Below are 115,343 nucleotides of genomic sequence, written 5' to 3' on the forward strand. Positions count from 1 at the left end.
TTGGCTCGAACGTCTTGTTAGAAACATTGGATGTTTGCCATTCAATATTCGTAACCAACAGAAGCATGTTCCACCTAATATAAGAGTAAGTTACTTTATTAAATAAGTGGCTTGGTCGAACTATAAGTAAATCAACAAGGACAAATAACAGTTGGAATTTGCTCCTTCGTCACTTATTTTAATCAACAATTTTTAGCCTCTTAACGAGGCGTTATGAGTAAATAAAATGAATAGAGTCATCCTTTTATTGTTAGTTACCTGCTTATTTGGCTGTAGTAAGCCACTAGATATTCAGTTAGAACCTGAAGTGCACATTTTCCTTAGTAAGGATACCAAACAGGGAATACCTATTACTCTGAATGACAAGGCGTATTTAGTTCTCAACGAATGGTTACATGAGAACAAAACTGGTTGGTATGCCACATCTGGTCGTTATCCTGGTGGTGTTTACATTAAGTCTGGTAAATTTGGTATTCAAGTTATTGAATCAAAAGTTGTTATTTACTCAACAGTAGGTAATGAACCCAAAGCCATATATATCCAAGAAATTGAAAAAGGTGAGTTAAGCGCAATATTGGCTTTTGGTAAATAAACTCATAACAAACTACTCAAACGGACACAAACAGTGGCTTTTTTTTGTGCCTTAAACATTTTAGCCAACAATAAATATCCCCTTATGTAAGCATTATAAGTCTGGTTCAAAACTGTGGTGTAATTATCACAAAGGGAGACATTAAATGGATAAATATCAAGAAATTGCAGAAATCAATAAGCTAGGAAGTTTGTCATACGCTTTGATTTCAACAGCTATGGTAATGCTCTTACTTCAGGTTGGTTTAGTTAATGTAAACTACAATATTAGTGGGGACTCAATAATGAGGTTGTATTTACCAGTGATGGTTCTTCTTGCTGGAATTTGGGTGCCAACATTGAAAGTTAGGCGTTTTATAAAACGGCACAAGGATTATCATGAGTAACTCTGAAATTACTAGTTCACAAGAAATACTTCTTCAAATTACAAAGATTGTTGAAACTGAATGTGCACAAGATGCAACCGCACTGTTAGCCGATGGTTTTGTTTTGCTTGGCGTAGGAAATAGTGTTTTTGTAGATGCAGAAAGTCGCTTTGTTTATACCCTTGGTTTTCCTAAACCAATTGAAGAGTTAAGTCACTGGGTTCGTTCTAATTTTTAGCAATGTGCATATAACAAGCAGTTAAATAAAGGACAAAATACTGTTGACTGTATTTCCTTCCCCTACATTTAACAAACAACTTTTTGCCACTTAACAAAACGTTATCCCGAAGAGAACCTAGTTTTATGCCTGAACCCAATCCAGCGAGAATCATGACCTTTGCATCGCCGACAGATCTAGGCAGGTGGCTCAAAGTAAATCACGCCATCGAAAGCGAACTGTGGGTGAAAATATTCAAGAAAAAGACTGAAATTCCGAGCGTGACTTGGGACGATGTCGTGGTTGAGATGCTGTGCTGGGGCTGGATCGATGGTATTAAGAAGTCAATCGATGACCAAGCCTATCTCCAGCGAGTGACTCCAAGAAAAGCGCGAAGTAACTGGTCGAAAAGAAACAGAGAACATGTGGAGCGTTTGATAAACGAGGGCCGGATGACAGAATCAGGACTCGTGCACGTTCGTGCTGCCAAAGCAGACGGACGGTGGGAGAATGCCTATGTGGCCAGTGAGATGAAAGTGCCAGCGGATTTCCTATTAGCATTAGAGAGCAAGCCGAAGGCCAAACAATTTTTTGCAACGCTCACTAAATCGAGTCATTATGTCATCGCATACGGATTGACAAGTGCGAAGAAAATCGAAACCAGACAGAGGCGATTTGCAAAATTCATAGACATGCTTGTCCAAAATGAAAAGCCAACTTAAGTTTCAAAAAGATAGATGTATTATCCATACAAGGCTTTAAAACGGAACAAATACTGTTGGCTACGTTTAGCTTCGCTACACAATTTTAGCCAACCATTACTTAGCCTGCTATTTAGGCATTATATTACATGGAGAGTTTATGCGTAAATTAAGCGTTTTGTTCAGCCTACTTTTAATAGGGAGTTGTGAAGCTGGAAATGACAGTGCTACAACTCAAGAATTTGACTATTCAAAAACAGATAGTGAACTAATTTCAACTATGGTAAAAATGGGTTCTGATGTTAGTAAAGAACATCAAATAACCTATCTCATTTATTGTTCAACAGAGCAACAAGTAAAGAAGATCCTTGCTGGTGCCATTCAACAAGGTTTTGAAGATGATTACGTTTCGTATTCTGATAAAGATAAAATGTGGTCTACTAGCTTAATCAAAAATTTAAAATTAAATCTTAATGAAATATCTTCCAATCGCGCTATGTTAGCTCCATTAATACCACCAAATGGTTGTAAACCTATACGTTGGGGATCAATCGTAGAAATGTAACACAACAAGCTGTTTAATCAGGACAGAATATTGTGGCTGTACTTCGTTCCTCTACATTTAGCACAATAATGAGGTCTTTCTATGTCACCACTTACTCAAGTTAATATTTTATGAATTAGGTATTTAATCTGTAGTTTTGTACTTGTTTCTACTCGTTTTTGTGGTAACTTTAGCTGCATAAAATATTTTGTATTTTTGGTTACACAGTTTTCGCCTAAAAGGATTTAGTGCGCATCGCTCAACTCCCCCTAGGTTTTATAAATTCTGTTTATGTTCTGATCATTTCAGTATTTGCCATCTACACAAAATATAACAAGTAAATCAACGGACGTTAGCTGTTTAAATAGCTTCAAGGATCTCAGATGAAATTTTTAGCATTAATGGCTCAGTCATTACTTTGGTTAACTGTTGCAGCTTCACCAACTTTAGCAGGGCTTATACTTGGTTTTATTCTTAGTATGCAAGCGGGTGATTTATATAGCCTAACAGTACCTTTATGTGGGTTTGTTGGGTTCATGATTGGCGGTCTTTGGGCTGAAAGAATTCGAAAAACAATAGGTCTATCTTCATTCTTAGGCCGGTTGATGGGGATGCGTGAATTAAGAGATAGTGATAAAAACAGATAACAAACAATTCAATGTGACACGCAACCGTTGGTTTGTTCACTCCACTCAACATTTAAGCCACTTATGTGGTGTTAGCTTTAAGAGTTCATATGAAAAGTTATCTTCTACATCAATATAGGAAATTGTTAGAGCAGGGTCTACTCTACCCAATAAGGTTGTATTTAACCTTATTGGGGGGCTACTCTTTAGCCTTTGGATGTCTAGTGCTTTAGAGTCTTTAATTGACTTAGGTGAGCTTAAAGTCCAATGGAATGCTAACTGGCTATATGAAACAGCTTTAATTCTTTGGGTCTTATATATGATATTAATTACTGTAGTAGGTAAATTCAGTACCAAGGATTAATACAGCTAACAAGGCACACAATACAGGCTATCGAAAACAGAAGAAATAGGTAAGTTGCACCAAAGTAAGTAAAACAAATATAAAAACGAGGACACGCAACCGTTGGCAGCGTTCCATTTCGCTTTAACTTTTAGCCAACGATTACTTAGTCTGCTATTTGGAGCTCATATGTACAAGGAAAGTTTAGGTTTGTTGAATTGTCTGAGTTACTTAAAACGAGATGTTAAATTTAGAGCTTTCTTAATTGCTCTAGGTTTATTGATTGGTACTCACCTTTTGATAAGTGATAACCTCAATCAATTTAGTTCTTCTAGATTCAAAGAAACGGCGATATTTATAATGATTATTCTCTGTATTTTTATTCCTTGGCATTTATTTGATAAAGAAGATTAATGGCATGCATAATATTTATTAGCCAACGACTATCAGTCACTTAAGGTGGCATTATATTTTACAAGGAAGTTATATGAAAAATTTAGTAATAGCGTTATTTTTTAGTACTATATTAATCGGTTGTCAATCCATACCAGAGCAATACCTTACACAACCAGCCATTAAAATTGAGGAACCTGAGCTATCTAAGTATTGGGTAGCTAAAGATGGTGGAATTTCCTTTAAATCACCTTCCGGTAAACTACCCAGTGAAAATGGTACAGTATTTATAAACTATCTTATTGATTCAAACGGTGAGATTTTTAATCTAAAAGTTGTCAAATCTACTCCTAGTGACGCATGGAATAAAATTGCACTTAAGGTGTTAAAACAAACAGTATATATAAATGCTGAAACCAATCTAATTAAGGCCCCAGTAATTGTTACAACGAAAGTCGTATTCGATATATATTAAAACATAATAAGGAAATTAACGTGATGCGCAGCAGTAAGCTGCGTATCATGTTTTGGAATGTAATCATGGATAGATTAATAATTTTAGCTATAGGTGCGTTGCTTGCTTCTTGCAGTGCAGGAAATTTAAATTGCTCTAACTCAGGTTGTGCCGCAATAAATGGTGCGCTAATGGTCAAGGATATTTATTCCCAAGATCCACCTAAAAAATGCAAAGACATGTCTGGCGAACAACGAAAAGAATGTGAGCAACAAGTTGAAGCAGTTAAAAATTCTATAGCTAAAGAGAATAAAGTATGACTAATGTATACATGGAGATTGTGTGATAAACGTATATCTTTTTGATTGGGGCGACACTTTAATGGTCGATTTCCCTGGTGTTACCGGCAAAATGTGCGATTGGGACATAGTTGAGGCTGTATCTGAGGCTAAAGAAACCTTAGAGGTGTTATCTGAACACTCACAAATATATATCGCTACTGGCGCTGCCGACTCAACTGAGTTAGAGATTAAAAAAGCCTTTGAGCGCGTGGGGTTAAATGAATTTATATCAGGTTATTTTTGTAAAGCTAATTTAGGCTTGTCTAAAGGAACACCTGAGTTTCTCAACTCTATCCTAGAAAAATTGAAAGTCCCTTCAGTTAATGTCGCTATGGTTGGAGATAATTTTGATAAAGATATCAAACCTGCAATCGCTGCAGGTATTCAACCTTTCTGGTTTACAGATAATGATATAGAAACTGTGCCAAATAATGTTAAAGTAATTAATCAGTTAAGTGCATTGTACTTAAACAAGTAACCTAAACAGAACTGCTAGCCGTTGGCGCTGTTCGCTTCGTTACACATTATGGCTAACAAATATCAGTCCCTTATTTGGGGATTATGGCGAGTGAATAGATTAGTGTTAAATTTTAAGCTTTCCTCAATATGGGGATTTGTCGGAATCGCGATTGGGTTATGTGCTTTTTTGTTTAATTACTACATGGTCCCAATATCATTGCCCGGATATAAAATATTAGTTTCTCCCGCTATATTCACTTTACGTTTTTTTAGTGAAGAAACTTATTTTGCTCCAAAAATGATACTTTTTCTTTCTGGTCAATTTGTAGGGTATTTTTTAATGGGTTCTATTGTTCAAATTATTAAAAAAATAGTTCTGCGTAAAAACAAGTCATAATATTTAGCCTATTAACAGAGCATTTTCTTTACCCTACCCAATCAACTATAGGAACTTTAATGCGAAAAATATTTCTTACTATTATTTCATTCACCCTTTTTATTTCTTCAGCGAGTGCCAGTTATATTGATGGTAATTTATTGAAGTCAATGTCTGTTGCTCCCGTTACTGAAAACTCCCATCTGCAATTTGTAGGCTATGTCGTCGGAGTTATTGATTCAAATGAACAAGATAACTTATGTGTAGATGTCCCACCAAATGCTTTAACTCCCGTGTTAGATACCGTTATAAATTACCTAGCTAACAACCCTGAAAAGCTAAATGCTTCTGGTAGTGATTTAGTTGTTGAGGCACTTATTAAACAGTACTCTTGCCCATTTACACCAAAAAGCTAAAAAAATAAAATGGAAATTAGTGCTATTTCTTGGGAACAAACCATCCCTCTTCGTCAGAGCGTCTTGTGGCCAAATAAACCGCCTGAATATTGCCACGTAGATGGAGATATAAAAGCATCACATTTTGGTATTTTTGTTGACGGATTACTTGTGTGTGTCGCTTCTGTTTATTTAACTTCAAACAGAGCTCGTTTACGTAAATTTGCTACAGATCCCAGATATCAAAACCAAGGAATTGGCTCCAAAATGTTGGAACATATTATTCAAACGTTAAGAAGTAGCCAAGTAGAAGTTTTCTGGTGTGATGCGAGAGAATCAGCTATACAGTTTTATGACCGCTTTGGTATGCAAGCATGTAGTGAGCGTTTCTATAAAGCAGACGTAGCATATTACAAAATGGAAGTTGCGTTATAACAAAGAAATTCAACGTGACTCGACATAGTGTTCATCCCCTTGTTAGGAGATTTTTTCCATATTAATGTATCAAGGTAAGCACTTATATTTAATAGTTTTTCTATGTAAAAAATGACGAGGTTGTAATGAAACGACATATAATATTATTTGACATAAATGAGACGGTACTTAATCTCAGTGCATTGAAACCCAAGTTCAAAGTAACTTTTGGTGACGAAAGCGTGATGGCAACCTGGTTTTCTATGCTTTTGCACTCATCTACGGTTTGTATCATGACAAATGTAAAGACTGACTTTGCTACCTTAGCGGGTACTATGCTTGAATCGATTGCTGCTCGCTTGGGTGTAGAACTGTCTCAGACAGCGCGTGATGATATTCTTAGTGGTTTTGCTAACCTTCCCCCCCACAATGATATTAAACCAGCGTTAGCTCAGTTAAAATCTGCCGGTTTTCGCACAGTAGCTTTTTCAAATTCATCGCTCAATCTGATATCAACTCAAATTACCAATGCAGGCTTAATGGAATACTTTGACGATATAATTTCAGTTGAAGAAACGGGAAGCTTTAAGCCTGATGCTACTGTCTATAAATTCGCAGCTAAAAAATTGAAGCAACCACTGGAGTCTTTGAGGCTGGTAGCTACTCACGATTGGGACACCCATGGTGCTTTATCCGTAGGAATGAGAGCAGCTTACATTAATCGTTCAGGAGCTATTTATCATCCGCTGTACCGCCGACCTGATATTTGTGCAACAACAATGGAAGATATCGTGAAACTAATTATCGAAAAAGATGATTAAAATAAAATATCAAAAGCACTTAACACGAAACCAACCCCTTGGTTATTTATAAGACGTTAAATGCTAAAACATAAATATGAATTAATAGGTAGATTTTGGAGCAAATCTAGCAAATAACTCAAATAGGACTAGATAACGCGTGTTGTGCACTCAGCTCAAATTTAGCCCTCAATATTTAGCCTCTTGAGGAGGCCTTGGGATACAAATGTCAGAGTTTTCATCTCTACTCAACGAAGTAAGACGCTGCACCATTTGTGCATCTCAATTATCACACGGGGTACGACCTGTTCTACAGGTGCATCCGAAGGCAAAGATTTTGATTGCTGGTCAAGCTCCAGGTCTGAAGGTTCATACTTCAGGCGTGCCTTTTGATGATGCAAGCGGTAAACGTTTACGTGAGTGGTTGGGAGTAACGCGAGAAGAGTTTTATGATCCAGAAAAGGTGGCAATTTTACCTATGGGTTTTTGCTTTCCTGGATCAGGGAAAACAGGAGATCTTGCGCCACGAAAAGAGTGCGCGCCAGCTTGGAGAGAGAAAATTCTTGCTCACCTTACGCAAATAGAGGTCACTATTGTGCTTGGCAGTTATGCGCAAAAATACCACATGGGCGTAAAGAACGCTTCAGTCACTGATTTGGTTAAATCGTGGGAAACATATTGGCCAAATATTATTCCTCTTCCTCACCCTAGTCCTAGGAATAATATTTGGCTTAAGAAGAATCCATGGTTTGAGATAGAATTACTGCCATTGCTTAGAGGACGTGTTCGAAAATCACTAAAATAGCTTCTAATAACAGCTACTTTAAACGAGACAAAACAGTGATTTTGTTCCGTATCATAGCGTTTTAACTACCAATTATTAGCCTCTTAATGAGGTGTGTTCAACTTAAAATAGACTTACCTTTACATGAAAAATAAATTATTAAATGGCCAACACTTGTCCCTCAATGAACAAGTGACTTTATTGTCTGAATTCGTCATGACAATTGATGGAATGCCCCAAATATTAGAGAAAATAAGTCACCTTCCCAACGCATGGGTTGGTGCAGGCATTATATTTCAAAATGTATGGAACGTAATTCATGGATATGATTTTAATACGTTTATAAAGGATATTGATGTTCTATATTGGGACGAGGATGATTTAAGTTGGCAGTCAGAAAACAGTTATATTCAGGCGTTAACTGAATCTCTCTCTGATATGGAAATCCCATTCGATGTCAAAAATATTGCGAGGGTACATTTATGGTATGAAGAACGCTTTGGTATACCGAAAGCTCAATATAATAGCGTTCAAGAATCAATATCTACCTGGCCTGTTATTGGTGCGTGTATGGCAATGCGGATGAACAAAGGCCGATTAGAGTTTATAGCTCCTTTTGGATTCCAAGATATGTTTTCCCTTAGGGTGAGACCAAATAAAGTTTTGGTAAACCAAACCATTTATGAGGGCAAAGCGATAAAATGGAAAGAACAGTGGCCTAAACTATTAGTAGAAAACTGGTAATATTTCATAACAAGTTGTTAAATAAGGATAAAATATATTTGGCTTTTGCTTCTGTGTCGCTTATTCTAGTTACCTGAATTTTGCCCAATATTTGGGTGTTATTTTTTAAACAAATAAACGTAGTAGTTAAGGATTGTATATATGTCAGCATTGATTCTAGATGGGAAAAGCGTTACTAAAAAGTCTGAAGAAGATTTGCGCTCAAGAGTTGCACGCCTTAAGAAACTGAGTAATGGTGCCGTTCCTATATTAGCCACAATTCTAGTGGGAAATGACCCTTCATCGGCAACCTATGTAAAAATGAAGTCGAATGCTTGTACCCGAGTTGGTATGGACTCATTGAAAATTGAAATGTCTGAAGAGACAACCACAGAAGAGTTACTGGCTGAAATTGCAAAACTTAATGCCAATCCAAATATTCATGGCATTCTTTTACAGCACCCTGTACCACCACAAATTAATGAAAGACAGTGCTTTGATTCCATAGATTTATCTAAAGATGTTGACGGGGTAACTTGTTGGGGTTTCGGTCGAATGGCAATGAATGAAACCTCTTATGGCAGCGCTACGCCAAAAGGAATAATTCGAATTTTAGAGGCATATGATATCCCGCTAGAAGGGAAACATGCTGTTGTGGTTGGTAGAAGTCCTATTCTTGGTAAACCAATGGCAATGATGCTGCTTAATAAAAACTGCACGGTTACTATTTGTCATTCAAAAACAGTTGGTCTTGATAAAATCATCAAGAATGCAGATATCATTGTAGGCGCGGTAGGTAAGCCAGAATTCATAAAAGCGGCTTGGATCAAAGATGATGCCGTAGTGATAGATGCTGGCTATCACGAAGGTGGTGTCGGAGATATTGAGTTAGAACCTCTTATGAATCGAGTTAAAGCATATACGCCTGTACCTGGAGGCGTAGGGCCAATGACCATAAACACCTTGATCTATCAGACTGTTGAAGCATGTGAATTAAAATTAGAAAAATAGCGTATCCCCATCGATGACTAATAATTCATTGAAAGGACAAAAATAGTTAGTTTTTGTCCTTAGTCATCGATGCTTAACTAGCTATTCTGTCCGCTTAGATGAGCGTTAGGTAACACGGAGGTTTTATCAAAATATGAATGTCTTTTTAATTATTGCTGGTACCTTAAATGCAATAATCGCCATTATTCATATTGGTTGTATTTACTTTGGTGCTCCTTGGTACCGATTCTTCGGCGCTGGAGAGAAAATGGCCGTGCTTGCTGAGCGAGGTAGTATTCAACCCACCTTAATCACCAGTGGTATTGTGCTTGTTCTCTCCCTTTGGTCTCTTTATGCCTTTTCTGCGGCAGGTGTTACTTTTCGCTTACCTTTAATCCGTTTAGCCCTTATTCTGATTACACTAATTTATTTCGTTCGCGGTATTGCTGGTTTCTTTTTTGTTAGTGCTCCAATGGGACGTTCTCCTGAGTTTTGGGTGTGGAGTTCATTGATTTGTTTATGTTTTGGTATTATTCACCTCATCGGCTTAAAACAGCAGTGGGCAAGTCTATAAACAAAGTGAAATCAAGCAATCAAAAAAATAAAAAAATACAAAAATACAGTTATTTGTATTCGTTCCTCAAATTTTGGTCAACAATATTTAAGCCTTTATTAGGGCTTTAACAACAAAGGATAATTAAATGGTTGGGGAAACTAATTTAAATAAGCTGCTAGCATCTATGTCACCTAGTTTGATACCTGGTGAGTACGTATTTTGTTCAGTTGAAGGTGATTACCTTGATTTTAATGCGTTATCGCCATTAGCTTCTTTTCGAGAATCAGAAGGGTTAACTTTAGTAATATCTAAAGAAATGGCTATGGCTAATCAACTTCCATTTGAATCTGTATTTAGAGGGATAACCTTAACCGTACATTCGAGTCTTGATGCGGTAGGTCTAACGGCTGCAGTTTCGGGTAAGTTGGCAGCAAATAATATTAGCGCTAATGTAATAGCCGCTTATTATCACGACCATATATTTGTTCAAACGGATAAGGCTGAGTTAGCAATGAAAGTCTTAAATGAATTTTGTAGCTAACAGGTAAACCAAATAGACAGTGACAGTTGGCTTCGTTCTTTCTTCACTCTTTTAGTCAATTATTATCAGTTGCTTAATAAAGCTAAGTTTATCCGAGGTTTTGTGAATAATTTTACTATCAGTCGTATCAATACAAGCTTAGGTATTTTCCGCATTGCCGGTTTTTGGTGTAATGAAAATGAGAACGCTTGTAAAATAGATATAACCTCAATTGAGATTATGGGCACAGATGGCTGGGTTTTACTAAATCACGCTAGTGATGATGTTATTAGTTTAATTGCAGAGTTGACCCCTACCCTTTCCGCTCACTTACTCGTTAAGAGTACGTAAAAAAAGATGTAATTCATTATGATACTCGACAACTGCAGTGTTCATGCTTCGTTATTTTAAAGGAAAAATATGACTATTAATGTTACTTGGCAAGGAGATTGCCGCTTCAATATTGTTACAGAAGATGGGTTTGAGGTTTTCATTGATGCTGATAGTAAATCAGCACCTTGCCCGACGGAAATATTATTATCTGCATTAGGCTCGTGTAGTGCGACCGATGTGGCGCTTTACTTCAAAGATAATGCTATTGAACTTAAAGCGCTTAATAACCGTTTAACGTATCAACTGACAGAGAGTGAACCTAGATTATATAAATCGGTCAATTTACATTTTTCGATTGAAGCTAAGGTTACTGAATCTCAAGTTAACATAGCAATAGAAGAAGCCATCAATAAATATTGTCATGTTTGTTTAATGTTACAACCAACAATTGATATTACTTATTCGATTGAAATCATTAATTAATAAATTTACATTTAACAAAGTCATCAACACGATTATCACATTAGGCATTTATTGTAATAATTGCGTATATACCCATGATACTTCAAGATGCGAGTTTCAAGATGACTGTGCGATTTATGATCGAGGCGCCTCTTTTTATTAAGGGTTGTTCCCTTAAAAAGAGAGGCAACGAAGAGCATTATTCGCTCAGACATCCCCGTAGGGCTGGTTTAGAAGCGCTTTATGCTACGTTATTAATTTCGATAAAGGAACAACCATTACCTTCAATCAATACCTTGCCTAAATACGCTTCTAATTCCAGCTGAATCCTGTATCTTGAGGTAACATGGGTATAAGAGAATAAAAAGGACATATATTCTTCTATGGTCAACTTTACTTTCAGAATAAGGATACTCTTGTGGTTAAATTAATATCTAGCTTTATGATATTTATGTCATTATCTATTCATGCGCAACAACTCGGTGATAGCAATTTTAAAGCTAAAAACACCATTAAGACATTTTCACCCGCAGAATCCCCTGTAGTACTCTTAGATGAAGCCCATCATAACTTTCATACGATGGATGGCAGGTATCGACCATTTGTTGATATATTGCAAAGTGATGGTTATTTAGTTAAAAAACACAAAGAGATCTTCACCAAAAAATCATTAGCCCATGCTGACATCTTAATAATATCTAATGCATTGAGCGTAAAAAACGTAGAAAAATGGAGTTTACCTAATTACTCTGCATTTTCAAGAAACGAAATTGAGGCTGTTTATCAATGGGTAAAAAACGGCGGCTCACTCTTTCTAATTGCTGACCATATGCCATTCCCTAAAGCTGCAGAGGATATGGCTGCTATCTTTGGCTTTCAATTTAATAATGGCTATGTCGAAGACTTAACTAACAAAGCACAGCTATTTGAAAAAGATAAAGGTACTTTACTTGCCCATCCTATTTTGAAAGGTACTGGTCTAAAAGAAGAGATTAAATCGGTAAAAGCATTTACTGGGCAAGCTTTTCTGTCTCCGCCAAACGCTAAACCTTTACTTGTTTTTGGTGATTCTGCAATTTCATATATGCCGACAAAGTCATGGGAGTTTCCTGACGATACACCTGAAATATCAGTTAAGGGTTGGAATCAAGGTGCTACATTGGAGTTTGATAAAGGCAGAATTGTAGTGTTCGGTGAAGCTGCAATGTTTACTGCGCAAGTCAGTGGGAAAGCAAAAAGAAAGATGGGCGTTATTGCTAAAGGTGCTGAACAAAATGAACAGTTTTTATTAAATATTATGCTTTGGTTATCAAGAGAAATTTAGCTGATAATATTTATCCCAACAATAACAATAACGGCGTTATTATTTATTCAACATTAGCGCTCATTTCTACGATTAATAAAGGTATTTTATATGGATATAAGTTTATTTGGTATTTTCGTAACGGTTGCCATAGCGCATTTTCTTGCCTTATTAAGCCCTGGACCAGATTTCGTGCTTGTTGTAAAAAGCGCAATCAGAAACGAAGGTAAAAACGCCATTGGTGTTGCGCTGGGTATAGCATCTGCCAACGCATTATATATTGGCTTGTGTTTAATTGGTGTCGGTTCTATTTTAGCAGCTTCAGTAACGATAATGGTTGTACTAAAAATTATTGGAGGACTGTTTCTAATTTATCTTGCGGTGCAAGCTTTACGTGCTAGTAAAAGTTCATACAACAATTTTGAGTTGGCTGAGTCGACTAACGATACTTCCAATAAATCAACTTTTTTAAAGGAATTCATTACTGGATTTATGTCTGGAATATTAAATCCAAAGAATTTATTATTTTACCTGAGTCTATTTACAGTCGTTCTCACACCTGACGTAGGTTTTGCTTTTAAGTTGGGATTAGGTATCTGGATGACCGTGGTTGTCTTTTTATGGGACTTAGCCATTATTTATCTTCTTTCAACTAGTACAATACGACGTAAGTTTACCAAAGCCGCCTATTACATTGATAAGGTTACCGGTGCATTATTAGGACTTATTGGTTTGGCTATTGTAAAGTCAGCATTAGTGAAACAGTAAAAAATGCAGATAATCAAGAAAGATTCAAAACAGTGTTATCAAAAATTATCCATTGGAGTTTCATGAAAATAAAAATATATCAAGTTGATGCCTTTGCATCACACGTGTTTGAAGGGAACCCTGCCGCAGTATGTCCATTAGATGAATGGTTAAATGATGACATTCTTCAAAAAATAGCAGAAGAAAACAATCTATCTGAAACCGCTTTTTTTGTGTCATCTGCACAAGCAATTGAACTTCGTTGGTTTACACCAAGAGGTGAAGTAGATCTGTGCGGCCATGCCACTTTAGCCACTGCTCACGTACTATATGAGCACTTAGGTTTTAAGTCACCAAGAGTAAAATTTCAAACGAAGAGCGGTGAATTAGTTGTCACAAAAAATGATTCAGGTTTTAGTATGGACTTTCCTGCTTCTCATCCAACAATTATTGACGCCCCCATTAACTTATTGGAAGGTTTAGGTAATGTTTCACCTAAACAAGTTTTGGCCTCTTTCGACTATATAATTGTTTTAAATAGTGAGGAGGAAGTTAAAAACCTTAATCCTGATTTGTCTAAATGGTTAGCACTTGATCTTCGAGGTGTAGTTGTTACCGCTGTTGGAACCGATGTTGATTTTGTTAGTCGGTGCTTTTTTCCTAAACTAGGTGTAGATGAAGATCCTATCACCGGCTCTGCTCATTGTGAGTTAGCACCTTATTGGAGTTCCAACTTGAAACTATCGTTGTTAACAGGTCGCCAAATTTCAAATCGAAGTGGAATAGTTCATTGTGAATACAAAGGTGAACGCGTTATTTTGACAGGAAATGCGGTAGATTATATGTCTGGTGAAATAAATATTTAAACTTACTACGGGCATTAGGCAAACCATACAACTTATAAAGAAGGACAGATAACAGTTGGAGTTTGTTCCTTTATTACTTGTTATTAAGGCGTTAACAGTGAGGTGAACTATGGAAGATAAAATTGATAACAGAATTAATTTATACCAGAGAACAGTAATATTCAGCCTATTGTTTACGCTAATGGGTTTTTCATACAATGTCTGGCGTATGGAAGTTTCTGAAAATAATAATAATATTCGAACAGCTAGTTTTGAGATGTTGATAAATCTATCGTCATTAGAACAGTTAGTTTATTCGGCTTATTATGATGATGACTTAAAGGAAGGTAATCCTAGAAAAGGATGGGTTATTGTCGGGCTAATAGATGATTTGAGCGTCCTTACCGATGACGAAGTTAAAGCAAAAACCACTGCGCTAAAGGATGTTTGGTCCGTTAATTGGGAAACAATTTCTACTAGCCAGCAAACAGTAGATAAAGTTGTAGGGTCTCTTGATTCAGTCAGAGAAGAGATAAAGATCCTATTAAACTCGCTTGATTAATGATTACCAAGTTATCAGTAACAAGGCAATTAACTCAGATAAATCAGCTTGGCTAATCGTGTGCACCTAAAATAATAGTCAACGATATTGAGCCTGTTAACAGGCCTTTAATTGGCGATACTTCTTCGGCTATTCCCCTATAAATTTACTTCGGGTAACTTTTTAATGACATATCTTATTTTTTGTCTTAACCTTTTTGTAGGGTTATTGACTTGATTGTTTAGTCGCTTATTAACTTGTTACCCTACTCAACTCTATTATAAATATGGGAATATCATGGAAGTTAAAATATTCACTAAAATTTTACGACCAAAAATAGGCTTTCTACCAAAATCAGATACTGCAACAGATCACGGTTTAGAGGGTGAAATTAATCTTTGGTTAGCAACACAACCTAATATTAAAATCGAAAATATCACCCAATCTCAAAGTGGTGGTTCCTTTCAACCATCAACAATTGTGGTAAGTATTTGGTTTAGGTAAGATAATACTTATAAAAACAATCGTTAGTTGAAACTAGATACTAATTTTCTGCGGATAATACAAGCCTAGTGCGATTGAAGAAAACTCATCAGCGGGTGCTTGAGAAACTAGCCTTACTCATGACAAATGACTGATAAATATTTTCGAGATGATATTTTTTAATAAGTGTTTAGTTTACTGTCAAAGAGCAGCCCTTCAATAAGTTAATTACTGCTTTTATTTTTATAATTTAGGACGTTTTTCACATGATAGAAGTCATTATTCTTGCTATTGCGTTAAGCATGGATGCCTTTGCCGTTTCTATTGGTTTAGGGGCAACCAAGCAACACAGTAAAATTGCGCCACTAGGCATAATTGTTGCGCTATATTTTGGGTTCTTTCAAGGAGTAATGCCAATCATTGGTTACCTTGGTGGCAAAGGAGTTTTAAGTTGGGCTGAATCTTATACGCCGTGGATTGCTTTTTTGTTGCTCTTCCTCATTGGCGTCAAAATGATTTTTGATTCATTTTCTGAAGGAATAGAAGAGGATATCAGTAAGATTACCCATCGTGTGTTATTAATCTTAGCCATTGCCACCAGTATTGATGCTATGGCAGCAGGGTTCAGCCTAATGCTTTTACCAGTAAACCCGTTCATCGCTTGTTTTATTATTGCTATCATTACGTTTATTTTTAGTTGGCTAGGCGTTTTAGTGGGTACTAAAGGTGGGACGTGGTTAGAAAGTAAGGCTGAATTTGTGGGCGGTATCACTTTGATAGCAATGGCAATAAAAATTATCATTACGTCATAACAATTAAAAATGTATAGTTTACCCTCTCCTCATACCTACCAGAAACAGAAAATAAAACAGTTACCAAAATGACAAGGAGGTTTTATGTCAATACTTATACTTCGTTCGATTATTATCTATTTGCTACTAATTACTTATGTAAACGCAAATGATCATTGTGGCAATAATGAGCAGGCGAGATTACTAGCACAATTAATCATCAAAGATGGGAAGCAAAACAGGTCTACAATTCGATGCAACAAATTGCTCACTGAAGTAGCCTTGAGCAAAGCAAAAAAGATGTTAGAGTTTGGTTTAATTGCACATACCCTTGATGGTAGTCCAAATGACCGATTACGTGCAGCAAATTATCAATTACCTAAATATTACGGTAATGACTTTAATAGTAATCAAGTTGAAGCTATCGCTGGGGGTTACAAGGATGCAGAAGAGGTGTGGAGCGCTTTTAAACGTTCAGAAGCCCATAGGACTCATTTACTAGCTGAACATGAGTTTTACCTTGAACAAGATGAAATAGGTGTAGCGCTAATTAAAGAGTGGAATTCGCCTCACGTAGAATATTGGGTGATTTATCTCGCTAAGGGATTGCAACAAGACCAATCAAAAACTAAACACCTTGATGATATACCAAATAAAAGTCTGTTTATTATGCAAGCCCCTAAAGAATAAACATTGAGCTATAGTATGTACAAATAGGAGGGTTTATTTATGACACCCAGTGAAGTGATTAATTATGTAGAGTTGCCCGCAAAAAATATTCCTGCAACCAAAGCTTTTTTTGAACGTGCCTTCGCTTGGTCATTTATTGATTATGGCGAAGAATATACAGCCTTTAGCAATTCAGGCATCGAAGGCGGTTTCTTTTTATCTGAACTGGTTTCAAGTACCATTAATGGCGCTTGTTTATTGGTTTTACTCAGTGACGATTTAGAGGCTACCGAACGGCGCGTTAAAAGCGCAGGTGGTATTATTAGCCAAGCTATTTTTTCTTTCCCAGGCGGAAGACGTTTTCATTTTACTGAGCCTAGTGGCAACGAATTAGCTGTTTGGTCACCGGTGAAAGCTTATATTGCATAACATTAGCAGATAAGTTTAGTCTTTAATTAAAACAAAAAACCACTTTTTTTATTAAAAATAGTTAATAAAGAAAGTGGTTTTTTATTTGTTTCAACGATGAATAGTTCAGTGTTTATTTACCTGTTTTAGTCGGTAAATTGTTACTGCTCCATTCATTAAAGTCACCTGATAAATGGTCTAATTCATTGAAACCATTTTTTACCAATACTTCTCTAGCAACTTCTGCTCTTCTACCTGAACGACAATAGATAACGACTTGTGTGTTCTTAGCGCCAGTCAATTCAGCTAATCGAGCCTCGAGTTCTTTATGCGGAATATTCACTGCATTAGGGATGTGACCTTCTTCGAATTCTTCCACTGTTCTGACATCGAGCACGACAACCTGTTTGTCATTTTTCATAATCTGTTGCAATTGGGTCTGACTAATATCTTTAGCAGAAACTTGCCATGTAGTGGCTAACGTTAGCGCAAGAACGATTGTAGAGGCCATTTTTTTAGCGAATGTATATTTCATGGGTAGTATTCCTTATTTTAAATTTATCAATGTTAAATACTATACCCATGTTACCTCAAGATACAGGATTCAGCTGGAATTAGAAGCGTATTTAGGCAAGGTATTGATTTAAGGTAATGGTTGTTCCCTTATCTAAATTAATAACGTAGCATAAAACGCTTCTAAACCAGCCCTACGGGGATGTCTGAGCGAATAAGCTCTTCGTTTCCTCTCTTTTTAAGGGAACAACCCTTAATAAAAAGATGCGCCTCGATCATAAATCGCACAGTCATCCTGAAACTCGCATCTTGAAGTATCATGGGTATATACATTAAAATTGCTTAGCTAAACGAATGACTCGATTGCTTTTTAATAAAAGCCATAATTATGGTGCCAAGCAAAGCACTAGCGCCAGCCATAATGAAGGTATTACTCGCGCCCTGCCCGTTTAGCCATAGCACCCCGGTAATATAAGCACCAACGGCGCCACCGACACCATACACGCCACCTAAATAAATGCCTTGCCCTCTACCTTGTTGGGTCTTAGTGAAATGCGAAGAAATAAATTTCATGCTGGCACTATGATAAATGGCAAAACTGGCCGCGTGGCCTAATTGAATTATAGCAAGCCATATTCCAGAGTCGGCAACTAAAGGCATCAAAAACCAACGTAAGGCAGTAATTCCTAAACTAAAGACTAATAGCGTGTTTAAAGAGAAATGTTTAAATAATGCGCCCATATAGATAAATGCAATAACCTCAGCAACTACTCCCAATGAAATAAATAAACCAACGGCTAAACCCGAGTAGTGAAGATCACGTAAAAACAACGCAAAAAATCCATAATAGGGAGCGAAGCTAATTTGTAATAATAAACCTGCAACAAAGAAACAAATGAAACGACCTTCAATAAGTTTATTGAATATAGGCGTCGGCTCACTGGCATTTTTTCTAGATGATTTCGCCGATTCTCTTGAGGTTAACAATAAGGTACTGAAGAATAAACAAAGTAGAGTAATAACACCTAAACTGGTAAAAACTTGATAACCCAGCGCACTCATAGCCTCACCCGCGACTACCGCTAAAACGATAAAACCTAAGCTTCCCCATAATCGAACACGGGCGTAGATTTTACTGCTTTGCTTAATCGAGTTTAAGGTGTGCACTTCCAGTTGCGGCAGAATTGCAGTCCAAAATAAAGTAAAGAGTGCCAAAGAAAAGGTAATGGGCCAATAGAGGGTAAACCAATAAAGTAAGCTAAAGCTAACCAGTGCTAATAAAGCACCTAGTCGAATAATAAATAATGGTTTTGCTGTTTTATCTGCAAGCGTCGCCCATAAGCTTGGCGCAACAATTTTTGTCGCGGTCATAATGGCAAGAATTTCACCCACTTGACGAGAAGTAAAACCCTGTTCATCTAGGAAAATAGACAAATAGGGTGAGATTAATCCCAGTAGTGCAAAATAAAAGAAGTAACTCGAAGATAATCGAACAAACATCATGTTGACAGGAATCAAGCTAACAAGCATTATGATGAGGAGGTAATAAGTAAATGAGTAAGCTAATGTGCTTACTCATTAAGATAAACTAAAGACTGTTATTGTTTATGCTTCAATGTCAGGTGTATTACATTGAACATCAGCATTTTGTCCACGATGACGTAGGAAGTGATCCATTAAGGTCAACGCTAACATTGCTTCAGCAATAGGTACTGCACGAATACCAACACAAGGATCATGACGACCTTTAGTGATAATATCAGTCGCTTCACCGGTTAAATTTACAGTTTTACCACTTACGCCAATACTTGAAGTAGGTTTAAGGGCTAAATGCGCAATAATTTGCTGACCTGATGAAATACCACCTAAAACACCACCTGAATGGTTTGTTGAAAATCCTTCAGGGGTAAGCTCATCTCTGTGCTCTGAGCCTTTTTGATTTACCACAGCAAAACCATCACCTACTTCAACACCTTTTACTGCATTGATACTCATCAAACCATGAGCAATATCAGCATCTAAACGGTCAAAGATAGGCTCGCCTAAGCCAACAGGAACATTAGTGGCTACAACTGTCACTTTCGCGCCAATAGAGTCTTTTTCTTTAATGATCCCACGAAGGTACTCACCAAGTTGTTCAATTTTAGTCTCATCAGGGAAGAAGAATGGATTGTCTTCTACGCTCGACCAATCAACGGTATTAACATCAAACGGTGCACCCTTTGGGCCACTGGCAACAATATCACCAATTTGTGTTACACAAGCTTGAATCGTCATGCCAAACTTTTCAGCGAGATATTTTTTAGCTACAGCGCCTGCAGCAACACGCATCGCTGTTTCACGAGCAGAAGAACGTCCACCGCCTCGGTAATCACGTAATCCGTATTTTTGCCAATAAGTATAATCTGCATGGCCCGGACGGAAGCTTTGTGCAATATCGCCATAGTCTTTAGAACGTTGGTCGGTATTTTCAATCATTAAACCAATAGGCGTGCCAGTTGTTTTACCTTCGAATACGCCAGAAAGAATTTTTACTTCATCTGCTTCTCTGCGAGCCGTAGTATATCGAGAGGTGCCTGGACGACGTCTGTCTAAATCAATTTGCAAGTCAGCTTCAGTTAACTCAAGCCCTGGTGGACAACCATCGATAATGGCGCCTAATCCTAATCCATGACTTTCACCAAATGAGGTGACTGTGAATAATTTTCCGAAGGTATTTCCTGACATTGAACATTACCGCCTATTAATTTAATTTTTAAAGCTATGAGTACACTCTGTTATTTGTACTAACTAATTTTGTACTATCTACTTAGATAGATTTTAATTGTTACGTTTATGCTGTTTTAAGTGCAGCTAAGAACGTTTCTGCATGTTGCTCTAACTGCGCTTTATTTAGCATAAAGACACCATGACCACCGCGCTCAAAGGTTAACCAAGTAAAATCAACCTCTGGGTAGAGAGCTTCAACATGATATTGTGAGTTACCCACTTCACAAATGAGTACGCCATCATCATTGAGGTGCAGTGCACTCTCTGCCAAGATAACTCTAACAATATCTAAACCGTCTTCACCACAGCCTAAGCCCATTTCGGGTTCATGAGTAAATTCTGCCGGTAAGCTATCCATGTCTTCTTGATCGACATAAGGCGGATTAGTGACAATTAAATCATATTTTTGTGCTATAACCCCAGAAAAAACATCAGATTGAATTGGAATAACTTGTTCACTTAAACCATGGTTTTCAATATTCATTTCCGCAACATTTAACGCATCGAGAGATAAATCGACTGCATCAACTTCAGCACTTGGAAAATAACTCGCACAGGCAATGGCAATACAACCGCTGCCAGTACACAAATCTAAAATTCTTTGCGGTGGGTTTTGCTCACTAAAATAAGGGGCAAAATGTTTTTCAATCAATTCACCAATAGGTGAGCGAGGTACTAGAACACGCTCATCTACATAAAAAGGTAATTGCGCAAAATAAGCAAGGTTGGTGATATAAGCTACAGGTTGCTGTGTTTCAATGCGTTGCTCAAAAAGTGCTAGAATGTTTTGCTTCTCGTATTCAACTAAGCGACAAGTCATTACGTCTTCACTCATTTCATCGGGCAAGGATAAAGCAAACATCACCAAGGTAAGTGCCTCATTTAACGCATTGTCATTTCCATGACCATAAAAAAGTTCTGCTTGATTAAATATACTGGCCCCATAACGACAAAAATCAGCAATAGTGTGTAATTGCGCTGTTATGTTTTCAATGTTGGTATTGCTCACATTCTCTTCCTCAAAAGGTATCTCTATATTTTTCATGTTTACTTTATGATTTAAGCTTTAACTTAAGTTTTGAGCTTAACTTTAACATTTCATTTTAATGCTTAGCTTTGATGCTAAGTTAGCCGTATTAATTTATTTGTATTAACACTAAAATGTTTTACACTGCGTCAATGAAAAACAAAGCCCTAAAATCCGAACTATCTTCAATAAAAGCCAAAGTTCGCGCGAATATTGAAGCCAGCGCGCAAAGTAAGAATCAGCAAAAAATAATTGATGAATCATTACAAAAAACCAATGAGTCTATTAAAGAAGTATTGCCTGATGAAAAGCAACTTTTTGCCGATGCTGTCGGTCAAGTTAAGCCTTTGGTTATCGACACAGTTCGCTTAATTAAAAGTGGCCATAAGTCTAACACTTCCCAAAAAAATGACCAAGAGTATAACAAGGCAAATAAGGCTATTGCGCAATTTCATTTTTCTGATGAATTTGAACCTAACTTAAATAAACAAGGTCCAATGAAATATGTTCGAGAGGGTGTTGACAGTTTTGAAGTCAAAAACCTTCGCCGCGGCTATTATCGCCCCGACCTTATTCTTGACTTGCACGGCCTAGACCAACATCAAGCGAAGAAAGAATTAGCTGCCTTACTCTTTGCCTGCCAAAAGGAACACGCCCAATGTATATGCGTTGTTCATGGTATAGGATCACATATTTTAAAAAATAAAGTGCCCCATTGGTTGGTACAACATCCCGATGTTATGGCATTTCATCAAGCACCATTAGAATGGGGCGGCAATGGTGCCATCTTAGCGTTAATCGAATTAAAAGATAAATATAATCGGAATTAACAGTTAAGTATTAACAAAGTTCGATAGGTGAAACCAGACGTTGTAAAGACCCTTGCATTTTCTCAATATCATAATCAATGTGCGCAATACCAGCAGTAGCAAAAATTGGGGTATTACTCGATTGTGTTAATTCTGCGACTAAGTAGCTAACTAGAGGCATATGAGAGATTATGAGCAAGCTTTGTTCTTGCTCAGTTGGTGCTTCTAATTGCTCACTACACCAACCATCAATAAAGTCATGTACCTGTTTAGCGTCGCCAGAAGGGGTAATGAAATCTAACGTAGTAATAGCTGTTTGCATCAAAGCAGTGGCTATAGCACAGGTTTGTTGAGCTCTAACATAGGGGCTAACAAAGACTTGCGTAGGGTTTATCTTCATTTTTTGCAACCAAGTCGCCATCATTTTCGCTTCGATTTTACCTTGTGCGGTTAACGCTCTTTGGCTGTCATCACGTTTGCCCTGCTCAACAAAATTTTGAGCTTCACCATGGCGCATTATATAAACTTGCATTAATTCTCTCGACAACTACTTGTGGGTTACAATAGCGGTATAGTTCAATTTTTAGCTTATTTATGAATTTTATCGGCTAAAGTATTGAGTCTAAGTTATTTTTGCGGCTATAGTAATAGAATTGAGCGCACATTAGTAACAACAGTTAAGAATAAATAGGCTTTTTTTATTCCTTTAAGTAATTAGGGAATTGCTTCATCTCCCTGTTGAATTCAGAAACTATCCATATTCTCGTCATACGCTTTGTCGTTTAAAGTGTTCTTAGGAGCCTTAGTGTTGAAACAAAGCCCCAATGATTCAAAACAATATCAAGCAATTACTCTTACCAATGGTTTACGCGTACTGCTTATTCATAACGATGAAACCGCTAAATCGGCAGCGGCTTTGGCGGTTAATGTCGGTCATTTTAATGATCCAAATGATAGACAAGGTTTAGCGCATTTTTTAGAGCACATGTTATTTTTAGGGACAAAAAACTTCCCTGATGGCAGCGAGTATCAAAAATTCATTAATCAACATGGCGGCAATCATAATGCTTGGACTGGCACAGAACATACGTGTTTTTTCTTCGATATTGCAGCAACACACTTTTCATCTGCACTAGAGCGGTTTAGTGAGTTTTTCATTGTACCTTTACTGGCTGATGATTTTGTTGTTAAAGAACGTGAGAATATTGATGCTGAATTCACGTTAAAGTTAAAAGATGATATCAGACGCTTATACGATGTTCACAAAGACACCATTAACCCTAAACATCCCTTTTCACAGTTTTCTGTTGGTAATCTAGATACGTTAGCAGATCGAGACGGACAGAATATCAGCCAAGAGTTACAAGCCTTTTTTCAACAGTATTATCGCGCAGAGTACATGACATTAGCACTTGAAGGGCCGCAAGAATTAGACGAACTTAAACGCATCGCTGAACAGCGTTTTAGTCCAATAAAATCTGCTGACTCGCCACTGCCTGAGATTGAGCAAGCTTTATATTTACCTGAACATCAAAAAATTAAAATAGATGTTTGCCCTGTTAAAAATGATCATCAACTTATTATCAGTTTTGCTATGGAGAGCATTGATCAATATTACCAAGATAAACCTGAATCGATTCTTGCTTATTTATTAGGTCATGAAGGTGAAGGCAGTGCTTTATCGTTACTTAAAAAGCATCAATGGGCCTTAGCGCTAACAGCTGGTTCAGGTATTAATGGCTCTAACTTTAAAGACTTCAATATTAGTATCGCATTAACTGAGTTAGGTGAAGAGCACCTTAATGACGTTGTCGATGTAGTATTAACTTATATTGCTCTGCTAAAAAACACAGAAATCGCTGAGTACTATTATCAAGAAAAGCAAAAAATTAGTAACTTAGCTTTTATTTACCATGAAAAAATGCGCCCACTAGACAGTGTCAGTCAATTGGTCATCAACATGCAGTATTACCCAGAAGAAGATTATATTTTTGGTGATTATGTCATGTCGGGTATGTCGACAGTGAACATCAACAAATTACTTAGCTTCTTACAGGTCGATAATATGCGACTAATGCATGTTAGCCAGAAAAATCATTTCTCCAAGAATAGTTTCTGGTATCAAGTGCCTTACCATGTAACACCTATTTCTGAACAACAGTTGGTTCATTGGCGTAATATTGATCTAAGCGATAAAGCGCACATCAAAGGTTTATATTTACCTGCACCTAATCCTTATATTGTCGAAGATCCAACCATTTACCATAGTAAAAGGCATCTAGAAGATACGCAGGAAACACCAGTACTTCCTGACAAAATTATGAATCAAAATGGGCTAGTCGTTTGGTATAAACAAGATCACACTTTTAAAGTCCCTAAGGGTTACTTATATATAGGTATTGATTCCCCTTTTGTTGTTGCTAGTGTCGCTAATATAGCCATGACGCGTCTATTTGCCGATTTATATACAGATACCGTTATTGAAGAAAATTACGAAGCAGAATTAGCGGGTATACATTATCACTTATATGCCCATCAAGGCGGCGTAACGATGCAACTATCAGGCTATAGTGAAAACCAACATCTGTTGTTAAGTAAACTATTAAGACGATTAAAAAACCACAAAGTCACCGAAGCACACTTTATTTTATTTAAGCAGCAGTTGGTTCAACATTGGCAAAACAGTGGTAAAAGTAAATCAATCTCACAGTTATTCGCTAGCCTAAGCTCAGTAATGCAACCTAATAACCCTACGAGCAAAGCATTAGCACAAGCACTTAGTGATGTAAGTTTTAGTCAATATCAGCACTTTAGTCAGCAATTATTTGAAAAAGTAACATTAGAAGTTCTCATTCATGGCAATTGGCTGATTGAGCATGCACAACAATTATGCGAGGTCATTGAACAAGGTTTTCACGGTAATGTTAACGAAAAATATGCTATACAGTGTCCAGTAACAGATATATCAACCAAAGAAACATTGTTATTGCCCATTAGCTTACCTGAACATGATCACGCTTGTGTCATATATACCGCATTTGAGCACAAGGATGATAACTCGGTGGCACTAGCAATGATCACTAGCCATATATTATCGCCCTTATTTTTTCAGAAAATGCGTACAGAAAAGCAGTATGGCTACTTAGTAGGGGTCGGTTATGTGCCAATTAATAGCTACCCTGGCATCGCTTTTTATATTCAATCACCTCACTGCGATGCTTATACATTAGCACACGCTATGGATGAATTTATCAGTAACAGTATATCCGAACTCGATGATATTTCTGATGAAAAATGGCAACATTTACTGCAAGGTTTAGCGAGTCAATTACAAGAAAAAGATCATAATTTACGTATTAGAAGCCAGCGTTTTTGGGCTGCTATTTGTAATAAAGATGAAATGTTTAAACAGAAAGAAAACTTACTGGAAGCAGTTTTAAAATTAACGCTAGCGCAAGTGAAAACATTTGTGAAAAATAGTGTAGTGCATGCTTGTAAGCCTGATCGCTTTATCCTTTATTCACAAAGTGATTTGCTCGAAAAAACTCAAAAACCCAATGGCGAAATAATTACAGATATTGATGATTTTATTAAAGCGAGTCCGCTTAAGTATTAGAAACGATAGAACGAATAAACTGTCTTCATCAGTATAATCTAGGTGCGATAAAAAAGGCTATTAAGCATAATAGAACAGTTATATTCTACTCGTCTCAACAGCCTGTCTTGGTATTATTACTATGCGATGTTATTTAGGGTAATAAACAACATCGTTTTCTGCCATAGTGATCAACGCTTTACATGGGGTATAACGTTCACCGTGCTGCTCAGCCCACTGGCTTAATTGAGCAACCACTGACTTAGCACCAATTTTATCAATATAACGTAGCGGTCCACCTAAAAATGGTGGGAATCCAATACCGAAGATCGCTCCAATATCACCGTCTCTAGCATTTCTCACTATACCTTCATCAACACAGCGTGCCGCTTCATTTAGCATCATGTAAGTACAACGTTTGCTAATTTCTGTTGCTGATAAACTGCCCATAGGCTTAATATTGAGTAAGCTGTAGATGGTCTCATCTACTTGTTTTTGGCCTGATTTAATACCTTTGAAAGTATTTTGTACATTTTTAGTGAACGTTGGCTTTTCGTACTGATAAAAACCTTTATTTACTTTTTTACCTAACCGACCATCTGCGAGTAATTTGTTAAACGCCGCAGGTGCTGCAAAACGTTCACCAAGGTCTGCCTGCAAGATTGGTCCAATTTTAGCGCCAACGTCAATTCCCACTTCATCAAGCAGTTGCATCGGTCCTACAGGGAAACCAAATTTAACCAGTGCTTTGTCTATTTTATCAATGGGCTCACCTGCAAGAAGCAGAAGAGCGGCTTCATTCATATAAGGTGCTAAAATACGATTGACATAAAAGCCTGCTTTATCTTTAACAACAATAGGGGTTTTACCCTGTTTTTTAGCAAAAGCTACTGTATTTGAAATAGTTTGATCTGAGGTTTTATCATGCGGAATTATTTCCACTAACGGCATTTTATCTACCGGCGAAAAGTAATGTAATCCAATCACATTTTCAGGTCGTTTTGCTTTAGCAGCAATCTTCCCAATCGGTAAACTGGAGGTATTGCTGGCAAAAATAGTTTTCTCATGCCCTTGCTCTTCAACTTCAGCCACCATGTTCTGTTTCAACGTTAAATCTTCAAAAACTGCTTCAACTACAATATCAAGTGCTTTAAAGCCAGTATATTCAACACTACCGGTGATCATAGCTAGCTGTTTTTGCATTTCGCTGTTAAGTAAAAAGCGACGCTTAACTTTTTTATTCAATATTTGATAACTATATTTTAATGCTTGGCCAATACCCTTGTGGTTAATATCCTTAACTCGTACTGGCATATTCGCTTTAGTTGCAGTAACAAAAGCAATACCGCCCCCCATTAAACCGCCACCTAAAACACCCGCTTTAGTCATTTTTTCTGGCATGACATCAGCAACGCCCTGCTCTTTCTTCATTGCAGTTGTCGCAAAGAATAACTGACGTAGTTGCGCAGATTCATCACTCATCACTAGGTCGGCGAAATGCTCAGCTTCTACTCTATAGCCCTTTTCAACTGAAGATTCGATACCAGTTCGAACACAATCAATGATTTTAGCCGGTGCTGGATAGTTACCTTGAGTTTTTGCTAGCACAGTTTTTTGCGCTTGTTGATAAACAATTTTTCGACCAGCAGCGTTATTTTCTAACAACTTATCCATTAAGCCTTGTTTACGCTTAGCTATCTTTTTACCACGTTGACGCAAAGATATTGCTAAATTCTCTGCAACATTCAGCAAAACACTGCTTGGCACAACATCATCAACTAAACCTGATTTTAATGCCTGTTTAGCGCGTAATTGCTTACCCGTAAGCATCATATCTAAAGCTTTTTGCAAACCTACTAATTTAGGTAAACGCTGAGTACCACCACTACCTGGCAATAAGCCTAGTTGTACTTCAGGTAAACCCAAAGCTGTTTTACTATTATCGCTACAAACTCGAGCATGACATGCCATAGCAAGCTCTAAACCGCCACCTAAACATGCACCATCGATAGCCGCAACAATAGGAATAGGCAATTGCTCTAGCAGAGAAAATATTCGTTGTCCTTGTCGAGATAAAGCAACGACTTCGTCACGACTTTGACAAGCATCAAGCATATTAATGTCTGCACCAGCAACAAAAGAACCTTTTTTCCCGCTACACAGCACGATGCCAGTAATCGCTTTATCAGCTTTAATTTCAGCCAATACAGCATTAACTTGCTCGGTAAACTCCGCTTTTAGGGTATTAACATTTTCACCAATAACATCAATCACTAAATGCGCGATACCATTATCATGGCGAACTATAGTAAAAGCACTGGCTGTAGATTCTGCTGGAGCAGCATTTTCTTTAGCATTGCCATTATTATCATTTGCTTTTATTTCTTGAGTCATTAGTCTGTCTCCACAATCATTGCCGCGCCTAAACCACCTGCAGCACAAGCCGTTGTTAAACCAACACCACCACCACGACGGTTTAATTCATTAAGCGTTTGCGTGATAAGTCTAGCGCCCGTTGCAGCGAATGGATGTCCATAGGCTAGCGAGCCACCCATAACATTAAATTTATCCATATCAATGTCACCAATAGCTTTATCTCTGCCAAGTTGTTCTCGAGCAAATTTAGTACTACCAAACATTTTCATGTTTGCTAATGCTTGAGCGGCAAAAGCTTCATGCATTTCAATTAAATCTAAGTCTGCTAAATTCATACCCGCACGCTGTAATGCAATTGGTGTGGCATAACTTGGACCCATCAGCATGTCTTGCCATACATCTATAGCAGCAAAACCAAAACTACGAATATAACCTAATGGTTTATAACCTAGCTCTTTCGCTCGGCCTTCACGCATGAGTAAAATTGCTGCACCACCATCGGTCAACGGCGTACTTGTTGCTGCGGTAACTGTGCCATGCTTGCGATCAAAGACTGGTTTTAACTTAGCATAACTTTCTAAAACAGAGTTTTCTCGAAAACAATTATCTTTATCAATAAAGTTTTTATAAGGTTCAGCATGTACTGTCATTACCTCACCCGCTAATTTACCTTCTTGCCAACTTTGTGTCGCTAAAGTGTGTGATCTGTGGGCTAAAGCATCTTGATCTTGACGCGATATTTGGTAAGTCTTTGCCATTTGTTCTGCCGTTTGCCCCATAGAAATACCGGTAGAGTATTCAGCAACGGCCGGAGAAACAGGTAATAAATCTTTTAAACCAAGGCGACTAAGTAAGGAAAGCTTTTGCCCTAATGATCTTGCTTTGGTTAAATCAACTAACGTGCGTGCAAGCTTTTTAGAAACACCTATAGGTGCCACTGATGATGAATCAGCACCGCCAGCAATACCAACATCTACGTGGCCAGCCATAATAGATTCAGCAACGTTAACCGTTGATTGAAAACTAGTAGCACAGGCGCGAGAGACACTGTAAGCATCAGTACGAGTATTCATACCTGTACCCAAAACGATTTCACGAGCAATGTTTGGCGCTTCCGGCATTTGAACTACTTGACCAAAAACAAGTTGGTCAATTATCCCTGGGTCAACATCGTGTTTTTGTAATAATTCATTAACAACGATTTTGCCCAAATCAACTGCTGGTACCCCATGAAAAGCCGTTGCCTGTTTAGCAAACGGAGTACGCAAGCCAGCAACAATTGCTATGCGCTCACCCGTAGAAGTTGTTAGTCTTTTTATTGTCATTTATTACTCCACACACTCAGTATTTATAATTAAAACTCAAGAGGTCTGACCTCTTTAACTAACTTGATTCTAACTAACTCTAGAAAAAATTCAATCATTACCTGAGATCAAAAAAGATTAATGACAATTTTTCACGTATTGTCGGTATTACTATCTGTTAAAATTTTGTTACCATTCACTTGTTTTATTACATAAAAACCTTATATAAAATACTAGGGTTTGTTGAACTGTCATTTTAGCCTCTGCTATTGGCTAAATTTTAAGTTAACAAGGCGAAAAGAGTGTTATGTAGTCACTCTACTTTAATAATTTTCAACGATGTTAGGTTGAAAATTAGCCATTGCCCTTCGGGTTGCTTTGAAAAAGCGTCACTCTTTGTTGCTTCATTCGCATTTGGAACAACCAAATATTGAATGAAGCGCCTCGATTGTCATCTTTTTCAAGTGCAACAGAGTTACAAACTGAAAAATCAACAGACCCTAGCTTAATTTATATTAACTTTTTCCTTAGTTTAACGGTAGATAGATATAGTGCTTCTAGAAGAGTGCCAAGCCGAATTATCACTAAGTTTCACTTTATAACGACCAATATTAAAAGAATTTATCCGTATGGCAATTGAACATTTTTCTACCTTAAAACAACATTTATCTTCACAAATAATTGGTCAAGAAGCGTTAGTTGAGAATTTGCTTATTGCCCTACTGGCTAATGGTCACTTAATTGTTGAAGGGCCACCTGGTCTAGCAAAAACACGTGCCGTTAATGCCTTGGCACAAGGACTAGAGGCTGATTTTCATCGAATTCAGTTTACCCCTGACTTGTTACCCGCAGATTTAACCGGTACCGATATTTATCGCCCAGAAGATGGCACCTTTGTTTTTCAACCAGGACCTTTGTTTCAAAACTTAGTGCTTGCTGATGAAATCAATCGAGCGCCAGCTAAAGTACAGTCGGCTTTATTAGAAGCAATGGCAGAAGGACAAATAACCGTTGGTCGTAAAACGTATGACTTACCTGAGTTATTTTTAGTCATGGCAACGCAGAACCCAATTGAACAAGAAGGGACTTACCCGTTACCTGAAGCACAATTAGATCGATTCTTAATGCACATTGAAATTGGCTACCCTGATGCCGAGAGTGAGTTAGCAATACTAAAACTAAACCGTGGTGAAGCGTTAAGGTCAAATGCTAATCACGGTGATGACTCAAGTAAAAAAGAAGCGTCAACAAAAGAAAATAGATTACGAACATTAAGCCAAAGTGAAATTTTTTCAGCGCGTGAGCAAGTGTTAAATATACATATGGCTCCTTCATTAGAGAACTATATCGTTGATTTAATTATCGCGACTCGTCAACCTGAAAAGTATGATGATAAGTTAAGCACTTGGCTTGCCTTTGGAGCTAGCCCTCGTGCCACTATTGCTTTAGACCGATGTGCTAGAGCTCGTGCTTGGTTGCATAATCGTGATTTTGTCAGCCCTGAAGATATTCAAGCCGTTTTCCACAATGCTCTTAGACATAGAATTTTACTAAGCTATCAAGCAGAAGCTGAAGGTATTACTGCGAATCAAGTACTTGATCATATCTTAGCCCAAGTTGCTGTTGCTTAGTGCCGAATATTTAGTCGATATAACTTAGTTGCTAGTCTCTAGCCCTAGTAGAACGCTATTTATTAGTCGTGTTAATTATGAAATTTAATGAGCAATTAGAGTTACGTTATGTGGTTTAATCGTCAAAAAAAATCGTCTTCAAAGTCCTTAAATAAAGATGCAGCTCAATCCTTACTTGCAAGCTTATATAGTAATGGCATTGATTTATCTATGCAGGAGCTATTGCAATACCAGAATAAGAGTCGTTTGATTGACTTGGCTGGTAAAAAGAATATTCAAGGTAAACAAGCCGGTAATTATCTATCGCGTAGTAAAGGACGTGGCATGGAGTTTGACGAAGTGCGTCATTACCAAACAGGTGATGATGTTCGTGCCATTGACTGGCGAGTCACTGCCCGTACCGGAAAAACCCACACTAAACTTTTTCGAGAAGAAATAGAAAGGCCGGTACTAGTTGCCACTGACTTGAGCCAAAATATGCATTTTGGCAGCAAACTTCTTTTTAAATCAGTCCAAGGCGCCCATTTAGCTGCACTTATTGCGTGGCACGCCAAAATCCGTGGTGATCGCTTGGGTGGTTTAGTGTTTTGTGATGAACAGCATATTGAATTAAAACCGCGCAGTCGTAAAGCCGGTGTATTGCATTACCTGCATGCTTTAACCACCTTAAATAATCAAAAAAAGCACACACTGGTCGAGTCAAATGATTCTGAGCAAGATAGAAAACAAGAAACCACAACACAACATAAAAACCATTATTTTGAACAACACTGTGCACGATTAAGACATCTTGCTAAACCCGGATCACTTGTTTACTTGATCACTGATGGTCACGCGCTACGAGATGAAAAAAGCTGTCCGCATGCCTTAAGGCACCTAAGCCAGATTAGTAAGCATTGTGAGTTAGTGCTTTGTTTAATTAGTGATCCCCTCGAGCAAGCACTACCTGAAAGTACTCTAAAATTAGCAGTAACATTTACTGATGGTATCAATCGACAGCAATTAACATTAGGTGATAACAACACCGCAGAGCAATACCAACAACAAGCCTTTGTGCAAAATGAAAAAATGCAGTTGCTGTTGCAATCAACAGGCGCCCGAGTAATTCACTTTAGTGCAGGGGAAAGCCTCGAGCAGCAATTAAAATATGGGGCATCGTTATAATGGCAATAGCAAACTCGCCTACTCTTCCAGGTCCACTTTCGCCAGGTCAACCAGCGCAATTACAATTGCATGATATTCATGTACCTGAGCAAGTGAGTAATTTTCCAATTGCTCCGGGCTGGTGGTTATTACTGACATTGATCGTTATTGGCACGTTTTGGATCTATAAAAAACAGAAACAACGTATACGATTAAATGCCAGTAAAAAACAGGCCTTAACGGTACTAGAAAACAATCCAACGCTCAGTGCTAAAGAGTGTATTAGCTTATTGAAATGGGCTGCGATGCAGTACATTAATCGTCAACAATTAGCCAAGTTATATGGGCAGGGTTTTCAGGAGTTTTTAATGAAACAATTACCTGAAAAACATCAAGCTAGTTTTACAAAATTAAGCAGTGCTGCATTTCAAGGGCAATATCAAGCGGAGCAAACAGCAACAGCTGATATTGACCGTGATTGTCATCAAGCCACTAAACTGTGGCTAAACCATGCGCTTCCTATTAAGCAACCTCTAGCTATTGATGAGGCTCTACCTAATGACAAAACTTCAACATTTAATACGCCTATGCCCATCGAAAAAGATAAGGAGTTAAGCAAATGATAAGTTTTGCTTGGCCCTGGTTATTTGCCCTATTACCTCTGCCGCTCATTATCTATTTTTTACCGGCTAAAAAAAGTGCAAACCAACAAAGCGCGCTTATCATGCCGGTACTTATTAATGTATCAAGTACTGTGATGAAGGATCAGCAAAAGCGGAAAGCGCCTTTGATTGTTTTAACAACCTGTTGGATTTTATTGATTATCGCTGTAAGTCGCCCTCAATGGCTTGGTGAAGCAATTGATATTCCAAGCGAAGGTCGTGAAATGATGATTGCCGTTGATCTTTCCGGCAGCATGGAAATAGAAGACATGAATCTTAATGGTCGCAATGTAAACCGTTTACAGATGCTAAAGGTGGTACTTGGTGACTTTATAGCGCGTCGTGTGAGTGATCGCCTCGGTTTAATCTTATTTGCCGATGATGCTTACATGCAAACGCCGATGACCTTTGATAGAAAAACAGTAAAGCAAATGTTAGATGAGAGTGAGCTCAATCTTGTGGGCAAAAAAACCGCCATTGGCGATGCTATCGCACTCGCGGTAAAACGTTTTGATGCAAAACAAGAGTCTAACAAGGTTTTATTATTGTTGACCGATGGTCAAAACACTGCAGGAAAAATAACCCCAGAACAAGCCTTAGAACTAGCGGTTGCTAAAGATATTACTATCTACACCGTAGGTATTGGCGCCGATGTTATGTTGCAAAAATCGATGTGGGGAACACAGCGTATTAATCCATCCAGCGATTTAGACGAGCAAAGTTTAGCAAATATTGCTAAGAAAACAGGCGGTCAATATTTTCGTGCCCGAGACAGCCAAAGCATGAGTGAGATTTATGGTTTGTTAGATAAGTTAGAGCCGATTAAACAAGAACAACAACAAATGCGACCACTTAGTGCTTTGTTTTATTGGCCACTAGCATTTGCCGCCCTACTTTGTTTTGTTTACTTACTCAGCTTACATTTCAGCTTTTTATTACCGACTAAAAACGCTAATACAAAAAAGAATACAAGCATGAATAAAGATGGTGTCAGCGCTATGGGTGGTAAATAATATGTCGGCACAACAAACTAACTTATTCACTGACTTAACTCTATTCGCTAACGACTTCACTTTCGAAGGTATGGTCAATAACTTCCACTTTATCCGACCTTGGTGGTTATTAGCCTTTTTTGCTTTGTTTTTAATATTGTTTCTTTTAAAGAAAATTCGTTATTACCAATCACCTTGGCAACATTTTTTACCTGCTCACTTAGCTAACGCTTTATTAGAAAATTCGCAAAACAAAGGGGCACAAACCACTTCGTCACAACCTCGTTTTTGGTTAAAACCTTTTATTATAGGTAGCTGCATTATTATTGCCCTCGCAGGACCTGCTTGGCAAAAATTACCACAACCTGTTTATCAACTAGAACGTGGTGCTGTGCTTATTATGGATATGTCTTACTCCATGTACGCAACAGATGTGAAACCCAATAGATTAACCCGTGCTCGCTATAAAGCCATCGATTTACTTAAAAAGATCAACGAGGGTGATGTTGGTCTAATTGCCTATGCCGGTGATGCTTTTATTATTAGCCCATTGACGCAAGATATTAAAAACATAGAGTTGCTTTTACCTTCACTGTCACCTGATATTATGCCTGTTTATGGTGCTAATGCTTTGGCCGCTCTGACCCTAGCTGATAAAACATTAAAAAATGCCGGTCATGTGAGCGGCGATATTTATTGGTTTACTGATGATATTGATAATGAAGAAATGTCAGATATTTATGATTGGGCTAACAACAACGACCATAAAGTAAATATCTTAGGTGTTGGTAGTAAAACTGGAGCACCAATAAAACTAAGTAGTGGTAAATTACTCAAAGATAACAAAGGCGCTATCATCATTCCCAAGTTACCTGAAAGTAGATTGGCTGCGATATCTAAGCGCAGCCGAGGCGTCTATCGCACCATGACAAATGATGACTCGGATATTAAAGCGCTGACCGCTCACTTAAACGCGAGTCTCGATGACAAAATAGACTCACAGTCATCAAATAATTCAAATGATCCGCAAAGCGAACACCAAAGTAAGCAAGCAATGCAGGGTGATCAATACCAAGAGCAAGGCCCTTGGTTACTCATCATAATATTGCCATTACTCTTAACTTATTTTCGTCGCGGCACCAGTATCTTGGCAATAACTTGGCTTATGCCACTGACTTTGCTGTTCAGCCTCGCAAGTATAAGCCCTGTCAGCTATGCCGCTTCAGATTCTGAAACAGTAAAATCTAGTGACAAATCTCCTAGTAAGCCTAGCGTAAATAGTGCAAGTCAACTTTGGCAAGATTTGTGGCAAACATCAGACCAACAAGCACAACAGCACTACCAACAAAAAGACTATCAACAAGCCGCTGAGCAGTTCGAAGACAGCCAATGGCAAGGCAGCGCTCATTATAAAGCGGGCGATTATGACCAAGCATTACAAGCTTTCAAACAAAGTAATACCGCTCAATCGCTTTATAACCAAGGGAATTCACTAGCACAACTACAAAAAATTGATGAGGCGATTGATGCTTATAAAAAAGCACTGGAAAAAGATCCTAAGTTAAATGATGCCAAAGACAATTTAGCAAAATTAGAAGAACTTAAAAAACAGCAAGAACAATCCCAGAAAGATCAAGAGTCTCAAGATCAATCGGAGGGGGATGACCAAGATAAAAAAGAGAATCAAGACGGTGAAAAGCAATCACAAGATGGCCAGCAAGGGAACAAAGAAAATCAGGATGATCCTCAGCCCGGTGAGCAACAGCAAAGTGATTCAGAAAAAGATGGTGAGCAACAAGACGATCAGCAAGAAAAGCAGTCTCAAGATGCTGAGCAACAAACACAAGAGCAGAAAGAAAAAGCGGAACAAGCTAAGAAAGCCGAAGTTGGGGATGATGAGCAGCAACCAAGTGATGAAGAATCACTAGCTCAGCAAGCCAGTGATAGCAAAAAACAAGAAACTGAGCAAAAACATCAACAACTATTAAATAAGGTAACAGACGACCCTTATTTATTATTACGAAATAAAATGCGTCTCGAATACCAAAAGCGCCGAAGTGAAGGTTCACCCCAAGGAGTAACCAAAAAGTGGTAACAAATTTTTCAAAACAGGTAACAGCTAACGGGCCGTTTTATTTCCTGCAAAGCCTTATGCTATTTATCTTGATTATGACTACATTCTTGTTCAGCAATAACGCCTTCGCTTTATCAAAAGTTACAGCTGTTGTTGATAAAAATCCCGCGATGATTAATGAGTCGATACTTTTAACGGTCACTGCTGATGACGATGTAAGTCGTAATGCTTTAGATACCACTCCATTACTGCGTGATTTTATTGTCGGACAAACATCGGTTAGTTCGCAAACTAGTATGATCAATTTTAAAACGAGTCGAGTTACTAAGTGGCAAGTCGTTTTAATAGCTCGCAGCGCGGGGCAATTCATTATTCCTGCTCTTACTATTGAAAACCAACAAAGTGAGCCGGTTGAACTGACGGTTATCGCAGCCAAGGATACCGGCAGCAACACACAAACTGATATTTTTGTTACCAGTGAATTATCCAGTAATGAAGTTTACGTGCAGCAACTATTAACCTTATCAATAAAGTTACACTTTGCCGTTGATCTTAAAAGTGGCAACTTAACTGAGCCAAGCTTAACAGACGCTACCATCGAGAAGATAGGCCAAGATAAACAATCAGATAACATTATCAACGGCAAGCGTTACCGTGTAATTGAACAAACTTATGCCATAACCCCAGAACAAAGTGGCGAATTTAGCCTAAAAGCACCGCTATTTTCCGGTGAAATACTCCAAGCATCTAAACGACGTTCGAGTTTTTTAAGTTTTGCCCAAACTAAACCGGTTAGTATTTTAGGTGAAGCACAAAATATTGTTGTTTTACCTATACCATCGAACTATCCAAACAATGCTCAATGGTTACCTACTGACATACTTACTCTGCATCAAGAGTGGCCAACGGGAAATGACCAATTTACTGTTGGTGAACCAATTACGCGCACTATAACTCTAACAGCTGCGGGCCTTTCAAAAGCACAGTTGCCAAAGCTTGAAATGCAAAGTAGCCGAGGTTTAAAAATTTACCCTGACCAAGCTGAGTTAAATGCCAACCTAAGAAATGATCGATTGGTCAGCCAAAAAGTACAAAACTTTGCTCTTGTGCCAAGTACTGCTGGAGACTTTTTATTACCAGCAATGAGTATTACTTGGTTTAACACCATTACCAATAAAATTGAAGTAGCCACCCTGCCCTCAAAAACTATAACGGTTCAAGCTGCAGAAGGCTCTATTTCGGATAGTTCACCGAATAATTTCAATGGTACTGCCAATAAAATTGATAGCTCGACGAGTCATTCTGCTAATAGTTCTGAGCATTTATCAGCCCAGCCACCTGCTGTTGCCACTGAGGTACTCGTTCAAGATAAACGTCTACAATGGTTATTTCTTAGCTTATGGTTATTAACAAGTTTGGCCTGGCTGATTCAATTCTTTTATTTTAATAAAAATAATCCGATGAACACCAAACATCAATCTGATAATGCAAAAAATGTTGTTACTTCGGGTAATCACTACCTTGCACTTTTAGCTGCCTGTAAAAAAAATAACGCTGAACAAGCGTTGAATTTAATTTTGCCTTGGTTGAGACAATTATTAACCGTTAATAATTCAGGATTAGAAATAAATAACATTGCTCAAGCTCAAGCAATTGTTCAAGATCAAAACTTTGCCACTGCACTTAATGACCTACAGCAACACCTTTATGGAAAAAGCGCGATCAATGGAGCCCCCTCTTGGCAAGGTTTGGCATTGCTAACGGCCATTCAAATGGTTCATCAGCAACAGAGTGAAAAAGTAAATAAACATCAGTTATTACCTCTTAATCCATAAAAGATTAAGTCTTGCCTATACTCTATTAAGTTACTTGGTTGATTGTTCATCAAGTGGCTTGATAACTTATATGATAAATATTTACTAAATAATCACTACTCTTTGAAATAATCTTCACCCTACTAGGGTCTATAAACATATGATGACAAAACAAGTTAGATATGAGGCGCTAGTAAAGGCGCTACACGGTGATTTATATCGCTATGCCTATTGGCTATGCCACGAAAAACAAGTGGCTGAAGATTTGGTGCAAGAAACATTTTTACGAGCTTGGCGTGCCCTTGATTCGCTTAAAGATGAAAAAGCAGCCAAGTCATGGTTAATCACTATTTTACGACGAGAGAATGCTAGACGTTTCGAGAGAAAACGTTTTGACATGAGCGAATATGAAGAGGCAAGCATAACCGATACTAAATCAGTGACCACAGAGCAAGAGCTTGAAAATCACTGGTTAAGGGAAAAAATTTCGCAATTGCCCCCTGAATATTCTGAACCGTTAATTTTACAAGTATTAGGTGGCTTTAGCGGAGAAGATATTGCCGCTATGTTAGATCTAAATAAAAATACGGTAATGACACGTTTATTTAGAGCAAGAAACCAGCTTAAAGAAGCTTTAGAAGCAGAGCCAGTAAAACGAGGTATGTACAATGGATGATTTGCAGTTTAGACGCGCTATATATGCCGATCCCAACAATCAGGATGCTGACGCTATATTGGCGCAGGAACAAGATCCAAGCAAAAAACAATTTGCCCAAGAGATTTGTCAATTAGATGAAAAAATTAAGCAGGCATTACAAATTCCTGTGCCTGATGATTTAGTCGATAAATTGATTTTGCGACAAACGTTAGCAACTCACCAAGTGCAAAAGCGTAAGACTCGCGTGCACCTCGCATTAGCAGCCTCTGTTGCTATTGTTGGTGGTTTAGTGCTTAACTTTATGCAGTTTTCGAGTGCTTATCACGACCTAGGTGATTATGCGTTAGCCCATGTTTATCATGAGCAAGGGAATATTGCCAACAACGCCAGTACCCAAGTAACGTTAGCGTCATTAAACCAGAAGATGGCGGCTTTTGATGGTAACTTTAGCCAATCTTTAGGAAAATTATTGTGGGCTGATTACTGTCGATTTGATGGTATGAAGAGTTTGCATTTAGTTTACCAAGGTAAAACCAGCCCTGTTACTGTCTTTATTGTTCCAAAAAATGAACAGTTAAGCTTTACTGATGCTTTTAACGATAAAGATCTCTTCGGTAGTTCTCTTGAGTTTAATCGCAGTAATATTATTGTTGTCGGAGATAAGAATGAGTCTTTAGGACAATGGCAACAAAGTATTAGTGACACTGTGTCTTGGTCTATATAGATATATTACGCTTAAGGTTCATCACCTAGTCGTATTAGATATTAGATATTAGATATTAGATATTAGGGCTTAGTAAACACCTTGTTAACGCATTAAAAAAGCCCTGACAGTGACTGTCAGGGCTTTTTTATTTTAGAGCTTGATAAACACTTACCCTACCTTCTAATACCGAGTAAGTATTAAAACCTATCGAAATTATAAGGTGTTCTCAAATAATTTATAAATACGACGATATTCATTTAACCAAGAGCTCGGCTGTACAAAACCATGCGGTTCTACCGGGTAAATAGCCGTTTCGAAGTCTTGTTTTTCAAGTTCAATTAAACGTTGTACAAGGCGAACGGTATCTTCAAAAAACACATTATCATCAACCATTGGCGCATTGATTAACAACGGTTTTTTCAGTCCTTCTGCAAAATAAATAGGCGAACTGCGTTCATAAGCAATAGCATCGTCTTCAGGTGTATTTAAAATATTAGAAGTATACCCATGGTTATAATATGCCCAATCAGAGACTAAACGTATCGCTGAGCCAGAAGCAAACAAATCAGGGTCGGTAAACATCGACATTAGCGTTAAGAAACCGCCGTAAGAACCACCGTAAGTACCAACACGTTTTGCATCAACATTAGCATTTTCAATTAGCCAGTTAACACCATCACGCATATCTTCTACTTCTGGTTTACCCATGTGACGGTAAATAGCGGTACGCCACTCTCGTCCGTAACCCGCAGATGCTCGATAATCCATATCAATAACAACATAACCTTGTTGTACCAACATAGAGTGGAACATAAATTCTCTAAAATACCCAGACCATCCCAAGTGAGAGTTTTGTAGGTAACCTGCACCATGAGTAAACATTACCGCTCGATTTTTTTCTAAAGTATTATCAAAATTTGTAGGGAAATATACTTTTGAGTAAATCGGTTCTTTTTGTTTACTTGACGCAATTGCGATAACTGATGGAGCAACCCAAGGCATCGCTAAAAACTGCTTAGATACTGTGTGAGTAATTCGTTGTGCTGCATCACCCACTTGTAAGCTTTGTACATAAAGCTCTGGCGGCATTGTTACCGTAGAATGTTCAATTAACAGTTTCGATTCATCAGGGCTCAAGGTGTAATTATTTTTACCCCCTAAATTAGTCAATGCAGTTAATTTTTTAGCCAAGTTGACTTGATATACTTCATAAATACCTGGGTGTTTTTTATTTGCTTTAAAGATAAATCGTTGACTATCAATAGTTGGCGTAACACTGCTTACTTCAAACTTACCAGACGTTAGCTTAACTGCCTTCGAGTTTAGGCCTTTATAATATAAGTGAGAATAACCTGACTCTTCAGATAAGTAATAAAGGCTTGCTTTATTGCTAGCGTTTAACCAACCAAATTCATTAAAGCTCCTGTTAATCCAAGCATCATCATGAAGTTTATGTTGGGTAACGAGTTCATTTTTATCAAAATCAACCGTTGTTAGCCAGCGGGTTTTGTTATCCCAAGCTTCTAACATTAAGGCTAGGTGTTGACCATCGCTACTCCACTTAACGGGGTTATGCATCTGAAGTAGGTGAATATTTCGTGCTTTTTTCTCTGATTTGTATGTCTTACCTTCACGAGCAAAATTTTCAGACTTAACGCTAGCTAAAACATCATCATCAAAGCCTGGTAGGCTGTCATAGCTTAATGTTTGTTGTTTGCCTGTTGCTAAATCAATCAGGAACAATTGTTCTTGGTATTGTCTATTATTGGCAACGCGAGCACGGACTTTTTCAGCCGCAATCACACCATCTTTAGTAATGTAATTAGGCATAATATCTGTTTTATTACGACTAGATTTTGCTGACGAGATACCCACCAATATCTTATCGCCTGCTGGAGATAAACTTGCGTGCGCTACTCTATTGCCTTTACCAAAATAAAACTTACTATCATTAACAACTTTGTTTTCAATAGCTAACCGTTCTTTTTGTGTTTGCTTTAACTTGTTGTTGCGTTGTTGCAAAGCAATGTAGTCAATTAACTTATGCTGCTCTTTTGCTAAGTAACTTTTGGGAGCAACAATACCAGCAGGTTTTGCTGACATTTTTAAATTGGCCAACTCTTTAATTTGACCCGTTTGGAAATTATGAGCATAAAAAATATTACCTACTTGGTAAGCTATATCACCATTATTCAAAAAGAGTGCATTACGTTCAGAATTTGAGGTAAAGGTAAGCTGTTTTACCGCATTATTAACCAGCGTTTTTACAAAAACATCACCATTGAAAGTGTAGACTTTATGAGTGCGCGTTTTATTCAGCACTCCATTTTGAGAGGCAACGGTATGTTTGCTTGATAAATTGACTAGTGAAACTTCGTTATTATTTAACAAGTTTACTGTATACAAATCACGTAGAGGGTTACCCAGTTGCTTCTGCTGATAATAAATATTGCTACTATTATCTCCCCAATACCAAGATTCTGGCGCACGACCAAACCAATCTGGGTCTGCCATTATCTGCTCTAAAGTTATGATATTTGTTGCTTGTGCGTTGGTTGCAACAGCGCCTTGAATTTTATCTGGCACACTGGTATTTAGCTGCTCATTAAGCTGAGTATTACTACAAGCGGCTAATGAAAAACTAAGTGCTGCGGCAATAAATTGTATTTTCATAAAATAAATTCTTTTGTTGAGTTCTTTTGTTAAAAAATGAATGAGAAGACGCTAAGTTATACCAATGAGATTGGTATTAATCACTAATACTGGCGACCATTGAGGATATAATTAACCCGACATCCTAATCGAAAAAATCAGCAAAGGGTAAAAGAAAACGACCAATAGCGCTTTATCTGCGTTAAAATATAAGGGTTTACACATATTATCATCATTGGACATATTGTTATGCTTTGCCCTTGCGGTTCGTCGTTACCATTTAATGCTTGTTGCCAACTTTATATTACACAACAAGTGCCCCCTAGCAGCCCTGAACAATTAATGCGCTCACGCTTTAGTGCCTATGCAACAAAAAATGGCCAATATATTTTTGATACTTATGCTGCCTCCCAACGATTGAAGCAGTCTGTCACTGAGATTCAAACGTGGGCGGATGAATGTAGTTGGTTGGCATTAAAAATACATGAAAGCGATGAGACCACCGTAGAATTTTCGGCTTATTACGTGGTTGATAATATCTTGTGTGAATTACGTGAAAAATCAAACTTCACTATTGAACAAGGTCAGTGGCGCTATATTGATGGCAATATCACCGTTCACAATGAGATTGTAACGATTAAACGTAATGAAGTTTGTCCATGCAACAAGTATCCAATGGCATGGTCAGCAAGAAAAGGGAAAAAATTTAAACATTGCTGTGCTAAATAGACGGGGATTAAAAGTATATACCTGTTCCACTTGAAGATGCAGAATTCAGCTGGAATTATAAATGCCTTTAGGTAAGGCATTGATTGAAGATAATAGTTATTCTATTGTCGAAATCAATAACGCAGCATAAAGCGTTTATAAACCAGCCCTTTGGGGAGACCTGAAACGAGCATCTTCAAGTGGAGCGGGTATATATAGCGTTTATTTAGTTAAGTAATGGCGCTTTAACTAAAGTCTGTTGGATGCCATCTAACCAAGCCTTGGCATTAAAGTTTAATGACTGACTGAGTGGCTTATCTGTTTCAATTGCTGCTGAATTTAACTGGTTTTCTTGTAGCTGATTATTGCGTGCTTGGTTTATCTCTGCTGCTTGCTTATGCTTGAGCTGAGTAAATAAACTGGTATTTTCTAATACTTGAGTTTCAATATGTTTTTTGTCATCACGAAACGCCAAAGGTTTGGGCATCATAGCGTTAGTTAAATGTATATTGGCAAGATTGTTATCAACAATAGTGTGAGCCTGGTTGAATTGTTTAACGTCATCGAACGTGGTTAATGCTAAAGCGGGTTGGTCAGGAAGATTAAATTGCTTTCTTAAAGCAGTATTCGACAAATCGGCAGGTGTTACTTCTTTTGTTTGTGGTAATAAAAATTGGCTTTGTTCACGTACATCTTCAGCTAACATAGCCAACATCAAGCTAAAATCAGCACGACGGGTTTGTTCAACACTTTCATTTAGTTGCTCACCAAGTTGCAACTCATGAAGTAAAACGCTAGTGGATGAAAAGTCAGTGGCTAATTGCACAGCACTGCTCTTTATCACGTCATTACTTTGTGAGAAGTTATTTGTTGAAAACTGTTGTGAAAGCTCTACTGCCAATGCTTTATTCACTTATTTATCGTTGCTTTGATAAATAAGTTATCGGCTGAATGTAAAAAACATTTAGCCGATAAGGCAATTAATTTAAATTAAATTATTACATTAGATTATTGAGTTAACTTAATAAAGTAATCTAACTCATTTTTACTGGCCAAGTCAGTGTAAATGCTGCCCCACCAAGTTCACTATCGCCAATAGAGGCTTGTCCTTGGTGCCATTCCATAATACGAGCCACAATCGCTAACCCTAGACCAAAACCACCTGTTTCACGATTTCTTGATTGGTCTCCACGTGAGAATGCATCAAAAATAACTTGTTTGAATTCATCAGACACTCCATCGCCATTATCTTCCACGCAAATTATGCATTGTCCATTCTCGATAGAAAGTGTAACCCTCACTTTATCATTACCGTATTTAATGGCATTACTGATAAAATTATTTACCGCTCTGTCCATAAAATGCCCGTCACAACAAACATAGCTATCAGGCATCTTATTAATAAATTCAATCGAGTTTACAAATTGATCGTGACTGGCTATTTGAAACTTAACTAAATCATTTAAATTAGTGCTAGTAAAATTAAGCTCTGGTTTGTCATTATCAAAAGCGGCATAAATAAGCATTTCATTGATAAGCTCTTCCAGCTCACAAACATCATTACTAATTTGCTTCTGATATTTAGCGCGCTTTTCATCGTCTTTGATTGTATCAAGCATCTGCAAGGCAAATTTAGTGCGTGCCAATGGCGTTCTTAACTCATGTGAAACCGCATTAGTTAATTCTTTATGCGCTTCAATTAGCCGCTTTATCCTTGCCGCCATCATGTTAAATGAGGAGATCATAGGCGCTATCATGGTCGACTTTGCTGCAGGTGCCGTACTATCAAATTGCCCTTGACCGAAGTCTCTTGTTGCTCTTTTAAGCTGCTCTAAATCACGAGACATAGGCCATAACCAAATAAAAATAACTATACCAAAAGTTGCCAAAATCATTACGCGATATGTCGCTTTTACTCTTGGCCTTGTTGGCATCTTCGCGGGGCCTAAAGTAATGACTGAATCACTATCTTTTAGTAAATAATGAATAATCACCTGATCATCAAAATAATAAATATGTGCATTTGAGTGTGATAAAGCATGATGGTCGGTGTGATCAATGGCTTCCACTTCAGCTAAAGACACTAACTTTAAAGGCAATTCCCATCGTTCTGCAGCACCAGCTATTATCTCTTCCCACTCTTCCTTAGGATGCTTTTGTACATAATCTCCAGTAGCCATCATCAGGGTTTTATAACCGGTATAAGACTCAATATCTTGCTCGAGATAAGAATTCCATACTTCATCAAGTGCCCAAGAAAAAATAATGAATGTGGAGATAATAAAGAAATAGAGATTAAAAAACGAACGACCTAATTTCATCGACGAACCTTATCAAGAGAATGTAATAAAAATGAGCTAAGAAAAAGGCTTTGTAACTGTCGAAAAGTAAACAAAGCCTTAATATATTTAGTATGTCATCACAGTGACATTAATTCAGAGGGCTAGCTCCATGCATCTGGAACAAATAAATAACCTTGGCCCCAAATAGTCTTGATTCTAAAGGGTGTATCAGTACTGTCATGTAATTTTTTACGTAAGCGAGAAATACGTACATCAACACTTCTGTCTAAGCCATCATATTCACGGCCAATTACTGCCTTATATATATAATCACGGTTTTGTACTTCTCCGGCTTTACCCGCAAGTAACCATAATAAATCAAATTCTTGGCTAGTTAAGTCCACATTTTCATCTTGCAAAGTCACTTTACGTGATGCTTTATTAATGTATAAGCCACCACAAGTAATTTCACCTTTTTCTTCACTTTGGTTAGGCAAATCTCCGCGGCGTAACAATGCGTTCACTCTTGCTAGTAATACACGAGGTTCAACGGGTTTGATAACATAATCATCTGCACCAATTTCTAAGCCAAGCACCTGATCAAAGTCAGTACTTTTTGCTGTTAGCATTAACACGGGGCCATTAAATTCTGGACGTAAATCACGGCAAACACCAAAACCATCCTTACCGGGTAACATGACATCTAAAATAATAAGGTCAGGAGAGAAAAGCTTTACTCGTTTAGCTACTGTATCACCACGAAACTCTTGTTTAACGTGAAAACCTTCACTTGTTAAAAAGTCAGTGACTAAATCGGACAGTTGGCGGTCATCTTCAACCAATAATATTTTTTTTACGCTTGAGTTACTATCTGGCATGTTCATTTCCTTATTTATTACGCGTTCTTAATGTAAATTGATAAATAACTGTTTTGACAACTGTATTAACAGTTTTCTATATTGTGTTGCTTATTTAGGGTTAGCTTAAACAAGTTATTACGGTTAAACAATAGGCTCTACCAGTTGTTACGAATAAATTACATTTTATAACAGGATGTGAAAAATAAAACTTGCGAGAAGTTAGATAAACACGCAAGATCATTGTCTTAATTTATACCCTTTGTATAAGAAAGTACTCACTTCTTCTGCAGAATGGAATGACCAAACAATACATAACGATATTGTTCGCTAAAAGTCTTTAGGAATACTATGAAAATTATCTCTTTTAATATAAACGGCCTTCGTGCTCGTCTTCACCAATTACAAGCGATTATCGATAAGCATCAGCCCGATATCATTGGTTTACAAGAAATCAAAGTTCATGATGAAGCTTTCCCATTAGAAGCTGTTGAAGCCATGGGATATCATGTATATTTTCATGGTCAAAAGGCCCATTATGGCGTTGCCATGTTATGCAAAAAAGAAGCTGAATCAGTACAACGTGGCTTTCCTACGGACGATGATGAAGCCCAGCGTAGGATGATTATGGTTACAACAACTAACGATAAAGGCGAGAAAGTCACCGTATTAAATGGCTACTTTCCACAAGGCGAGAATATTAGCCACGAGACTAAATATCCTTATAAAAGAAAATTCTATAAAGATTTAATGACCTATCTGAATGACAATCACGTGAATGACGAAAATGTGGTAGTAATGGGCGACATTAACATTTCCCCGCAAGACTTAGATATTGGTATTGGTGACGTAAACAGTAAACGCTGGCTAAAGAGCGGTAAATGTTCTTTTCAACCTGAAGAAAGAGAATGGTTAACAACGTTAATGGATTGGGGGTTTGTTGACACCTTCCGTCAATTACATCCCGAAACTACCGAACGTTACTCTTGGTTTGATTACCGCTCGCGTGGTTTTGATGACAATCGCGGTCTTCGTATTGATGTGGTATTAGCGACTAAAAATATGGCTGAGCAATGTATTGAAGCCGATATAGATTATGAATTACGTGCTATTGAAAAACCTTCAGATCATGCACCTATTTGGTCAACGTTTTCATAAGGTTTACTGTTAATGCATACTGACATCTCTACTAAAGAAATAGCTCAATACCGTTGCCCTTTGTGCCAGCAAGCTTTATTGCTCAAAGAAAAGAGCTACCGTTGTGAAAATAATCATAGTTTTGATCAAGCAAAACAAGGTTATGTTAATTTATTACCCGTTCAATTTAAGCATTCAAAAGAGCCTGGTGATAACAAAGCAATGGTACAAGCTAGACGAGCGTTTCTAGACAAAGGTTATTACCAGCCTTTGTTAGACAGTATGCTCACGTTATATCAAAAATATGGCGATAAAAACGCAGCCATTTTTGATGCTGGCTGCGGTGAAGGTTTTTATACACATCAGCATAAAACTGAGCATAACAGTGTCTACGGTGTAGATATTGCTAAAGAAACAATAAAGATTGCAGCAAAACGTTATCAAGATTGCTTTTTTAGCGTAGCTACCCTCTCTGATTTACCTTACGCTAATGAGCAATTTGGTTGGATTTATAGTGTTTATGCGCCAATTTTAGAAAATGAGTTTACCCGGATTTTGCAAAACCAAGGGTACTTTTTGACAGTTACCCCTGCCGATAATCATTTATTTGAGCTTAAATCGATGATATACCGTCAAGCAACTAAACATGACACTACTAAGCAAGTTATTGAGCAATTAACGTTAGTTGAAGAGCAACGATTGAATTATCCGATGAACTTCTCTAATAGTGACGATGTACTAAACTTATTAGCAATGACACCTTTTGCTTTTAAAGCCAGTGATGAATTAATTGCTCAATTGAAACAACAAAAACAATTCACTTGCCAAGCAGACTTTGTTTTACGTTTGTATCAAAAGACACATTAGCTTTTGCATTAGTGATGATATCAATATGAAATCACTAGTCTCAATTTTATTTCGTAAGAATAAAACACAAAGTAAGAAAGCGGACGTTATTTGGCAGTATTTCGATTAATTACTTTGTTGTCGCAAAAGTTAAATGTAAAAGCTGAGCAAGATCGATATACCGTGGTTTATATTTTGCTAAATTTGCAATAACGGTATCGTTGTTATCGCCATTGCTGCGCTGACTTTGCTCAGCAACTTGCTGTTTTACCTTTTCTAAACCACTATGATACCAAGAGGCTAATGATGGTGGTAATAACTTATCTGCTTTAACACCTGAAAAAACTAATGCCTGCACTGGTAGGCTTAATAAAAATAAACCATATACAAGTGCTTGAGGCAGTGCATTTAATGCATTACTTATAGAGCCTTGGCCAAGGGGATATCCTGAAGCGATATAAAGCTGCATAATAACAGTAAACATAGCTAACGCATGAAAATACCGACAAACAAAGCGCGCGCTTTGCACGCCTCGATAATCTTCAAAATATTGAATTAATTCTGGTTTGTCAGGCCAAAGAGATAAATACTTTTGACCCAATTTAATGAGTTGTACTACGGAGATATTCATACCATTACTATAGCAGCTAGTCCTTATAAGCAACAGTTAGAAATGTAACTAAGCTTTTATACCAATCGGACTAATTTATTTATCACTTAGCGAGAATTTAATCCGTTTGGTATTATTACGAATAACAATTATTAAAAGTTAAATTAAAGCGTTTTTATTGTATTGCATCAAGATTTCTAACTAACTCCATCGCTATAATGCCGACAATATTATTATTGCTATAATTATTCGATAACTTTTCATTTTTTAAAAGACAATAAACATGACTCAACAAAAATCTCATTGCAAAGAGCCTGCTAGTACTGGTGCAATTTTAGTAATCAACTGTGGCAGCTCTTCTGTTAAGTTTTCTTTGATTAAACCATTAAGCGGTGAAACGCTCTTATCAGGCTTAGCTGAATGCCTACATACCCCTGATGCTAAAATCATAGTTAAACTTAACGGAGAAAAACAGACCTATAAGTTACCCAATCCTTTTAATCATCAAACAGCACTCTCTGTATTGGTAGAGCAATTACAACAACTTGACTTAGTCAAAGATATCACAGCTATCGGCCACAGAGTTGTCCATGGTGGTGAACAATATTCACAACCAACGCTAATTACTGAGGATGTAGAACAAGCGATTAAACAATTAGCAAAACTTGCGCCATTGCACAACCCTGCAAATCTAATTGGTATAAAAGCGTGCCAACAAGCTTTTAACGATTTGCCACAAGTCGCAGTCTTTGATACGGCTTTTCATCAAAGTATGCCCGAAAAGGCTTACATTTATGGCCTCCCCTATTCATTGTACAAAGCGCATGGAATAAGACGTTATGGCTTCCATGGCACCAGCCATTACTTTGTTGCGAAACAAGCAGCGGAGCAATTAAACAAGCCACTTGATCAATGTAACTTAATCAGCGCTCACTTAGGTAATGGTTGTAGCGTAACTGTTATTAAAAATGGTGAAAGTGTTGATACTAGTATGGGTATGACACCAGGCGAAGGTGTGATTATGGGTACTCGTTGTGGCGATCTCGATACCGGAATTATCTTTCATCTGGTCGAAAATTTAGGTTACTCAATTGCTGATGTTGATAAGTTAGTCAATAAAGAAAGTGGTTTATTAGGTGTTTCTGGCTTAAGCAACGACGGCCGTACCTTAGAAAATGCTATGTTAGAAGATAACCATGCTCAAGCGACATTAGCCCTGACAATTTTCTGTTATCGCATAGCCAAAACTATTGCTTCTTATAGCGCCAGCTTAACGCAATTAGATGGCCTTATATTTACCGGTGGCATTGGTGAAAATTCAAATTGGGTGCGTACTGAAATAGTTAAGCAACTTGCGTTATTGAATTTTTCTTTAGATGAAGAAAAGAATCAAGCAACACGCTTTGGTGCCTCAGGTAATATTGCCACTAAAGATTCAAGAGCTTGTTGGGTTATTGCAACAAATGAAGAATGGGTAATTGCCGAACAATCAGCCCAATTACTAACAAATTTAGTCAAGTAGATGACTCGATACTCGTTCACTTCAAAATGCATGATTAATCTTGAAGTAGAACGGGTATCTCAATATTAAGTAGGATTTAATTTATGCCACATAGAATTATGTTAATCCCAGTTGGCTCAGGTGTCGGCTTAACCAGTGTATCGTTAGGTTTATTACATGCCTGTCAGCAAAAAGGAATTAAAGTTGGTCACTTCAAACCCATTAGCCAGCCTTCACGTAATAGCATAGCTAAAAAAAACAAAACCATTGATGCCATTAGCTTATCCCAAAATAGCACTAGCGTTTCGCTTAGCTATGTAGAGGGAAAAATGGGCGATGGACTTCACGATGTTGTTTTAGAAGAAATCGTTGCCAATTTCAATGCGTTTAAACAAGATCACGACGTCATCATTATTGAAGGTCTAGTCCCCACACCAAGACAACCTTATGCTGGTCGAATTAACCGAGATGTAGCTCAAGCACTTGGGGCAAATATTGTCTTAGTTGCCAGCCCAGGTAATGACAGCGCCGAAGAATTCGAAGATAGACTTGAAGTCAGTGCCGAAACGTATGGTGGTATAAAGAACCGACATCTCATTGGTTGTGTTATCAACAAGCTTAATTGCCCAGACCAAGAAGAATTTGGTTTATTACCCAAAGAAGAAGAAATTGAAAATGATTTTAATCTAAACCATTGGTTAGATTTATCGATTTTTAAAGGCAGACACTTTGATTTACTTGGCACGATTCAATGGGAAATAGATCTCATCGCTCCACGTGTTTGTGATATTAGTAATTACCTTGAAGCTAAAGTAATTAATAGTGGCGATATGGAGCACCGCCGTTTTCGCAGTGTTGCATTTTGTGCTCGAACCGTATCAAATCTAGTAAGTTACTTAGTTCCTGGTCGACTCATTGTTACTCCGGGCGATCGCACCGATATTATTATTGCCGCCTGTTTATCTGCGTTAAATGGTACTAAATTAGGTGGGTTAATTTTAACCAATGGTTTTGAACCATCCGAGCAAGTTTGGGAGTTATGCAAGCAAGCACTCGATGCTGGGTTACCTGTTTTGTCTGTACCTTGGGATACTTGGCAAACATCGCGTCATATCATGAGCTTTAATCCTGAAATACCACAAGACGATATCCAACGCCAAGATAAAGTTAAACAGCATGTTGCTGATAATTTAAGCAGTAATTGGCTTGAAAGCCTAACGTCTAAAAACAATAGTTATAACTTATTATCACCGCCTGCTTTTAGACATAAATTAACCGAGCTTGCCCGCCAAGCAAATAAACTAATCGTTTTACCTGAAGGCACTGATATACGCACGATTAAAGCGGCTGCAATTTGCTGCGAACGTAATATTGCTCGCTGTCAATTGATCGGCAACAAAGAAGAAATACTACAGATTGCCGAGCATCAGGGTATTAATCTACCTGATAATTTATTGATAACAGATCCCGACACCATTAGACATAATTACGTTGGACCTATGGTCGAGCTACGTAAAAATAAAGGTCTAACTGATGTTATTGCACTAGAGAATTTAAAAGACAACGTTGTTTTAGCAACGATGATGTTACAACTTGGTCAAGTTGATGGCCTTGTTTCTGGCGCAGTAAATACCACAGCAAATACCATAAGACCGGCTTTACAACTAATTAAAACAGCACCTGATAGCTCTTTAGTTTCATCGGTTTTCTTTATGTTACTGCCTGATCAAGTACTTGTTTATGGCGACTGTGCTATTAACCCTGAGCCTAACGCAGAACAATTGGCTGATATAGCTATTCAATCTGCTGACTCAGCCAAAGCATTTGATATTGAACCAAGAGTTGCCATGATCAGCTACAGTACCGGCAGATCCGGTCATGGCGCTGACGTTGAAAAAGTAGCTAAAGCCACTGAAATTGCTAAAGCTAAACGACCTGATCTCATTATTGATGGACCACTTCAATATGATGCGGCCATTATGGAGAACGTTGCCAAGAAAAAAGCGCCAAATAGCCCAGTGGCGGGTAAAGCGACAGTATTCATCTTCCCTGATTTAAATACCGGAAATACTACTTACAAAGCAGTACAGCGTTCAGCTGACTTAGTGAGCATTGGACCTATGTTACAAGGGATGAATAAACCGGTTAATGATCTCTCACGCGGCGCCCTAGTCGATGACATTGTTTATACTATTGCCTTAACGGCTATACAAGCGACAATGTAATAGCGCATACGGTAATTATAAAGTTATTTTTTAAACAAAAATTAAATTAAACCACGGTTAAACTGACTTTTAGGAGGTTTAACCGTATTTAATCTTTATTTTTACAGATAAAGAGATTCAACCTAGTATTTTAATCACTTATCTTATTTATTAGCATTTAAACGCTTGTTAGACAAAAAATGTACTACTTATTTTTTCCTTTATAATCAATAGATAAAGGCAAACACAGAGACTTATCCACAACCATACACACAGCTTTTGTGGATAATAAATTTTAAAGATAACTAGCAGAATTTATATTGATTATCTTAGTAAAACCTTCGTAAATAGACACTTTAAATAGCTTCCCCCAATAACCATCATTTGTTAAGGCCCAGTCCTTAATTGAATAGATAGTAATCTCGACAAATAAACATCACAGCAAGCAACTAGTGCTATAGTTAAGCAGTCTATTTTTTGTTAAAGATGGATTTATAAATACAGCGATTGAAGCACTATGGTTAATCAATATCTGGTAATATAAAGTCAAACTTATACCCATTACCATTCAAATAATAAATAACATTCATACAGGAATACTATGATCACCTTATACGGCATAAAAAATTGTGATACTGTGAAAAAAGCGACTAAATGGCTCGAAGCAAACAATATAGCTCATCAACTTTATGACTTCAAAAAACAACCATTAACTGCCGAATTATTAACGGAATTTGTCAACCAGAGTGATTGGTCACTATTATTAAACAAACGTAGTACAACATTTCGTAATCTACCTGATGAGATAAAAAACAACTTAACAGATGACGTAATATTTGCCGCTGTTCTTGAACAACCTACGTTACTTAAAAGACCTCTATTACCATTAAATGGTGAGCTCAACCTCGGTTTTAAAGTTGATCAGTACCAAACACTTTTCGCAAACCAATAAATATAAAATTCATCATCAAAAATTAAGTAAGGGTAGTCCTTGTGAGTCAAATCGAACAAAAACATCAAAGCGAAGTTATTGAGCTGGCAATAGAATTACTGTCTAGAGCCTCTGTTACCCCTGAAGATGCTGGTTGTCAAAAATTGATGGCACAGCGATTGGAACAACTCGGATTTATTAATGAAAGCATGATTTTTGCCGATACCACCAATCTTTGGTCTCGTCGTGACAGTACTAATGCTAAGAAAGAAGATGACTTAGTTTTTTGTTTTGCTGGCCACACCGATGTAGTACCCGCAGGCAACCTTGAATTATGGAACACCCCTCCATTTGAGCCAACGATTATCGATGGTATGTTATATGGCCGTGGTGCAGCAGATATGAAAGGTAGTCTCGCGGCAATGATAGTGGCGACAGAACGCTTTGTTCACGACCACCCAGATCATCAAGGTTCAATCACTTATTTAATAACAAGTGATGAAGAAGGGCCATTTATCAATGGCACCACTAAAGTTATTGATACGTTAGAGGCCCGTAATGAAAAGATCACTTATTGTATAGTCGGTGAACCTTCAAGTACTCACGCTGTCGGAGATATCGTAAAAAATGGTCGCCGCGGTTCTATTTCTGCTGAAGTAGATATTAAAGGTAAACAAGGCCATGTTGCCTACCCTGATCATGTGAGAAATCCAATTCACTTAGCCATGCCAGCATTAACAGAATTAAGTCAGATACAATGGGACAATGGTAATGACTATTTCCCTGCGACCAGTTTTCAGCTGTCTAATATTAATGCTGGTACTGGTGCAACGAATGTTGTTCCTGGTCATATCAATGCTTTATTTAATTTACGTTATAGCACCGAATTAACTGACCAAATTATTGTTGAACAAGTAGAATCTATCCTTGATAAACATCAACTTGACTATGATATAAAGTGGACTTTTAATGGTAAGCCGTTTATCACAGAGCATGTTGAATCAAAACATGGATTTTTAAACGCCGTTAGCCAAGCAATACTTTCAGTTACCGGTACAGAAACTCAGTTATCCACTTCAGGTGGTACCTCCGATGGTCGATTCATCGCGCCAACAGGGGCACAAGTCATTGAACTTGGACCATGCAACGCAACTATCCATCAAGTAAATGAATCAGTCTCATGTGATGATTTAGAAAAGCTCGTTGATATTTATTATCATTGTTTGGTTAATGTTTTATGTACGCATAAAACGATTAGTTAGTTATTTCTTTATATAGTTATTCATAAGGTTTTATTAAACAATGCAGCATAGCAACCACATCAATTCAGCTCAATTATTGGGTCAATCTGAAGATCACCTTCAGTACGTAAGTGAACGAGTTGCTATTCATCAAGAAATGAAAGATGCCTTTGATGGTATGGTTAACGCGGCTAGAGCCGATGCTATTGAGTTAACAATTGCTAGTGGCTTTAGATCTTTCGATCGGCAACTTATGCTATGGAATAACAAATTTTCTGGGAAAACATCGATTAAGAATAGTGCAGGAGAAGTTGTTTCTCCGAAGCACTTATCTCCACTTGAATTAATTCACAGTATTTTGCTTTATTCGGCGCTCCCCGGTGCAAGCCGCCATCATTGGGGTTGCGATATTGATGTTTATGCTCCAAATTTATTAGCTAAAGATTATCAACTTCAACTTGAACCATGGGAATACAGTGAGCAAGGGCCACTAGCAAAGCTATCTGCTTGGCTTGCTCACCACGCGCACCAGTTTGGCTTTTATTTCCCCTATGCGAGCTTCCAAGGTGGAGTTGCCGAAGAGCCTTGGCATATATCGTACCTTCCGTTAGCTCAGCAGTACCAGCAAGCTTTTGATATTGAATTGTTAACACAAACACTAAATAACAGCAGTATTTTAGGCAAGAGTGTCATTATTGAAAACTTAGATGACATAGCAAAGCGTTATATTAACAATGTTTGTGCAGCGCCAACCAATGTTATACTACCTAAATAATCATCCTAGAATACTAACTTCAAAAACTTACCAAGAGGCACTCCAATGGACAATTGGTTAGCAATTTTTATGATAGTGATAACAGTCGTTATTATCATAGGAAATTTGAGTACATTTCAGAAAAGCTCCAAGCAAAAAATGCGTAAAAAAAGTTTAAATGACCGAGAAGAGACACTGCCAAGAACAAATAAAAGTACGCATAAAATGGATCCCGTAGAGAAAAAAAAGCTCTAACGTAAAGCTCTACCTCTAAGCAGAGATCAGAATTAAGACATAAAAAAACTCCAACTAGTGGAGTTTTTTTTTGTCTGTAAAGTAACGAAGTAACTACTTCATAATTACTTCGTGAAAGCTAAGATTAGAAAACATCTCTAAACGATAGTCCCTTTTCTACAACTGGGAAAATTCGCTCAAGCGCTTCTAAGGTCAATGGCTCACCATCAGACTTATAGATAGTTACCGAGGTTTTCTGGTTAAGCTCATCTACAGGCCCTAACACAAATTGGTACTGAGCATCACTAACATCAATAACGGGTACATCATCACCCCAGATACTATCCCAAACACTCGATTCAGGTTTCACAAACTCTACATAGTAAATCTTTTTATCTTCATTTAAATCGGTAATCGTAAAGCCATGTTTTTCAAAGAACAATGGCATATTACCCCACAGGTCTTCTAAGCCCATTTCAACAATATACGCTTGTTCTTCTTCAATATTTTTACCTATTGTCACTAACTTTTGATTCGCACGAGTTAAGCGATCAGCACGTTGTTGAAGACGGTAATTATAATCAACTGCAGCAATAAGCTCATTAAGCATGGCTTTTTCGGCTCTTTGCTTATCAATAGGGTCCATTGTTTTACTGCCGCCTTTTTCATCGGTTTGTAAAAAGTCGACTAATGAAACGCGTAATGAAACACTGCGGCCATGAGATTTTGCTAACAATTGAAAACGAAAACGTACGCTCTTTGAAAACTGGATATCAGTAAAGATCCAACCAACATCGACTTCGTTATGATACCAATCGGACTCAATAATGGCCGTTTTAATACCCTCTCGCTTAATGCTAGTTTCTTTTAAACTAGTCGCTCCTTCAGTAACCTTGCTTAAGGTAACTTCCGTGTCTTCTTCAATGTAGTCATAGGTAATTTGATCTTCTGCTAATTTTTCTAGAACTACCTTTTCAATAAACGCCAATAAATCTTTATCTTCTAAAACTTTATCAAACCAAATAATAGCGATACCTGACTCTTCAACAACACGTGAAGATGCAGCAACTGGCATCACCAATGAAGGAGCTCTAATATCCATGTCTTTACCAATAGGACCTTGGTGATTTATGTTATTGGTAACAAAAAAATCATTCGCTTGTTTTGGTTTACTCAAATTGGCGGGAATCACGAGATCGTTAGCTTCAAGCTTATGCTGGTAATCAAAATTACCATCTGCTTGCTTGTTATTAACAGAACCACAAGCTGTGATTGACAAGGCTAACAGTGATAAATAAAATGCTCTACAACTCATTAAAACTCCTGTGGCTTAGGTTATTGATATGAAAACCCAACTAAGCTCACTAAAAAATACTAAAAAAAATTTGATATAAGACAGGGCTAATATTGCGCCCCATGGTACTTGCCTGATTTTACAAACACAAGGTATATGACCACAAAAATGTAAGATGATTCCAACTTTTATCATGATAAGTTACAATGCGCCTTTCTTGACAACTTAGGCGTAATGAATGCCACAATATTTAGTACTAACCGCGATGGGATCTGACAGAACAGGTTGTGTTAGTGAATTAACTAAATTAGCAAGTGAATGCGAATGTAATATATTAGACAGCCGTATGGCCATTTTTGGCTCTGAATTTACTTTCATTATGTTACTTACAGGTGATACTAGGGCGATTAATAAAATTGAAGTTAAGATTCCTCAACTTGCTCATGCTTTAGATTTAATCACTATGATGAAGCGCACCTCTGGTCATAGAACATTTGACTTAGTAAAACATTACCGAGCTGAGTATGCTGGCATAGATCAACCAGGTATCCTAAAAGCAATGACCGCCTTTTTTGCCACTCGTAAAATAGATATTTCTTCGTTGAAGTCGGAAATAGATCCTAAAACCAATCATATGAGCGCAAACATATTGTTTGCTTTAACCGAAAAAATTAGTATTGATGAACTAGAATATGATTTTCTAGAACTCTGTCAGCAAACCGATGTTCAAGGTTTTATCAAAAAAGCTAATGCGAATTTATTATAATCAGAAAAACAACTTTCAAAACAAATAGAAGTGACTTTATTATGAATACTCTAAACGTTGGTGATACCGCGCCACTATTTACCTTAAACAATGAAAATGATGAGTCAGTATCATTATCTGACTATATTGGTAAACAGCAAGTATTAATCTACTTTTACCCTAAAGCAATGACTCCAGGTTGTACCGTTCAAGCCCAAGGTTTGCGTGATATCAAAGCTGAACTTAATTAGTTAAATACCGTTGTTTTTGGTATTAGTCCTGACGAAGTGAAACGTTTAATTAAATTCTGTCAACGTGATGAACTAAATTTCTCCTTGTTATCTGATGTTGACCATCAAGTAGCTGATCAATTTGGTGTTTGGGGTTTAAAAAAATTCATGGGAAAAGAATATGATGGTATTCATCGCTTGAGTTTTTTAATTGGTCTTGATGGAAAAATCAGCCATGTTTTTAATAAGTTTAAAACCAAAGAGCATCATGATGTGGTCTTAGCCGTTTTAAACGAGTTAAAAAACTGAAATAAGTAACGTATTGAAATGTTATAGCGATAATTAACGTTATAAATAAAAAGCCCTAAGCTAAATAATATTAGCTTAGGGCTTTTTTGATGTAGCAATGAGTCAACTACCTAACAGTTCTTTTACTCTTTTACTTTAAAGTCATAGGGCGCAGGTAACTAGCTAATGCCCATATAGCTCTTTTAACAAAGTGATTCTTGGCTGTTACTCTTTCTGAGTTTCACTTATAACGACAGGTCCCGGAATTGACGGCCAAGCATTAATTACAGCTTTCACTAATGTTGCCAAAGGGATTGCAAAAAATATGCCCCAAAACCCCCATAAACCACCAAAAAATATCACCGCAATAATAATGACCACAGGATGTAAATTAACAGCTTCAGAGAACAACAAAGGCACAATAACATTACCATCAATCGCCTGAATTACGCCATAAGCAAGCATAACGTAGCCAAACTCACTACTTAAACCGAACTGAAAAAGAGCGACTAATAACACTGGCAAGGTGACAACGGTTGCACCTACATAAGGAACAAGTACTGACAAGCCAACTAAAACGCCCAAGAGTAAAGCATATTGCAAATCAAGAAAGATAAAAGCAATAGTGGTAGATGTTCCAACAATAATTATTTCAATCACTTTTCCGCGAATATAATTCAAAATTTGTTGGTTCATTTCTTGGCTCACTTTAATTGCCATGCGGCGCTCTTTAGGCAAAAATTGGGCAATACTGCTCATTAACTCTGTTTTATCTTTCAAAAAGAAGAACACCATTAACGGCACGAGGATCAAATAAACCATTAAAGCGACAATATCGGAAATTGAGTTCAAAGACGCTCTCAGTGCAACCTGACCCCACTCAAGTAAATTATCATTAACCATGACAATGAAACTTTCAATTTGCGAGACATGTACAAAATCAGGATATTTCTCTGGCAAGGTCAATAAGTACCCTTGTCCTTGACTGATCATATGAGGAACTTCTTGCAATAAATTACTGCTTTGCTTCCAAATAATAGGCATTAACCCTAAGACCGCTAATAAAGAAAAACTTAGAAAAGTAACAACTACTACTACTGTAGCACTAGAGCGCGACATTGAGTTTTGCATTAGCTTGTTAACTGGCAGATCTAACAAAAAAGCTAATGCTATTGCAACAAATACCGGCATCAATAAATTGCTAAATAATGCAATAAATAATGCAATACAGACTAAAATAACGACTAATGTGACCGCGTGAGGATCTGAAAACTTACGTGTATACCAATCACTAAATAACTTAAACATAACTACCCATTCTTTAATTTTTGCTCGTATGACTTTTTCGACTAATACTTATCTCGACAATACCTATCTCAGTAGTTTGTTTTTGATAAAAATATCCCTGCTTAGCTAACAATTTAGGAATATCATTAATAGAGCCAGTATCATCAATGGTGATGATACATTGATCATCATCTTGCATTTTTTTTAGTAATAAACGTAATTTAACCAAAGGCACAGGACATTTCTCTCCTCTACCATCATATTTATAAATCATAGAAAACTTAAAACAGCGCTTTAGTTTAATTCACTAATTTGCGACAATTAATCCATTGTATAAATTAAAGTTATCATAACGTACCTCTATAGCCGTTACCATTCAAAGTGTAGGATTTCAGTGGGAATTGAAATTACGTTGAAACCCATCGTATAAGTGCTTGAGCATATTATCCTGAATAATTATTATGTCAGCACCGCGCTTTGAAATTAAATAACATAGTCACTATGAAAATTGCATTTTTATGGAGTAAGGATATAAAGGGAATTCCTATGAAAATCTACTTATTGTCAGGAATATTAAATAAATGAGCTCATTAAGTCCCAAAGCTAACTTAAAAGAGATTAATGCTTATAAAAAGCAAATTAATTGGGGAGAAGTATCCTCTATATATCATATGTTTTCTTCTTCATTAGGTGAAGTAGATGGCATTCTTACTCATGGTTTTGATAGTGCATATAAACAAATATTAAATCCAAACTCATGGAATTTACCTTTGCTTGGTGCAGTTAAAAAAGCGTATGGTAGTATCCAAGTAAAGAATAAGCCACAAATTAGCTTACGCCATGAATTTAATGACATGGGCTATGAGTTACATTGTTACCCTGCTATTGACGGTGAAGTTGTGACTCATAGTATGATTGATAAAGGCAACTGCCCTTTTAATAATTGGTTACCTGAGAAGACGCAGATGCTCTTTCGTCTTAATAGCTTAGTTGCTTTTGCTATTTACTGTTTCCAAAGTGGGGATGAAGCAGATATAGCACTGTTGAAATATGCGCATTACAAAGTTAAAGAATTAATCACAACTTTAAGCGAATCTTTTCAGATTATTGTGGTCAAAGGCTATAGTATAGCGGAGTTTTACCAAGAAATAGCCAAAAGAAATGGTAATATCCTTACCCAAGACACTTAAGTGCTCTTTGTTACTCTCGTATATTTCCATTATGACCCTAGGATGTAATATTGTTTAACCTAAAACCCATGTTTACTGCCTTGTTATTTACATTAGGCATTGCTGCGGCTACTAGCTTTAATGCCAGTGCTATTGATAATCAAAACAATAAGAATAAGTTACCCGATATAGGCATTTCTGGCTACAGCGTATTATCAACCGATAAAGAGCTGCAAATCGGTAAAGCAATGATGCGGCAATTACGCGCTTCACAACCGCTAATACAAGATCCTGTTCTGATTGAGTATATTAATCACTTAGGTAATAGCCTAGTGAAAAATGCTCAAGGGGTGAATTATGCGTTTGAATTTTTTCTTATCAATAATAACGAATTAAACGCTTTTGCTTTTTTTGGCGGCCACGTAGGTATCCATAGTGGTTTGATAACAACGGCTGATACTGAAAGTGAATTAGCTTCTGTTATTGCTCATGAAATTTCTCACGTTACACAGCGCCATTTAGCCCGACGTCTTGAATCACAAAGCCAAACCCAAGGCTTAACCATGGCAGCTATGCTTTCTAGTGTTTTAATTACCTTGGTTAACCCTACTGTTGGCATCGCTGCACTGAGCGCAAGTATGGCAGTAACGCAACAAGCCAGCATTAACTACACTCGTGGTAATGAAAAAGAAGCAGACAGAGTAGGTATTGCTTTACTAGCAACTAGCAATTTTGACCCCCAAGGTGCTGCAAGCTTTTTTAGTAAAATGTCGACTAAATACCGCTATGCCAGTAAGCCACCGGCAATGTTACTTACCCATCCATTACCTGAATCACGTATAGCTGATGCTCGACAGCGTGCATTAAACTATCCAGCAAGACCCTTACCACCTAGTTTAGGTTTTGAACTAACCAAAGCAAGATTAAAAGCAAGATATCAAGGGGATGCAAAATCCAATATTGGTTTCTTTAAACTACAGTTGAATAAAAAACGCTATGCCATAAAAGCTGCTGCACAATATGGTTTAGCACTATCATATTTTGAAAACAAACAAACTAGTGAAGCTTTGAAATTATTAGAGCTATTAGAAGTAAATGATAAGGATAATTTATTTTATGTTGATGCATTAACGGATGTATACATAGCCAATAATCAAGCCGGTAAAGCGATAAAGATGCTTGAACGATTAAACTTATTCATGCCTAACAATCAGGTAGTCAGTTTAAACTATGCTAACGCCCTACTCACAGTGAAAGAATATGATCTTGCAGCACAAATATTACAGGACTTTTTATTAGTCAACCCAGGTAACTTTATCGCTTATGATATATTAACCACCTTGTATCGAACTCAGCAGAAAACAGGTTTAATGCACATGAGTAAAGCAGAAGTATATGCTTTACTCGGCGCATACCCAAAAGCCGTTGATGAATTGCAGACGAGTTATGCATTTCTTGACGAACAGCCTTTAATGCAAAAAAGAGTAAAGGCCCGGATATTACAATTTCAAGAACAAGAGAATCGTTTAAAACGTTTATAACGAGTTCACTGTATTAACATATCAACTCGTTAGCATTTATATTATCGTTTAATTGCCAATTAATTATTAAAGGAAAACAATGTTTACTATTTATCACAACCCAAGATGTTCTAAAAGTCGCCAAACACTTGCTTTACTTGAAGAACAAGCACAAATATCACAACAAGAAGTCACCATTGTTGAGTACTTAAAAGCCCCCCTAGATCACGCTCAAATTAAGCAGTTATTAACGCAGCTTAATTGTTCTGCTGTTGAAATGATGCGTGTCAAAGAAGCCGAATTTACTGAAAATAATTTAAAAGGGGCTAATGAAGAAGAGTTGATTAACGCCATGGCTAATACGGCGAAACTTATTGAGCGCCCTATTGTAACTGATGGCAGTAAAGCAATTATAGGCCGCCCGCCTGAAAATGTTTTAACTTTTTTTAAACAATAAATTTCCATTCAATCCTTAATTTAGATAAGCAGCCAAATGAACAAACAAAGATTTTCAACGAGTAATTATAAAAAAATAGCCTTAACAGGTTATTTTTCTTTATTAGTATTTATGCCGTTATGGTTAATCGTACTAAGTCCAAGTGAGAGTTTAAGTACGACAACTTCACTGGTAATGTTTACCCTGCCGTTATTATTTCCATTAAGGGGATTGTTACAAGGAAACCCGTTCACGTATGCTTGGTCAAATTTTATTGTTTTAATCTATTTCTTGCATAGTTTAACTACCCTTTGGGTGTTGCCAGCAGACAGGGTTTGGGCAATGTTAGAGTTGATATTTGCTAGTGCTATGTTTTTTGGCGCGACTTATTACGCTAAATTTCGTGGTCAAGAGCTTGGACTGAGCATCCGTAAAAAGAAGGAAAGTAAATAACTCTAATACCTACTTTATTAAAAGAAGGAAGAAGGAATGCGCTGTAATTTTGTAAGAATCACCTTGTTATTACCCATACTTTTCACAGTAGTTCTAACTGCTTGTGATAGTAAATCTAATGGTAATGTGACGAATTATCCCCTTGATAGCATAGTACAGCTTGATGAGGTGCAAAATGTAAATCAAAGCATAGATCTTCTTCTTCACTTTCCTTTTGATGCCATTAGTCAGATCAAATGGCATCAAACGGCCGGCGAGCCGGTATCAATTTTAGCGAAGACGAGTAAAGTTATTTCTTTTACTCCTATGCTAGCAGGCGAATACAGTTTTAGTGTCAGTTTTATGCTCAATGGTGGCATTGAGCAAACCTTAAAGAAGAGTATTACTGTTAATGATGACTACCATAAATTAACAACACGTCTTTCTCATGAAGCATTAGCCGGTAACAAGGTGTCACTTCGTAGCCAACTTTCTGAAACGATCAATATCAACACATTGACATGGCAACAAATAGAAGGACCTAATGTCACCCTAACCACTGAAAGTAGTGATGGTGAATTAGCACTTTTTTTTGATGCACCCCAAGTTGATTTCGATACCATTATTACCTTCGAGGCATCCGCTACGGATTCTGACAGTAATACAATTTATCGCGATCAAGTAGCGATACTCGTAGAGCCGGCTGCTGAAATAGGCAGTAATGCTTACTTTTCAGACCGTAAAGCCTCCGTTTTCGCTTATAATAGCAATAGCCCTTATGCTGATAATCTCGTTACTTGTGTTTACTCTAATACCTTAACCAGTTCATGTACTTTAGCCCAAACACCTCTACTTGCAGAGGAAGTAAAAAGTTCCTCAATGACTCCTTCAGTTGAGAGTATTATGGATCGTGTTGTGGTGTCCCACCAATGGATGGGTGATAGATTTAAAGATTTTTTGAGTAATTATGATACCAACAACGATATAAAAAAATTGCTTAGAGCAACGACAGCAATTGTTATTTCTTATGATGTGCGCCCTTCATTTTATTGGGCGGCAACAGGCGCTATATATTTAGATGCAGAAAATTTTTGGTTAACCCCACAAGAGCGCGATACTATAAATGAAGCACCAGATTATCGGGCAGATTTTGGTAAGGACTTACAATTCGCTATGCCTTGGCGCTACGTAAAAGATAATGCCTCTGCCAGTAAAAGTTATAGTAAATCTGTACGGGTGACTCGAACTGCTACAGATGCTCTATATCGCTTAACGTCATTAATGTACCATGAACTTGCTCATGCCAATGATTTTTTCCCAAGTAACGAATGGTATATACATAGCAGCAATCAACGTGTGCTCGATGCAGCTGTCAGTACAACGTTTGAGTCAGATGAACTTGCTGTTACCTTTCCATTAAAAAGCCAAGAAATGCGTGATTTAGCGCAAGTTAGTTTTGCTGGCGAGACCGCCAACCAAACACAAAAAAACTACTTACCAACAGATATCAAAGTTTTTTTTAGCCCCGAAGGCGCTTCAGATTTTTATGCTTACTCGAGTTTACGTGAAGATTATGCCATGTTGTTTGAAGAGTTAATGATGCAAAGCCGCTTTGCTGTAATACGTGATGTTGCAATCACCAACCAGCCAATAGATGAGAGTATTTCCGCAGCTGAATATATTGTCACTTGGGGGCAACGTGGCCGCATTGGCGACGATAAATTAACAGATAGAGTACTTTTTAGTGCTAGTCGTGTATTACCCGAATTTGATAGTCAAGCGGCAATAGACTTAGTACCTACCCCTATTGAAATGGTTGAAGGAACTAATTGGCTTGATAATTTAACCATTAGCCCAAGAGGACCAGAAATTAGACAAGTGGTGGAACAGCGAAACAGCTTCTCCATTATTACTGAGTCTGAGCTGCCATCTTCAGCAAACATTACACCCGAACAAGAGAATTATTTTAATCGGTATTATCAAAAGCCTTTACCTCAGTACTAATCACAACTTCATCTATTGCTAAAAAAATCACTTTATAAAAATAAAAAACGCGATTTAATAATCGCGTTTTTTGTTATAAATACTAGTTAACTCTACTATCAATAAGCTATTGGAGCGTTAGCACTTCCTTGATAAAAGGAATGGTAATTTTTCTTTGCTCTTGAATAGAAGCTTTATCTAAGACATCAAGTGAGTTGATTAAACTTCCCATATCTCGGCTCAAGCGATTAAGTAAAAACTTGACTACTTCATCAGACAAAAATAAACCGCGTTGCGTGGCACGGTACTGGAGGGCAATAACCTTTTCTTCATCATCAACGGGCTTAACCTGCTCAGTTAATCCCCAAGTAAGTCTTGATACTAAATCAGGTAAGCTAATACCTAACTGTTGAGCACTTTCATCACCTGAAATTAATAAGTAATTATTTTGTTCAAGCACCCTATTAAATAAATCAAAAATAGCTTGTTGCCAGCGAGTGTCGCCCGCAATCAAATGAATGTCATCTAAACAGATTAAATCAATTTGCTCTAAGCCATCTAAAACTTCTACAGGTAATTGTTTTAACTCTGCACAAGATAAACATACAGAAGATTTTCCAATCTGCGCAGCATAAGTGCTACTTGCGTGCATTAGATGTGATTTACCAACACTCGATAAGCCAAACAGGTAGAAACTGTGGGGCGTTGCTTGTTGTGATTCTATATAGGATTTTAATTGAGTTACAATCCCCTGATTAGTTTCACTTTTAAAACTATCAAACGTTTCATCATCAGGTAACTGCACCATCAAAGTTAATTGAGCAACTTGCTTCATCCTTGCTCCCAATAAAAAACGGGAATTTTGGGTGCAATCGTCAGTGGTGGTTTTGTTTCGGTTAATATTGGCAATTGATCATTCTTGGTAAGTTCATCGGCAGAATCAGCACTTAAGTTACTGCTATCCTCTACCATAGGGATAGTCTCTGGAATATTATTATCCAGGAGACCTTCTTTATTTTTTACATTCGTTTGTGGATTTTTAAGTTCATCTTTATTCGTATCAACGGTGCCTAAAACAGTGACCTGTACTTGATCATTAGTTTCGTTATTGAGGTCTATTCCTGCGCTGTCTTGGCTTTTGAATTGCTGAGTTTTAAATCCTTGAGCATGAGAAAAACTATCGAGTTGACTATCAAGTTGTTGCGTTAACTTATTGTTTAGCTTTAATGAGGCTAAAAATGAGGCTTTTGAACCAATTAGATCTAACTTGAATTGACGTTCATTACCTTGGGCACTGATTAAAGTGACGGTTTTAACCGCTGATAAATCCTGTAGAAAATTAAATAAATGCATGTCATTTTTCAAAGAGGTGACATTTTTAACTTCAATAACAAAGTCATTTTCCGCTGTGGTAGATAAAGCGTAAGACTGATAAATTAACTCGGTAATGTCGGATAAGCCTTGTTCAATTAAACTGGCTTTATCGACACCTTTATATTGTTGAGTATAAAGAATACCTTGGGTGAAAACACGCCAATCTAGTACTTTAGGGATAACAAGTTCTTGCTGTTCACATAACAAGCCACACGCAACATCACTTGCGGCGATAGCTGTTTCATTTTTATCGCTATCAATCACTAAGCTCGAATCTGATACTCTCATTACCACAATAGTGTCTGCAAAATAGCGCTGTGAAGCTTGCAGGATTTGTTCAGGAAAATAGCCCCAAAAATCACTTAACACCACTTGTTCATTATCGGTTAAGTCCATTAAAGGCATAACAATAGGTAAACCACGTTGTATTGAGAAATCATTGATACTTGAAGGGATGATAGTGTCTTCATCAGAAGCTACGATACTTCGGCTTGTGCCTTGTTCATCAATTAACCACAACAGTACTTGTGGGCGTAAACTCCCCCATAATGGAAGATTCGCGTCTTTAAATAATTGATTTACTTTGTCTTCATTGAAGCTAACGACCAAACTTAGCTCTTCATCTTTTCGTTGGTAGTGATATTGGCTAACGTAACGGCTGGCTTTTTTTTGCGCTTTTTTCAACACATCATGCGTTAACACACTTTTTTTGCCACCGACTTTTAAAAACACACCTTGAAGTGCTTTTTTTATTGCTTGTTGACGTTGTTCTCGATCTTGTGAGTCAACTACGACATTGGCTTGGTACAGGTCATTGACTTCAAGGGCAGCTAAACTAGCGCTAAGCAACGAGAATACCAGCATAATTATTACAAAAGGAAATCTAAACATATCGACTGAAAATTTTAAAAACTCTATGATTTTATATGTAATATCTTACCACATTGCCAGCAATTAATACCCGCAAATCTCAATAAATTCTTTGGAAATACACCAATAAAATAAAACAAGGCGAAGATACTGTTTATCGTCTTGAGTATGAGCCTTTGCACTGGTAGAATACGGCCCTTAAAATACTGTCGGTAATTTCTGAGGTTTCCCGTGAGCGAACAAAAACAGTCGTTAAGCTATAAAGATGCTGGTGTTGATATTGATGCTGGTAATGCGCTAGTTGAAAACATTAAAGGTGCGGTAAAACGCACAACACGCCCAGAAGTTATGGGTGGTTTAGGTGGTTTTGGTTCGGTATGTCAATTACCTACAGGTTATAAAGAACCTGTACTAGTTGCTGGTACCGACGGTGTAGGTACTAAATTACGTTTAGCAATCGATTTAGCTAAACACGATACTGTTGGTATCGATTTAGTGGCAATGTGTGTTAATGACCTTATTGTTCAAGGTGCTGAGCCATTATTCTTCCTTGATTATTATGCTACTGCTAAACTTGATATTGCTGTTGCGTCATCAGTAGTCGAAGGTATTGCTGAAGGTTGTATTCAAGCAGGATGTGCTCTTGTTGGTGGTGAAACTGCTGAAATGCCAGGTATGTACCACAAAGGCGATTACGATATCGCTGGTTTTTGTGTTGGTGTAGCTGAAAAATCTCGCTTGATTGATGGTACTAACGTAGCAGCTGGCGATCAATTGATTGCACTTGGCGCTTCAGGTCCACATTCAAACGGCTTCTCTTTAATTCGTAAAGTATTAGAAGTGAACAACACTGATACTAATGAGTTACTTGAAGGCAAGAAAATTGCTGACCATTTACTTGAACCAACAAAGATTTACGTAAAATCTGTACTTGAGTTACTTAAAAATGTAGATGTTCATGCACTTTCTCATATCACTGGTGGTGGCTTCTGGGAAAATATCCCACGCGTATTACCTGAAACAGCACAAGCTGTTATTAAAGGTGATAGCTGGCAATGGCCGAGCATCTTTAACTGGTTACAAGAAAACGGTAACATCACTGAACATGAAATGTACCGCACTTTCAACTGTGGTGTTGGCATGGTTATCGTTGTTCCTGCTGATAAAGTAGCTCAAAGTATTGAAATTTTAACAGCACATGGTGAAAATGCTTGGCACATTGGCGAAATCGCTGATAAAGCTGACGGCGAAGAGCCTGTTGTTTTTGCATAAACAGTTAACTGTTTAAACAAGCGAATATATTATAAAGGGGCTATTTAATAGCCCTTTTTATTTATCTCCGCTTTATTAATTGTTTATTCACTCTTTATTAAGATATGAGGAAAATATATGTCGTGCAAAATAGTAGTTTTGATCTCTGGTGGTGGCACTAACTTACAAGCCATTATAGATGCCTGTTCTGATAGTAATTATCCAGCTAAAGTGGTTGGGGTAGTATCAAATAAAGCGGATGCCTATGGCCTAACACGTGCTAAAAATTCTGATATTGCCACAGTAGCACTTTCTCATAAAGACTTTGATAGCCGTGAAGATTACGATCAGGCGCTTATCAAGAAAATTGATTGTTTTGATGCCGATTTAATTGTCTTAGCAGGCTTTATGCGTATTCTTACGCCAAGCTTTGTACAACATTATCAAGGTAAACTGCTAAACATACACCCTTCTCTTTTACCTAAGTATCAGGGATTAAATACCCACCAACGCGCTATTGATGCAGGCGATGATGTTCACGGCGTAAGTGTTCACTTTGTTACTGAAGAGCTTGATGGCGGTCCTGTTATTCTTCAAGCCAAAGTGCCTGTATTTGAAGGTGATAACTGTGATGATTTAGCTGCTCGAGTACATGAGCAAGAGCACCGTATCTACCCATTGGTAGTAAAGTGGTTTGCTGAACAAAGACTTAGCATGCAAGGCGATAACGCAATTTTAGATGATAATATTTTATCAGCTTCAGGTTATGCCAACGATTAACCTATTTAACTTGAATTTTGTTAATTAAATACAGCTAGTTAAATACGGTTATTTTAGTACTACTCGCTAAATAACTCATCAAACAGTACAACAAATAGTTACCAAATTTTTGCTCTCCCCCAGACAGAAGCTGTTAGTATAAATGCATACTCATTGCTTCTGGACTATTTGTTTATTATGCGAAAAATTTTCTCCTTACTTTTTTTAACTCTACCTTTGTTAGCTTCTGCTACTGATATTGAAACATCAGCATTACCAAAAGCCGAGCAAAAACAAAATTCATTCGCTGAAACTATTCCTGCTTTTCGTGCAACTTATACTCTATTACGTAAATCAGACCCCGTAGGTAAAGCTATCAGGGAGTTAAGTTATCTTGAAGATGGTAAAGTTAAATATCACTATGAAACTGATATAAGTTGGTTAATTTTTTCTGATAAACGTAGCGAAACATCTATTGTTGATATCAAAGAAAACCAAGTGATCCCTTTAAGTTATGACTATCAACGTGAGGGAACAGGTCGTGATAAGTACTATCAATGGCAGTATGATTTAGCAGGAAAAACAGCAACAGATCTGAAAAAGGATAAAAAGATATCTCTCGACTTTACTGACGGTCTACTAGATAAACTGAGTTATCATCTACAAAATCGTATTGATTTAATTAACAACCCCGAACAAAAGCGGTTTGTGTATCCAGTCATTAGTTCAAAGGGATCTGTTAAAGATTATCAATATCTATATGACGGTAAAGAAGAGCTAATCCTTCCGTATGGCTTAGTCAAAACGATTCGATTAAAGCGTGAAATTATTGAGAAAAAACGCATCACTTACGCTTGGTTCGCACCCGAGTTAGATTACTTATTAGTAAAGCTCTACCAAGTTAAAGGTGGCTCTGAACAATTTGAAGCACAATTATCGACTCTTGAGCTTAAATAACCTAAGTCCGATTAACACATGTTTATCTAAAAGTGGTTTTACTAATTTCCCAAAGTGAGTGAAACTTCGCCTCTATCCCAGTCTTTTACTTACTAATAAATGAACATTAGCAATGCTCATTTATTAGTAATAATTCCCAAATACTTTTTTTAATAACAACCTCCTAAATACTCTTTTCAATGAAAAAGAAACCTCCCAATCAAAGAGGTTTATCAACTGAGTTTATTAACTACTCAAAACAGATATTGCCTTTCTCATGTCATTTACCACTGAAATAACTTAAGCACTCTGAAACATGCATCTTGATTGGTAATGCTCACCTACCGACTGCACTATTATCTACTTATACCAATTCCATTAAATTATTGCCCACTTGTGCTGGTTAAAATATTCCAAGGCGGCGTTGCTCTCAATCCCAATAGCCAGCTATTAGTCAGTCAAGCGCCTATCCTTGGGTTATTTTTCCTACACACAACAAGATCACAAACATAATGGGATTGGTATTACTCTTTACTAACGATTACGGTTTAAATGTAAATGGTCTTATTTTGTTCAAAAAATAACAAATAATGCTTGAATAGTCATCAAATACACTATACTGTACATCCATACAGTATAGTTACATAACACGACTTAGCACGAGGCAGAACTATGTTCACGACCAATACAACTATCAATGCAAGTATCAATGCAAGTATCAATGCAAGTATCAATAATGCCATCAGTACTCCGCTTGCAGAGCAAGCTTGGTTAAAGCTAGCCAATGTCGAAAGCCATCAAGAATTGTCGTCTCATTATGTGAACATTTGTCAGCAACATAACCAAGATAAAAAATGGGTACTTTTTATCAACCCAGAAGAATCTTCAATTGAGCAGTTAGCTCATACCCATGGCGTTGATATTTCAAAAGTGCTTTGTGTTAGCTTTAAAGGTAAAAATAAAGTAAATAACTTGCTTGATTCGAAATCAGCTCACTTAGATATTGAGCAAATAAAGAATGTATTGTGCCGTGGGAATTGCTCGGCCGTGATCCTTTCAAACGCTTCATTTGGCGTTGACGAAATGGCTGCTCTTGATAGTTGCGCACGTTTAGGTGAAACACACTGTGTACTACTTAAAAATAATCGAAAAAATGAAACCGCCTTAAATAGTCAAAAAGTTCACTAAACTGGTTTAGCCCATCTAAAATAAAAAAGCCGTATTGTTATTAACAATACGGCTTAAATTTTTATAACAGCCATGCAAACATGGCTGGATAATCTATCTTTGTGACATACTTTTATGACATATATTTATAAAATGTTTTTATAACTTATTATCTAACCAATGATTTACATTGCGTGATAATACGGCCATAGGCACAGCGCCATTTAAAAGCACTACATCATGAAATTCAGCTAAATCGAATTTGTCACCTAAGCGAGCTTTGGCTTGTTCTCTTAAACTTAATATTTTTAACATACCGAGCTTATATCCTAGCGCTTGACCTGGCCATGCCATGTAGCGCTCAATCTCTGCCACCACATCAGATTCAGCTGTACCTGTTTGCTCTGACATATAACTAATGGCTTGCTCTCGAGTCCAACGTTTATCATGCAATCCCGTATCAACCACTAGACGCACTGCTCTAAATAATTCAGCTTGTAGGCGGCCTAAATCTCCAAAAGGGTCATTTTCATACATGCCGAGCTCATACGCCACTTGTTCTGAATAAAGGGCCCATCCCTCACCCTAGGTATCTAATTATATGCTAGTAACTGCGCATCACGGATGAGGTTTAGTAATTGTTATTATGGTCGTTTTTGTGCACTTGGTTGACGTAACGGACTGAAAAGCTTAATGTATTCTTATGGTGTATAGAGGAATATTGATTTAGGTTGTTACATTAAAAGTTACACTGTATTTGTGATATATCAAGAAAAGGAAATTTGAATGGATAGTAATAAAAATAGCGTAAATATAATTGGATATATTTTACTGACACTAATTTTATTAACCCCTTTAATTTTATATGCAAGCCAGTTTGGTTTTGGCATTTGGAGTTCTCATTCTGAATGGTCTGAAATGGGAAGTGCATTAGGGGGGGTGTACACACCAATACTAACTATATTTATGGTTGGTATTTTATACCGACAGACTGTTATACAAGCAGCTTTAGCTAAGCATACTTTTGATACCAACCGTATTGATAAATCTAAAAAGCAATTAGACTATCATGTCAGTAATATTATCAATGTTCTGGCGATTAAAGACGCAAATGGCTTTACAATAAGTTTAAATAAACTCCTTGCCGTAAACCGTGATATGGCATATTTAGATACAATTGAGCAATGGTATGATCCCCATATTAGCCAATTGGTAACAGATTGGCGCAATGTTCAAGGTATTCTTCGCTCTATGGATCAACCTGCTGAGTTAGAGTACTCACTAAATCATGTACAATTCAATGGTTTTGTTATAACTCAACTAACTTATGAAGTTTGTGTTGCTCTAGATAAAATTTGTTATAAACGCACTGAAGAGAAAGATAAGTCGCTTTGCTATTTTTGGAATTAGCGTTGGAAGTGTTATTCATAAAAATATAAATTTATAGAATGAAATACTGATGGTTTATTGGTCGAGGTTCGTTTTCAAATTTTGCACTTGAAAAAATCACGTTTGTGTCGGCTATTATTGGCAATAGTGAACTTGATTTCTGCTTGTTTAATACTCTGGATTTAGAACGTTATGTGGCAAAAAAGATCATAAACCGCCTACACTAAACGGTTTAGTTTTTGGCTCCAATATCAAACCTAGTTCTAATATTATCTTTGTGCGCTAGTTTACAAAACTATTAGGGAATAACTAAAAATAACGCTCTTAAAAACAATTGAGTCTTTAAGAGCTCCATTAAAAGTTTGGTGATATAAAGGTCAGCTATTCAACATTACTTCTGGCTAGCTATCCATCGATTAACGCTAGCCTCTAAAACAACCATGGGTACAGCACCACCTAATAAAACAACATCGTAAAATTCGCTTACATCAAATTTATCACCTAATTCAGTTTTTGCGTGATCACGTAAAGATAATATCTTCATCATACCTAGCTTATAACCAAGTGCTTGACCAGGCCATGCCATGTAGCGCTCTATTTCAGAAGTAACATCAGACTCTGCTGAACCTGTCACACTGCTCATATAACTAATCGCCTCCTCACGAGTCCAGCGTTTATCATGTAAGCCTGTATCTACCACTAAACGTACCGCTCGAAACAATTCGGCTTGCAAGCGACCTAAGTTACCAAAGGGGTCATTTTCGTACATTCCCAATTCATAAGCTATTTGTTCTGATACTAGAGCCCAACCTTCGGCGTATGCGTTGTAAGGTGCGATTCTACGTAAAAAAGGAAGTTCTGCTTGGTCTAAATTCAGCGCAATTTGCCAGTGATGACCTGGATTAGCCTCATGATAAGTTAGCGTTTTTAATCCAAACTTTGGATTCGCTTTCATATCTCTTAAATTAATCCAATAAATGCCTGGTTTACTACCATCAACAGCGGGTGATGTATATTGACCACCTGGCGCACCATCTTGCACCTCTACCGGGAATGATTTCACTTCGACTTGATAGCTTGGCGTGGTTTTAAAGACTGGTGCCATTTTTGCTGTTACTTCAGTGATATAGCCATTAATATCACTGAGCAATTGTTCACGCCCTGCTATTGAGTCTTCATATAAAAAGCGAGGCTCTTCATTTAACGCCACCATACGCTCACCCACAGTGCCTTTTTTGTAACCTTGGGCTAGTAATATTTCGTTCATAGCGCCACTAATACGCGCCACTTCATCTAAGCCAATTTGGTGAATTTGAGTCGGCGTTAATTCACTATCCCCTAACTGTTTAATAGCATCTTGATAATAAGCACTACCATTTGGCTGTGCCCATATACCTGACTCAGAACGCGCTTTGGTCAATAATTGTTCACTCGCTTTTTCCACTGATTGGTAAGCGGGATATACCACTTGACTTACCTTAGCGATAACTTGACTGATTAGAGACTGCTTTTGCTCTGTAGTAAGTGAGTCAATCTTTTCAACTTTCTCACGAAAAACACTGACGAATGGATGTTGTTCTGCAGATCCACGGGTAAAGCCTTTTAAATATTTAATAGCACCTTGTAAGGTTACTTTTGAAGGTAACCAGTTTTGGGCTGCATCTGCCGTTTGCTTTTCAATAATAGTTGCTGCAAGTTTATCAAACTGCCCTAAACGCGCGATGTAATCTAGTGCATCTTTTTCTGTAGTAATTGGCTGATCATTTTGCATCACTCTAGGAATATCAATTAATGGACCATTAATTTGATTAACAATAAAAGGAGAAAGTCCCATCCATGTATCAATATAACCAATATTAAAATTGGGTTCACCAGCAAAATAACGCGTAAGCCCTGCCATAACTTGTTGATTATTTTTTGTTGTTATATCAGCACCGTCTAGTTTGATACTAGCAATAGTATTAGATATCGATAATAACTCAGCTCTTAATTGCTTTTCATCTTCAGGGCTATAAAACTCCATATCGCTACTGATGTCTTGTCCTATATCTTTTTTAGATAGACCATACATGGTTGCTGATAAAGCTCGTTGTTTAAAAAGACTCTGTTTAGCTTGCTGATATAACGAAGCTAATTGTTGCTTTGAGCTGATCACTGGTTTAGGTTCAGAAGTTGCAGAAGCCTTGCTTTTTTTCGTTTCCGCCACAGCAGTATTATTCTCATTGCACGCGCTCAAGCCTAATGCAGCAATAACAGCACTAGCCAATAAACTGCTTTTTAGATTCTTGTTCATATTTTCCTCAGAAATGCGATTAGCACTATGGGTTATTATTTTTGAATTATCGTTTTAATTATTGTTTTAATTATTTTTCAGCTTTACGCCAAATTTTATTTCACAGCGATTAGAACAAATGAAATCAAGATTGTAAACAGTATACAATCTTGATTTATAAATAATAGACCTCACTTCTGTTCAAAAAACAAACAGATATAGTTGGGGGTCACATAGAATATCTGATATAATCCCGCGCCCGCTATTTGCAGCACGGTGCTTCAACGGTACAGATACTTAGCGGCGCAACGATTTAGATTCGGTTAACCCCAATGGGAATGGTGATATGACTTCAGTAAAAAAACAAATAATTTCGAAAACTCAACAGGGATTGTTTGATTATCCAAAATACTGGGCTGAGTGCTACGGCACGGCACCTTTCTTACCTATGTCTCGAAAAGAGATGGATATACTCGGTTGGGATAGCTGTGACATTATCATTGTAACCGGTGATGCTTATGTTGATCATCCAAGTTTTGGTATGGCTATTATAGGTCGTATGCTTGAAGCACAAGGTTTTAGAGTCGGTATAATCTCACAACCCGCATGGGATTCAAAAGATGCCTTCATGGAATTAGGAAAGCCTAATTTATTTTTTGGTGTTACCGCTGGTAACATGGACTCTATGATCAATCGATATACGGCCGAGCGCAGAATGCGTCATGATGATGCTTATACGCCAAATGACGAAGGAGGGAAACGTCCTGATCGTGCGGTAACAGCTTACACTCAACGCTGTAAAGAAGCCTTTAAAGGTGTTCCGGTAATTATTGGCGGTATAGAAGCAAGCTTACGTAGAATTGCGCATTATGATTATTGGTCAGATAAAGTACGTCGCTCTGTTTTATTTGACTCAAAAGCAGATTTATTAGTGTTTGGTAATGCCGAACGTCCGTTAGTTGAAATTGCACATCGTATCGCCCGTGGTGAAGATGTTAAGACTATTACCGATGTTCGAGGCAGTGCATTTTTAACCAATCAAGCACTCCCAGGTTGGCAAGGAATTGATTCGCGTGATATCGATAGGCCAGGTAAAATTGATCCTATTTATAGCCCTTATGAGGAAATCACCCCTGAATCGTGTAGTGATAATGAAGCTCAAACAGAAGCAGCTGCTCTCAGTAACGATATCACCAAAACGGCACAGCCTATTGAAATGGCTGATTATCGGAATAAAACTTGGGATAAAAAAGCTAAACCTTGGGAAACTACTTACATTAATTTACCTACTTTTGAGCAGGTAAAAGAAAACAAAGTTCTTTATGCTCATGCATCACGTATTTTTCATCAAGAAGTTAACCCAACATCGGCAAAACCATTGGTTCAAAGCCATGGCACTCGCCTTATATGGCTAAACCCACCCGCTAAACCATTATCAACTGAAGAAATGGATGGTGTCTTTGGTCTTGAATATAAACGCGTACCCCACCCTAGCTACGGTAAAGCTAAAATACCCGCTTATGATATGATCAAAACATCAATTAATATCATGCGTGGTTGTTTTGGTGGTTGTACTTTCTGTTCAATTACTGAGCATGAAGGTCGCATTATTCAAAGTCGTTCTCATGAGTCTATTATTAATGAAATCGAAGATATCAGAGAAAAAGTACCAGGTTTTACTGGGGTAATCTCAGATCTTGGTGGTCCAACCGCCAATATGTATCAGCTTAATTGTAAAAGTGAAAAAGCAGAAGCGACTTGTCGAAAACCTTCATGTGTTTGGCCAACAATTTGTGGTCACTTAGATACCGATCATACGCCAACAATAGAGTTATACCGTAAAGCACGTAAAGTAAAAGGCATCAAAAAAGTACTAATTGCTTCTGGTGTTCGTTACGATTTAGCGATTGAACATCCTGAATATGTGCAAGAGTTAGCAACCCATCATGTTGGCGGCTATTTAAAAATTGCCCCTGAGCATACTGAACAAGGGCCGCTTGATAATATGATGAAACCTGGCATGGGTAGCTATGATAAATTCAAAGAAATGTTTGATCATTACTCGAAACTTGCAGGTAAAAAACAGTACTTAATTCCGTACTTTATTTCTGCCCACCCTGGCACGACAGATAAAGATATGGTTAATCTCGCGCTGTGGTTAAAAGAAAATAACTTTAAGTTAGATCAGGTGCAAAATTTTTACCCTTCACCTTTAGCTAATGCCACAACCTTGTACCATACCGGGCTAAATTCGTTGCGTAATGTAACCAGTAAAAATTTAGCCAAAGTAGATGGAAAAATTAACGTACCTAAAGGCACCATCCAACGACGTTTACACAAAGCTATATTGCGTTATCACGATCCAGCTAACTGGGCACAAATTCGTCAAGCATTAACTAAAATGGGCCTAACCAAACTTATTGGCTCGGCACCAAATTGTCTTGTGCCAAGAGAAACTCGTGGCGAGCAGCAATTAGCAAATAAAGATAGACAGGGTAAAAATAATTCGCAAGGTTTTAAAACAAGCCCTGGTCAAAATAAGCCTAAGTCAGAACAAGGTAATGGTAAAAAGAAGAAAACGCCAATGCACAAAAAAGGCTTAACCCGCTTTTCTGATAACCAATTTAGTGATAGAAAAAAGAGTAAATAATATCTAATACTGTAAACGAGCTAAGCTATTTAGCTCGTTTAATTGATTAACTTAACCTGAGGTTTGGATAAGAGTTTTGTAACTCATTGAAGTTAAATGAACAAGTTAACTTAACGTTCCAGTGACGAAGTTTAAGTGTATATCAAGATGTTTTTACAAACCAATAACGGGTTATTGGGAGTAAAAATAACGCTGATATGCGCTTAAAGAGCGTTATTGGGCAAATTCGCTTATCCGAAGTTCTGGTTAACTTACACTACATCTTACTAAGAAATTTTATTAACTATTATTGTCTTGTCGTGTATAATCGCGCGCAATATTTTATCGTTAAATTTACTGTATTATTTGATTCAGTAAACATCAACATTCGACGGAACACATCATGCTAGCAGCAAATAATATAACCCAGCAATTTGGCGCTAAGCCATTGTTTGAAAATATCTCACAAAAATTTGGTGGCGGTAACCGTTATGGTCTAATCGGCGCAAATGGTTGTGGCAAATCTACCTTCATGAAGATTTTAGGTGGTGATTTAGAGCAAACGTCTGGTAACGTTAATCTTGATACGGGTGAACGTTTGGGTAAATTACGCCAAGACCAGTTCGCTTTTGAAGCAAACAGTGTTATTGATACTGTGATCATGGGCCATACCGAGTTATGGGCAGTAAAAGAAGAACGTGACCGTATTTATGCTTTGCCTGAAATGAGCGAAGCTGATGGTATGAAAGTGGGTGATTTAGAGTCTGAATACGCTGAAATGGATGGTTACAGTGCTGAGAGTCGTGCTGGTGAATTACTAATCGGTGTAGGTATTCCTGTTGAACAACATTACGGGTTAATGAGCGAAATCGCTCCTGGCTTTAAGTTACGTATATTACTAGCTCAGGCACTCTTTTCAAATCCTGATATTTTGTTACTTGATGAGCCAACCAACAACTTGGATATTCACACTATCCAATGGTTAGAAGAAACGTTAAATGAACGTAATTCAACCATGATCATCATTTCCCATGATAGACATTTTTTAAACAGTGTTTGTACTCATATGGCCGATTTAGATTATGGCGAATTGTGTGTTTTTCCGGGTAACTATGACGAATATATGTTGGCTGCTACACAAGCAAGAGCCCGTTTATTGTCAGATAACGCTAAGAAAAAGGCACAAATTGGTGAACTTCAAGCCTTCGTTGCCCGTTTCTCTGCTAACGCATCAAAAGCAAAACAGGCGACTTCTCGCGCCAAGCGAATTGATAAAATTCAGTTAGATGAAGTCAAACCATCAAGTCGTAGTAATCCGTTTATTCGTTTTGAGCAAGAGAAGAAATTATTCCGTAATGCTTTAGTTATTGAAAAATTGAATAAAAGCTTTGATGGTAACCCTGTACTTAAAGGTATTTCAGCGTTAATTGAAGTCGGTGAACGTATCGCTATTATCGGTGAAAATGGCATTGGTAAAACTACGCTTTTACGTACGTTAATGAACGAAGTAGCTTACCAGCAAGATTCAGGTGAGTTTACTTGGTCTGAAAATGTCAATATCGGTTATTACGCACAGGATCATGAGTTTGAATTTGAAAATGACATGACCTTATTTGACTGGATGAGCCAATGGCGTCAACCAACTGATGACGAGCAAGCTGTTCGTGGTTATTTAGGTCGTTTGCTTTTCTCTGCCGATGATATTAAAAAGTCAATTAAAGTCTTATCTGGTGGTGAAAAAGGTCGTATGCTGTTTGGTAAGCTAATGATGCACAATCCTAATATATTGCTGCTTGATGAGCCAACCAACCACATGGATATGGAATCAATTGAATCATTGAATATGGCGTTAGAGCAATACGAAGGGACGCTTTTATTCGTTAGTCACGACAGAGAGTTTGTTTCAACCATCGCTACTCGTATTATTGAAATAACCAAAGACGGTTATATTGATTTTGCTGGCACTTACGATGAGTACTTAGCAAGCCAAGTTTAAGTTTACGTTCAAAATATTTATCGGCTATCAATATACCTTTTGATAGCCGTGTTCCCACTGTTTAACATAACTCCCTCTTAAGGAATTACCTTGCTTAGTTATCGTCACGCTTTTCATGCTGGCAATTTTGCCGATGTACTAAAGCATAGTGTTTTATCACTTGTTTTAGATTATATGACTCGTAAAGAAAAAGGCTTTTGCTATATCGATAGTCACTCTGGGGCTGGTATGTATCAGCTAGCCGACGAATATGCCCAAAAGACGGGTGAGTATAAAGACGGTATTGCCAAGATTATTAACGATGAAGATGCGCCTGAGTCACTAGAACCTTATTTATCACTGATCAAGAGTCTCAACCTTGCTTCTGACCGTAGTACTGATCCAAGTGCAGACATAAGTACTGACACAAGTAACGACCTTGACGTTTACCCTGGCTCCCCTGGCATAGCAAAAGCTTTTGTTCGTCGACAAGACAGTAGTCATTTATTTGAATTACACCCGACTGATATTCAACACTTGGAAGATTTTTGCCAGCGCTGGCGTAAAGTGTTTGTTAAACAATCTGATGGCTATCAAGGTGTGCTTGGTTTAATACCACCACCAAGTCGTCGTGGTGTGGTACTTATCGATCCTCCTTATGAATTGAAAGAAGACTATCACAAAGCGGTAAAAACTATTATTAAGGCCTATGAAAAGTTTTCAACAGGCACATACATTCTTTGGTATCCCGTTGTTAAGCGCGAGCTAGTTGAGCAGATGAGCTATACCTTCACTAAAAGCTCGATCAAAAATGTATTACAAGTAGAGTTTTGTCTAGAAAGTGATACTGATGAATATGGTATGACAGGTACTGGATTGTTTATTGTTAATCCTCCATGGCAATTAACTTCGCAGCTTGAAGAAATATTACCTTATATGAAGACTAAATTAGGCAGTGACGACACAAGTTACACACTTAACCAGTTGATCGCTGAATGATATAGATGAGTGATATAGATAAGCTCAGACTAAATAATTGTCTCGACGTAAAACAATCTTAAATCTTGCTAGAGTCTTCTAAGTCATATGACTTAAAAGACTCTATTTAAAAGCAAAAGAGCATAACTAAACTCGATTTGTTTTTACTTGATGAAACTCTGGCGATTTCAGTATAAAAATGTCATCGACATAAAATTGCTCTGCACTACTTGCTTGCCACCAATGTTGCCATGACTCATCTAGGTCTAACTTGTTCTGTAAAGGGTCAACTAAAGCCATTGCAGGTAATGGTGCTACAATACTACCCATCGACATTTGAACGCCATAAGGTGAACGCCTTTTAATCATTTGCGGCACAAGCTTAGCCGGATCGTCCAAGCCCATGCTACCCACCAATTCAAAGAAACTCGCTACCGTATTATCATGAAAGTTCTTCACTCGGTCACTTTTTGACTCGATGTCAATTGCTTTTGCTCTAGCGGGATCTTGAGTCGCAACACCGGTAGGACAAAGGTTAGTATTACAATGTCTTGATTGGATACAGCCAATGGCCATCATCATTGTTCTAGCCGCATTAACCACATCAGCGCCGGCAGCAATTTTTGCGAGTAAATCAAAACTTGATGCCGTTTTACCTGAAGCAATTATTTTTATTTTATCTCTAAGCCCTACCCCAACCAATGCATTGTTTACTATGCTTATGCCTTCTAAACAAATTAAACCTAAGCGATTGGTAAATTCTACTGGCGCAGCACCTGTCCCCCCTTCAGCTCCATCAACAGTGATAAAATCAGGTGTAATACCTGTTTCTAACATTGCTTTACAAATACTTAAAAACTCGGCGGGATTACCAATACATAATTTAAAGCCAATGGGCTTACCGCCACTCAAGCTGCGTAACTGCACGATAAAAGCTAACAAATCCTTTGGAGAGGTACATTCAGGGTTAACTGCGGGCGAGATACAGTCTTTATCCTTTGAAATATGTCTGATGTGGGCAATTTCGTCGGTAATTTTCGCTTTAGGTAACACCCCACCATGACCTGGTTTTGCGCCTTGACTTAACTTTATTTCAATCATTTTTATTTGTGGCAGATTAGCTGTTTTCTCAAAGCTAACAGGGTTAAATCGTCCTTGTTCATCGCGACAGCCAAAAAGTCCGGTACCTAGTTGCCACACAACATCGCCGCCGTGCTTTAAATGATAGGGACTCGCTGCCCCCTCACCAGTATTATGATAACAACCTGCTTTTTTAGCGCCTAAATTCAGTGCTTCAATGGCATTGGAGCTTAACGAACCAAAACTCATCGCTGAAATATTTAAATAGGATGCTGAATATGGCTGCTGGCAACTAGCACCACCAATAATAACTCGCTTGGCAGCCTCTTTTATATGCGTAGGTGCTAATGAGTGCCATAAACTTAGATAATTATCTTCAACAAGATTACGCTGGGTTCCAAAAGCGATAGTATCGCGGACATTTTTAGCTCGTTGATACACTAAAGTACGTTGCTCACGATTAAATGGACGCTCTTCTGTATCGTTCGCTATAAAGTATTGTTGTATTTCAACACGGTAAGATTCAAGAAAATAACGTAGATATGCGACTACTGGATAAAGACGATTCAGACTATGACGACTATGAAAGACATCATATATACCAATAATGCTATAAAGTAATGTGGAGATTAATAAAATTAAACTAAAAGCACTTTGACTGTGCATATAGAAGTACCCTGCTGAAAAATTACCGACACTGGCAATTAACCATAGAGCTTTTTGCATGATGGTCATGAAACATCCTTATAGAATTATAATTATTGTATTAGTCAAACGCATTAATCAACCTTATTAATCCAAAAGGAGTATCAAATAGTTTGTTACTAATAACTTACCATTATTCACTATTCCTTGAATACGAAAGTTTTATAAACACTGTTAATTGGCTTGCTCAATACTTACTTAGTTTAAAGCTACGTCGTTAACCCTATGTGAGTTTTAATATGTTAAGTAACCATGTATGAGTATCACGTTGGTTAAACGGCAACTTAGCACCATTTTGAAGTCATGATGACTTCTAGATTCTCAATATTTATGGATTTACTTATTTGCTGTTATTTTCAAACATAACTTCCATTCGTCAAACTATACCTTTGATAGCTGAGTATTATTTATGTTGCTATATACCGATAAAAAATCAATTTTACTACACGTTTTTATCTTATTTGTTACTCTCTAAATTTGCATTTCAAGGTTTACCATATAAGCTTATATTAACTAGCATCTAGGTCTAAAGCATGATTTTCAGTTAACAAATATATTTGTAAACTTTCAATGATTGACTTAAATACTTTGAATGTTTTCATATAAGAGAAATTTATGAAAAAAACTAATAGTCACATAACCTTGCCTCGTGCAAAACGATATAAACTATTTGTACTCATGTGTGCATTGTCTATGTCTACCACCCATTATTGTTATGCACAGCAAATTACTGAAACGCAAGAATCTGCTAAAAAAAAATATCTACTTGAGTTGGAACGACAATATCAAATCCTAATTCAGCAGGGAAATGAGATTGAAAAATTAAAACGTTCAATTAAGAAGCAAAGCTCAAAAATAAATCAACAAAAGACAAATTCTCCAAAAAACAAAAACGTCCAACAAGCTAACAATAAAGTTACTAATAACAAAAAGCGTAAACCTTCTGCTGTCATTAATAAGCCAGTAGGTAAAGCGCCACCTAAACAAGCTACCCGGATTGATGTCTCTGCAATACCTAAATTAAGTACTAATAATAGCGGGGTCCTTACCAAATCAGGTACATTAATAATAGAACCAAGGTTAGGTTATTCATACACAGATACTAACCGTGTATTTCTAGATGCTTATTCTTTTCTACCTGCACTCGTGGTTGGTGTAATCGATCTAAGAGAAATAAAACGTCATACCGTTGTTGGTAGTCTCGGTGCTCGATATGGTATGACTGATCGATGGGAGGTCGACTTCAAACTTTCTTACATCGGCCGCAATGACAGTCAGCGCTCTCGTCCAATAAGTGTAGGGGTTAGTGAAGATGACATATTTACGGCAAGTGGTAGTGATATGGGTGATATCGAACTATCTACACGTTATCAACTTAACTCTGGCGCTGATGGCGGAGCAATTTATGTTTTTAACTTTGTTGCCACAATCCCAACAGGTACAAGTCCATTCGATGTTGAGTATGTAGAATCTACTCCAGGAGCTGTTTTTCCGACAGAACTACCAACAGGATCAGGGTACTACAGTGTTCAACCTAGTTTAACTGCAATCTATGCAACTGATCCTGGGGTGCTTTTTGGTAATATAAGCTATGGAAATAATTTAAAAACCGATGAAGAGGTAGGGCAAGTGAATCCTGGTGATAGCATAGGATTTAGCTTTGGCTTAGGTCTATCATTAAATGAACGTACTTCTATGAGCTTAAGTTACTCACACAAACATGTATTAAAATCCAAAATTGATGACTTTAAAATTGATGGTAGTGCGCTTGATATTGGTCAACTGATTATTGGCTATTCATTCAACTATACAAAACAAACCAACATTAACTTATCATTGAATATTGGCGTTACTGATGATGCCCCAGATATTCGGCTAAACTTCAGGCTTCCAATGGTGTTTTAATTCGATATATTTTAAGCAACACTTTGTTGATAGCCGTTTCGTTTAGAGTTCGTTGGAATCAATAACGCTTTAAGCAAGGTAGATTAATAGTAAACGTAATTATTCAATGTAAACTTCGTCTAAAGGTGCTTCAAACGGCTCTACCCGTACTTCGGGGAATAGAGCAAACCATACTCACCCATACAATACGTAGAATTTTTTAAGTTTTGAGGGGGTAATTATTTATCAAGAATGCGTATTGATTATGAGTCGTTCAAAGATTATCAACCTAGCACTTTCAAATGCAAGGGATATAACAACGTCATATTATCAGTGGATTAATCTTGTGGTTAATGGTTAATGGTTATAGGCAATGAGTGCAAATTGTAAAATTGGTTATCACTTGGAGTTAAGTTAATATCATCTAAGTTTTTAATGTCAATGTTGATATTATTGATCGTTTGTAGTACCTGGTTGTCGAGATCGTTTTGGATAACTGAATTAAATAAGGTAGTAGATAATCCAGGGATATTTAATTTTCCATTTTTAACTAAGTTCTGATTATTTGCTGTTTGAAAATAAGAGCTAGAGGTCTCTTGACCATTTCGAAATATACGTTTTTCAAAACTGATATCAACAATTACACCATTAGGTAATATAAATCCTCCTCGTGAATGAGCTAACTTTGTATCAGATACCTTAAGCCATTTTTCTTTGTCTATAGGTGCCTTAAAAGCTATATACTCTATGCTTGTAGCAGAAACTAAACTTGACCCCATCATGATTATAAATGCCATCATTATGCATAGATTCTTTAAAAGCATGATTGAGTTTATGTTCATGTCAATATCCTAATTTTAAATCAAAAATCAATTGCTGAAGGTTGTAGTATATTAAATAATGATAAACTGGAATGATCAACGGCCAGGCCTAAATGAGCCTTCACTCGTAAATTCCACTCTTCCTGCGTTTGGTAATGATTAGAGGCAATATCTTTTTTGTCTTGAATAACAAAAACAATTTGTTTGTTCCACATTTTTTCAAACTCTGCTCTACTATATACTTTAATACCAATGGCGGGGTCACCCACTAAGACTTCCTTTTCATCACTGCCTTTGATAATAACAAAATGCATATAACCTTTATTATTAATAATAGTTATCGCCGGAATTTCAGCTTTTGCAAGCTGGTTTAAACTTATTTTAAAACCATTAGATCTATAGCCTCGACGTGATAAATATTGTTTCATATCGAACAACGAGAAGCCTTTTTTTTGTATTTTATTTTGATTACCATGGCTATACATATCTTTAAAAACCTTAAACTCATCAACAACATCATCATAATGAAAAGATAATAAACTTGCCAAAGTGGCTGAACCACAACTAAAGTCGTATTGTTGTTTATAGATAGTTTTAAAACGCCGCTCTTTGATGCTTGAAACATTTACTGAAAAACTGCCCCCACTAAAACCTCCTCCTAAATTAACAGTGCCTGCATGTGCAGACATTATTTGTATCAGCAGTATTACTATTAGCGGGAAACATATCGTAAACATTCTGCTCATAATAGTTACCTTTACTCTGGAGTTATTGTAATAGTAATTATAGTCGAGTCTTGAATGATGACATTATTACCCGTATTTTGAATAATTGAAAATACTCCACTTGCGTCATTAAATGAGCCTTGATCTATGATGTTATATCCAGTCACACTGTTGTTAACACCATTATTGGTAAGAACGGCTCCTAAGTTCGCATTGCTATTAACATCGACGACTCCACCAAGACCTCGGATTTGATCTAATTCTTCAAGCAATACAGGCGCAACATCAATTATCGTAATGTCTACAAAATCTTCGGCAAAGATTTTGTTACTTATTATAATTAACAAAATAAGTAATATTAATAGACGAGTACTTTGATATAGCTTTTTCATAGCCCTTATCCTTATAGGAAGTTGCTGACATAGTGCCAGCAACTTTTTAACGTCATTTTACATAATCTTTAACGTGTTGGTGTACTTACCTCTCATTGGTTTACATCAACATTCCCTTGAAATGAAACCTGTTGTTGAGTTAAAGCATTATTACCAAGATTTTGTACGTTTTGGTTAATGCCTGCAGTACCATTAAAGGTATCGGTCATATTGTTACTTTGTGACATTGTAGAAGCACCACCGAAGTTATATGACACGTTATTATCAGCAACTGTACCGCTTAATGAAGATTCATTAACGCTATAGTTTGTAGTAGCTGTACCTCCATTGTTTGCTGAAGATGTTCCCCATCCGTCAGCCCAAGCACTACTGTTGTCACTATTGTCGCTGTTGTCGCTATTATCACTGTTATCAACAGTGGCAGTACTGCCATTATTCGCTGAAGCTGCATGATCACTCGCATCGGCATAACTGTTATCACTATTATTTGTAGTTGAGTTATCACTATTATCGGAGTTATCAACGGTCGCTACTCCACCATTATTGGCAGCTGCAGACCCCATGGCATTTGCATTAGCCATGCTCTTATCGGAGTTATCCGAATTATTACTATTGTCTGAATTATTGCTGTTATCAGAATTATCAGAGTTATCTGAATTATTTGAATTGTCATTACCATTATCTGAAATGGCTAAGTCAAGATCATTGCTGTTATCAGAGTTGTCCGAGTTATCCGAATTGTCGCTGTTATCAGAGTTGTCATTACCGCTATCTGAAACGGTCAGGTCTAAATCAGCACTATTATCAGAGCTATCTGAGCTATCGCTGTTATCGGAGTTATTGGAATTGTCATTTCCGTTATCCGAAATGGCAACATCTAAATCATTACTATTATCAGAGTTGTCTGAATTATCGCTGTTATCCGAATTATCACTGTTATCCGAGTTATCCGAGTTATCATTGCCGTTGTCTGAAATGGCAACATCTAAATCATTACTGCTATCAGAGTTATCAGTATTGTCGCTGTTATCCGAATTATTCGAGGAATCACTGTTGTCTGAGTTATCCGAGTTATCCGAGTTATCATTAGCATTATCTGAAATAGCAACATCTACATCATCACTATTAGTGCTGTTATCCGAGTTATTCGAGTTATCCGAATCATCCGAGTTATCCGAGTTATCCGAGTTATCATTGCCGTTGTCTGAAATAGCAACATCTACATCATCACTATTAGTGCTGTTATCCGAGTTATCCGAAGCATCCGAGTTATCCGAGTTATCCGAGTTATCCGAATTATCATTAGCATTATCTGAAATAGCAACATCTACATCATCACTATTAGTGCTGTTATCCGAGTTATCCGAAGCATCCGAGTTATCCGAGTTATCCGAAGCATCCGAGTTATCCGAGTTATCCGAATTATCATTAGCATTATCTGAAATAGCAACATCTACATCATCACTATTAGTGCTGTTATCCGAGTTATCAGAAGCATCCGAGTTATCCGAATTATCCGAAGCATCCGAGTTATCCGAGTTATCCGAGTTATCATTAGCATTATCTGAAATAGCAACATCTACATCATCACTATTAGTGCTGTTATCTGAGTTATCCGAAGCATCCGAGTTATCCGAAGCATCCGAGTTATCCGAGTTATCCGAGTTATCCGAGTTATCATTAGCATTATCTGAAATAGCAACATCTACATCATCACTATTAGTGCTGCTATCCGAATTATCGGAGTTGTTGGTATTATCGGAATTGTTGCTGCTGTCATCGTTGTCAGCAACACTGTTGTCGTCGTTATCAGCAACACTGTTATCTGAGTTGTTATTAGCTGAGTTGTCGGTAGTTACAGTCGAGTTATCATTTGCTGCGGAGGAACCATTGTCCGCTTCATTTGCCAATGCTAAATTGGCTGCAGAACTAAGTATTAGGGCAATACTTACTGCTAGTATGTTTTTGTTAAAAAGTTTCATATTTTACACTCCACTAAGAATTATTTAGTAACTATTAATCTACTTGAAACATCTAAAACGCTATTAAGAAAGAGAAATCTAACGTTACAAGAAAAATAGTGACACCTTAAACGTCCATATAAAGCGTGTATGCCTATATAAAAAGCGTTAATCCATATCTGATTAACATATATCTGAATGCACCGGCTTTGTATTCACTGTGAATAATAGTTCACGGCTAACTTAAAATTCCATTAAAGACACATCAAAAAACACTTAAAAAATAATCTAAATATCTTAATTTTTTAAATGATTTTATTAAATAAAAAGTAATTAACCGTAGGGGATTGTTGAAATTTTTACGATAAAAATAATTAGGGTGAATTGTGTATTAGGTTAGATTATCTGTCAGTATTTTTTACACTTATTTTTAATGCGCCATCTGTGCTACAGAGTGAATCGATTAAGCGATTGTATTAATAATAGAAATTATTTTAGGCGCAAATATTGCTTGTTTTTTAAACATATGATTAAAAATAATTTTTTAACAACAAATTAACTTTTCCTGTGGGCTTTCTCTGCAGGCATTAAATTTTGTTTTTGGAGTAAGTTAAATTATTAGATTATTTACATCATTTAAAATGAGAAAAAGGACTTAAATATGCAATGTTTTCAGCATGACAATAGTATGCTCATAATTTCCAATGATAGCTTTATCATTGGCTTATTAACGGGATATTGTGTTGCTAATCACTTCACCCTCAAATGCATACCTCACTCTAAACCTCTATATACTAATGGTGACCATCCTAAGTTTAAGTTAATTATTATAGATTTACGTGAACTGACACCCTCTTTAATTGAAGACCATTTAGAATCGTTAAACAATATCCATCATCAATATTCCATTCCTATTTGTGCCATACATAACAGAAATAGAATGCCACTTCATCGACTGCTACCTTGGCTCAATTATTATAAAGACGAAACCTTTATTGAAAAACTCGACGATTATATTAATAAATACATTATCAATTTCACCCATGTCTTTGATGAAAGAAGAAATTATAACCGTAGATTAGGGGATGACCGACGTACCATATTAGGCACAATTAACTCTTTTTCATCCAAACAACTTAATGGGACCACTAAGTTACTTAATCCCGATGTAGAACTTGAATTATTAGGTCTTTTTAAAATAGATAAAGATTGTCAAAATGTTTATTTAAAAGGCAAAAACTTAGAGCTTACTACCAAGGAATTTAAACTTTTTAAATTGTTAGCTGATGACCCCGAACGTGTATGTACGACCGAAAAGTTGATCACTCACTTATGGCCGAATAGAGGTCGTGCAAATAAATCTGATCTTTATCAATACATGCATTTATTAAGAAAGAAAGTTGAACTTGACCCAGATAATCCACATTGGATAATAACGATTAAAGGTGTTGGTTATAAATTACATATCTAGGTATTTTACTTACAAGGTATTTCACTAACAAAAACGCAATTCTAGTGTGTCTAGTGGCTGAGTTGAGAGAGTTACTTGTGATAGGTTGATTTTGTCACGTAATGATGAAACTTAAAGCATTGTGCTTAAAAGAATTTTAGCCTTTTTATAGCGATAATACAGCGATTAAATAGGGGGTAATCCTTATTTAATCGCTGGTTCTAAAACTGAAATGGCTCACAAACTCAGAAACATACATCTTCATATAGTCTGGGATATATTAGCGAACAGTGTTAGTCCTGCTCTTTTTTAGTCGCATCTTCAATTTGATCTGGTGTTAACTTCTTGCGCTTAATAATTTTCATTGCACCGGCATCTTCTATATCAAGGAAAGTTTTCTTAATAACTTTTCTTGGTTTATTGGCTACCGGTTTTTTGTTTTGTACAACATTATCTTTCGCTTTAATCGCTTTTGGTTTTTTAGGTTTTAAGCCTTTAAACTTAACCTTTATACCTTCAACTTTAGTAAAAGCTATTTTTTGTTGTAAAAAGGCTTCTACATTTTTAAAGCTTAACCAGTCATTTGGCCCTACCAATGAAATAGCATCACCTTTCGTTCCTGCTCGGCCAGTACGACCAATACGATGAACAAACTCTTCAGTATGCTTTGGCATATCAAAATTAATAACATGCGATACATTGATTAAATCAAGGCCTCGTGAGGCTAAATCAGTCGTTACCAATATTTTATGTTGGCCTTTAGAAAAGCTGTCCATAATTTGGTTACGTTGACCTTGGTTTAACTCACCACTTAAGGCTACTGCATTAAGGTCTTGCTCGGTTAGTAGCTTAGCTAAACGTTCAGTATCACTGCGTGTTGCCGTGAAAATGATGATTTGCTGTGATTTTTCAGTAACCAAGAAGTGCTGTAGTAACGCCTCTTTTTGCGTAAGATTATCAGCAAGGTAGAAACGTTTAGTAATATCTTCATGTTCGGTATGAGCCGACTCAATAGCAACACGTTTAGGTTTTTTTAATAACTCTTTTGCAAAGTCATTTACTTGCGCGTGGTCTAAAGTTGCTGAAAATAGTAACGTTTGACGTTTACGATGATCGGCTGCATTATTTATCTGCGTAAGCTCTTTACTAAAGCCTAAATCAAGCATGCGATCCGCTTCATCTAAAATAAGCAGTTCTAAACCATTTAAATGAAAGTGACCTTGCGTTAAGTGATCCGCTAAGCGTCCAGGTGTTGCAACAATAAACTCTGGCTCTTTCTGCAACACTTTTACTTGGTCGTTAAAGTTTTCACCACCTAAAATTAATACCGCTTTATATTGAGTATTCGACGTAAACAACCGCAGTTGACTAAATACTTGTTTAGCTAATTCACGTGTTGGTGTTAAAATTACCACACGTGGATCACGCTTTGACAGAGCACGATTTTTATTTAGTCGCTGTAAAGCAGGAATAATAAACGCTAAGGTTTTACCTGAGCCTGTTTTAGACGAAGCAATTAAATCATGCCCCGCCATTGCAGCAGGAATAGCCTGTTGCTGAATTTGTGTTGGCTCGCTAAACCCCATATGCTCAATGGTACTCATTAAAGCACTGTCTAAACCAAAATCACTAAATTGCACTCGGCTTTCTCCTAAACTTATTTAAAGTGGTTAAACTTATCGTTAGATATGTCATTAACCAGCTGCAATTCGTGCTTCTACTACGATTAAAGCTTGTTCAATTCGTTCGATTACCTTGCTTTGGTCTAACAGAGCTAAGGTAATATCAAGTGATGGTGAGTTACCGCCACCTGTTGCAGCAACACGCAATGGCATACCTACTTTACCCATACCAAGTTCTAATTCTACAGCAGTATCGTTAATGGCTGCGTGAATAGGCTCTGGTGACCAATCAGTTAATGCGGCTAATTTTTCTTTAACTAACATCATTGGCTCTTTAACGACTGGACGTAAGTGCTTTTTAACCGCTTTTGCATCAAGTTCAGTAAAATCTTCATAGAAATAGCGAGAAATATCAGCCATTTCTTTTAATGTTTTTACACGGTCTGCTTGAATTTTAACAACGAGAGCCAAAGCTGGGCCATTGTCTGTATTAATACCTTGATCAGCCATATGCCATGCAAGGTGCTTAGCAACATACTCCGGATCCATGGTTTTCATGTAGTGCTGATTTACCCAAATAAGCTTATCGGTATTAAAACCAGAAGCTGCACGGTTACAATCTTTTAAATCAAATAATTCAATCATTTCTTCACGAGAGAATATTTCTTGATCGCCATGAGACCAACCTAAACGTACTAAGTAGTTTAGTAGAGCTTCAGGTAAATAACCGTCATCACGATATTGCATAACACCAACAGCGCCATGACGCTTGGATAAACGCTTACCGTCATCACCTAAAATCATTGGAATATGCGCATATTCAGGAATATCAGCACCCAATGCAGTAAGGATGTTAATTTGTTTAGGGGTATTACTAATATGATCATCACCACGAACAACATGTGATACTTTCATATCCCAGTCATCAACCACAACCGTTAAGTTATACGTTGGCGTACCGTCAGAGCGAGCAAGGATTAAATCATCTAATTGGTCATTACTGATGGTAATATCACCTTTAACCATATCTTTGATAACAACGTCACCACCAATAGGATTTTTAAAGCGAATAACAAAAGGTTTATCTGTTGGGTGGTCTGTACGGTCACGCCATAAACCATTGTATTTTTCTATGCCGCCTGCTGCTTTAGCTGCTTCACGCATTACATCAACTTCTTCGCTGGTGCTATAACAACGATAAGCATTACCCGATGCAAGTAACTGTTCAATAACTTCTTTATAACGATCAAAACGTTCAGTCTGAAAATATGGACCATGTGTCCATTCAAGATTTAACCAGTTCATTCCATCCATAATCGCATCAACTGAGGCTTGGGTTGAACGCTCTAAATCGGTATCTTCAATACGAAGAATAAAGTCACCACCATTTTTCTTGGCATATAACCAGCTATACAAAGCAGTACGGGCACCACCAACATGTAGGTATCCTGTTGGGCTTGGGGCAAAACGTGTTGTTAAAGTCATAAAAATCTCTAAAGGGTGTCACTAACAACGCCTATTTGGCGACATCAGGAGTATAAATCGAAAAATTGTCCGCATTTTAACACCGCACCTAAGTTAATTCATCACTTTGATGTAATTAAATAGTTTATCTTTACTACAGGCATTAACACGTAGATAAATGGACAATAAACGTAACAGGATTTAGGTAAATAAGGGGAGTAATTTGTACGAAAATATGAATATAAAATATTCTATGCTGCTCTTAACTTATATGATTTTAATTATACAGAAAGATGATGTGGTTTTTTGAAAGTGAAGTAGCTTGAACCGATGACATAGCGCGGGCAATAAAAGATAGGAGATATTTTTATAACTGAGTAAATTTAAGTGATATTAAGAAAATAAGATGGTGGACGATACTGGGCTTGAACCAGTGACCCCCGCCTTGTAAGGGCGGTGCTCTCCCAACTGAGCTAATCGTCCATTTTAGTTTTAATTCTTTATGGAAAAGAATGGTGGACATTATTTGCAAGAATGGGCTTGAACCTACTCTGCGTATAAAGTCACAATACACTTTATAAAAAATAAAGTGGTGGACGATACTGGGCTTGAACCAGTGACCCCCGCCTTGTAAGGGCGGTGCTCTCCCAACTGAGCTAATCGTCCATTTTAGTTTTAATTCTTTATGGAAAAGAATGGTGGACATTATTTGCAAGAATCAGCTTGAACCTACTCTGCGTATAAAGTCACAATACACTTTATAAAAAATAAAGTGGTGGACGATACTGGGCTTGAACCAGTGACCCCCGCCTTGTAAGGGCGGTGCTCTCCCAACTGAGCTAATCGTCCGTCTCTTCGGGGGCGTATTATAGGCAGTTCGCAAAAGCTGTCAACAGAAAAGCTGTAAGTTTCTCATTTTTTTTCAAAAAATCATGCGCTTGATTTATTTTCAGCCATAACGCTGCATTAATAAACATTAATTTTTACTTTTGACAGACTTTAGTTAATAAAACTAAAATGGGTGACCTACCATCAACCAAGTACTTGTTCCTTCCTTTGAACGAGTGAAGTCTAATCGCACTACAATACCTGCTGTTAAAGCCCTTAATGATACACCAACGTCAGATTTCCAATCAGAGAATAATGTATCTCGATGAAAGGTAGGTGATACTCTTCCTCCTTCAACATACAAAACCGTTTGAAACCAATCAAGATTTAGAAATCGTAACCATCGTACATTTTCTGTCGGGTTATAATCTAAGGTCATACGATACTCGGCTGTCGCATAAACAACCGCTTTATCATGGAAGCGGTTTTGCCTAAAACCTCGCAACCGATACATGCCACCTAATGTTGCACCTTCAAGAAAAGGAGCATTATTAATGACCTGATTATTTCCAGCTTCATCATAAATAACTTCCCAACTAGGTGAGTAACCAAGCCAAGCATTGAGCGCGATAATGTTTTGTTTTGCGAATGAGCTTTTTCCTAAAGAAAAATATTTACTCACTTCCATCTCAACAAAGTCCCACTGCTCTTTTGACTCCAGCCATTCAGGATTATAACTATAAGCAATATATTGTGAACTCCCTCTGCTAGGGTTAGCGGGAAAGTCAGTATTGTCGTAAAGCATACCTAATTCAAGCGCATGAACTGCGCCAGAAAGCTCACCCTCTTCATTTATATATTGCTGATAACGATTGAATTGCCTAGCAATGATGATACTAGTACCGCTAACTAGCGGGTTCCAATCAGCCCGCTCAATATCATTTTTTAATAACCCGCCCGCTAATTGATAACGAGCCATACTTTGCTCTTTAGCATCTCCCCAAGGTAGAACATACTCTAAACTCACCTCCCACCAATTACTTGAACCGCTGGCTTGAATAAAGTCATCAAAACTTGAGTCATTAGACCCTGGCCTAGGCGCTGGTGTATATTTTTCTGGCAAAGCTGAGTATGCACGTAATAGTGGAAATTCTCCCATCATACCAATGGCGCTAAAAAAAAAGCGTTTACTGTTAAAGACGCGATAGTTCCAAAGCCCTGCTCCTAAACCTTTGGTCTCCTCACCGCCATAAACAGTTCCTCCCAACGTCATTTGTTTTTGATAGAGCCCAGAGGCCATAGCACCAACACCGACAACTAAACCTAAGTCATCAGTACTAAAAGCATAGGGCAATACTAAACTTTCACGCATTTTAGTATTTTCTAGTCGCTGCACCGAGTACTTAACCTTACTCGGCGACTTAGCGTGCACAGCAGTATTAAAAAACAGCCACTGTGTACTGACTAAAATCAGCAAAAATACATGGTATGAATTAAAAGGTGTAACACTATTTTTCATTTAGACACTAGATCCATCACCTATTTAGCTGTTGGCATATGGGCTTCATCAAATTTAATTCTCAATGCTTTAGCCCATTTTCTGATCATACGCTTGGCATCTGCACGATTAGAAACACGGTTTGCCCATTGATGATAACTATTATCTCCTGCAGTTGAAGTGTTAACAGCACGAGCTAAAATTTCACCACTTACACCATCATAAAGCTCTATAAATAAAGTCGCTTGTCCAGCATCATCAGCATAGGATTTTACGTTTACCGACGATTTAACATCAGGTGCTGAAACATCTAAATTGATGATAGCAGGTCTTACAACCAAGGTGTTTGAACTCACTTTATCGACGATAGAGAATTTAGCATTTTTACCAAATTCTTCTTTGAAAACTTCATCAAATAATGTAGCCATATCGGTTTTAATACGTATGACATCGGCATCATTTATCCGAGTCGACAATGAAACCTGATCTCTATTGTAATCGCGTTTCCAGTTCTTTTTAAAAGCTACAGCACTAGAGAGTATTTGTACTTTGTCATACTCAGAAAAATCAACACCTTCTTTTTTATAAGCAATAGTCGAGCGTGTTGATTTTTTCAACTCCAGACCCTCTGGTGATACTTGAGGTGCATTGGTCGGATTTGTCGAATTACAACCAATAACCATAGATGCGGCTAAAGCGATAAAACTCAGTTTAAGACTTTGTTGTTTAGTCATTTTTATTCCCTTTTATTTTAATTACTTAGTTAATACTAGATTAATATTAACTAAGGCTTCCCGTTTATTTATGCTGTTATTATTAATTATCCAAATGAGTAAGCTATCTACCTCGTCGTGCGTTGCCCATTGGCTGATGACCGCCCCGCGACATGTTACCCATTTGTCGTCCATGTAAATCACGATTCATCGTTTTGTGATCAAATGTACGGTTATTAGGTTTTTGCCTATTTATCTGCTGGTTGCGCTGTTGTTGACTTGGAAAAGAGGGAGAGTTCAGTGTTCCCTGTTTAGGTACAGTCTTCCAATTTTTATTACTGCGATTTTGCCACTGGCCATTTTCGTGACGCACGACACCACCTTTTTTATCGGCATAAACATTATTAGCGCGTTTTGGAGAAACTTTTGCTCTGTTTATTTTTCCTGTCGATGGCTGCTTGATAACATTACGCTTTTTATTTACACCTTGATTATATAAATTATTAGTTCGATTACCCTGTGCTATTCTTCCACCCGCCCTATTCGCTGGATTGGCAGCAATTCTTTTCTTTGCATGGTTACGATTAGCAATACTCACTGAGTTGCCAATATTTACATTACCATTAATGTTTATGTTGGTATTACCTCGATAACCACCGCCATAATATCGACCACAACAAGGTCTTGGATGGTGGTGATAACCACCGCCCCAAACAACGCCAACTCTAAAGAATGGACTACCCCAACTTACCCCAACATTCCAACCAGTCCATGGGTTATAACCTACATGTAATCCCCAAGTTGGTGGTCTAGGGTAATACCAACCGCCTACATAATAAGGTGGGTAATACCAACCAGTACCATAAATAGGTACACCGTAATATGGATATGACCACATATAACCAGGGGTATAACCGACATACACAACTTCAGGTGTTGAGTCATAAACGGTGACATAAGTGGTGTTATACATAGGTGAACTAGGCGGAATTTGTGCTATCGCTTCTTGGGGAATATCATCAGCAACTTGCCAAGGCCCTTTTGGATTTGAAGCAACAAACCAAACACCATTATCAACTGCATAATATTTGCCTGAAATTTTAAGTACTTGCGCTGAAGTATTAACTGCATATTCAACTTGTGTATCAACTATTTTTTCAAAAGTTGGTTCGCCGTCGTAATTTACCGTCAGTTTAGCTTCGCTTCGTTTAATCGCGGCTGTTTGAGGAATTTGAGCATCCAATATCGCTTGTTCAGCTTCATTAGTCCCTGCAATGGATGTTCTTATGCCACCAATAGCAGATTCAGGGGGGATTTCTTTGAAACTTTGCGGTAACTTATCCGCACGAACAAAAAGCCAAGGACCTTGTTCGCTTTTACTGCTAAACCAACGACCTGATAACAACACATACATATCACCACTGGCAAGTTCACGTAACCAAGGTGTTTCGGTATTTTCAACATAGAGTAGTTTACCTCCAACTAAGCTCGTCCAATTAGCTTTTCCATCAGAAACGACAAGTTCCGTCGGCTTAGTTACCGCTATGATATTAGGTGCTGAAATCACTTGTGGTGTATCGCTTTGTTCTTCTTCTTTTGGAATTAACGCTTCAAGATCAGCAGGAGGATTAGCTAATATTGACCAAGGACCTAAAGCTTTTGACGCTTGGTACCATAGATGTCCACTGGTTAAGTAAAACTTTGCTTGGTTTTTTTTCTTTACCACCGCCAGTGGTGTATTTAATGCCCGCTGATAGTCACTGTTATCAATATCTCTAAAAACAGGGTCACCATCATAACTCAGTAATACTGACAAAATACTAGTAAACTGTATTGTCGGTGGATCATTTTTAATCTTGGCAAGGCTTTCTTTTATTTGCTCTGCACTTGTTAAACTGGCGGTTAACTTAGATAACGAAGCTTTAAATGAAGAGTTAGCTAATTGCGCTTCAACAAATTGACTAAACTGCTTTTCACCTGATTCTTTCGAGTCAGGCCAACCCACTTTAGTGACTTTTAATTGGCTAATAGTCACTGTGTTTTCACTGCGATCCGTTGCTATTTTGGCCGAAAACCAAAACACGCCAAAAATGGGTGTCGGATTGTCTTTTAATTCAAGTGACATTGCCGCTCGCCCGGTCAATATATTGCCAGTGAGCTTCTCTGGTTGTGGTTGATAAACGACAATAGTGCCACGTTCATTGGCTAACTCTTGTGGCCAATCAGCCGCAAAGTTAGTGAAAGAAAAAAAAAGTAAAAAACATCCTGTAAACCATGTTTTAACAAATCTTAGTATGGGTACATTAAAGCTAAGTTTCATCATACAATCCTGTATTGTGTGCGGGTTAATGTAAAAAAATTGTCAGTATGTTAATATCGCCTGAAATTATGCCGCTGTAAATATAATTACATTAAAAGTTAAGCCGGTAACTACTTATATACACTAGGAATATCTATGAAAGCCCCTTTATATGCTGACATTCTTGCTATTTGCCAAGAGATTGCTAACGCTTCAAACATCGACAATGATGAGTTAAGACTTGCCAGTTGTAAAAAATTACAAGTGCTTTGTGCAACAAACCAAGATTCACCAAAAGATCACCCGCTGCAATGGGAAGCACTTGCTGACTTTACCGAAGATGGTGAGCAAGCGATGGATATTTATGAAGTCGCCTTAGCAACAGCAGAAAAATTAGCTTTACCGGTTTTTACTGCATCAGCATATTTAGCAATGGCACTACGCCAAGTTGAATTTGAAGAAAAAGAACAAGCACTAATTTTTGCTAATAAAGCTAACGATGTGGCACAAACCATTGAAAGCGAAGAGCTAAAGACTGAAATTACTGAACTTTTATCTCAATTAACACAAGAATAAATTTCAGTTTAATATCGAGAAATATATGTCAGATAGTTACTTAGTTATTGAATTAAACCATCAACCAGTAGAATTATGTAAGCTATTAAAAATAGCAAATTTTGTCAGTGGTGGCGGTGAAGCAAAAGTCGTTATCAGTGAAGGCTATGTTTTACTTAATGGTGAAGTAGAATACCAAAAGCGTAAAAAAGTTTATCATGAAGATGTGATTGAGTTTAATGGTGAAGTTGTACAGTTACTCATCAATGAAGAACTCTCAGAAGTTGAACCTATTGCTGAAGATATAGAAGAGAGCCTTACTGAAGGTATTGCTCAAGGTAAAACTAAAGGTGCTATTGAATCGACTAGCGAACAAAATCATTATCCTTCAACGACAAAAACAGCACAGCAAAAGTCTAAGTCTAAGTCTAAGTCTAAAAGTAAGCCTGTTACTCAAGCTAAAAAAGAAAAGGGTAACTTTATACCTATGTCACAAGATGATCACGTTAAAGTACCGAGAAAAAGAAAACCTATTTCGTTTTAATCTTCTAGGTAAATAATAATTGAACGGACGTTAGTGAAACCAATATCCATGTTACTCAAAATGCAGGTCTAGCTGGCATCTTGAAGTATCATGGGTATATATGAACGTAGTAGGTAAATATTAACCTTCACTAAAAACGTTAAAGTACTTTTTCCCAAAACAATGCTTTACCTGTTGTTTCATCTAACTCATAACTGATAAAACCTAACTTTTTATAAGCATTTTGCGCTACTGTATTGCCTTCTAAGACTTCAAGAGTTAATTTACAGTAACCACGTTCACGTGATATTTTCTCTGCTTCCATAAACATTATTCGACTTAGACCCAAACCTCGGTACTCTTTTAAAACACCGCAATCATGGATATTAAGTAAAGGTTTGCATTTGAAGGTAGAAAAACCCTCCACACAATTAAGTATTCCCGCGGGTTTGCCGTCAACATAACAAAGCAAGGTTAAAAAATCATTGCGCTTCGCTAAAGTCGCCACTAAATTTTGTTGAACCTCATCGAGTAGAGCTTCGCCGCCCCCCATAGGGTCAAGAGCATAGGCATTTAATAGCATCACTAAATCTTTACCGTGTTGCTCATTATGGTAATCTGCTTGAATTAGGGTTATTTTCACACTAGTTCCTTTGTTAATTTTTTGATGGACGAACTATACGCTTAAAATGAATATGATAAAGTTATTGTGCTATATAAAGATTTTGACTAAATAATTAGAAATTTTGCTCTCTCGGCAAGATGAATAAGTCCCTTTCAAGCGATTATGATTTTAAAAAGGCTTTTATCTTCCTTTTTTACCTTAGGCTTTGTCAATAAACGACTCAAAAAGTCCAGAAACCGTCACATTAATAATTTTGATGTAACTAAGTCATAAATATTACATATATTACTTTTTCATAAGCTAGCCCCCTGATAGAATAACGCCAATTATACTTATCCCTATTTTACGGAAAATTTTACGATGCGTACCAGTCAATATTTACTGTCTACTCTTAAAGAAACCCCTGCTAACGCAGAAGTGATCAGTCATCAGTTGATGTTACGAGCAGGCCTTGTTCGTAATCTAGCCTCGGGGTTATATACATGGCTTCCAACTGGTTTGCGTGTTTTGAAAAAAGTAGAACAAATTGTTCGTGAAGAAATGCAACGCGCTGGTGGTAATGAGATATTGATGCCTATGGTGCAACCTGCTGACCTTTGGCAAGAGTCAGGTCGGTTAGATGATTATGGTCCAGAGTTATTACGTATAAATGACCGCCATAAACGTCCTTTTATCTTAGGTCCAACGCATGAAGAAGTTGTCACAAAACTAGTCGCTAATGAACTAAGCAGCTACAAACAACTACCGTTAAATGTTTTTCAAATTCAATCTAAATTTCGTGACGAAATACGACCTCGTTTTGGCGTAATGCGTGGCCGCGAATTTTTAATGAAAGATGCTTATTCTTTCCATTTAGAAGACGAATGTTTAGAAAAAACTTATCAAATCATGTTTGATGCCTACTGTCGTATTTTCGAACGCTTAGAGTTAAATTTCCGCCCTGTTCTTGCAGACACTGGTTCTATTGGTGGCGAAAAATCACATGAATTCCATGTACTCGCTGAGTCAGGTGAAGATGATATAGCTTTTAGTGACGCAAGTGATTTCGCAGCAAACATTGAAAAAGCAGAAGCCTTGGCACCCGCTGGCGAACGTGCAGAGCCGACACAAACATTAGCTAAAGTAGATACACCAAATGTTAAAAGCATGGATGATCTAGTACAGTGTTTATCTGTTGATTTGAAAACGACAGTGAAAACACTTTTAGTTGTAGGTGCAACGGCAGAAGGTGAAGCAGAAACAGTTGTTGCTCTTGTGCTTAGAGGTGATCATCAGCTGAATGAAATTAAAGCAGAGCATTTACCACAAGTAGCGTCACCATTAGCGTTTGCTAGTGAAGAGCAAATATTAGCCGCAGCTAACTGTAATGCTGGCTCTATTGGTCCTGTTGGCTTAAACATTGAAGTGATTGTTGATCGCAGTGCTGCTCACTTAAGTGATTTTGTTTGTGGCGCCAATGAAGATGACGCGCATTTAACCGGTGTAAACTGGCAACGTGATTGTAACGAAATCAGTATACATGATATCCGCAATGTCGTTGCTGGTGACCCAAGCCCATGCGGTAAAGGCAACATTGAAATAAAACGTGGTATAGAAGTAGGTCATATTTTCCAATTAGGCCGTAAATATGCAGAAGCGATGAACTGTGCAGTTCTCAATGAAGGTGGTAAAAACCAAACGTTGACTATGGGTTGTTACGGTATTGGTGTTTCTCGTATTGTTGCTGCTGCTATAGAGCAAAATCACGATAAATATGGTATCAAATGGCCTAAAGCTATTGCACCATTCCAAGTGGCTATTGTGCCAATGAATATGGCAAAATCAGCTCGAGTAAAAGAAACTGCCGAAGCGTTATATGAATCGTTAAATCAAGCGGGTATTGAAGTATTATTTGATGACAGAAAAGAACGCCCTGGCGTTATGTTTGCTGATCATGAATTAATGGGAACTCCATTATTACTTATCATTGGTGAACGTAATTTAGATGCCCAGCAAATTGAGCTTAAAAACCGTATCACTGGTGAAAAATCACTTATTGCTATTGATGAAGTGATGTATTTATTTAATTAATTAATTAAATAAATAAATAAATAAATAAATAACAGTACAATTAGTTAGGTAATTGACTAAGTAAAATAAAAAGGGGCTGTTGCCCCTTTTTTGTTGCTCAAAATATATTGATTTCAATCACACTGGTATTTCTATTCCTCTGAATTTTCACGTCACTGAGAAAATATCGACCCAGTTACCTACGAGTGCCCAATCAAATAAGTAACCTTAATCAATCCAAATGGTATATGAGAGTCATTACAATATGCCTTTTACCGATAAAATAAGATAAATTTTCATAAATAAAGCCAAAATAAGACTTTCAAAACAGTGCATTATTAGCAACAATAAGATGTTCTCTTTTCTTTCCATTTTACTTAAGAAGTTGCCAACTCATGAAAGCTATTACCAAGTCATCTAAATTAGATAATGTTTGTTACGATATTAGAGGACAAGTAGCGGCCGAGGCGAAACGCCTTGAAGATGAAGGTCATAAAATTCTTAAGTTAAATATTGGCAACCCTGCCCCTTTTGGCTTTGAAGCCCCCGATGATATCTTAAAAGATGTTATCCATAACTTACCTAGCTCGCAGGGTTATGCCGAATCTAAAGGCATATACTCTGCTCGTGTTGCTGTTATGCAATACTTTCAGCAACAAGGCATTAAAGATGTCGGTGTCGAAGATATTTTCATTGGTAATGGCGTCAGTGAACTTATTGTTATGGCAATGCAAGGTTTGCTTAATAATGGCGACGAAGTATTGATCCCTGCACCTGATTACCCGTTATGGACTGCAGCAGTATCACTTTCTAGTGGTACTCCAGTACATTACCAGTGTGACGATGAAAACCTTTGGTATCCAAACCTTGTGGATATGGAAGCAAAGATCACTAAAAGAACCAAAGCCATTGTATTGATCAACCCTAACAATCCGACTGGTGCTGTTTACCCCGAAGAGATTTTACAAGGTATTATCGCACTTGCTCGTAAGCACGATTTAATCATTTTAAGTGATGAAATCTACGATAAGATATTATTTGATCAAGCTAAGCATATTCCTACGGCAAGTCTGGCACAGGATGTGTTAATAATTACTATGGGCGGGCTTTCTAAGAACTATCGTATTGCCGGCTTTAGAGCTGGTTGGATGGTGATATCTGGACCTAAGATTCACGCTGAAGATTATTTAGAGGGTTTAACTATGCTCTCTTCAATGCGTCTTTGTGCCAACGTTCCCTGTCAACATGCCATTCAAACAGCATTAGGTGGTTATCAGAGTATCAATGAACTCATTGAAGGTGATGGCCGTTTATTAAAACAGCGAAATGTAGCTGCGAAAATGATTAATGATATTGATGGTTTATCTTGTCATCCTGCAATGGGAGCTTTGTACCTATTTGTTAAAGTAGATAATAAAAAGTTTACTATTTATAATGATGAGAAGATGATTTTGGACTTACTAAAACAAGAGAAAATACTACTTGTTCATGGTCGTGCTTTTAATATCAAAGAGCATAATTATTTTCGTTTAGTCTTTTTACCTCATGTTGATGAGTTAATTCCAGCTCTTGAAAAATTGAAAAGCTTTTTTGCTAGCTATAAACAAGTTAAGCCCAGTAAATAGGCTTAAACCCTAATAAACAGCTAGCAACCATTAATTACAAGGAGCCATTGTGCAAAGTTCATTTTTAGCTTGGATGTTTCGTATGCCATTGATCAAACGATGGTCATTAATGTTTTGTGTTAAACCAGAAAATATTGCGGAACACTCACATCAGGTTGCCATTGTTGCTCATTTACTTGCTGTCATTAAAAATAAAAAATTTAATGGCAACATCAATGCCGATAAAATATCCACTATTGCCATGTATCATGAAGCAAGTGAAACTCGGTACGGCGATATTGTTAATCCAACAAAGTATGCGAATAAAGAGATAGCTAGAGAATTTAAAAAGATTGAATTATTAGCAGAAAAAGAATGTTTAGCCTCGCTTCCTGATGAACTTCAAGAACTATTTAGCGATATTATCGTACAAGATAATGTCTCGGAAGAATACAAAACGATTGTCAAAGCTGCTGATATTATAGTCGCTTATATTAAAGCCCTAGATGAGATTAATCATAAAAATCCAGAGTTTGATCATGTTGAGCAACGTTTAGCGATAAAAATATCTGAATTAAAAGAAAATATGCCTGAAGTGGAATACTTTATTGATACTTTTATGGCAGCCTGCTTAGCAACCGTAGATAAACTATCAAAAGAGTAATGATCCGAAATAGCTATCTTATCTAAGTTGTTTAAAGGTATGGCTATTCTCATATAGCTTCAACAAAGACCCCCTATAAAATTGTTCATATTTTAGCATCCCCTCTTTAGCTTGTTTACTTGAACAAGCAGACGTAATACCGAGTTCTCTATACTCAATTTCAGTATCGGCACATACTAACTTAATGTACTAATACATCATCATCAGTGACTTCATCTTGAAATAAAAGTGACTCATTAATATTTACTTCAGATAAAGATGAGTAAATGGTATTATTTTATAAAAAATTTTACGCAAAAAAAAACGGCTAAGCCGTTTTTTTTACATCATTGTTTAACGTTATTAGTTATTGAAACTGGTTCACTACTTTGATAACAATTTCATTCAATGTTGCTGATGGTGTTTCTTTGTCTTCTGAAGATAAGCGCTTAGTCGCCCAGCCATGCCAAGCTGGTTGATGATTTTTAACATCATATACATCAATCGCTAATTTACCTTCAGTGTATTGTCTAACACTCGTTTCTGTACCCATAGACATAGTACCGTAATAACCACGGCCGCCATAATAACCTCGGCCCCAACCAAATCCGCTGTTATACGTTGCAGGATAGCTATTTACTTTAATTTTATCACGGCTACCTACTGTATAAGAAATAGCAAAATCTGCATTTTCAGCGTTATCAACTAATTGGTAACCTTTAGCAATAAAAGCTTGTTCAATACTCTTATCAACTCTTTCTTTCATAACAGGGTTAATATCAACAGGTGCCGCCATGATCTTAGTATTAGTTAACCAAGCAAAGGTTTTATAGTTGATGGTTTCAATTTCAGTGTTCTTATCAAAATTAACTTTCGCTGAATTTGTCGCACAACCAGCAGTAAAGACAATTAAGCTGGTAATTACTAATAATTTAATTGGGTTCATATCTGTTCCATTTTTTGTAAGACCGAAGTTATAACGCTATAGGTCTGCGATATAATATTACGGTTAATATAAATCATAATACGTTACTAATACAGACAAAACAGTCATTTAAATTGTTTTCAACCCTAACAAATTGTAAACAACAGCATAAATATTCAATAAAAAAATCAGCAGTCAATACTAAAACTAAACTCTAAGTAGCACTTTTGTTGCTGTTTTGTATTTATTGGTTGACACAAGTAGTGAAAGCCTTTAAAAATAGTACTAATTAAAATATTTAAGTTTTTGTAAGATTGTATGATTTTTAAAACAACTATCCTCAATGTCATCCTCATAGTCGTAGTGGTACTTTCACCATTAGCGGGGATAGCTTGTGCTTAGCAAAAACGATTAAGCAGAATATCAAGAAACCCTCGCTCTTTTTAAGACCGAGGGTTTTTTATTAGCTCAACATTAATTTATTCAATTTAAGAACAACACATTATTTACAATAAAACAGGTCAAAAAAATCAAGGTGATGGTATGACAACAGAACTTTTTACTGGTGCAGAAATGGTAGTTAAATCACTATCGGCACTGAAAGTTAAATACATTTTCGGCTACCCCGGTGGGTCCGTTTTAGATATATATGACGCTATATTTCAACAAGATGAAATTGAGCATATTTTAGTACGTCATGAACAAGCCGCAACTCATATGGCTGATGGTTATACGAGAGCAACCGGAGAGGTTGGTGTTGTATTAGCAACGTCAGGTCCAGGCGCAACTAACTGTGTTACCGGAATTGCGACTGCTTATATGGACTCAATCCCTATGGTAGTACTTGCAGGTCAAGTTGCTACCTCACTTATCGGTAACGATGCATTTCAAGAAACTGATATCGTCGGTTGTACTCGCCCTATCATCAAGCACAGCTTTAGCTGTAGATCTCTAGCTGATATTCCAGTTGCCATCTCAAAAGCTTTTTATATAGCAAGTACCGGTAGACCAGGTCCTGTAGTCGTTGAACTTCCTAAAGATATTTTGATCCCTCAAAATAAAGGGCCATTTAATATCGAAACAGATATTAAAATACGCTCTTATAACCCTAATATTAAGGGTCATCCGAAACAAATCAAAAAAGCGGCACAAACAATTTCAAATGCCAAAAGACTCGTAGTGTATTCTGGTGGTGGTATTGTTTTATCTGATGCATCTGAATTATTAACTAAGTTAGTTGAGACATTAAAAGCACCAATTACTAATACCTTAATGGGGCTTGGTGGTATTTCAGGAACCCACAAACAGTTTATTGGTATGTTGGGCATGCATGGTAGTTTAGAAGCGAATAAGAGTATGGCTAATGCTGATGTTATTTTAGCACTTGGTGCACGTTTTGATGACAGGGTTACTAATAATGTCGAAAAGTTTTGTCCTAATGCCACTATCGTTCATGTCGACATTGACCCAACGTCAATCTCAAAAACGATTAATGCTCACATCCCAATTGTTGGCTTAGTCGATGTGGTTATGCAGCAGTTATTAGATGAATTAACTGACATTAACTTCTCACCAGATGAAGCGGCATTGAGCCAATGGTGGCAACAAATAAACTTGTGGCGCAATGTAAAAAGTATTAGCTATGAGCAAGATGAAAATGAAAAGATAAAACCTCAACGGGTTGTTGAAGCGTTATATAAAATAACAGAAGGTGATGCATACGTTTGCTCTGATGTTGGCCAACACCAAATGTTTGCGGCACAGTACTACCCTTTTGCTAAACCACGTCAGTGGATTAACTCCGGTGGTGCGGGCACCATGGGCTTTGGGTTACCAGCAGCGATGGGGGTTAAGTTAGCCTTCCCAGATAAACATGTTATTTGTATAACCGGTGACGGCTCTATTCAAATGAACATCCAAGAACTTTCTACCTGTTCACAGTATAAATTACCCGTTGTTATTGTAACTTTGAATAATCGCTCACTAGGTATGGTACGCCAATGGCAGGATATGGTTTATGGTGGTAGGCATTCTTCTTCCTATATGGAATCCTTACCTGATTTCGTTAAAGTCGCCGAAGCTTATGGTCATGTTGGTATTCAGATTGACAGCTTAGATGAGTTAGAAGAAAAATTGACACAAGCCTTTAACATCAAAGATCGTTTAGTGTTTGTCGACGTTATGGTTGATGAGAAAGAACATGTTTACCCTATGCAGATACGTACGGGTGCAATTGATGAAATGTGGTTAAAAAAAGGGGTTAAATCATAATGCGTAGAATTTTGGCTATTTTGATGGAAAATGAACCTGGCTCACTATCACGTATTGTTGGATTATTCTCTCAACGTGCTTTTAATATTGAAAGTTTAACCGTTGCGCCAACTGATGATAATAGTTTATCTCGAATGACTATTGCAACTAAAGGTGATGACAAGGTATTAGAGCAAATTGTTAAACAAGTAAATAAACTTATTGATGTGATTAAAATCACTGATATTACCGATAGAAAGCATATTGAACGTGAATTATTATTGGTCAAAGTGACTGCTATGAATGATAAGTCTCGTACTGAAGTAACACGGATAACTGATATATTTCGCGGTAACATTATAGATATTGGCAAGCACGTTTATACCGTTCAGCTGACTGGTGACGCTGAAAAGCTCAATGCCTTTATTAATGCTTTACAAAATGAGACGGAAATTATTGAGTCGGCTCGTTCTGGTTGTGTCGGTATGGCTCGCGGTGATCAAGCTTTACGGATTTAGCTGAGAACAAACATTAAAAAGAGGCTTTAAGCCTCTTTTTTTTGTTTTTATTTTAACTTACGAGTTCATAGAATAGTTAAATAGGAAAACTAAACAGTAAACGAAAAGCACTAAAATTTTGACTATAGCGATAACTTAATCCTAACCGCTCAATTCCCGCCCACGAATAACCGATCGTTTTAGCAAATTTCAACGTAAAACCAAACTCTACACTGTTAGTTAGCGTGACATTTTTTTCTTCATCAAAACTTTGCGTTCGAGGTGTTAGAAAATCAACCTCACTAAAATACCAAAAGGCAGTAGCAAAAAGTCTCGGCTGAAATTGGTAACCTAACACCCGATATTGCAATGGTAGACCCATATCGATTCCTAGCTGAACCGCGGCGTAGGAGTCTTGAGCATCATAACCATTTCCATCATAACGTGCGTAATAAATTCTATTTGCCCAAATAGCATCATAGTTTTTTATTTCGAAATGATAAAGCGCTGAAACGCCTGATGAATGAACACTAACGCCTTTATTCGTCGTTAGGTTTCGGCCATAACCTACATCAATATAACTCTCAATAAACCAATCTTTACTGTATTGATAGTTAAACGCAATCCCGGGCGTAAAGGTCACCGTGCCAACGTTATCGGGTAAATCAAGGTTAGGTAAATCAGCTAGTTCAAAGTCAAAAAAACCGACTGAAACAGGTAAACGTAAACCATAAGTTGTTTTCCCCTCATGCCCTAGTTCATAGGAAAACGGCATACTGATTAAACTAGCATTTTGACCTGTGGTTTGATAAATACCACTACCTAAGTAATTAGCGTAAGCATAATGTACCGGCTCGATGTCTTCAGCTTTTACAGACATAATCGTAATACTAAACAGCATTAAAATAATGACTATTACTGCTTTCATAATTTATACACTATTAATAATAAAGAAATGGTTATTTTCCTCATCCTCAAAACATAGATTAATGACCCTATTAATCAGTAATGCGAATATAACTTAAATAGCGCTGATGAATATCGCGCACATAATTTACCGGCTCTCTTCCTCGTACATAACCAAAGCGTGCTTTGTTATAATATTGTCTGCGCTGAAGTAATAACATGGCTTTTTCAACATTATTAAACCATCGATCACTTCTTAGCCCTAATTGTCTTGCTAAACGTTGTGCATCTTTTACATGTCCATAACCAGCATTATAAGAGGCAAGAGAGAAAAATATTTGCTCTTGTACCGGTAAATCCTTAGAGAATCGATCTCGGGTCCAATCTAAATATTGCACGCCTGATGCAATGGCTTGTTCAGGATCTTTTAAATCTTTCACTCCCAGCTCTGCTGCTGTTCGCGGTAACATTTGCATTAAACCAAAGGCACCAGTGGAATTACTGGCTATCGGGTCAAACCGGCTTTCTTGATACATTTGCGAGACAATAAGTCGCCAATCAAAATTATACGGTTGTACATGTGAGCGAACAATATCGTCATAGGGCGATAAAATTGAGCCGGACACTAAACGGTACTTATTATGACTTTTTTGCAGTCTTTCATTATAAAAATATTTATTTTTAACTACATTATAAAAAGTACCACGATAGTACTTTCTAACAAACTCATTTAAATAGGCTAATAATTGGGGGTTATTTTGTCTGACTAAGTAAGAGTAAGGAACATCTTCTTTAAAGGTTAGTGGGGTAATAATTTGTGAGCGAAAACTGCTTTCAATGGCGATCAAATTACTATCAGCAATGGTTAAATCTATTTCTTTATCTGCCACCTGAGCGATTAATATTTCGGTAGCAATATCTTCATTTGCTAAAACAATATTAGCGCCAAAATCTTTCGCTAATCTTTGTGCTGTTGCCCAAAAGCTGCTGCTTTTCCTGATGGTTATCGTGCGGCCTTTAAGATCAGTTAGTTCATTTATTTGTGCACTATCTTGATGAGCAACCAACTGTTCTTTTACTCGGTTATAACGAATACTTGTCGTTAGTTTTGCTTTAGTTATTTGTTTTGTTCGTGCTTTAGTACGAGACAGTCCTGCGGCAATAATATCCCCCTTACCCTCTGCTAATAGTTCTAGCATTTCTTCGTAACTATCCGCCACAACAATAACCAATTTGACCTTATGGATATCGGCGAATTTACGCATCAATTCATATTCGAAACCGAGTAACTCGCCACGCCATAAAAAATACGTTTCAGGGCTATTTCGTGTGATTACACGTAAAGGGAGCTTATCTTTTCTTAACTGTTTAAAATCGATAGTACGCTCTGGCTCTATCATTTGCATAACATGATGAACCGATATGAATTCATTTAATTCATGTAAAAAAGTGTCATTATTTAAATTAACGGCCCAAGCAAGATTAATAGCTTTAGGTAAAGTGAAAACACTTTGAATATCATCGCGATATTGTTTTAACGTTTCTAAAGCAAAACCATCAATGACAGTATATTTAGTTAGACCTGCTGCAACACTATCAGCCATTTCCTGAGAACTAACATGCTCTTCAATAATGTTAACTTGCCAGTGAGGATATTGCTTACTAACACTCTCAATATAAGCGGAGCCAATAGGAAGAGAGATATTATTGTCATCATCCTCATTGAAATCTTGTTTGCCCGATTTAGCGATGACCACTTCTTTGTCACGTAAAAGAGGATAGGTAAAACTATATTTATCAAGGCGATTAGTGGTGATGGTTAAATGTCGCGGAATAATATCAACCTCGAATGCTGATAATTTTTTAAACATATCAGCTAAGTTGTTCACCCTATGCCATTTAAGTTTTAAACCTCGTGTATCCGCAAAGTTTTGTAGTAAAGTTGTATGATATGCCCCTGTAGAGCCTGCTCGTGGCAATGCAGACTCCAACTTCCAATCAAGTTTTACAGCATTGATGTGCCCTGATGCTAGTATTTCAGACCACTTTCGGGCAGCTGTTCTTTTTATTACAACGTTTACTGGTTTTTTTGTTTCCGGCTTTAGTTCGTTTTGTTTCCCATTTTGGCTCATGTCAGTTTTAGGGTTTTCTTCTACTGGAGGCTGTTCTTGACAGCCTGCTAGGATAAGTAGCATAAAAAAACTTGCTGTGATTATTGCAACTAACTGTTTATTCATTAAATATGACCGAACTAATGATGTATACCTTGCCTATAAGACTAACAGATTTAACAAAAAAAAAGCCAGTGGTAAGTTTAAATAACTCACCACTGGCCTTTTTAATAAGACGCTGAAAATAATGTTAAGGAATTAACGCCATTTTTGCTCTTTTTTTATTTAGCTTACTGACTAATTTTAGCCCAAGTATCACGCAGCCCAACCGTGCGATTAAAGACTAATGCACCAGGCTCTTTAATGTCATTATCTAGGCAAAAGTAGCCTTGACGCTCAAATTGATAAGCAAATTCAGGTTTTGCCTCTGCTAGTGATGGCTCAACTTTAGCTCCCGTAATAGTGACTAAAGACTCAGGGTTAATAACTGAATTAAAATCATCTTCGGCTGCAGGGTTAGGCACGGTAAATAATCGGTCATATAAACGTACTGTCGCATCCAGTGATTTATTGACATCAACCCAATGAATCACGCCTTTAGGTTTAGTTCCATCGGTTGGATTTTTACCTAGCGTATCTTCATTGTAAGTACAATAAACAGTGGTGACGTTACCTTGTTCATCTTTATCACAGCGTGTTGCAGTTACCACGTAGGCACCACGTAAACGTACTGCTTTATCGATGACCAAACGTTTATATTTCTTGTTGGCTTCTTCTCTAAAGTCTTCAGCTTCAATATAAAGCTCTTTAGAAAATGGCACGATCCGTGTCCCTTGCTCGTCATCACTTGGGTGATTCTTAACAATTAGATCTTCATTCTTATCTTCAGGATAGTTTTCAATCACTAATTTAATAGGATCTAAAACAGCCATTGCACGAGGAGCATTATCATTTAAATCTTCACGAATACATGCTTCTAAAACACTAATTTCAATAGTGTTTTCCATTTTAGTTACACCAATTCGCTTGGCAAATTCTCGCATTGACGCAGGGGTATAACCTCGTCGACGAAAAGCCGCAATCGTTGGCATACGCGGATCGTCCCAGCTATCAACTAACTTCTCTTCTACTAACGTATTTAGCTTACGCTTACTCATCAGCGTATATTCAAGGTTTAAGCGAGAAAACTCATATTGATGTGGCGTACTTGGTACTGAAACGTTTTCAATAACCCAGTCATATAAACGTCGATTATCTTGAAACTCTAACGTACAAATAGAATGGGTAATGCCTTCTAATGCATCAGATAAACAATGAGTAAAGTCATACATAGGGTAAATGCACCACTTATCACCTGTTTGATGATGATGGGCAAAACGTACACGATAAATGATAGGGTCGCGCAAACACATAAAGCTTGAAGTCATATCAATTTTAGCGCGTAAGGCACAAATGCCTTCTTCAAATTCGCCATTTTTCATTTTGGCAAATAAGGCTAAATTTTCTTCTACTGAAGTATCACGATAAGGGCTATTTTTACCTGGTTTATTCAAAGTTCCACGATACTCACGTGTTTCTTCCGCATTTAAGAAGCAAACATACGCCAACCCTTTTTCAATAAGTTCAACCGCAAAACCATGTAATTGGTCAAAGTAGTTAGAAGAATAGTTAATATCCCCTGCCCACTCAAAACCTAACCACTTCACATCTTTTTGAATAGCATGAACGTAATCAATGTCTTCTTTTTCAGGGTTGGTATCATCAAAACGTAGGTTACATAAACCGTTATAATCTTGGGCAATGCCAAAATTTAAGCAAATAGCTTTTGCATGACCAATATGTAAGAAGCCATTCGGCTCTGGTGGAAAACGTGTTTGCACACTTGTGTGTTTACCACTATCTAGATCGGCATCAATGATATTACGAATAAAGTTTGTTGGGCGGTTTTCGGTATCCGACATGAAAATAAACCTCTGAAAATAACCTAATACAACCGATTCAACTTATCGACTCGGTTGGAATGAAGCTTGATATAAAGTACGTTTTACGCACAAAGATACCCAGCATTATAGCAAGTGTTTACGGGGGAGAATAGCGTTAGATAAGAGTATATTGCTTAATACACTCACCACAATATTTTAGTTATTCTGTTATTTCGCTCAACGTGTATATTTCGTGTTCAAATGCTCTTAGGAAAGAGATTATCATTACTGCATCGTGGAATATCAACGAGCATAAACAAGAAAAAACTCTCCTTGGCTCTTTTCAATTTCAAGGAGTCTATCAATATGATGCTGCTCTATGCTGGTTCCTTTCGTTAGCATTGGTTTTTTATCCGCATTGACAATATCTCTTGATAACATCATGCCTTCTCGTAAATCACTACAATTGAGTAGGTAGTCTACTTTACCTTCACTTGAACTAGGACGCTCTTCTAGTATGGTTAAATAGTAATTAACTAAGCTTGGGTCGAACATAGTCTTAGCTAGTTCTTTAATACGATGTTTGGCTTCTGCCGTCGGTGTTTTAACCTGCGACTGACGCCCATTAACTAAATTATCATACATTGAAACGATGGCAATAATTCTTGAGCCTAGCGGGATCTCATCAGCTGTTAGGTGTTCAGGCGCAGAAGTGCCATTATAGTTTACCGGAATATTTTTTATTATTTCGGCGACAAAGGAAAGTTCGTCAACTCTATTGAGTAGCTCGTAGCTTTTTTGATAAAAAGCACTGTATAGATTTTTTTCCTGTTGCGTCAAGGTATCTATAGGTTTGTTAAGTAACGTTTGCTCTAGGGATAACTTTCCTGTTTCATACAACAAGCCAGCGATATAAATCTGAAAAGTAGTAAGTTTATCGCAGGAATGCATTTCTGCAATTAACCTAGCATGGGCTGCAACGCGGAAATTGTGGCGTGAATCATCTTGATTATGCAAGCAAATTGTTTCTGCATAAATATCAATAAAGGTCGAAAATGTCTTTTTAAGCCGACCGAAGCTATTCGCTTCTCGGGTAGAAATAAGTTTTAATTTTTGTTGGTTTTTATTGGTTTCTAATTCAAGCGAACTATTAATCAATGATAGCTCTGCATTTTTAGCCAAATTAACTTTTAATAAATGTTTAGTTTTTCTTTCATTAAGATACAGTTCATAAGCACTTTTCAGCTTAGTCACTAGCTCCTCATTGTCCCATGGTTTTGAAAAGTAGTGAGAGATTTTTCCTTCGTTAACGGCTATCACTGTTGAATTAATATCAGCATGCCCTGTTAACAAAAATCGTTTACAGTGAGAGTTAATTTCAATGATTTTTCCTAAGAATGTTGCCCCGTCCATGATAGGCATTCTCATATCTGTAAGAACCAGCGGAATGTTAGGATTATCTTGATAAAAGCCAATGGCTTCATTGGCATCTGAAAATAAATACAATTGAAAATGTTTACGTAAAACACGGTTTAACGCGTTTAACACTTCCTTTTCATCATCAAGTATTAGTAATGAAGGTTTTTCCATTTATTGTTCCTTGGTTATCGACCATCAATTAAGTTATCACATAAAATTAATTGCACAATTAGTTCGGCTAATTATAACTGAGTATTTTTATATATATAACCGTTATCATTCAAAGTGAAAGATCTCAGTGGGGATTAAAGTGACTTTTGGCAAGACAACTAATTTATAAGTTTTTATTTATCACAAAGACCACAAATAGAATAAATAAATCCCTGCTAAGTTTATAAATATTCGGTCAATTAAATATAGAGTGTTAAAGATAACTTTTGAATTTATCCCAAATACCTAGGGATTCATTTGGAAACAAATCAATCCCTAACCATGATTTTAGTAAGTAGATAAGCACAAAAGTGCAGCCAATAATAATTAAACCAATAATAAATATAACGAATAAAAACATAGTAAAAGCGATAAAACGTTCCGCTGGTACAAGTCCCCTTCTATTTATACCAACAAGAAACACAAGATAAAAATTCCAGGGTAAAAATGGGAGTGCTAACGTAGGCCTAAAATCTACATTGTGTTGACGCCAGTCTTGACTGGTAATACTTTTTTGCAATGCTTTACGCTGTTCACCAGTAAAGCTGTCAGCAACAGACTTTTCCATGCCGCTTAATAGTTGATTTACTGTTGAGGTTTTATCCAATTTTTTAATACGATTCATATTACCTCTCAATGTGAATTGGATTAATTGAATGATACTTTTTGTTACTACGTTTACTGATAAAAATTCATTACTCTAACCGCTGCTTAGTTCAACTTTATACTCGTGACCTCTGCTTTTCGTTTACAAAGTTATTTACTCTTTTTTGACTTTAGACTAGTCGAATTCGACCCATCAAATCAAAAGATTACATTAAGCTTAGATGGTGAAATATAGTGGAATTCACAAATTTTTCATATTACTGCTTAATTGAACTGTTACCAAAATTCAACATGGCAAATTTCTCTATACGACTATATAGCTTACTTGGTAAAAACTTTAACCAAGCGCAACACAAAGTCATGACGGTACGACTAGGCTCCTGCAGAATAATTCTATAGTTACAGTATATTGCTTGGTGAATAAGTTTGAATGCTGTGACCTTACTCTTTGATTGTATAGCTCTTCTTGCTAAATACCTTAACTGATACGCTTTTGCTAAGCTGTAAAACTGTTTGAAGAAAGTTGGATCAGATGCTTTGTTTAACATGACAGCGTGTTGCCAACTTGCAAACTGTTTATCTACATCAGCCGACAGACCTGAATCATTAACACGGTAATAAGTTAACGGTGAACTAATTCCTTCAAATTGCCATTTTGTGTTTAACGCTATCCGTGTCCAAAGTTCAATATCTTCTGATTGTCTTAAGCTCTCATCAAAATACATTTTTCGGTATTTATCTTTATTCATACCGAAACAGCCAACTTCTGACAATACTGATCTTCTAATGACAGGTGAAGAACCATTACCTACCGGGTTTCGACAAAAAATATGCTGTTTAGTAATATTCTTAAGTTTAGGGAATTGGC

At 37.2% G+C, this 115,343-nt stretch carries 104 protein-coding genes, 3 tRNA genes and 2 pseudogenes (1 of these 109 running past the window's edge); 69 read left to right on the forward strand and 40 right to left on the reverse strand.

Annotation, left to right across the window (positions count from 1 at the left end; all coding sequences use genetic code 11):
- Nucleotides 1-226 precede the first annotated feature (226 nt).
- The 27 genes from ESZ36_RS10520 (at nucleotide 227) to ESZ36_RS10660 (ending at nucleotide 17,195) form a co-directional block, all read left to right on the forward strand.
- Entirely contained in the window at nucleotides 227-592 is a 366-nt protein-coding gene (locus tag ESZ36_RS10520) for a hypothetical protein (protein ID WP_146787426.1), read from the forward strand.
- 145 nt (nucleotides 593-737) lie between these two features.
- Nucleotides 738-977: a hypothetical protein gene (locus tag ESZ36_RS10525; protein ID WP_146787429.1), complete on the forward strand. Its 240-nt coding sequence runs from the start codon at nucleotides 738-740 to the stop codon at nucleotides 975-977.
- Complete coding sequence (locus ESZ36_RS10530) at nucleotides 970-1,194, forward strand: hypothetical protein (RefSeq protein WP_146787432.1); 225 nt, start codon at nucleotides 970-972, stop codon at nucleotides 1,192-1,194. The genes ESZ36_RS10525 and ESZ36_RS10530 overlap by 8 nt, the downstream gene beginning before the upstream one ends.
- Before the next feature lie 125 nt (nucleotides 1,195-1,319).
- Nucleotides 1,320-1,895 (forward strand): YdeI/OmpD-associated family protein, encoded by a 576-nt coding sequence (locus tag ESZ36_RS10535; RefSeq protein WP_146787435.1) that lies wholly within the window; start codon nucleotides 1,320-1,322, stop codon nucleotides 1,893-1,895.
- A gap of 139 nt (nucleotides 1,896-2,034) precedes the next feature.
- Nucleotides 2,035-2,439, forward strand: coding sequence for a ribonuclease E inhibitor RraB (locus ESZ36_RS10540; RefSeq protein ID WP_146787438.1), 405 nt, complete (start codon nucleotides 2,035-2,037; stop codon nucleotides 2,437-2,439).
- 362 nt (nucleotides 2,440-2,801) lie between these two features.
- A complete protein-coding gene (locus tag ESZ36_RS10545; protein WP_146787441.1) occupies nucleotides 2,802-3,065 on the forward strand; it encodes a hypothetical protein in 264 nt (87 codons plus the stop codon).
- Nucleotides 3,066-3,874: 809 nt separating this feature from the next.
- Nucleotides 3,875-4,255 carry an energy transducer TonB gene (locus tag ESZ36_RS10550; protein WP_146787444.1) on the forward strand — a complete coding sequence of 127 codons (381 nt, stop codon included), beginning with the start codon at nucleotides 3,875-3,877 and terminating at the stop codon, nucleotides 4,253-4,255.
- 65 nt (nucleotides 4,256-4,320) lie between these two features.
- Nucleotides 4,321-4,554 (forward strand): hypothetical protein, encoded by a 234-nt coding sequence (locus ESZ36_RS10555; protein ID WP_146787447.1) that lies wholly within the window; start codon nucleotides 4,321-4,323, stop codon nucleotides 4,552-4,554.
- Nucleotides 4,555-4,576: 22 nt separating this feature from the next.
- The gene (locus tag ESZ36_RS10560; RefSeq protein ID WP_146787450.1) at nucleotides 4,577-5,053 is read left to right on the forward strand and encodes an HAD family hydrolase; all 477 of its coding nucleotides are present in this window, start codon (nucleotides 4,577-4,579) and stop codon (nucleotides 5,051-5,053) included.
- Nucleotides 5,054-5,490: 437 nt separating this feature from the next.
- The gene (locus ESZ36_RS10570) at nucleotides 5,491-5,826 is read left to right on the forward strand and encodes a Rap1a/Tai family immunity protein (protein WP_146787453.1); all 336 of its coding nucleotides are present in this window, start codon (nucleotides 5,491-5,493) and stop codon (nucleotides 5,824-5,826) included.
- 9 nt (nucleotides 5,827-5,835) lie between these two features.
- Nucleotides 5,836-6,240, forward strand: a complete 405-nt coding sequence (locus tag ESZ36_RS10575) for a GNAT family N-acetyltransferase (protein WP_146787456.1) — start codon at nucleotides 5,836-5,838, stop codon at nucleotides 6,238-6,240.
- 125 nt (nucleotides 6,241-6,365) lie between these two features.
- Nucleotides 6,366-7,040 carry a haloacid dehalogenase type II gene (locus ESZ36_RS10580; RefSeq protein WP_146787459.1) on the forward strand — a complete coding sequence of 225 codons (675 nt, stop codon included), beginning with the start codon at nucleotides 6,366-6,368 and terminating at the stop codon, nucleotides 7,038-7,040.
- 205 nt (nucleotides 7,041-7,245) lie between these two features.
- On the forward strand, nucleotides 7,246-7,824 hold the full coding sequence (locus ESZ36_RS10585; protein WP_146787462.1) for a uracil-DNA glycosylase family protein: 579 nt from the start codon (nucleotides 7,246-7,248) through the stop codon (nucleotides 7,822-7,824).
- A gap of 123 nt (nucleotides 7,825-7,947) precedes the next feature.
- Nucleotides 7,948-8,547, forward strand: coding sequence for a nucleotidyltransferase family protein (locus ESZ36_RS10590; RefSeq protein WP_146787465.1), 600 nt, complete (start codon nucleotides 7,948-7,950; stop codon nucleotides 8,545-8,547).
- Between the two features lie 141 nt (nucleotides 8,548-8,688).
- Entirely contained in the window at nucleotides 8,689-9,537 is an 849-nt protein-coding gene (gene folD, locus ESZ36_RS10595; RefSeq protein WP_146787468.1) for a bifunctional methylenetetrahydrofolate dehydrogenase/methenyltetrahydrofolate cyclohydrolase FolD, read from the forward strand.
- 133 nt (nucleotides 9,538-9,670) lie between these two features.
- Nucleotides 9,671-10,090: a hypothetical protein gene (locus ESZ36_RS10600; protein WP_146787471.1), complete on the forward strand. Its 420-nt coding sequence runs from the start codon at nucleotides 9,671-9,673 to the stop codon at nucleotides 10,088-10,090.
- 127 nt (nucleotides 10,091-10,217) lie between these two features.
- Nucleotides 10,218-10,613 (forward strand): ACT domain-containing protein, encoded by a 396-nt coding sequence (locus ESZ36_RS10605; RefSeq protein WP_146787474.1) that lies wholly within the window; start codon nucleotides 10,218-10,220, stop codon nucleotides 10,611-10,613.
- A 102-nt stretch (nucleotides 10,614-10,715) separates the two neighbouring features.
- Nucleotides 10,716-10,943, forward strand: a complete 228-nt coding sequence (locus ESZ36_RS10610; RefSeq protein ID WP_146787477.1) for a hypothetical protein — start codon at nucleotides 10,716-10,718, stop codon at nucleotides 10,941-10,943.
- A gap of 69 nt (nucleotides 10,944-11,012) precedes the next feature.
- Entirely contained in the window at nucleotides 11,013-11,408 is a 396-nt protein-coding gene (locus ESZ36_RS10615; protein ID WP_146787480.1) for an OsmC family protein, read from the forward strand.
- Between the two features lie 397 nt (nucleotides 11,409-11,805).
- A complete protein-coding gene (locus ESZ36_RS10625) occupies nucleotides 11,806-12,711 on the forward strand; it encodes a DUF4350 domain-containing protein (protein WP_146787483.1) in 906 nt (301 codons plus the stop codon).
- Between the two features lie 90 nt (nucleotides 12,712-12,801).
- The gene (locus ESZ36_RS10630; RefSeq protein WP_146787486.1) at nucleotides 12,802-13,458 is read left to right on the forward strand and encodes a LysE family translocator; all 657 of its coding nucleotides are present in this window, start codon (nucleotides 12,802-12,804) and stop codon (nucleotides 13,456-13,458) included.
- Nucleotides 13,459-13,520: 62 nt separating this feature from the next.
- On the forward strand, nucleotides 13,521-14,303 hold the full coding sequence (locus tag ESZ36_RS10635; protein ID WP_146787489.1) for a PhzF family phenazine biosynthesis protein: 783 nt from the start codon (nucleotides 13,521-13,523) through the stop codon (nucleotides 14,301-14,303).
- 109 nt (nucleotides 14,304-14,412) lie between these two features.
- Nucleotides 14,413-14,844: a hypothetical protein gene (locus ESZ36_RS10640; protein ID WP_246129061.1), complete on the forward strand. Its 432-nt coding sequence runs from the start codon at nucleotides 14,413-14,415 to the stop codon at nucleotides 14,842-14,844.
- A gap of 276 nt (nucleotides 14,845-15,120) precedes the next feature.
- Entirely contained in the window at nucleotides 15,121-15,327 is a 207-nt protein-coding gene (locus ESZ36_RS10645; RefSeq protein WP_146787492.1) for a hypothetical protein, read from the forward strand.
- 245 nt (nucleotides 15,328-15,572) lie between these two features.
- Nucleotides 15,573-16,118, forward strand: coding sequence for a manganese efflux pump MntP (locus ESZ36_RS10650; RefSeq protein ID WP_146787495.1), 546 nt, complete (start codon nucleotides 15,573-15,575; stop codon nucleotides 16,116-16,118).
- Nucleotides 16,119-16,202: 84 nt separating this feature from the next.
- Entirely contained in the window at nucleotides 16,203-16,787 is a 585-nt protein-coding gene (locus ESZ36_RS10655; RefSeq protein ID WP_246129062.1) for a CAP domain-containing protein, read from the forward strand.
- A 39-nt stretch (nucleotides 16,788-16,826) separates the two neighbouring features.
- Entirely contained in the window at nucleotides 16,827-17,195 is a 369-nt protein-coding gene (locus ESZ36_RS10660; protein ID WP_146787498.1) for a VOC family protein, read from the forward strand.
- A 112-nt stretch (nucleotides 17,196-17,307) separates the two neighbouring features.
- On the opposite strand, the gene ESZ36_RS10665 is transcribed toward ESZ36_RS10660, so the two are convergent.
- The 4 genes from ESZ36_RS10665 to prmB form a co-directional block, all read right to left on the reverse strand.
- The gene (locus ESZ36_RS10665; protein ID WP_146787501.1) at nucleotides 17,308-17,709 is read right to left on the reverse strand and encodes a rhodanese-like domain-containing protein; all 402 of its coding nucleotides are present in this window, start codon (nucleotides 17,707-17,709) and stop codon (nucleotides 17,308-17,310) included.
- Nucleotides 17,710-18,029: 320 nt separating this feature from the next.
- Nucleotides 18,030-19,217 (reverse strand): MFS transporter, encoded by a 1,188-nt coding sequence (locus ESZ36_RS10670; protein ID WP_281285039.1) that lies wholly within the window; start codon nucleotides 19,215-19,217, stop codon nucleotides 18,030-18,032.
- 75 nt (nucleotides 19,218-19,292) lie between these two features.
- Nucleotides 19,293-20,414 (reverse strand): chorismate synthase, encoded by a 1,122-nt coding sequence (gene aroC, locus ESZ36_RS10675; RefSeq protein WP_146787507.1) that lies wholly within the window; start codon nucleotides 20,412-20,414, stop codon nucleotides 19,293-19,295.
- A 106-nt stretch (nucleotides 20,415-20,520) separates the two neighbouring features.
- The gene (prmB, locus tag ESZ36_RS10680) at nucleotides 20,521-21,465 is read right to left on the reverse strand and encodes a 50S ribosomal protein L3 N(5)-glutamine methyltransferase (protein WP_146787510.1); all 945 of its coding nucleotides are present in this window, start codon (nucleotides 21,463-21,465) and stop codon (nucleotides 20,521-20,523) included.
- 170 nt (nucleotides 21,466-21,635) lie between these two features.
- On the opposite strand from prmB, the gene smrB reads away from it, so the two are divergent.
- The gene (gene smrB / locus ESZ36_RS10685; protein WP_425457381.1) at nucleotides 21,636-22,313 is read left to right on the forward strand and encodes an endonuclease SmrB; all 678 of its coding nucleotides are present in this window, start codon (nucleotides 21,636-21,638) and stop codon (nucleotides 22,311-22,313) included.
- A gap of 10 nt (nucleotides 22,314-22,323) precedes the next feature.
- Here the strand turns inward: smrB and sixA are convergent, their stop codons facing one another.
- On the reverse strand, nucleotides 22,324-22,824 hold the full coding sequence (gene sixA, locus ESZ36_RS10690; RefSeq protein WP_146787516.1) for a phosphohistidine phosphatase SixA: 501 nt from the start codon (nucleotides 22,822-22,824) through the stop codon (nucleotides 22,324-22,326).
- A gap of 273 nt (nucleotides 22,825-23,097) precedes the next feature.
- Between sixA and ESZ36_RS10695 the strand changes: the two genes are divergently transcribed.
- Nucleotides 23,098-25,908, forward strand: coding sequence for an insulinase family protein (locus ESZ36_RS10695; RefSeq protein WP_146787519.1), 2,811 nt, complete (start codon nucleotides 23,098-23,100; stop codon nucleotides 25,906-25,908).
- Nucleotides 25,909-26,037: 129 nt separating this feature from the next.
- Here ESZ36_RS10695 and fadJ read toward each other — a convergent pair whose 3' ends face one another.
- Nucleotides 26,038-28,281, reverse strand: coding sequence for a fatty acid oxidation complex subunit alpha FadJ (gene fadJ / locus ESZ36_RS10700; RefSeq protein WP_246129064.1), 2,244 nt, complete (start codon nucleotides 28,279-28,281; stop codon nucleotides 26,038-26,040).
- Nucleotides 28,281-29,588 (reverse strand): acetyl-CoA C-acyltransferase FadI, encoded by a 1,308-nt coding sequence (gene fadI, locus ESZ36_RS10705; protein ID WP_146787522.1) that lies wholly within the window; start codon nucleotides 29,586-29,588, stop codon nucleotides 28,281-28,283. Before fadI ends, fadJ begins: the two co-directional genes overlap by 1 nt.
- Before the next feature lie 608 nt (nucleotides 29,589-30,196).
- Here fadI and ESZ36_RS10710 point away from each other — a divergent pair.
- From ESZ36_RS10710 to ESZ36_RS10745, 8 genes are all read left to right on the forward strand, one after another.
- Nucleotides 30,197-31,198 carry an AAA family ATPase gene (locus ESZ36_RS10710; RefSeq protein ID WP_146787525.1) on the forward strand — a complete coding sequence of 334 codons (1,002 nt, stop codon included), beginning with the start codon at nucleotides 30,197-30,199 and terminating at the stop codon, nucleotides 31,196-31,198.
- 108 nt (nucleotides 31,199-31,306) lie between these two features.
- On the forward strand, nucleotides 31,307-32,362 hold the full coding sequence (locus ESZ36_RS10715; protein WP_146787528.1) for a DUF58 domain-containing protein: 1,056 nt from the start codon (nucleotides 31,307-31,309) through the stop codon (nucleotides 32,360-32,362).
- Nucleotides 32,362-32,964, forward strand: a complete 603-nt coding sequence (locus ESZ36_RS10720; protein ID WP_146787531.1) for a DUF4381 domain-containing protein — start codon at nucleotides 32,362-32,364, stop codon at nucleotides 32,962-32,964. Before ESZ36_RS10715 ends, ESZ36_RS10720 begins: the two co-directional genes overlap by 1 nt.
- Nucleotides 32,961-34,016 carry a vWA domain-containing protein gene (locus tag ESZ36_RS10725; protein ID WP_146787533.1) on the forward strand — a complete coding sequence of 352 codons (1,056 nt, stop codon included), beginning with the start codon at nucleotides 32,961-32,963 and terminating at the stop codon, nucleotides 34,014-34,016. Before ESZ36_RS10720 ends, ESZ36_RS10725 begins: the two co-directional genes overlap by 4 nt.
- A 1-nt stretch (nucleotide 34,017) precedes the next feature.
- On the forward strand, nucleotides 34,018-36,090 hold the full coding sequence (locus ESZ36_RS10730) for a vWA domain-containing protein (RefSeq protein WP_146787536.1): 2,073 nt from the start codon (nucleotides 34,018-34,020) through the stop codon (nucleotides 36,088-36,090).
- Nucleotides 36,084-37,904, forward strand: coding sequence for a BatD family protein (locus tag ESZ36_RS10735; RefSeq protein WP_246129065.1), 1,821 nt, complete (start codon nucleotides 36,084-36,086; stop codon nucleotides 37,902-37,904). Before ESZ36_RS10730 ends, ESZ36_RS10735 begins: the two co-directional genes overlap by 7 nt.
- A 139-nt stretch (nucleotides 37,905-38,043) precedes the next feature.
- Entirely contained in the window at nucleotides 38,044-38,559 is a 516-nt protein-coding gene (locus ESZ36_RS10740; protein ID WP_011043948.1) for a sigma-70 family RNA polymerase sigma factor, read from the forward strand.
- Entirely contained in the window at nucleotides 38,552-39,265 is a 714-nt protein-coding gene (locus ESZ36_RS10745; RefSeq protein ID WP_146787539.1) for a DUF3379 family protein, read from the forward strand. Before ESZ36_RS10740 ends, ESZ36_RS10745 begins: the two co-directional genes overlap by 8 nt.
- Before the next feature lie 195 nt (nucleotides 39,266-39,460).
- Here ESZ36_RS10745 and ESZ36_RS10750 read toward each other — a convergent pair whose 3' ends face one another.
- Nucleotides 39,461-41,920 (reverse strand): S9 family peptidase, encoded by a 2,460-nt coding sequence (locus ESZ36_RS10750; RefSeq protein WP_146787542.1) that lies wholly within the window; start codon nucleotides 41,918-41,920, stop codon nucleotides 39,461-39,463.
- Nucleotides 41,921-42,148: 228 nt separating this feature from the next.
- Between ESZ36_RS10750 and ESZ36_RS10755 the strand changes: the two genes are divergently transcribed.
- A complete protein-coding gene (locus tag ESZ36_RS10755; RefSeq protein WP_146787545.1) occupies nucleotides 42,149-42,628 on the forward strand; it encodes a YchJ family protein in 480 nt (159 codons plus the stop codon).
- A gap of 205 nt (nucleotides 42,629-42,833) precedes the next feature.
- Here the strand turns inward: ESZ36_RS10755 and ESZ36_RS10760 are convergent, their stop codons facing one another.
- The 3 genes from ESZ36_RS10760 to ESZ36_RS10770 form a co-directional block, all read right to left on the reverse strand.
- The gene (locus ESZ36_RS10760; RefSeq protein ID WP_246129066.1) at nucleotides 42,834-43,520 is read right to left on the reverse strand and encodes a VC2046/SO_2500 family protein; all 687 of its coding nucleotides are present in this window, start codon (nucleotides 43,518-43,520) and stop codon (nucleotides 42,834-42,836) included.
- A gap of 121 nt (nucleotides 43,521-43,641) precedes the next feature.
- Nucleotides 43,642-44,928, reverse strand: coding sequence for an ATP-binding protein (locus ESZ36_RS10765; RefSeq protein WP_146787547.1), 1,287 nt, complete (start codon nucleotides 44,926-44,928; stop codon nucleotides 43,642-43,644).
- A gap of 122 nt (nucleotides 44,929-45,050) precedes the next feature.
- Nucleotides 45,051-45,767 (reverse strand): response regulator, encoded by a 717-nt coding sequence (locus tag ESZ36_RS10770; protein WP_011043955.1) that lies wholly within the window; start codon nucleotides 45,765-45,767, stop codon nucleotides 45,051-45,053.
- Nucleotides 45,768-46,097: 330 nt separating this feature from the next.
- Between ESZ36_RS10770 and xthA the strand changes: the two genes are divergently transcribed.
- Nucleotides 46,098-46,904 (forward strand): exodeoxyribonuclease III, encoded by an 807-nt coding sequence (gene xthA / locus ESZ36_RS10775; RefSeq protein WP_146787549.1) that lies wholly within the window; start codon nucleotides 46,098-46,100, stop codon nucleotides 46,902-46,904.
- Between the two features lie 12 nt (nucleotides 46,905-46,916).
- Nucleotides 46,917-47,750, forward strand: coding sequence for a 23S rRNA (guanine(745)-N(1))-methyltransferase (gene rlmA, locus ESZ36_RS10780; protein WP_146787552.1), 834 nt, complete (start codon nucleotides 46,917-46,919; stop codon nucleotides 47,748-47,750).
- Nucleotides 47,751-47,859: 109 nt separating this feature from the next.
- Here the strand turns inward: rlmA and ESZ36_RS10785 are convergent, their stop codons facing one another.
- Complete coding sequence (locus ESZ36_RS10785; RefSeq protein WP_170235824.1) at nucleotides 47,860-48,360, reverse strand: DUF412 family protein; 501 nt, start codon at nucleotides 48,358-48,360, stop codon at nucleotides 47,860-47,862.
- Between the two features lie 262 nt (nucleotides 48,361-48,622).
- On the opposite strand from ESZ36_RS10785, the gene ESZ36_RS10790 reads away from it, so the two are divergent.
- From ESZ36_RS10790 to ESZ36_RS10810, 5 genes are all read left to right on the forward strand, one after another.
- The gene (locus ESZ36_RS10790) at nucleotides 48,623-49,861 is read left to right on the forward strand and encodes an acetate/propionate family kinase (protein WP_146787558.1); all 1,239 of its coding nucleotides are present in this window, start codon (nucleotides 48,623-48,625) and stop codon (nucleotides 49,859-49,861) included.
- Nucleotides 49,862-49,944: 83 nt separating this feature from the next.
- Complete coding sequence (gene pta, locus ESZ36_RS10795; protein ID WP_146787560.1) at nucleotides 49,945-52,065, forward strand: phosphate acetyltransferase; 2,121 nt, start codon at nucleotides 49,945-49,947, stop codon at nucleotides 52,063-52,065.
- A 580-nt stretch (nucleotides 52,066-52,645) separates the two neighbouring features.
- Nucleotides 52,646-52,996, forward strand: coding sequence for an arsenate reductase (locus tag ESZ36_RS10800; protein ID WP_146787563.1), 351 nt, complete (start codon nucleotides 52,646-52,648; stop codon nucleotides 52,994-52,996).
- A gap of 50 nt (nucleotides 52,997-53,046) precedes the next feature.
- Nucleotides 53,047-54,237, forward strand: a complete 1,191-nt coding sequence (gene dapE, locus ESZ36_RS10805; protein ID WP_425457390.1) for a succinyl-diaminopimelate desuccinylase — start codon at nucleotides 53,047-53,049, stop codon at nucleotides 54,235-54,237.
- 40 nt (nucleotides 54,238-54,277) lie between these two features.
- Complete coding sequence (locus tag ESZ36_RS10810; RefSeq protein ID WP_146787571.1) at nucleotides 54,278-54,991, forward strand: M15 family metallopeptidase; 714 nt, start codon at nucleotides 54,278-54,280, stop codon at nucleotides 54,989-54,991.
- Nucleotides 54,992-55,349: 358 nt separating this feature from the next.
- Here the strand turns inward: ESZ36_RS10810 and bamC are convergent, their stop codons facing one another.
- A complete protein-coding gene (bamC, locus tag ESZ36_RS10820) occupies nucleotides 55,350-56,519 on the reverse strand; it encodes an outer membrane protein assembly factor BamC (RefSeq protein ID WP_146787577.1) in 1,170 nt (389 codons plus the stop codon).
- Nucleotides 56,520-56,736: 217 nt separating this feature from the next.
- Between bamC and ESZ36_RS10825 the strand changes: the two genes are divergently transcribed.
- Together ESZ36_RS10825 and bcp are read left to right on the forward strand one after the other, a co-directional pair.
- Entirely contained in the window at nucleotides 56,737-57,264 is a 528-nt protein-coding gene (locus ESZ36_RS10825; RefSeq protein ID WP_146787580.1) for a glycine cleavage system transcriptional repressor, read from the forward strand.
- A gap of 41 nt (nucleotides 57,265-57,305) precedes the next feature.
- Nucleotides 57,306-57,782: pseudogene (gene bcp / locus ESZ36_RS10830) on the forward strand (thioredoxin-dependent thiol peroxidase).
- 204 nt (nucleotides 57,783-57,986) lie between these two features.
- Here bcp and ESZ36_RS10835 read toward each other — a convergent pair.
- A complete protein-coding gene (locus ESZ36_RS10835; RefSeq protein WP_146787583.1) occupies nucleotides 57,987-59,069 on the reverse strand; it encodes an AI-2E family transporter in 1,083 nt (360 codons plus the stop codon).
- A 13-nt stretch (nucleotides 59,070-59,082) separates the two neighbouring features.
- Nucleotides 59,083-59,322 (reverse strand): sulfurtransferase TusA family protein, encoded by a 240-nt coding sequence (locus ESZ36_RS10840; protein ID WP_146787586.1) that lies wholly within the window; start codon nucleotides 59,320-59,322, stop codon nucleotides 59,083-59,085.
- A gap of 307 nt (nucleotides 59,323-59,629) precedes the next feature.
- Here ESZ36_RS10840 and ESZ36_RS10845 point away from each other — a divergent pair, with 307 nt between their 5' ends.
- From ESZ36_RS10845 to ESZ36_RS10865, 5 genes are all read left to right on the forward strand, one after another.
- Nucleotides 59,630-60,238: a hypothetical protein gene (locus ESZ36_RS10845; RefSeq protein WP_146787589.1), complete on the forward strand. Its 609-nt coding sequence runs from the start codon at nucleotides 59,630-59,632 to the stop codon at nucleotides 60,236-60,238.
- 50 nt (nucleotides 60,239-60,288) lie between these two features.
- Nucleotides 60,289-61,758 (forward strand): beta-barrel assembly-enhancing protease, encoded by a 1,470-nt coding sequence (gene bepA / locus ESZ36_RS10850; RefSeq protein WP_246129067.1) that lies wholly within the window; start codon nucleotides 60,289-60,291, stop codon nucleotides 61,756-61,758.
- Nucleotides 61,759-61,837: 79 nt separating this feature from the next.
- Entirely contained in the window at nucleotides 61,838-62,194 is a 357-nt protein-coding gene (gene arsC, locus ESZ36_RS10855) for an arsenate reductase (glutaredoxin) (RefSeq protein WP_146787591.1), read from the forward strand.
- A 36-nt stretch (nucleotides 62,195-62,230) separates the two neighbouring features.
- Nucleotides 62,231-62,626 (forward strand): DUF2069 domain-containing protein, encoded by a 396-nt coding sequence (locus ESZ36_RS10860; protein WP_146787594.1) that lies wholly within the window; start codon nucleotides 62,231-62,233, stop codon nucleotides 62,624-62,626.
- A gap of 36 nt (nucleotides 62,627-62,662) precedes the next feature.
- Nucleotides 62,663-64,609 (forward strand): hypothetical protein, encoded by a 1,947-nt coding sequence (locus ESZ36_RS10865; RefSeq protein WP_146787597.1) that lies wholly within the window; start codon nucleotides 62,663-62,665, stop codon nucleotides 64,607-64,609.
- A 106-nt stretch (nucleotides 64,610-64,715) separates the two neighbouring features.
- Here the strand turns inward: ESZ36_RS10865 and hda are convergent, their stop codons facing one another.
- Together hda and ESZ36_RS10875 are read right to left on the reverse strand one after the other, a co-directional pair.
- A complete protein-coding gene (gene hda / locus ESZ36_RS10870) occupies nucleotides 64,716-65,423 on the reverse strand; it encodes a DnaA regulatory inactivator Hda (RefSeq protein WP_146787600.1) in 708 nt (235 codons plus the stop codon).
- Nucleotides 65,420-66,826, reverse strand: a complete 1,407-nt coding sequence (locus tag ESZ36_RS10875) for a DUF2066 domain-containing protein (RefSeq protein WP_246129068.1) — start codon at nucleotides 66,824-66,826, stop codon at nucleotides 65,420-65,422. The genes hda and ESZ36_RS10875 overlap by 4 nt, the downstream gene beginning before the upstream one ends.
- A gap of 237 nt (nucleotides 66,827-67,063) precedes the next feature.
- Here ESZ36_RS10875 and purM point away from each other — a divergent pair, with 237 nt between their 5' ends.
- The 4 genes from purM to ESZ36_RS10895 all read left to right on the forward strand — a co-directional run bounded on the left by purM (nucleotide 67,064) and on the right by ESZ36_RS10895 (nucleotide 70,966).
- Complete coding sequence (purM, locus tag ESZ36_RS10880; protein ID WP_146787606.1) at nucleotides 67,064-68,104, forward strand: phosphoribosylformylglycinamidine cyclo-ligase; 1,041 nt, start codon at nucleotides 67,064-67,066, stop codon at nucleotides 68,102-68,104.
- 117 nt (nucleotides 68,105-68,221) lie between these two features.
- Nucleotides 68,222-68,863, forward strand: coding sequence for a phosphoribosylglycinamide formyltransferase (gene purN, locus ESZ36_RS10885; RefSeq protein WP_146787609.1), 642 nt, complete (start codon nucleotides 68,222-68,224; stop codon nucleotides 68,861-68,863).
- 177 nt (nucleotides 68,864-69,040) lie between these two features.
- Entirely contained in the window at nucleotides 69,041-69,799 is a 759-nt protein-coding gene (locus ESZ36_RS10890; RefSeq protein WP_146787612.1) for a DUF3108 domain-containing protein, read from the forward strand.
- Nucleotides 69,800-70,450: 651 nt separating this feature from the next.
- Entirely contained in the window at nucleotides 70,451-70,966 is a 516-nt protein-coding gene (locus tag ESZ36_RS10895) for a hypothetical protein (RefSeq protein WP_146787615.1), read from the forward strand.
- 138 nt (nucleotides 70,967-71,104) lie between these two features.
- Here the strand turns inward: ESZ36_RS10895 and ESZ36_RS10900 are convergent.
- Nucleotides 71,105-71,527, reverse strand: a pseudogene (locus ESZ36_RS10900) (DUF885 domain-containing protein); the annotation flags it as partial.
- 204 nt (nucleotides 71,528-71,731) lie between these two features.
- Between ESZ36_RS10900 and ESZ36_RS10905 the strand changes: the two are divergent.
- Nucleotides 71,732-72,355, forward strand: coding sequence for a hypothetical protein (locus tag ESZ36_RS10905; protein WP_146787618.1), 624 nt, complete (start codon nucleotides 71,732-71,734; stop codon nucleotides 72,353-72,355).
- A gap of 370 nt (nucleotides 72,356-72,725) precedes the next feature.
- Here ESZ36_RS10905 and ESZ36_RS10910 read toward each other — a convergent pair whose 3' ends face one another.
- The gene (locus ESZ36_RS10910) at nucleotides 72,726-74,627 is read right to left on the reverse strand and encodes a DUF885 domain-containing protein (RefSeq protein WP_146787621.1); all 1,902 of its coding nucleotides are present in this window, start codon (nucleotides 74,625-74,627) and stop codon (nucleotides 72,726-72,728) included.
- Nucleotides 74,628-74,952: 325 nt separating this feature from the next.
- Here ESZ36_RS10910 and ESZ36_RS10915 point away from each other — a divergent pair, with 325 nt between their 5' ends.
- The 3 genes from ESZ36_RS10915 (at nucleotide 74,953) to ESZ36_RS10925 (ending at nucleotide 80,209) form a co-directional block, all read left to right on the forward strand.
- The gene (locus tag ESZ36_RS10915) at nucleotides 74,953-77,256 is read left to right on the forward strand and encodes a YgiQ family radical SAM protein (protein WP_146787624.1); all 2,304 of its coding nucleotides are present in this window, start codon (nucleotides 74,953-74,955) and stop codon (nucleotides 77,254-77,256) included.
- 382 nt (nucleotides 77,257-77,638) lie between these two features.
- Nucleotides 77,639-79,231, forward strand: a complete 1,593-nt coding sequence (locus tag ESZ36_RS10920; RefSeq protein ID WP_146787627.1) for an ABC-F family ATPase — start codon at nucleotides 77,639-77,641, stop codon at nucleotides 79,229-79,231.
- 90 nt (nucleotides 79,232-79,321) lie between these two features.
- The gene (locus tag ESZ36_RS10925; RefSeq protein WP_146787630.1) at nucleotides 79,322-80,209 is read left to right on the forward strand and encodes a 23S rRNA (adenine(2030)-N(6))-methyltransferase RlmJ; all 888 of its coding nucleotides are present in this window, start codon (nucleotides 79,322-79,324) and stop codon (nucleotides 80,207-80,209) included.
- Nucleotides 80,210-80,335: 126 nt separating this feature from the next.
- Here the strand turns inward: ESZ36_RS10925 and ESZ36_RS10930 are convergent, their stop codons facing one another.
- A complete protein-coding gene (locus ESZ36_RS10930) occupies nucleotides 80,336-82,003 on the reverse strand; it encodes an FMN-binding glutamate synthase family protein (protein ID WP_146787632.1) in 1,668 nt (555 codons plus the stop codon).
- Between the two features lie 585 nt (nucleotides 82,004-82,588).
- Here ESZ36_RS10930 and ESZ36_RS10935 point away from each other — a divergent pair.
- Nucleotides 82,589-83,878, forward strand: a complete 1,290-nt coding sequence (locus ESZ36_RS10935) for a transporter family protein (protein WP_146787635.1) — start codon at nucleotides 82,589-82,591, stop codon at nucleotides 83,876-83,878.
- Nucleotides 83,879-84,207: 329 nt separating this feature from the next.
- On the opposite strand, the gene ESZ36_RS10940 is transcribed toward ESZ36_RS10935, so the two are convergent.
- From ESZ36_RS10940 to ESZ36_RS10955, 4 genes are all read right to left on the reverse strand, one after another.
- Nucleotides 84,208-84,699 carry a hypothetical protein gene (locus ESZ36_RS10940; protein ID WP_146787637.1) on the reverse strand — a complete coding sequence of 164 codons (492 nt, stop codon included), beginning with the start codon at nucleotides 84,697-84,699 and terminating at the stop codon, nucleotides 84,208-84,210.
- Between the two features lie 20 nt (nucleotides 84,700-84,719).
- Entirely contained in the window at nucleotides 84,720-85,424 is a 705-nt protein-coding gene (locus ESZ36_RS10945; RefSeq protein WP_246129069.1) for a C39 family peptidase, read from the reverse strand.
- 11 nt (nucleotides 85,425-85,435) lie between these two features.
- Nucleotides 85,436-85,795, reverse strand: a complete 360-nt coding sequence (locus ESZ36_RS10950) for a hypothetical protein (RefSeq protein ID WP_146787640.1) — start codon at nucleotides 85,793-85,795, stop codon at nucleotides 85,436-85,438.
- A 92-nt stretch (nucleotides 85,796-85,887) separates the two neighbouring features.
- Nucleotides 85,888-87,777, reverse strand: a complete 1,890-nt coding sequence (locus ESZ36_RS10955; protein ID WP_146787643.1) for a dentin sialophosphoprotein — start codon at nucleotides 87,775-87,777, stop codon at nucleotides 85,888-85,890.
- 640 nt (nucleotides 87,778-88,417) lie between these two features.
- Between ESZ36_RS10955 and ESZ36_RS10960 the strand changes: the two genes are divergently transcribed.
- Nucleotides 88,418-89,227 (forward strand): winged helix-turn-helix domain-containing protein, encoded by an 810-nt coding sequence (locus tag ESZ36_RS10960; RefSeq protein ID WP_146787646.1) that lies wholly within the window; start codon nucleotides 88,418-88,420, stop codon nucleotides 89,225-89,227.
- 272 nt (nucleotides 89,228-89,499) lie between these two features.
- Here the strand turns inward: ESZ36_RS10960 and ESZ36_RS10965 are convergent, their stop codons facing one another.
- From ESZ36_RS10965 to ESZ36_RS11000, 8 genes are all read right to left on the reverse strand, one after another.
- Nucleotides 89,500-90,846 carry a DEAD/DEAH box helicase gene (locus tag ESZ36_RS10965; RefSeq protein WP_146787648.1) on the reverse strand — a complete coding sequence of 449 codons (1,347 nt, stop codon included), beginning with the start codon at nucleotides 90,844-90,846 and terminating at the stop codon, nucleotides 89,500-89,502.
- 54 nt (nucleotides 90,847-90,900) lie between these two features.
- Nucleotides 90,901-92,313, reverse strand: a complete 1,413-nt coding sequence (gltX, locus tag ESZ36_RS10970; protein ID WP_146787651.1) for a glutamate--tRNA ligase — start codon at nucleotides 92,311-92,313, stop codon at nucleotides 90,901-90,903.
- 386 nt (nucleotides 92,314-92,699) lie between these two features.
- Nucleotides 92,700-92,775: transfer RNA gene (locus ESZ36_RS10975), tRNA-Val, on the reverse strand.
- 107 nt (nucleotides 92,776-92,882) lie between these two features.
- A tRNA-Val gene (locus ESZ36_RS10980) sits at nucleotides 92,883-92,958 on the reverse strand.
- Between the two features lie 107 nt (nucleotides 92,959-93,065).
- Nucleotides 93,066-93,141: transfer RNA gene (locus tag ESZ36_RS10985), tRNA-Val, on the reverse strand.
- Between the two features lie 163 nt (nucleotides 93,142-93,304).
- On the reverse strand, nucleotides 93,305-94,639 hold the full coding sequence (locus ESZ36_RS10990; protein WP_146787654.1) for a BamA/TamA family outer membrane protein: 1,335 nt from the start codon (nucleotides 94,637-94,639) through the stop codon (nucleotides 93,305-93,307).
- A 20-nt stretch (nucleotides 94,640-94,659) separates the two neighbouring features.
- Nucleotides 94,660-95,352, reverse strand: coding sequence for a DUF3313 family protein (locus tag ESZ36_RS10995; protein WP_146787656.1), 693 nt, complete (start codon nucleotides 95,350-95,352; stop codon nucleotides 94,660-94,662).
- A gap of 103 nt (nucleotides 95,353-95,455) precedes the next feature.
- A complete protein-coding gene (locus ESZ36_RS11000; RefSeq protein ID WP_246129070.1) occupies nucleotides 95,456-97,654 on the reverse strand; it encodes a carbohydrate-binding family V/XII in 2,199 nt (732 codons plus the stop codon).
- A 132-nt stretch (nucleotides 97,655-97,786) separates the two neighbouring features.
- Between ESZ36_RS11000 and ESZ36_RS11005 the strand changes: the two genes are divergently transcribed.
- Both ESZ36_RS11005 and ESZ36_RS11010 read left to right on the forward strand, forming a co-directional pair.
- A complete protein-coding gene (locus ESZ36_RS11005; RefSeq protein WP_146787659.1) occupies nucleotides 97,787-98,206 on the forward strand; it encodes a hypothetical protein in 420 nt (139 codons plus the stop codon).
- Nucleotides 98,207-98,231: 25 nt separating this feature from the next.
- Entirely contained in the window at nucleotides 98,232-98,729 is a 498-nt protein-coding gene (locus ESZ36_RS11010; RefSeq protein WP_146787662.1) for an RNA-binding S4 domain-containing protein, read from the forward strand.
- A gap of 139 nt (nucleotides 98,730-98,868) precedes the next feature.
- Here ESZ36_RS11010 and ESZ36_RS11015 read toward each other — a convergent pair whose 3' ends face one another.
- A complete protein-coding gene (locus tag ESZ36_RS11015) occupies nucleotides 98,869-99,351 on the reverse strand; it encodes a GNAT family N-acetyltransferase (RefSeq protein ID WP_146787665.1) in 483 nt (160 codons plus the stop codon).
- 342 nt (nucleotides 99,352-99,693) lie between these two features.
- Here ESZ36_RS11015 and ESZ36_RS11020 point away from each other — a divergent pair, with 342 nt between their 5' ends.
- From ESZ36_RS11020 to yfbR, 3 genes are all read left to right on the forward strand, one after another.
- The gene (locus ESZ36_RS11020) at nucleotides 99,694-101,403 is read left to right on the forward strand and encodes a proline--tRNA ligase (protein WP_146787668.1); all 1,710 of its coding nucleotides are present in this window, start codon (nucleotides 99,694-99,696) and stop codon (nucleotides 101,401-101,403) included.
- Between the two features lie 374 nt (nucleotides 101,404-101,777).
- Entirely contained in the window at nucleotides 101,778-103,007 is a 1,230-nt protein-coding gene (locus ESZ36_RS11025) for a pyridoxal phosphate-dependent aminotransferase (protein WP_146787671.1), read from the forward strand.
- A 49-nt stretch (nucleotides 103,008-103,056) separates the two neighbouring features.
- Complete coding sequence (gene yfbR / locus ESZ36_RS11030) at nucleotides 103,057-103,650, forward strand: 5'-deoxynucleotidase (RefSeq protein WP_146787674.1); 594 nt, start codon at nucleotides 103,057-103,059, stop codon at nucleotides 103,648-103,650.
- Nucleotides 103,651-103,996: 346 nt separating this feature from the next.
- On the opposite strand, the gene ESZ36_RS11035 is transcribed toward yfbR, so the two are convergent.
- Nucleotides 103,997-104,575, reverse strand: coding sequence for a DUF4136 domain-containing protein (locus tag ESZ36_RS11035; RefSeq protein ID WP_146787677.1), 579 nt, complete (start codon nucleotides 104,573-104,575; stop codon nucleotides 103,997-103,999).
- 522 nt (nucleotides 104,576-105,097) lie between these two features.
- Between ESZ36_RS11035 and ESZ36_RS11040 the strand changes: the two genes are divergently transcribed.
- On the forward strand, nucleotides 105,098-106,825 hold the full coding sequence (locus ESZ36_RS11040; protein WP_146787680.1) for an acetolactate synthase 3 large subunit: 1,728 nt from the start codon (nucleotides 105,098-105,100) through the stop codon (nucleotides 106,823-106,825).
- Nucleotides 106,825-107,322 (forward strand): acetolactate synthase small subunit, encoded by a 498-nt coding sequence (gene ilvN, locus ESZ36_RS11045; protein ID WP_146787683.1) that lies wholly within the window; start codon nucleotides 106,825-106,827, stop codon nucleotides 107,320-107,322. Before ESZ36_RS11040 ends, ilvN begins: the two co-directional genes overlap by 1 nt.
- Nucleotides 107,323-107,398: 76 nt before the next feature.
- Here ilvN and ESZ36_RS11050 read toward each other — a convergent pair whose 3' ends face one another.
- The 6 genes from ESZ36_RS11050 to ESZ36_RS11075 all read right to left on the reverse strand — a co-directional run.
- Nucleotides 107,399-108,229, reverse strand: a complete 831-nt coding sequence (locus tag ESZ36_RS11050) for a hypothetical protein (RefSeq protein WP_146787686.1) — start codon at nucleotides 108,227-108,229, stop codon at nucleotides 107,399-107,401.
- Between the two features lie 70 nt (nucleotides 108,230-108,299).
- Entirely contained in the window at nucleotides 108,300-110,444 is a 2,145-nt protein-coding gene (locus ESZ36_RS11055; RefSeq protein ID WP_146787689.1) for a transporter substrate-binding domain-containing protein, read from the reverse strand.
- 164 nt (nucleotides 110,445-110,608) lie between these two features.
- The gene (gene glnS / locus ESZ36_RS11060) at nucleotides 110,609-112,279 is read right to left on the reverse strand and encodes a glutamine--tRNA ligase (RefSeq protein ID WP_146787692.1); all 1,671 of its coding nucleotides are present in this window, start codon (nucleotides 112,277-112,279) and stop codon (nucleotides 110,609-110,611) included.
- 264 nt (nucleotides 112,280-112,543) lie between these two features.
- Entirely contained in the window at nucleotides 112,544-113,830 is a 1,287-nt protein-coding gene (locus tag ESZ36_RS11065) for an HD domain-containing phosphohydrolase (protein WP_146787695.1), read from the reverse strand.
- 253 nt (nucleotides 113,831-114,083) lie between these two features.
- Nucleotides 114,084-114,494, reverse strand: a complete 411-nt coding sequence (locus ESZ36_RS11070; RefSeq protein ID WP_146787698.1) for a hypothetical protein — start codon at nucleotides 114,492-114,494, stop codon at nucleotides 114,084-114,086.
- A 238-nt stretch (nucleotides 114,495-114,732) separates the two neighbouring features.
- Nucleotides 114,733-115,343, reverse strand: partial view of a glycosyltransferase family 2 protein gene (locus tag ESZ36_RS11075; protein WP_146787701.1) — the 3' portion only. The gene runs 403 nt beyond the window's last position; only the last 611 of its 1,014 coding nucleotides appear in the window; the start codon falls outside the window, past its right edge; its stop codon occupies nucleotides 114,733-114,735.

The sequence above is a fragment of the Colwellia demingiae genome, assembly GCF_007954275.1.
GTDB classification, from domain to species: Bacteria; Pseudomonadota; Gammaproteobacteria; order Enterobacterales; family Alteromonadaceae; genus Colwellia; species Colwellia demingiae.

What these genes read in the sequence shown, in the direction of transcription:
- ESZ36_RS10520 (WP_146787426.1), top strand. Translation starts at nt 227, where the DNA reads ATGAATAGAGTCATCCTTTTATTGTTAGTTACCTGCTTATTTGGCTGT.
- ESZ36_RS10525 (WP_146787429.1), top strand. Translation starts at nt 738, where the DNA reads ATGGATAAATATCAAGAAATTGCAGAAATCAATAAGCTAGGAAGTTTG.
- ESZ36_RS10530 (WP_146787432.1), top strand. Translation starts at nt 970, where the DNA reads ATGAGTAACTCTGAAATTACTAGTTCACAAGAAATACTTCTTCAAATT.
- ESZ36_RS10535 (WP_146787435.1), top strand. Translation starts at nt 1,320, where the DNA reads ATGCCTGAACCCAATCCAGCGAGAATCATGACCTTTGCATCGCCGACA.
- ESZ36_RS10540 (WP_146787438.1), top strand. Translation starts at nt 2,035, where the DNA reads ATGCGTAAATTAAGCGTTTTGTTCAGCCTACTTTTAATAGGGAGTTGT.
- ESZ36_RS10545 (WP_146787441.1), top strand. Translation starts at nt 2,802, where the DNA reads ATGAAATTTTTAGCATTAATGGCTCAGTCATTACTTTGGTTAACTGTT.
- ESZ36_RS10550 (WP_146787444.1), top strand. Translation starts at nt 3,875, where the DNA reads ATGAAAAATTTAGTAATAGCGTTATTTTTTAGTACTATATTAATCGGT.
- ESZ36_RS10555 (WP_146787447.1), top strand. Translation starts at nt 4,321, where the DNA reads ATGGATAGATTAATAATTTTAGCTATAGGTGCGTTGCTTGCTTCTTGC.
- ESZ36_RS10570 (WP_146787453.1), top strand. Translation starts at nt 5,491, where the DNA reads ATGCGAAAAATATTTCTTACTATTATTTCATTCACCCTTTTTATTTCT.
- ESZ36_RS10575 (WP_146787456.1), top strand. Translation starts at nt 5,836, where the DNA reads ATGGAAATTAGTGCTATTTCTTGGGAACAAACCATCCCTCTTCGTCAG.
- ESZ36_RS10580 (WP_146787459.1), top strand. Translation starts at nt 6,366, where the DNA reads ATGAAACGACATATAATATTATTTGACATAAATGAGACGGTACTTAAT.
- ESZ36_RS10585 (WP_146787462.1), top strand. Translation starts at nt 7,246, where the DNA reads ATGTCAGAGTTTTCATCTCTACTCAACGAAGTAAGACGCTGCACCATT.
- ESZ36_RS10590 (WP_146787465.1), top strand. Translation starts at nt 7,948, where the DNA reads ATGAAAAATAAATTATTAAATGGCCAACACTTGTCCCTCAATGAACAA.
- folD (WP_146787468.1), top strand. Translation starts at nt 8,689, where the DNA reads ATGTCAGCATTGATTCTAGATGGGAAAAGCGTTACTAAAAAGTCTGAA.
- ESZ36_RS10600 (WP_146787471.1), top strand. Translation starts at nt 9,671, where the DNA reads ATGAATGTCTTTTTAATTATTGCTGGTACCTTAAATGCAATAATCGCC.
- ESZ36_RS10605 (WP_146787474.1), top strand. Translation starts at nt 10,218, where the DNA reads ATGGTTGGGGAAACTAATTTAAATAAGCTGCTAGCATCTATGTCACCT.
- ESZ36_RS10615 (WP_146787480.1), top strand. Translation starts at nt 11,013, where the DNA reads ATGACTATTAATGTTACTTGGCAAGGAGATTGCCGCTTCAATATTGTT.
- ESZ36_RS10630 (WP_146787486.1), top strand. Translation starts at nt 12,802, where the DNA reads ATGGATATAAGTTTATTTGGTATTTTCGTAACGGTTGCCATAGCGCAT.
- ESZ36_RS10635 (WP_146787489.1), top strand. Translation starts at nt 13,521, where the DNA reads ATGAAAATAAAAATATATCAAGTTGATGCCTTTGCATCACACGTGTTT.
- ESZ36_RS10640 (WP_246129061.1), top strand. Translation starts at nt 14,413, where the DNA reads ATGGAAGATAAAATTGATAACAGAATTAATTTATACCAGAGAACAGTA.
- ESZ36_RS10645 (WP_146787492.1), top strand. Translation starts at nt 15,121, where the DNA reads ATGGAAGTTAAAATATTCACTAAAATTTTACGACCAAAAATAGGCTTT.
- ESZ36_RS10650 (WP_146787495.1), top strand. Translation starts at nt 15,573, where the DNA reads ATGATAGAAGTCATTATTCTTGCTATTGCGTTAAGCATGGATGCCTTT.
- ESZ36_RS10655 (WP_246129062.1), top strand. Translation starts at nt 16,203, where the DNA reads ATGTCAATACTTATACTTCGTTCGATTATTATCTATTTGCTACTAATT.
- ESZ36_RS10660 (WP_146787498.1), top strand. Translation starts at nt 16,827, where the DNA reads ATGACACCCAGTGAAGTGATTAATTATGTAGAGTTGCCCGCAAAAAAT.
- ESZ36_RS10665 (WP_146787501.1), bottom strand. Translation starts at nt 17,709, where the DNA reads ATGAAATATACATTCGCTAAAAAAATGGCCTCTACAATCGTTCTTGCG.
- ESZ36_RS10670 (WP_281285039.1), bottom strand. Translation starts at nt 19,217, where the DNA reads ATGCTTGTTAGCTTGATTCCTGTCAACATGATGTTTGTTCGATTATCT.
- aroC (WP_146787507.1), bottom strand. Translation starts at nt 20,414, where the DNA reads ATGTCAGGAAATACCTTCGGAAAATTATTCACAGTCACCTCATTTGGT.
- smrB (WP_425457381.1), top strand. Translation starts at nt 21,636, where the DNA reads ATGAAAAACAAAGCCCTAAAATCCGAACTATCTTCAATAAAAGCCAAA.
- sixA (WP_146787516.1), bottom strand. Translation starts at nt 22,824, where the DNA reads ATGCAAGTTTATATAATGCGCCATGGTGAAGCTCAAAATTTTGTTGAG.
- fadJ (WP_246129064.1), bottom strand. Translation starts at nt 28,281, where the DNA reads ATGACTCAAGAAATAAAAGCAAATGATAATAATGGCAATGCTAAAGAA.
- fadI (WP_146787522.1), bottom strand. Translation starts at nt 29,588, where the DNA reads ATGACAATAAAAAGACTAACAACTTCTACGGGTGAGCGCATAGCAATT.
- ESZ36_RS10710 (WP_146787525.1), top strand. Translation starts at nt 30,197, where the DNA reads ATGGCAATTGAACATTTTTCTACCTTAAAACAACATTTATCTTCACAA.
- ESZ36_RS10715 (WP_146787528.1), top strand. Translation starts at nt 31,307, where the DNA reads ATGTGGTTTAATCGTCAAAAAAAATCGTCTTCAAAGTCCTTAAATAAA.
- ESZ36_RS10720 (WP_146787531.1), top strand. Translation starts at nt 32,362, where the DNA reads ATGGCAATAGCAAACTCGCCTACTCTTCCAGGTCCACTTTCGCCAGGT.
- ESZ36_RS10725 (WP_146787533.1), top strand. Translation starts at nt 32,961, where the DNA reads ATGATAAGTTTTGCTTGGCCCTGGTTATTTGCCCTATTACCTCTGCCG.
- ESZ36_RS10730 (WP_146787536.1), top strand. Translation starts at nt 34,018, where the DNA reads ATGTCGGCACAACAAACTAACTTATTCACTGACTTAACTCTATTCGCT.
- ESZ36_RS10740 (WP_011043948.1), top strand. Translation starts at nt 38,044, where the DNA reads ATGATGACAAAACAAGTTAGATATGAGGCGCTAGTAAAGGCGCTACAC.
- ESZ36_RS10745 (WP_146787539.1), top strand. Translation starts at nt 38,552, where the DNA reads ATGGATGATTTGCAGTTTAGACGCGCTATATATGCCGATCCCAACAAT.
- ESZ36_RS10750 (WP_146787542.1), bottom strand. Translation starts at nt 41,920, where the DNA reads ATGAAAATACAATTTATTGCCGCAGCACTTAGTTTTTCATTAGCCGCT.
- ESZ36_RS10755 (WP_146787545.1), top strand. Translation starts at nt 42,149, where the DNA reads ATGCTTTGCCCTTGCGGTTCGTCGTTACCATTTAATGCTTGTTGCCAA.
- ESZ36_RS10765 (WP_146787547.1), bottom strand. Translation starts at nt 44,928, where the DNA reads ATGAAATTAGGTCGTTCGTTTTTTAATCTCTATTTCTTTATTATCTCC.
- ESZ36_RS10770 (WP_011043955.1), bottom strand. Translation starts at nt 45,767, where the DNA reads ATGCCAGATAGTAACTCAAGCGTAAAAAAAATATTATTGGTTGAAGAT.
- xthA (WP_146787549.1), top strand. Translation starts at nt 46,098, where the DNA reads ATGAAAATTATCTCTTTTAATATAAACGGCCTTCGTGCTCGTCTTCAC.
- rlmA (WP_146787552.1), top strand. Translation starts at nt 46,917, where the DNA reads ATGCATACTGACATCTCTACTAAAGAAATAGCTCAATACCGTTGCCCT.
- ESZ36_RS10785 (WP_170235824.1), bottom strand. Translation starts at nt 48,360, where the DNA reads ATGAATATCTCCGTAGTACAACTCATTAAATTGGGTCAAAAGTATTTA.
- ESZ36_RS10790 (WP_146787558.1), top strand. Translation starts at nt 48,623, where the DNA reads ATGACTCAACAAAAATCTCATTGCAAAGAGCCTGCTAGTACTGGTGCA.
- pta (WP_146787560.1), top strand. Translation starts at nt 49,945, where the DNA reads ATGCCACATAGAATTATGTTAATCCCAGTTGGCTCAGGTGTCGGCTTA.
- ESZ36_RS10800 (WP_146787563.1), top strand. Translation starts at nt 52,646, where the DNA reads ATGATCACCTTATACGGCATAAAAAATTGTGATACTGTGAAAAAAGCG.
- ESZ36_RS10810 (WP_146787571.1), top strand. Translation starts at nt 54,278, where the DNA reads ATGCAGCATAGCAACCACATCAATTCAGCTCAATTATTGGGTCAATCT.
- bamC (WP_146787577.1), bottom strand. Translation starts at nt 56,519, where the DNA reads ATGAGTTGTAGAGCATTTTATTTATCACTGTTAGCCTTGTCAATCACA.
- ESZ36_RS10825 (WP_146787580.1), top strand. Translation starts at nt 56,737, where the DNA reads ATGCCACAATATTTAGTACTAACCGCGATGGGATCTGACAGAACAGGT.
- ESZ36_RS10835 (WP_146787583.1), bottom strand. Translation starts at nt 59,069, where the DNA reads ATGTTTAAGTTATTTAGTGATTGGTATACACGTAAGTTTTCAGATCCT.
- ESZ36_RS10840 (WP_146787586.1), bottom strand. Translation starts at nt 59,322, where the DNA reads ATGATTTATAAATATGATGGTAGAGGAGAGAAATGTCCTGTGCCTTTG.
- ESZ36_RS10845 (WP_146787589.1), top strand. Translation starts at nt 59,630, where the DNA reads ATGAGCTCATTAAGTCCCAAAGCTAACTTAAAAGAGATTAATGCTTAT.
- arsC (WP_146787591.1), top strand. Translation starts at nt 61,838, where the DNA reads ATGTTTACTATTTATCACAACCCAAGATGTTCTAAAAGTCGCCAAACA.
- ESZ36_RS10860 (WP_146787594.1), top strand. Translation starts at nt 62,231, where the DNA reads ATGAACAAACAAAGATTTTCAACGAGTAATTATAAAAAAATAGCCTTA.
- ESZ36_RS10865 (WP_146787597.1), top strand. Translation starts at nt 62,663, where the DNA reads ATGCGCTGTAATTTTGTAAGAATCACCTTGTTATTACCCATACTTTTC.
- hda (WP_146787600.1), bottom strand. Translation starts at nt 65,423, where the DNA reads ATGAAGCAAGTTGCTCAATTAACTTTGATGGTGCAGTTACCTGATGAT.
- ESZ36_RS10875 (WP_246129068.1), bottom strand. Translation starts at nt 66,826, where the DNA reads ATGCTGGTATTCTCGTTGCTTAGCGCTAGTTTAGCTGCCCTTGAAGTC.
- purN (WP_146787609.1), top strand. Translation starts at nt 68,222, where the DNA reads ATGTCGTGCAAAATAGTAGTTTTGATCTCTGGTGGTGGCACTAACTTA.
- ESZ36_RS10890 (WP_146787612.1), top strand. Translation starts at nt 69,041, where the DNA reads ATGCGAAAAATTTTCTCCTTACTTTTTTTAACTCTACCTTTGTTAGCT.
- ESZ36_RS10895 (WP_146787615.1), top strand. Translation starts at nt 70,451, where the DNA reads ATGTTCACGACCAATACAACTATCAATGCAAGTATCAATGCAAGTATC.
- ESZ36_RS10905 (WP_146787618.1), top strand. Translation starts at nt 71,732, where the DNA reads ATGGATAGTAATAAAAATAGCGTAAATATAATTGGATATATTTTACTG.
- ESZ36_RS10910 (WP_146787621.1), bottom strand. Translation starts at nt 74,627, where the DNA reads ATGAACAAGAATCTAAAAAGCAGTTTATTGGCTAGTGCTGTTATTGCT.
- ESZ36_RS10915 (WP_146787624.1), top strand. Translation starts at nt 74,953, where the DNA reads ATGACTTCAGTAAAAAAACAAATAATTTCGAAAACTCAACAGGGATTG.
- ESZ36_RS10920 (WP_146787627.1), top strand. Translation starts at nt 77,639, where the DNA reads ATGCTAGCAGCAAATAATATAACCCAGCAATTTGGCGCTAAGCCATTG.
- ESZ36_RS10930 (WP_146787632.1), bottom strand. Translation starts at nt 82,003, where the DNA reads ATGACCATCATGCAAAAAGCTCTATGGTTAATTGCCAGTGTCGGTAAT.
- ESZ36_RS10935 (WP_146787635.1), top strand. Translation starts at nt 82,589, where the DNA reads ATGAAAAAAACTAATAGTCACATAACCTTGCCTCGTGCAAAACGATAT.
- ESZ36_RS10940 (WP_146787637.1), bottom strand. Translation starts at nt 84,699, where the DNA reads ATGAACATAAACTCAATCATGCTTTTAAAGAATCTATGCATAATGATG.
- ESZ36_RS10945 (WP_246129069.1), bottom strand. Translation starts at nt 85,424, where the DNA reads ATGAGCAGAATGTTTACGATATGTTTCCCGCTAATAGTAATACTGCTG.
- ESZ36_RS10950 (WP_146787640.1), bottom strand. Translation starts at nt 85,795, where the DNA reads ATGAAAAAGCTATATCAAAGTACTCGTCTATTAATATTACTTATTTTG.
- ESZ36_RS10955 (WP_146787643.1), bottom strand. Translation starts at nt 87,777, where the DNA reads ATGAAACTTTTTAACAAAAACATACTAGCAGTAAGTATTGCCCTAATA.
- ESZ36_RS10960 (WP_146787646.1), top strand. Translation starts at nt 88,418, where the DNA reads ATGCAATGTTTTCAGCATGACAATAGTATGCTCATAATTTCCAATGAT.
- gltX (WP_146787651.1), bottom strand. Translation starts at nt 92,313, where the DNA reads ATGACTTTAACAACACGTTTTGCCCCAAGCCCAACAGGATACCTACAT.
- ESZ36_RS10990 (WP_146787654.1), bottom strand. Translation starts at nt 94,639, where the DNA reads ATGAAAAATAGTGTTACACCTTTTAATTCATACCATGTATTTTTGCTG.
- ESZ36_RS10995 (WP_146787656.1), bottom strand. Translation starts at nt 95,352, where the DNA reads ATGACTAAACAACAAAGTCTTAAACTGAGTTTTATCGCTTTAGCCGCA.
- ESZ36_RS11000 (WP_246129070.1), bottom strand. Translation starts at nt 97,654, where the DNA reads ATGATGAAACTTAGCTTTAATGTACCCATACTAAGATTTGTTAAAACA.
- ESZ36_RS11005 (WP_146787659.1), top strand. Translation starts at nt 97,787, where the DNA reads ATGAAAGCCCCTTTATATGCTGACATTCTTGCTATTTGCCAAGAGATT.
- ESZ36_RS11010 (WP_146787662.1), top strand. Translation starts at nt 98,232, where the DNA reads ATGTCAGATAGTTACTTAGTTATTGAATTAAACCATCAACCAGTAGAA.
- ESZ36_RS11020 (WP_146787668.1), top strand. Translation starts at nt 99,694, where the DNA reads ATGCGTACCAGTCAATATTTACTGTCTACTCTTAAAGAAACCCCTGCT.
- ESZ36_RS11025 (WP_146787671.1), top strand. Translation starts at nt 101,778, where the DNA reads ATGAAAGCTATTACCAAGTCATCTAAATTAGATAATGTTTGTTACGAT.
- ESZ36_RS11035 (WP_146787677.1), bottom strand. Translation starts at nt 104,575, where the DNA reads ATGAACCCAATTAAATTATTAGTAATTACCAGCTTAATTGTCTTTACT.
- ESZ36_RS11040 (WP_146787680.1), top strand. Translation starts at nt 105,098, where the DNA reads ATGACAACAGAACTTTTTACTGGTGCAGAAATGGTAGTTAAATCACTA.
- ilvN (WP_146787683.1), top strand. Translation starts at nt 106,825, where the DNA reads ATGCGTAGAATTTTGGCTATTTTGATGGAAAATGAACCTGGCTCACTA.
- ESZ36_RS11050 (WP_146787686.1), bottom strand. Translation starts at nt 108,229, where the DNA reads ATGAAAGCAGTAATAGTCATTATTTTAATGCTGTTTAGTATTACGATT.
- ESZ36_RS11055 (WP_146787689.1), bottom strand. Translation starts at nt 110,444, where the DNA reads ATGAATAAACAGTTAGTTGCAATAATCACAGCAAGTTTTTTTATGCTA.
- glnS (WP_146787692.1), bottom strand. Translation starts at nt 112,279, where the DNA reads ATGTCGGATACCGAAAACCGCCCAACAAACTTTATTCGTAATATCATT.
- ESZ36_RS11065 (WP_146787695.1), bottom strand. Translation starts at nt 113,830, where the DNA reads ATGGAAAAACCTTCATTACTAATACTTGATGATGAAAAGGAAGTGTTA.
- ESZ36_RS11070 (WP_146787698.1), bottom strand. Translation starts at nt 114,494, where the DNA reads ATGAATCGTATTAAAAAATTGGATAAAACCTCAACAGTAAATCAACTA.